The sequence below is a fragment of the Shinella sp. BE166 genome (genome assembly GCF_051201095.1).
GTDB classification, from domain to species: domain Bacteria; phylum Pseudomonadota; class Alphaproteobacteria; order Rhizobiales; family Rhizobiaceae; genus Shinella; species Shinella lacus.
The window spans coordinates 115,344-228,827 of the sequence record NZ_JBPEHL010000003.1 but is presented as its reverse complement, the minus strand read 5'-3'; the positions used below and the strand labels follow the sequence as shown (position 1 = coordinate 228,827).

General features: G+C 64.9%; 104 protein-coding genes (2 of these 104 running past the window's edge). 60 read left to right on the top strand and 44 right to left on the bottom strand.

Annotated features, from left to right (window positions below; genetic code table 11):
- The 5 genes from J2Y63_RS08475 to J2Y63_RS08455 all read right to left on the bottom strand — a co-directional run.
- Window positions 1–2,785: the 5' portion of a beta strand repeat-containing protein gene (locus J2Y63_RS08475; protein ID WP_435265699.1), read on the bottom strand. The gene continues 3,872 nt to the left of window position 1, outside the view; 2,785 of the gene's 6,657 nt are visible here — the first part of the coding sequence; the start codon lies at window positions 2,783–2,785; its stop codon lies off the left edge, out of view.
- Between the two features lie 237 nt (window positions 2,786–3,022).
- A complete protein-coding gene (locus J2Y63_RS08470) occupies window positions 3,023–4,510 on the bottom strand; it encodes an HAL/PAL/TAL family ammonia-lyase (RefSeq protein ID WP_435265698.1) in 1,488 nt (495 codons plus the stop codon).
- On the bottom strand, window positions 4,503–5,333 hold the full coding sequence (locus tag J2Y63_RS08465) for a quaternary amine ABC transporter ATP-binding protein (protein ID WP_256116493.1): 831 nt from the start codon (window positions 5,331–5,333) through the stop codon (window positions 4,503–4,505). The genes J2Y63_RS08470 and J2Y63_RS08465 overlap by 8 nt, the downstream gene beginning before the upstream one ends.
- Window positions 5,326–6,183 (bottom strand): ABC transporter permease, encoded by an 858-nt coding sequence (locus J2Y63_RS08460; RefSeq protein ID WP_256116494.1) that lies wholly within the window; start codon window positions 6,181–6,183, stop codon window positions 5,326–5,328. Before J2Y63_RS08460 ends, J2Y63_RS08465 begins: the two co-directional genes overlap by 8 nt.
- Window positions 6,184–6,280: 97 nt before the next feature.
- Complete coding sequence (locus J2Y63_RS08455; RefSeq protein ID WP_256116495.1) at window positions 6,281–7,315, bottom strand: ABC transporter substrate-binding protein; 1,035 nt, start codon at window positions 7,313–7,315, stop codon at window positions 6,281–6,283.
- A gap of 474 nt (window positions 7,316–7,789) precedes the next feature.
- Between J2Y63_RS08455 and hutC the strand changes: the two genes are divergently transcribed.
- Window positions 7,790–8,530: a histidine utilization repressor gene (gene hutC, locus J2Y63_RS08450; protein WP_256116496.1), complete on the top strand. Its 741-nt coding sequence runs from the start codon at window positions 7,790–7,792 to the stop codon at window positions 8,528–8,530.
- Window positions 8,531–8,533: 3 nt separating this feature from the next.
- Here the strand turns inward: hutC and J2Y63_RS08445 are convergent, their stop codons facing one another.
- Together J2Y63_RS08445 and J2Y63_RS08440 are read right to left on the bottom strand one after the other, a co-directional pair.
- Window positions 8,534–10,516, bottom strand: a complete 1,983-nt coding sequence (locus tag J2Y63_RS08445) for a beta-N-acetylhexosaminidase (RefSeq protein WP_435265697.1) — start codon at window positions 10,514–10,516, stop codon at window positions 8,534–8,536.
- 8 nt (window positions 10,517–10,524) lie between these two features.
- Window positions 10,525–10,995 (bottom strand): GNAT family N-acetyltransferase, encoded by a 471-nt coding sequence (locus tag J2Y63_RS08440; protein WP_435265696.1) that lies wholly within the window; start codon window positions 10,993–10,995, stop codon window positions 10,525–10,527.
- A gap of 253 nt (window positions 10,996–11,248) precedes the next feature.
- On the opposite strand from J2Y63_RS08440, the gene J2Y63_RS08435 reads away from it, so the two are divergent.
- From J2Y63_RS08435 to J2Y63_RS08395, 9 genes are all read left to right on the top strand, one after another.
- The gene (locus J2Y63_RS08435; RefSeq protein ID WP_256116500.1) at window positions 11,249–11,836 is read left to right on the top strand and encodes a thioredoxin family protein; all 588 of its coding nucleotides are present in this window, start codon (window positions 11,249–11,251) and stop codon (window positions 11,834–11,836) included.
- 63 nt (window positions 11,837–11,899) lie between these two features.
- On the top strand, window positions 11,900–13,528 hold the full coding sequence (locus tag J2Y63_RS08430; RefSeq protein WP_435265695.1) for an FAD-dependent oxidoreductase: 1,629 nt from the start codon (window positions 11,900–11,902) through the stop codon (window positions 13,526–13,528).
- Between the two features lie 3 nt (window positions 13,529–13,531).
- Window positions 13,532–13,861: a 4Fe-4S binding protein gene (locus tag J2Y63_RS08425; protein ID WP_435265694.1), complete on the top strand. Its 330-nt coding sequence runs from the start codon at window positions 13,532–13,534 to the stop codon at window positions 13,859–13,861.
- A 16-nt stretch (window positions 13,862–13,877) separates the two neighbouring features.
- A complete protein-coding gene (locus J2Y63_RS08420; protein ID WP_256116503.1) occupies window positions 13,878–14,714 on the top strand; it encodes an ABC transporter ATP-binding protein in 837 nt (278 codons plus the stop codon).
- An 11-nt stretch (window positions 14,715–14,725) separates the two neighbouring features.
- Window positions 14,726–15,589 (top strand): ABC transporter permease, encoded by an 864-nt coding sequence (locus J2Y63_RS08415; RefSeq protein WP_435265693.1) that lies wholly within the window; start codon window positions 14,726–14,728, stop codon window positions 15,587–15,589.
- 52 nt (window positions 15,590–15,641) lie between these two features.
- A complete protein-coding gene (locus J2Y63_RS08410; protein WP_435265692.1) occupies window positions 15,642–16,667 on the top strand; it encodes an aliphatic sulfonate ABC transporter substrate-binding protein in 1,026 nt (341 codons plus the stop codon).
- Between the two features lie 56 nt (window positions 16,668–16,723).
- Window positions 16,724–18,148: an MFS transporter gene (locus J2Y63_RS08405; RefSeq protein ID WP_435265691.1), complete on the top strand. Its 1,425-nt coding sequence runs from the start codon at window positions 16,724–16,726 to the stop codon at window positions 18,146–18,148.
- Window positions 18,149–18,237: 89 nt separating this feature from the next.
- A complete protein-coding gene (locus J2Y63_RS08400) occupies window positions 18,238–19,800 on the top strand; it encodes a D-aminopeptidase (protein WP_435265690.1) in 1,563 nt (520 codons plus the stop codon).
- A 66-nt stretch (window positions 19,801–19,866) separates the two neighbouring features.
- Window positions 19,867–21,492, top strand: coding sequence for an amidohydrolase (locus J2Y63_RS08395; protein WP_435265689.1), 1,626 nt, complete (start codon window positions 19,867–19,869; stop codon window positions 21,490–21,492).
- A gap of 75 nt (window positions 21,493–21,567) precedes the next feature.
- Here the strand turns inward: J2Y63_RS08395 and J2Y63_RS08390 are convergent, their stop codons facing one another.
- From J2Y63_RS08390 to J2Y63_RS08380, 3 genes are all read right to left on the bottom strand, one after another.
- The gene (locus tag J2Y63_RS08390; protein ID WP_435265688.1) at window positions 21,568–22,035 is read right to left on the bottom strand and encodes a MarR family winged helix-turn-helix transcriptional regulator; all 468 of its coding nucleotides are present in this window, start codon (window positions 22,033–22,035) and stop codon (window positions 21,568–21,570) included.
- Window positions 22,036–22,258: 223 nt separating this feature from the next.
- Window positions 22,259–23,431, bottom strand: a complete 1,173-nt coding sequence (locus J2Y63_RS08385; protein WP_435265687.1) for an aminotransferase — start codon at window positions 23,429–23,431, stop codon at window positions 22,259–22,261.
- A 31-nt stretch (window positions 23,432–23,462) separates the two neighbouring features.
- On the bottom strand, window positions 23,463–24,482 hold the full coding sequence (locus J2Y63_RS08380; protein WP_435265686.1) for a LysR substrate-binding domain-containing protein: 1,020 nt from the start codon (window positions 24,480–24,482) through the stop codon (window positions 23,463–23,465).
- A 179-nt stretch (window positions 24,483–24,661) separates the two neighbouring features.
- Between J2Y63_RS08380 and speB the strand changes: the two genes are divergently transcribed.
- The 6 genes from speB to J2Y63_RS08350 all read left to right on the top strand — a co-directional run bounded on the left by speB (window position 24,662) and on the right by J2Y63_RS08350 (window position 30,524).
- On the top strand, window positions 24,662–25,714 hold the full coding sequence (speB, locus tag J2Y63_RS08375) for an agmatinase (RefSeq protein ID WP_435265685.1): 1,053 nt from the start codon (window positions 24,662–24,664) through the stop codon (window positions 25,712–25,714).
- Window positions 25,715–25,885: 171 nt separating this feature from the next.
- Window positions 25,886–26,974: an ABC transporter substrate-binding protein gene (locus J2Y63_RS08370; RefSeq protein WP_305111061.1), complete on the top strand. Its 1,089-nt coding sequence runs from the start codon at window positions 25,886–25,888 to the stop codon at window positions 26,972–26,974.
- A gap of 79 nt (window positions 26,975–27,053) precedes the next feature.
- Window positions 27,054–28,088, top strand: a complete 1,035-nt coding sequence (locus J2Y63_RS08365) for an ABC transporter ATP-binding protein (RefSeq protein ID WP_435265684.1) — start codon at window positions 27,054–27,056, stop codon at window positions 28,086–28,088.
- Entirely contained in the window at window positions 28,085–28,939 is an 855-nt protein-coding gene (locus J2Y63_RS08360) for an ABC transporter permease (RefSeq protein WP_256116514.1), read from the top strand. The genes J2Y63_RS08365 and J2Y63_RS08360 overlap by 4 nt, the downstream gene beginning before the upstream one ends.
- Complete coding sequence (locus J2Y63_RS08355) at window positions 28,936–29,733, top strand: ABC transporter permease (protein ID WP_435265683.1); 798 nt, start codon at window positions 28,936–28,938, stop codon at window positions 29,731–29,733. Before J2Y63_RS08360 ends, J2Y63_RS08355 begins: the two co-directional genes overlap by 4 nt.
- Before the next feature lie 8 nt (window positions 29,734–29,741).
- On the top strand, window positions 29,742–30,524 hold the full coding sequence (locus J2Y63_RS08350) for a carbon-nitrogen hydrolase family protein (protein ID WP_435265682.1): 783 nt from the start codon (window positions 29,742–29,744) through the stop codon (window positions 30,522–30,524).
- Here J2Y63_RS08350 and J2Y63_RS08345 read toward each other — a convergent pair.
- The 8 genes from J2Y63_RS08345 to J2Y63_RS08310 form a co-directional block, all read right to left on the bottom strand.
- Window positions 30,521–31,399 (bottom strand): DMT family transporter, encoded by an 879-nt coding sequence (locus J2Y63_RS08345; RefSeq protein ID WP_435265681.1) that lies wholly within the window; start codon window positions 31,397–31,399, stop codon window positions 30,521–30,523. The genes J2Y63_RS08350 and J2Y63_RS08345 overlap by 4 nt on opposite strands.
- 63 nt (window positions 31,400–31,462) lie before the next feature.
- A complete protein-coding gene (gene aguB, locus J2Y63_RS08340; RefSeq protein WP_435265680.1) occupies window positions 31,463–32,335 on the bottom strand; it encodes an N-carbamoylputrescine amidase in 873 nt (290 codons plus the stop codon).
- A gap of 14 nt (window positions 32,336–32,349) precedes the next feature.
- Window positions 32,350–34,020 carry an amidohydrolase gene (locus tag J2Y63_RS08335; protein WP_435265679.1) on the bottom strand — a complete coding sequence of 557 codons (1,671 nt, stop codon included), beginning with the start codon at window positions 34,018–34,020 and terminating at the stop codon, window positions 32,350–32,352.
- A 21-nt stretch (window positions 34,021–34,041) separates the two neighbouring features.
- Window positions 34,042–35,223 carry a serine hydrolase domain-containing protein gene (locus J2Y63_RS08330; protein ID WP_435265678.1) on the bottom strand — a complete coding sequence of 394 codons (1,182 nt, stop codon included), beginning with the start codon at window positions 35,221–35,223 and terminating at the stop codon, window positions 34,042–34,044.
- Between the two features lie 78 nt (window positions 35,224–35,301).
- Window positions 35,302–36,336, bottom strand: coding sequence for an extracellular solute-binding protein (locus tag J2Y63_RS08325; protein WP_435265677.1), 1,035 nt, complete (start codon window positions 36,334–36,336; stop codon window positions 35,302–35,304).
- A 17-nt stretch (window positions 36,337–36,353) separates the two neighbouring features.
- Complete coding sequence (locus J2Y63_RS08320) at window positions 36,354–37,166, bottom strand: ABC transporter permease (protein ID WP_256116523.1); 813 nt, start codon at window positions 37,164–37,166, stop codon at window positions 36,354–36,356.
- Window positions 37,159–38,085 (bottom strand): ABC transporter permease, encoded by a 927-nt coding sequence (locus tag J2Y63_RS08315; RefSeq protein WP_256116525.1) that lies wholly within the window; start codon window positions 38,083–38,085, stop codon window positions 37,159–37,161. Before J2Y63_RS08315 ends, J2Y63_RS08320 begins: the two co-directional genes overlap by 8 nt.
- Window positions 38,086–38,087: 2 nt before the next feature.
- A complete protein-coding gene (locus J2Y63_RS08310; RefSeq protein WP_435265676.1) occupies window positions 38,088–39,185 on the bottom strand; it encodes an ABC transporter ATP-binding protein in 1,098 nt (365 codons plus the stop codon).
- 255 nt (window positions 39,186–39,440) lie between these two features.
- Here J2Y63_RS08310 and J2Y63_RS08305 point away from each other — a divergent pair, with 255 nt between their 5' ends.
- Both J2Y63_RS08305 and J2Y63_RS08300 read left to right on the top strand, forming a co-directional pair.
- Complete coding sequence (locus J2Y63_RS08305) at window positions 39,441–40,127, top strand: GntR family transcriptional regulator (RefSeq protein WP_435265675.1); 687 nt, start codon at window positions 39,441–39,443, stop codon at window positions 40,125–40,127.
- Between the two features lie 99 nt (window positions 40,128–40,226).
- On the top strand, window positions 40,227–40,388 hold the full coding sequence (locus J2Y63_RS08300) for a hypothetical protein (protein ID WP_256116527.1): 162 nt from the start codon (window positions 40,227–40,229) through the stop codon (window positions 40,386–40,388).
- A 4-nt stretch (window positions 40,389–40,392) separates the two neighbouring features.
- Here J2Y63_RS08300 and J2Y63_RS08295 read toward each other — a convergent pair whose 3' ends face one another.
- The 5 genes from J2Y63_RS08295 to J2Y63_RS08275 all read right to left on the bottom strand — a co-directional run bounded on the left by J2Y63_RS08295 (window position 40,393) and on the right by J2Y63_RS08275 (window position 45,377).
- Entirely contained in the window at window positions 40,393–41,127 is a 735-nt protein-coding gene (locus tag J2Y63_RS08295) for an ABC transporter ATP-binding protein (RefSeq protein WP_435265674.1), read from the bottom strand.
- A complete protein-coding gene (locus tag J2Y63_RS08290; protein WP_435265673.1) occupies window positions 41,124–41,942 on the bottom strand; it encodes an ABC transporter ATP-binding protein in 819 nt (272 codons plus the stop codon). Before J2Y63_RS08290 ends, J2Y63_RS08295 begins: the two co-directional genes overlap by 4 nt.
- Entirely contained in the window at window positions 41,939–43,246 is a 1,308-nt protein-coding gene (livM, locus tag J2Y63_RS08285; RefSeq protein ID WP_435265672.1) for a high-affinity branched-chain amino acid ABC transporter permease LivM, read from the bottom strand. The genes J2Y63_RS08290 and livM overlap by 4 nt, the downstream gene beginning before the upstream one ends.
- Before the next feature lie 14 nt (window positions 43,247–43,260).
- Window positions 43,261–44,178 carry an ABC transporter permease subunit gene (locus J2Y63_RS08280; RefSeq protein ID WP_435265671.1) on the bottom strand — a complete coding sequence of 306 codons (918 nt, stop codon included), beginning with the start codon at window positions 44,176–44,178 and terminating at the stop codon, window positions 43,261–43,263.
- Window positions 44,179–44,255: 77 nt separating this feature from the next.
- Window positions 44,256–45,377, bottom strand: coding sequence for an ABC transporter substrate-binding protein (locus J2Y63_RS08275; RefSeq protein ID WP_435265670.1), 1,122 nt, complete (start codon window positions 45,375–45,377; stop codon window positions 44,256–44,258).
- A gap of 294 nt (window positions 45,378–45,671) precedes the next feature.
- Between J2Y63_RS08275 and J2Y63_RS08270 the strand changes: the two genes are divergently transcribed.
- The 6 genes from J2Y63_RS08270 to J2Y63_RS08245 are packed head-to-tail and all read left to right on the top strand — an operon-like array spanning window position 45,672 to window position 54,362.
- The gene (locus J2Y63_RS08270) at window positions 45,672–47,756 is read left to right on the top strand and encodes a hydantoinase/oxoprolinase family protein (RefSeq protein ID WP_435265669.1); all 2,085 of its coding nucleotides are present in this window, start codon (window positions 45,672–45,674) and stop codon (window positions 47,754–47,756) included.
- 11 nt (window positions 47,757–47,767) lie between these two features.
- Window positions 47,768–49,441: a hydantoinase B/oxoprolinase family protein gene (locus J2Y63_RS08265; protein WP_435265668.1), complete on the top strand. Its 1,674-nt coding sequence runs from the start codon at window positions 47,768–47,770 to the stop codon at window positions 49,439–49,441.
- A complete protein-coding gene (locus J2Y63_RS08260; RefSeq protein WP_435265667.1) occupies window positions 49,438–50,649 on the top strand; it encodes a pyridoxal phosphate-dependent aminotransferase in 1,212 nt (403 codons plus the stop codon). The genes J2Y63_RS08265 and J2Y63_RS08260 overlap by 4 nt, the downstream gene beginning before the upstream one ends.
- A gap of 11 nt (window positions 50,650–50,660) precedes the next feature.
- Window positions 50,661–51,467 (top strand): NAD-dependent epimerase/dehydratase family protein, encoded by an 807-nt coding sequence (locus tag J2Y63_RS08255; RefSeq protein WP_435265666.1) that lies wholly within the window; start codon window positions 50,661–50,663, stop codon window positions 51,465–51,467.
- Window positions 51,467–52,660 carry an NAD(P)/FAD-dependent oxidoreductase gene (locus J2Y63_RS08250; RefSeq protein WP_435265665.1) on the top strand — a complete coding sequence of 398 codons (1,194 nt, stop codon included), beginning with the start codon at window positions 51,467–51,469 and terminating at the stop codon, window positions 52,658–52,660. The genes J2Y63_RS08255 and J2Y63_RS08250 overlap by 1 nt, the downstream gene beginning before the upstream one ends.
- 16 nt (window positions 52,661–52,676) lie before the next feature.
- Complete coding sequence (locus J2Y63_RS08245; protein ID WP_435265664.1) at window positions 52,677–54,362, top strand: thiamine pyrophosphate-binding protein; 1,686 nt, start codon at window positions 52,677–52,679, stop codon at window positions 54,360–54,362.
- 6 nt (window positions 54,363–54,368) lie between these two features.
- Here J2Y63_RS08245 and J2Y63_RS08240 read toward each other — a convergent pair whose 3' ends face one another.
- Both J2Y63_RS08240 and ydiJ read right to left on the bottom strand, forming a co-directional pair.
- Entirely contained in the window at window positions 54,369–55,100 is a 732-nt protein-coding gene (locus tag J2Y63_RS08240) for a FadR/GntR family transcriptional regulator (protein WP_435265663.1), read from the bottom strand.
- A 32-nt stretch (window positions 55,101–55,132) separates the two neighbouring features.
- A complete protein-coding gene (ydiJ, locus tag J2Y63_RS08235; protein WP_435265662.1) occupies window positions 55,133–58,183 on the bottom strand; it encodes a D-2-hydroxyglutarate dehydrogenase YdiJ in 3,051 nt (1,016 codons plus the stop codon).
- A gap of 101 nt (window positions 58,184–58,284) precedes the next feature.
- Between ydiJ and J2Y63_RS08230 the strand changes: the two genes are divergently transcribed.
- The 9 genes from J2Y63_RS08230 (at window position 58,285) to J2Y63_RS08190 (ending at window position 68,858) form a co-directional block, all read left to right on the top strand.
- Window positions 58,285–59,034: an SDR family NAD(P)-dependent oxidoreductase gene (locus J2Y63_RS08230; RefSeq protein WP_435265661.1), complete on the top strand. Its 750-nt coding sequence runs from the start codon at window positions 58,285–58,287 to the stop codon at window positions 59,032–59,034.
- Window positions 59,027–59,770: an SDR family oxidoreductase gene (locus tag J2Y63_RS08225; RefSeq protein ID WP_435265660.1), complete on the top strand. Its 744-nt coding sequence runs from the start codon at window positions 59,027–59,029 to the stop codon at window positions 59,768–59,770. The genes J2Y63_RS08230 and J2Y63_RS08225 overlap by 8 nt, the downstream gene beginning before the upstream one ends.
- Window positions 59,771–59,780: 10 nt before the next feature.
- Window positions 59,781–59,981: a hypothetical protein gene (locus tag J2Y63_RS08220; protein WP_435265659.1), complete on the top strand. Its 201-nt coding sequence runs from the start codon at window positions 59,781–59,783 to the stop codon at window positions 59,979–59,981.
- A gap of 65 nt (window positions 59,982–60,046) precedes the next feature.
- Window positions 60,047–60,649, top strand: a complete 603-nt coding sequence (locus tag J2Y63_RS08215) for an ANTAR domain-containing response regulator (protein ID WP_256116546.1) — start codon at window positions 60,047–60,049, stop codon at window positions 60,647–60,649.
- Window positions 60,646–61,857, top strand: coding sequence for a CmpA/NrtA family ABC transporter substrate-binding protein (locus J2Y63_RS08210; RefSeq protein WP_435265658.1), 1,212 nt, complete (start codon window positions 60,646–60,648; stop codon window positions 61,855–61,857). The genes J2Y63_RS08215 and J2Y63_RS08210 overlap by 4 nt, the downstream gene beginning before the upstream one ends.
- Window positions 61,858–62,168: 311 nt before the next feature.
- Window positions 62,169–63,395 (top strand): MFS transporter, encoded by a 1,227-nt coding sequence (locus J2Y63_RS08205; RefSeq protein WP_435265657.1) that lies wholly within the window; start codon window positions 62,169–62,171, stop codon window positions 63,393–63,395.
- 15 nt (window positions 63,396–63,410) lie between these two features.
- A complete protein-coding gene (gene nirB, locus J2Y63_RS08200) occupies window positions 63,411–65,861 on the top strand; it encodes a nitrite reductase large subunit NirB (protein ID WP_435265656.1) in 2,451 nt (816 codons plus the stop codon).
- A gap of 4 nt (window positions 65,862–65,865) precedes the next feature.
- Window positions 65,866–66,201 (top strand): nitrite reductase small subunit NirD, encoded by a 336-nt coding sequence (gene nirD / locus J2Y63_RS08195; RefSeq protein ID WP_435265655.1) that lies wholly within the window; start codon window positions 65,866–65,868, stop codon window positions 66,199–66,201.
- The gene (locus J2Y63_RS08190) at window positions 66,201–68,858 is read left to right on the top strand and encodes a nitrate reductase (RefSeq protein WP_435266067.1); all 2,658 of its coding nucleotides are present in this window, start codon (window positions 66,201–66,203) and stop codon (window positions 68,856–68,858) included. Before nirD ends, J2Y63_RS08190 begins: the two co-directional genes overlap by 1 nt.
- 13 nt (window positions 68,859–68,871) lie before the next feature.
- Here J2Y63_RS08190 and J2Y63_RS08185 read toward each other — a convergent pair whose 3' ends face one another.
- Together J2Y63_RS08185 and J2Y63_RS08180 are read right to left on the bottom strand one after the other, a co-directional pair.
- Window positions 68,872–69,210 (bottom strand): cupin domain-containing protein, encoded by a 339-nt coding sequence (locus tag J2Y63_RS08185; protein WP_435265654.1) that lies wholly within the window; start codon window positions 69,208–69,210, stop codon window positions 68,872–68,874.
- Window positions 69,207–70,310 carry an alkene reductase gene (locus J2Y63_RS08180; RefSeq protein ID WP_435265653.1) on the bottom strand — a complete coding sequence of 368 codons (1,104 nt, stop codon included), beginning with the start codon at window positions 70,308–70,310 and terminating at the stop codon, window positions 69,207–69,209. Before J2Y63_RS08180 ends, J2Y63_RS08185 begins: the two co-directional genes overlap by 4 nt.
- A 124-nt stretch (window positions 70,311–70,434) precedes the next feature.
- Here J2Y63_RS08180 and J2Y63_RS08175 point away from each other — a divergent pair, with 124 nt between their 5' ends.
- Window positions 70,435–71,331, top strand: coding sequence for a LysR family transcriptional regulator (locus tag J2Y63_RS08175; RefSeq protein ID WP_435265652.1), 897 nt, complete (start codon window positions 70,435–70,437; stop codon window positions 71,329–71,331).
- Window positions 71,332–71,334: 3 nt separating this feature from the next.
- Here J2Y63_RS08175 and J2Y63_RS08170 read toward each other — a convergent pair whose 3' ends face one another.
- A complete protein-coding gene (locus J2Y63_RS08170; RefSeq protein WP_435265651.1) occupies window positions 71,335–71,643 on the bottom strand; it encodes a putative quinol monooxygenase in 309 nt (102 codons plus the stop codon).
- A gap of 14 nt (window positions 71,644–71,657) precedes the next feature.
- On the bottom strand, window positions 71,658–72,671 hold the full coding sequence (locus tag J2Y63_RS08165) for a zinc-binding alcohol dehydrogenase family protein (RefSeq protein ID WP_435265650.1): 1,014 nt from the start codon (window positions 72,669–72,671) through the stop codon (window positions 71,658–71,660).
- Window positions 72,672–72,908: 237 nt separating this feature from the next.
- Here J2Y63_RS08165 and J2Y63_RS08160 point away from each other — a divergent pair, with 237 nt between their 5' ends.
- Window positions 72,909–74,063: a CaiB/BaiF CoA transferase family protein gene (locus J2Y63_RS08160; RefSeq protein WP_435265649.1), complete on the top strand. Its 1,155-nt coding sequence runs from the start codon at window positions 72,909–72,911 to the stop codon at window positions 74,061–74,063.
- A complete protein-coding gene (locus J2Y63_RS08155) occupies window positions 74,063–75,199 on the top strand; it encodes an extracellular solute-binding protein (protein WP_435265648.1) in 1,137 nt (378 codons plus the stop codon). Before J2Y63_RS08160 ends, J2Y63_RS08155 begins: the two co-directional genes overlap by 1 nt.
- A gap of 4 nt (window positions 75,200–75,203) precedes the next feature.
- Here the strand turns inward: J2Y63_RS08155 and J2Y63_RS08150 are convergent, their stop codons facing one another.
- Both J2Y63_RS08150 and J2Y63_RS08145 read right to left on the bottom strand, forming a co-directional pair.
- Window positions 75,204–75,731 (bottom strand): MaoC family dehydratase, encoded by a 528-nt coding sequence (locus J2Y63_RS08150; protein ID WP_435265647.1) that lies wholly within the window; start codon window positions 75,729–75,731, stop codon window positions 75,204–75,206.
- A gap of 63 nt (window positions 75,732–75,794) precedes the next feature.
- Window positions 75,795–76,583 (bottom strand): IclR family transcriptional regulator, encoded by a 789-nt coding sequence (locus J2Y63_RS08145; protein WP_256116561.1) that lies wholly within the window; start codon window positions 76,581–76,583, stop codon window positions 75,795–75,797.
- Between the two features lie 159 nt (window positions 76,584–76,742).
- Between J2Y63_RS08145 and J2Y63_RS08140 the strand changes: the two genes are divergently transcribed.
- The 19 genes from J2Y63_RS08140 (at window position 76,743) to J2Y63_RS08050 (ending at window position 94,840) form a co-directional block, all read left to right on the top strand.
- Window positions 76,743–78,053, top strand: coding sequence for a sugar ABC transporter substrate-binding protein (locus tag J2Y63_RS08140; RefSeq protein WP_435265646.1), 1,311 nt, complete (start codon window positions 76,743–76,745; stop codon window positions 78,051–78,053).
- Window positions 78,054–78,178: 125 nt separating this feature from the next.
- The gene (locus tag J2Y63_RS08135) at window positions 78,179–79,075 is read left to right on the top strand and encodes a carbohydrate ABC transporter permease (RefSeq protein ID WP_435265645.1); all 897 of its coding nucleotides are present in this window, start codon (window positions 78,179–78,181) and stop codon (window positions 79,073–79,075) included.
- Between the two features lies 1 nt (window position 79,076).
- The gene (locus tag J2Y63_RS08130) at window positions 79,077–79,943 is read left to right on the top strand and encodes a carbohydrate ABC transporter permease (RefSeq protein ID WP_435265644.1); all 867 of its coding nucleotides are present in this window, start codon (window positions 79,077–79,079) and stop codon (window positions 79,941–79,943) included.
- Between the two features lie 3 nt (window positions 79,944–79,946).
- Complete coding sequence (locus J2Y63_RS08125) at window positions 79,947–81,044, top strand: ABC transporter ATP-binding protein (protein ID WP_435265643.1); 1,098 nt, start codon at window positions 79,947–79,949, stop codon at window positions 81,042–81,044.
- A 1-nt stretch (window position 81,045) separates the two neighbouring features.
- Window positions 81,046–82,164 (top strand): mandelate racemase/muconate lactonizing enzyme family protein, encoded by a 1,119-nt coding sequence (locus J2Y63_RS08120; protein ID WP_435265642.1) that lies wholly within the window; start codon window positions 81,046–81,048, stop codon window positions 82,162–82,164.
- A 3-nt stretch (window positions 82,165–82,167) separates the two neighbouring features.
- Window positions 82,168–82,497, top strand: a complete 330-nt coding sequence (locus tag J2Y63_RS08115) for an L-rhamnose mutarotase (protein ID WP_435265641.1) — start codon at window positions 82,168–82,170, stop codon at window positions 82,495–82,497.
- A gap of 173 nt (window positions 82,498–82,670) precedes the next feature.
- A complete protein-coding gene (locus tag J2Y63_RS08110; RefSeq protein ID WP_435265640.1) occupies window positions 82,671–83,738 on the top strand; it encodes a Gfo/Idh/MocA family protein in 1,068 nt (355 codons plus the stop codon).
- A 13-nt stretch (window positions 83,739–83,751) separates the two neighbouring features.
- Window positions 83,752–84,204, top strand: a complete 453-nt coding sequence (locus J2Y63_RS08105) for a MaoC/PaaZ C-terminal domain-containing protein (RefSeq protein ID WP_435265639.1) — start codon at window positions 83,752–83,754, stop codon at window positions 84,202–84,204.
- Between the two features lie 21 nt (window positions 84,205–84,225).
- On the top strand, window positions 84,226–84,960 hold the full coding sequence (locus J2Y63_RS08100) for an SDR family oxidoreductase (RefSeq protein ID WP_435265638.1): 735 nt from the start codon (window positions 84,226–84,228) through the stop codon (window positions 84,958–84,960).
- A gap of 35 nt (window positions 84,961–84,995) precedes the next feature.
- Window positions 84,996–86,270: an L-fuconate dehydratase gene (locus J2Y63_RS08095; protein WP_435265637.1), complete on the top strand. Its 1,275-nt coding sequence runs from the start codon at window positions 84,996–84,998 to the stop codon at window positions 86,268–86,270.
- A 99-nt stretch (window positions 86,271–86,369) separates the two neighbouring features.
- Entirely contained in the window at window positions 86,370–86,981 is a 612-nt protein-coding gene (locus tag J2Y63_RS08090) for a cupin domain-containing protein (protein WP_256116987.1), read from the top strand.
- Between the two features lie 138 nt (window positions 86,982–87,119).
- The gene (locus J2Y63_RS08085) at window positions 87,120–88,058 is read left to right on the top strand and encodes an ABC transporter substrate-binding protein (protein WP_435265636.1); all 939 of its coding nucleotides are present in this window, start codon (window positions 87,120–87,122) and stop codon (window positions 88,056–88,058) included.
- A gap of 62 nt (window positions 88,059–88,120) precedes the next feature.
- Window positions 88,121–88,945 carry an ATP-binding cassette domain-containing protein gene (locus J2Y63_RS08080; protein ID WP_435265635.1) on the top strand — a complete coding sequence of 275 codons (825 nt, stop codon included), beginning with the start codon at window positions 88,121–88,123 and terminating at the stop codon, window positions 88,943–88,945.
- A gap of 38 nt (window positions 88,946–88,983) precedes the next feature.
- Complete coding sequence (locus J2Y63_RS08075; RefSeq protein ID WP_256116988.1) at window positions 88,984–89,952, top strand: ABC transporter permease; 969 nt, start codon at window positions 88,984–88,986, stop codon at window positions 89,950–89,952.
- Between the two features lies 1 nt (window position 89,953).
- Window positions 89,954–91,045, top strand: coding sequence for a phosphotriesterase family protein (locus J2Y63_RS08070; protein WP_435265634.1), 1,092 nt, complete (start codon window positions 89,954–89,956; stop codon window positions 91,043–91,045).
- Window positions 91,046–91,071: 26 nt separating this feature from the next.
- Window positions 91,072–91,836: a glutamine amidotransferase gene (locus J2Y63_RS08065; RefSeq protein ID WP_435265633.1), complete on the top strand. Its 765-nt coding sequence runs from the start codon at window positions 91,072–91,074 to the stop codon at window positions 91,834–91,836.
- 21 nt (window positions 91,837–91,857) lie between these two features.
- On the top strand, window positions 91,858–92,763 hold the full coding sequence (locus J2Y63_RS08060; RefSeq protein WP_435265632.1) for a ribokinase: 906 nt from the start codon (window positions 91,858–91,860) through the stop codon (window positions 92,761–92,763).
- Window positions 92,764–92,768: 5 nt separating this feature from the next.
- The gene (locus J2Y63_RS08055) at window positions 92,769–93,602 is read left to right on the top strand and encodes a BtpA/SgcQ family protein (RefSeq protein ID WP_435265631.1); all 834 of its coding nucleotides are present in this window, start codon (window positions 92,769–92,771) and stop codon (window positions 93,600–93,602) included.
- On the top strand, window positions 93,599–94,840 hold the full coding sequence (locus J2Y63_RS08050; protein ID WP_435265630.1) for a Zn-dependent hydrolase: 1,242 nt from the start codon (window positions 93,599–93,601) through the stop codon (window positions 94,838–94,840). Before J2Y63_RS08055 ends, J2Y63_RS08050 begins: the two co-directional genes overlap by 4 nt.
- On the opposite strand, the gene pncB is transcribed toward J2Y63_RS08050, so the two are convergent.
- On the bottom strand, window positions 94,837–96,141 hold the full coding sequence (gene pncB / locus J2Y63_RS08045) for a nicotinate phosphoribosyltransferase (protein WP_435265629.1): 1,305 nt from the start codon (window positions 96,139–96,141) through the stop codon (window positions 94,837–94,839). The two genes, J2Y63_RS08050 and pncB, sit on opposite strands and share 4 nt — an antisense overlap.
- A gap of 52 nt (window positions 96,142–96,193) precedes the next feature.
- A complete protein-coding gene (locus tag J2Y63_RS08040) occupies window positions 96,194–96,820 on the bottom strand; it encodes a TetR/AcrR family transcriptional regulator (RefSeq protein WP_435265628.1) in 627 nt (208 codons plus the stop codon).
- Between the two features lie 139 nt (window positions 96,821–96,959).
- Between J2Y63_RS08040 and J2Y63_RS08035 the strand changes: the two genes are divergently transcribed.
- The gene (locus J2Y63_RS08035) at window positions 96,960–100,358 is read left to right on the top strand and encodes an acyl-[ACP]--phospholipid O-acyltransferase (protein ID WP_435265627.1); all 3,399 of its coding nucleotides are present in this window, start codon (window positions 96,960–96,962) and stop codon (window positions 100,356–100,358) included.
- A gap of 6 nt (window positions 100,359–100,364) precedes the next feature.
- Here the strand turns inward: J2Y63_RS08035 and J2Y63_RS08030 are convergent, their stop codons facing one another.
- The 6 genes from J2Y63_RS08030 to J2Y63_RS08005 all read right to left on the bottom strand — a co-directional run bounded on the left by J2Y63_RS08030 (window position 100,365) and on the right by J2Y63_RS08005 (window position 105,876).
- Window positions 100,365–101,372, bottom strand: coding sequence for a hypothetical protein (locus tag J2Y63_RS08030; protein ID WP_435265626.1), 1,008 nt, complete (start codon window positions 101,370–101,372; stop codon window positions 100,365–100,367).
- The gene (locus J2Y63_RS08025; RefSeq protein ID WP_435265625.1) at window positions 101,369–102,475 is read right to left on the bottom strand and encodes a GNAT family N-acetyltransferase; all 1,107 of its coding nucleotides are present in this window, start codon (window positions 102,473–102,475) and stop codon (window positions 101,369–101,371) included. Before J2Y63_RS08025 ends, J2Y63_RS08030 begins: the two co-directional genes overlap by 4 nt.
- Complete coding sequence (locus J2Y63_RS08020) at window positions 102,468–103,664, bottom strand: hypothetical protein (RefSeq protein WP_435265624.1); 1,197 nt, start codon at window positions 103,662–103,664, stop codon at window positions 102,468–102,470. The genes J2Y63_RS08025 and J2Y63_RS08020 overlap by 8 nt, the downstream gene beginning before the upstream one ends.
- Complete coding sequence (locus J2Y63_RS08015) at window positions 103,661–104,548, bottom strand: HesA/MoeB/ThiF family protein (RefSeq protein WP_435265623.1); 888 nt, start codon at window positions 104,546–104,548, stop codon at window positions 103,661–103,663. Before J2Y63_RS08015 ends, J2Y63_RS08020 begins: the two co-directional genes overlap by 4 nt.
- Window positions 104,545–105,492 (bottom strand): hypothetical protein, encoded by a 948-nt coding sequence (locus J2Y63_RS08010; protein WP_256116589.1) that lies wholly within the window; start codon window positions 105,490–105,492, stop codon window positions 104,545–104,547. Before J2Y63_RS08010 ends, J2Y63_RS08015 begins: the two co-directional genes overlap by 4 nt.
- A gap of 174 nt (window positions 105,493–105,666) precedes the next feature.
- Entirely contained in the window at window positions 105,667–105,876 is a 210-nt protein-coding gene (locus J2Y63_RS08005) for a hypothetical protein (RefSeq protein WP_256116590.1), read from the bottom strand.
- Between the two features lie 159 nt (window positions 105,877–106,035).
- On the opposite strand from J2Y63_RS08005, the gene J2Y63_RS08000 reads away from it, so the two are divergent.
- Window positions 106,036–106,254, top strand: a complete 219-nt coding sequence (locus J2Y63_RS08000) for a hypothetical protein (protein ID WP_256116989.1) — start codon at window positions 106,036–106,038, stop codon at window positions 106,252–106,254.
- Here J2Y63_RS08000 and J2Y63_RS07995 read toward each other — a convergent pair.
- From J2Y63_RS07995 to J2Y63_RS07985, 3 genes are all read right to left on the bottom strand, one after another.
- Window positions 106,251–106,556, bottom strand: a complete 306-nt coding sequence (locus J2Y63_RS07995) for a hypothetical protein (RefSeq protein ID WP_256116592.1) — start codon at window positions 106,554–106,556, stop codon at window positions 106,251–106,253. The genes J2Y63_RS08000 and J2Y63_RS07995 overlap by 4 nt on opposite strands.
- Window positions 106,557–106,646: 90 nt before the next feature.
- Complete coding sequence (locus tag J2Y63_RS07990; protein WP_435265622.1) at window positions 106,647–107,180, bottom strand: GNAT family N-acetyltransferase; 534 nt, start codon at window positions 107,178–107,180, stop codon at window positions 106,647–106,649.
- 32 nt (window positions 107,181–107,212) lie between these two features.
- Window positions 107,213–107,440, bottom strand: a complete 228-nt coding sequence (locus J2Y63_RS07985; RefSeq protein WP_435265621.1) for a hypothetical protein — start codon at window positions 107,438–107,440, stop codon at window positions 107,213–107,215.
- Window positions 107,441–107,684: 244 nt separating this feature from the next.
- Between J2Y63_RS07985 and J2Y63_RS07980 the strand changes: the two genes are divergently transcribed.
- Together J2Y63_RS07980 and J2Y63_RS07975 are read left to right on the top strand one after the other, a co-directional pair.
- Entirely contained in the window at window positions 107,685–108,035 is a 351-nt protein-coding gene (locus tag J2Y63_RS07980) for an ArsR/SmtB family transcription factor (RefSeq protein ID WP_435265620.1), read from the top strand.
- Window positions 108,036–108,037: 2 nt separating this feature from the next.
- Window positions 108,038–108,502 carry an SRPBCC domain-containing protein gene (locus tag J2Y63_RS07975; protein ID WP_435265619.1) on the top strand — a complete coding sequence of 155 codons (465 nt, stop codon included), beginning with the start codon at window positions 108,038–108,040 and terminating at the stop codon, window positions 108,500–108,502.
- A gap of 72 nt (window positions 108,503–108,574) precedes the next feature.
- Here the strand turns inward: J2Y63_RS07975 and J2Y63_RS07970 are convergent, their stop codons facing one another.
- On the bottom strand, window positions 108,575–109,897 hold the full coding sequence (locus J2Y63_RS07970) for an aspartate aminotransferase family protein (RefSeq protein WP_435265618.1): 1,323 nt from the start codon (window positions 109,895–109,897) through the stop codon (window positions 108,575–108,577).
- Between the two features lie 98 nt (window positions 109,898–109,995).
- Window positions 109,996–110,970 carry a LysR family transcriptional regulator gene (locus J2Y63_RS07965; protein WP_435265617.1) on the bottom strand — a complete coding sequence of 325 codons (975 nt, stop codon included), beginning with the start codon at window positions 110,968–110,970 and terminating at the stop codon, window positions 109,996–109,998.
- A gap of 103 nt (window positions 110,971–111,073) precedes the next feature.
- On the opposite strand from J2Y63_RS07965, the gene J2Y63_RS07960 reads away from it, so the two are divergent.
- Window positions 111,074–113,484: the 5' portion of a GcvT family protein gene (locus J2Y63_RS07960; RefSeq protein ID WP_435265616.1), read on the top strand. The gene runs 28 nt beyond the window's last position; only the first 2,411 of its 2,439 coding nucleotides appear in the window; the start codon lies at window positions 111,074–111,076; its stop codon lies off the right edge, out of view.

Genomic DNA, 113,484 nt, shown 5'->3' with positions numbered 1-113,484 from the left:
CCAGCGCCGCGATCTGCGCGGTCGACAGCCCGGCGACCAGGCTTGCCTCCAGGCCGGCAATGGCCTTGGTGGTGATCGCCGCGATATCCGCGGTGGAGAAGGTCGCGATGTCGGCGGAATCGAGCGCGGCGAGCTGCGTGGAGCTGAGCGCCTTGACCTGAAGCGCCGTCAGCGCCTCGACCTGCGCGGTGCTCAGCGCATCGAGCTGTGCCGTGGTGAGGCCGGTGATGACGGCGGTGCTGAGCGAGGCGATCTGCAAGGTGCTGAGCGCTGCGAAGAAGTCATCGCCCATGCTCGCGATCTGGCCCGGCGCGAGGCCGGCGATCTGGGTCGGCGACAGCGCGGCGATCTGGGCACTCGTCAGTTCCCCGAAGGCGGCCGAGTTGATGCCCTGCATGGCCTTGGTGTTGATCGCCGCCATGTCGGCGGTGGAGAAGGTCGCGATGCCGTCCGCACCGAGCGCCGCGATCTGCTTGGCGCTCAGCACGCGCACCTGCGTCGGCGTGAAGGCTTCGATCTGGTCGGGCGAAAGGGCTGCGAGCTGCGTGGCCGTGAGGCTGGCGACGACGGCGGTGCCGAGGGCGGCGATCTGTTCCGTCGTCAGCCCGGCGATGGCGTCGCTCTTGAGGCCGGTGATGGCCTTGCTGTTGATCGCGGCGAACTGGGCCGGCGTCAGCGCGGCCAGCGCATCGCTGTCGAGTGCGGAGAGCTGCGAGGCATTGAGCGCGCTGATCTGGCCGGGCGACAGTGCCTGGACCTGCTCGATCGTGAGGGCGCGCGACTGCGCCACCGTGAGGCCGGTCAGCGCGCCGCTGTTCATGGCGGCGATCTGGTCGGTCGTCAGCTCTGCCAGCGCATCCGTGCTGATGCCGGAAATGCCGCGATTGGTGAGCGCCGCCATGTCGGCGGTCGAGAAAGTGGCAAGCGCCTCCGGCGTCAGCGCCGCGAGCTGGAGGGCGTTGAGCGCCCGGACCTGCGTCGGCGAGAGCGCCTCGACCTGGTCGGTATCAAAGGCTGCAAGCTGTGCCGGCTTGAGGGAGGCGATCTGCGCGGTGGTGAGGGCCGCGATCTGGGCGGTGGTGAGGTTGGCGAGCGCGTCGCTGCCAAGGCCGCTCAGCGCATTGTTCTGGATCGCGGCGATGTCGGCGGCCGAGAACTCTTCCAGCGCATCGAGCGTGAACGCGCCAAGCTGGAGCGCGCTCAGCGCCTTGACCTGCGAGGGCGTCAGGGCTGCGGCCTGGGAGAAGCTGAGCTCCGCGATCTGCTGGGTGGTGAGGCCGGGAATGGCCTTGGCGCTGATGGCGGCGATATGGGCGGGCGACAGGCCGGCAATGGTGGCGGTGCTGAGGCCCGCGATGGCGCTTGCCGAAAGGGCGGCGATATCCGCCGTCGAGAAGGTCGCGATGTCGATGTCGTCGAGCGCGGAGAGCTGCGCGGCGGTGAGCGCCTTCACCTGGGTCGGCGAGAGGGCTTCGACCTGCTCGGTTGCGAAGGCATCGATCTGGTCGGTGGTCAGGCCGGAAATGGCCTTGCTGTTGATGGCGGCGATCTGTGCGGTGGTGAACGAGGTCACGCCCTCCGCGCCGAATGCCGCGATCTGCTTTCCGTCGAGCGTATTGATCTGGGCGCCGGTCAGCGCCGCGATCTGGTCCGGCCTGAGGCCTGCGATCGCGGCGGAGCCGAGACCCTTGATCGCCTTGTCGTTGATGGCGGCGATGGCGCCGCTCGACAGCGCCGCGACGTCGTCGGAGGAGAGGGCGGCGATCTGCGTGGCGTTCATCGCGCGCACCTGCGCCGGCGAAAGGACCTCGACCTGGTCGGTGGTGAACGCGGCGACCTGCGCGGCCGTCAGGGCCTGGATGACCGTCGGGTTCAAGGCTGCGACCTGCTCGGTCGTAAGCCCGGCGATCGCCGCGGTGGTGATGCCCGAGAGCGCCCGGTTGGAGATCGCGGCGATATCCTGCACCGAGAAGGTGGCAAGGCCGTCCGCCCCCATGGCGCCGAGCTGCAAGGCGTTGAAGGCGCGGACCTGCGCGGGCGAGAACGCCTCGATCTGGTCGACGTCCAGGGCGTTGATCTGCGTGGAGGTGAGGCCGGTGACCGCGCTGGTGCTCAGCGCCGGGATCTGCGTGCTGGAGAAGGCGGCGACGGCCGCCGTGCTGAGTGCCGCGATCTGCGCGGGCTTGAGGAGGGCCACCTGCGCGGTGGTGAGTTCGCGGATCTGGTCGGGCGTCAGCGCGCTTGCCTGCGCCGTCGTCAGGCCGGCCAGCGCAAGCGGGCTCAGCGCGCCGATCTGCGCATCGGAAAGGGCGGCGATGGTGGCGGCGCTCAGGCCCTGCACGGCCTTGTAGCTGATCGCGGCCATGTCCTCGGTCGAGAAGGTCTTGATGTCGTCCGGGCCGAGCGCCTGGAGCTGGGCGGCGCTCAGCATGCGCACCTGCGCGGCCGTCAGCGCCTCCGCCTGGTCCTCCGTCAGCGCGCCCATCTGCCGCGTGGTCAGCGCGCCGATCTGCGACGGTGTCAGGCTTTCCACGTCGGCCTTGCTCAGCATGCCGAGCTGGTCGAGCGTCAGGCCGATGATCGCGCTCTGCGAAATGGCGCTGAGCTGCCGGGAGCTGAGGACATCGATGTCCTCGTTCTCCAGCGCGGCGATCTGCGCGGAGGAAAAGGCGCCGAGCTGGCCCGTCGAGAGCGATGCCACATCCTCCGTCGACCAGCCCTTGATCGTCGTTGCCGAGAGCTGCTTGATCTGCGCGATGCTGTAGGAGGAAACGGTCGACGTCATGAGCAAATTCCTGGAAAAATGAAGACGAAAGAACTGTAAATCCGCGTTCTGGCAGATTGCCTGATACAGCGAGGAGCTTGCCTGAGCCTGAAGTTCGGAATCGTCGCCGCAGGCGCCTTGGGGCACCGCGTTTAAGCCCCGCAAAGGGCGATCCGCCGAGGGCTTGCGGATCAAGGAAAATCAGCAGTGTGAGCGCGGTCGTTCAGCGAGCTGGGACGGTCCCGGCCCGCGGCCGAATCAGGCTTCGGTGCTGCGCAGGAGCGCGCGCAGGATGGCGACCATGCCGTTCAGCGGCCGGTCGTCGCGATAGACCGGGACGGCATCGCGGATCCACGCGTAGAGCGCGGCGGTGCCTGCGGCCTTGCCGCTGGCGTTTGGCTGCATGTCATAGGCCTGAGCGGCGCTCATGACCTCGATCGCCAGCACGGTTTCGAGATTGGCGATGATCGCCAGCGCCTTGTCCGCCGCAGGCGTCGCGTGGGTGAGGATGTCTTCCTGCAAGGCCGAGGTGATGCCGCCATCGAGGCTTGCGGGCGCAGCAAGCCGCCGGTTTTCCGCGACGAGGCTTGCTGCCGTATACTGGATGATCATGAAACCGGACGTCACGCCGCTGCCTTCCGCAAGGAAGGCGGGCAGGCCGCTTACCAGCGGATTGACCAGCCGGTCGATGCGGCGCTCGGAAATGGCCGCCAGTTCCGCCGCGGCAACAGCAAGACCGTCCATGGCGAGCCCAAGCGCCGCGCCGATGGCATGGGCCTGCGAATGCACCTCGGGCGCCTCCGGCGACCCGGTAACGACGGGGTTGTCGGTGACGCTGCACAGTTCGCGGTTCACAACCTCGGCGACCTGCGCGACGCTGTCGCGCACCGCGCCATGCACCTGCGGCACGCCGCGAAGGCTGAGCGGATCCTGCGTGCGCGAGCCGGCCGATTGCGCGAGTAGCGGGCTGCCGGCGAGCAGCCGGCGCAGATTTTCGCCCACGGTCTGGAGCCCCGGCGAGGTGCGTAGCGCCAGCGGTGCCGCGGCAAACGGGTCCGCCTGCGCGCCGAGGTTCTCATAACTCATCGCCGCCGCCGTATCCGCCCAGTCGAGCAGGTGCGTCGTCCGGGCGAGGGCGAGGCTGGCAAGGCCGGTGGCGCAGGGCGTGCCGTTGACGAGGCTGAGCCCTTCCTTTGCGCCAAGCACCAGGGCCGAGCGGCCGAGCCTGTCCAGTGCCTGCCGGCCGGAGATCGTCTCGCCCTTGTGGCGCGCCTCGCCTTCGCCGATCAGCACGAGGCCGATGGCGGCGGCGTGGGTGAGGTAGCCGACCGAACCCTTGGATGGGATGACCGGCAGGATATCGGCATTGAGCAGCGCCAGCAGCGTCTCGACCGTCTCCACGCGCACGCCGGAATAGCCATGCGCAAAATTGGCGATCTGCGCGGCCATCACGGCGCGTGTCTCTTCGCGGCCGAGCGGCTCGCCGACGCCGCAGGCGTGGCTGAACAGGATGTTGCGCGAGAGCGCCTGCTGCTGGGGGATGTCCACGATCACGTCGCAGAGCGCGCCGACGCCTGTATTGATGCCGTAGCCGCGCACGCGCTTTTCGACGAGCGCATCGACCACGGCGCGTGCGGCGGCGATGCGTTGCCATGTGTTGTCCGACAGCGAGAGCGCCGCGCCCTTGGCGACGGCGGCGATCTCCTGCCAGGTCAGCGGACGATCGAGGACGATCGTATCAGGCATGCTGGACTTCTCCCGCGCCGGCACGGCGCTGCACGAAGCGGGCGACGTAGTCGTTCGCCGGGCTGTTCAAGATTTCACTCGGCGTGCCGACCTGCACCAGCTTGCCGTCCTTCAGGATCGCGATCTGCGCGCCGATGCGCAAGGCCTCGTCGAGATCGTGCGTGATGAAGACGATGGTCTTGTGCAGGTTCTTTTCCAGCTGGAGAAGCTGGTCCTGCATGTCGGCGCGGATCAGCGGGTCGAGCGCGGAGAAGGCCTCGTCCATCAGGATGACGTCGGTGTCCGCTGCCAGCGCCCGGGCAAGCCCGACACGCTGCTTCATGCCGCCCGAAAGCTGGTGCGGGAACTTGTTCTCATATCCCGCAAGGCCGACTGTCTCGATCCACTTCATGCCGATGGGCGCGGCATCCGCCTTGGTCAGCCCGCGCACGCGCTGGCCGTAGACGACGTTCTGCAAGACCGTGCGGTGCGGCATCAGCCCGAAGTTCTGGAACACCATGCTGACCCGGCGGTTGCGGAAGTCGCGCAGTTCCTTCGCCTTGAGGTCCAGCACATTGCTGCCGTCGACGAGGATTTCGCCGCTGGTCGGCTCGATCAGGCGGTTGATGTGGCGCACCAGCGTCGACTTGCCGGAGCCGGACAGGCCCATGATGACGAAGACGCGGCCGCCGGGAATGTCGAGGCTGACATTGTCGAGGCCGACGCTGCACCCCGTCTTGGCGAGGATGGCGCCCTTGTCGGCGCCGTCCTTGGTCATCGCCAGCGCGGCCTTCCAGTTGCCGCCGAAGATCTTGGAAACGTTGCGGATTGCGATGTCAGTCATTGCCGCGTTCCTTCCGGCTGGATTGGCCAAAACCCTGCGTGATGCGATCCAGCACGATCGCGAGGATGACGATGCCGAGGCCGGCCTCCAGCCCCTTGCCGACGTCGAGCGTCTGGATGCCGTTCAGCACCTGTTCGCCAAGCCCGCGCGCGCCGATCATCGAGGCGACGACGACCATCGAGAGCGCCATCATGATCGTCTGGTTGAGGCCCGCCATGATGGTGGGGGTGGCAAGCGGAAGCTCGACGCCGAAGAGGATCTGCGGCGGGCTACCGCCGAAGGCGGTCGCTGCCTCCACCACTTCGCTGTCGACCTGGCGGATGCCGAGATCGGTGAGGCGGATCAGCGGCGGCACGGCATAGATGATGGTGGCGAGCACCGCCGGCACCTTGCCGAGGCCGAAGAGCATGATTGCCGGAATGAGGTAGACGAAGCTCGGCATGGTCTGCATGACATCGAGCACCGGCAGCGTGATGCGGCGCATCAGCTCGCTTTTTGCCAGCCAGATGCCCATGGGAACGCCGATGGCGACGGAGATGAGGCTGGCGATCAGCATCAGCGCCAGCGTCTGCATCGTCAGGTCCCAGAGGCCGAGCGCGCCGACCGCAAACAGCATGACCGCAACGGTGACGACGAGCGAGATCTTCTTCGACGCGAACCAGGCGAGCGCCAGGAAGACGATGAAGACGGCCCACCAGGGCAGACCGCGCAGGATCCATTCGACGAAGAGGATCGCTTGGAGAAGCGTCTGCGAGATCGCCTTGAAGACGAACCCGTAGTTCACCACCAGCGACTGCACGAAGTCGTTGATCGGGCCTCGAATGGAAATATGGAAAGCTTCAGGAAACATCGATGAAATCCTCGCGCGCGCCGACCGCCGTCCCGGTGGTCAGCCCCTGTCCTGACGGGAAAAGGCTGCGCGCCGAAAGAGACGCGCAGCCCTGCGATTACTTGACGGCAGCTTCGATGCGCGCCTTGGCGTCGGCCGAAACCCAGCCGCCCCAGACGTCGGCCTTGGTCTGGAGGAAGTTCTTGGCGGCCGCGACCGCATCGACCTTCTGGTCCGTCATGTAGGCGAGGCTGGCATTGACGTCTTCCAGCGGGAAGGTCGCCTTTTCGAGGATTTCCATGATGTCCGGCGCTTCGCCCGCAAAGGTGCTGTTGACGCCATAGGCGACTTCAACGGACGGGAAGGCGCAGCCGGCGTCGCGCTTGCCGTCGGCGGTGGTCAGTTCCTTCCAGCAGGCGTCGTTGTAGGCGGGCTCTTCGAGCTGGATGAGCTTGTACTTGCCCATGATCGCCGTCGGGCTCCAGTAGTAGAACAGCATCGGCTCGCCCTGGAGATAGGCGGCGGCAATGGCGGCGTCGAGCGCGGTGCCGGTGCCCGGGCGGAAGTTCACGTAGGTCTCGCCGAGCTTGTAGGCTTCGAGCTTCGCCGTGTTGACGCCTTCGCAGGTCCAGCCCGACGGGCAATTCAGGAATCGGCCCTTGGTGGGCTCTTCCGGGTCGAGGAACAGTTCGACGATCTTCGGGTCGGAGAGCTGCTCGACGCTCTTCAGGTCCGGCGCCTTGGCTTCGATGCCCTTTTCGGCATCGCCCTTCACCAGGTATTCCGGCACAAACCAGCCTTCGGCAGCGCCCACGAAGGTCTTGCCGACCGACTTCACCTGGCCGGCCGCAGCCGCCTTGTTCCAGACGTCGGAACGGCCGATCCACTCTTCGGCGAAGATCTGCACGTCGTTGTTGGCGGTCGCCTGTTCCAGCGTCACGGAATTGCCGGGGATCGAATCGACCTTGCAGTCGTAACCCTTCGAGAGGATTTCCTTCATGACTTCGGTGATGAAGGCGCCGCTTTCCCAGTCGATACCGGCGAAGGTGACGGTCTTGCCGTCGCTGCAATAGGAGGCCTGGGCCGTGCCGGCGGAGCCGGCAATGAGGGCGGCGGCCGCGAGAAGCGAATATTTCAGTTTGGAATTCAGCATTTCAGTTCCCCTTTTTGATGATGGTAACGATGAAAACCAGATTTTTCAGGCGGCCACCGGCGTGGCCTCAGGTCATGCGCAGCCTCCGCGACCTCAGGCCGCCTGTTCATTAAGTTCACTATACAACTTGTCTTGTAATGAATGTCATATCGCCCTGCAAGGTGCATCTTCGTCCGCGACATTGGATGTCGCATTAAGCGCCGGTGATGGATTGGTGCATTTATGGTTGGACTGGCGGACAAGGCCTGTTTTTCGGGCAGTTTGGCCTATTTTTCAGGCTTTTCTGGGCATCTCGGCTCGGAGAAAACCCGTCGCGGAAAGCCCATTGGAATCCATCGATAAAAGGCCAAAGTTGTATATGTAACTTGATGAAGGCTAGTAGACAAGTGGATGGCGCTGGGTGAAAACTGTGCTTACTTTATCCGGCATATTTTGTAAGCAGGTACTGAGGTTTGAACGCGGGGAGCCACGGCAATGCTGAATGAAGACGCCGGACTGCTGGCGAAGGATGCGGGCGAGCGCGGCGCGCCGATCTACGAGCGCATGAAGACGCAGATCCGGGCGAAGATCGAAACCGGCGAATGGCCGGTCAATCACCGCATTCCCTCGGAGAACGAGCTGGTGGACATGCTGGGCGTCAGCCGCATGACCGCGAACCGGGCGCTGCGCGAACTCGCCAACGAGGGCGTCATCACCCGCGTGCAGGGCAAGGGCTCGTTCGTCGCGCCGAAGAAGCGCAGCGCACCGGCGCTCGGCGTGCGCAACATCGCCGATGAAATCCTGGAGCGCGGCTCGGTGCATCGCATCGAGCTCATCCTCGCCCAGAGCGAGACCTGCGGCCATGAACTGGCGGCGGCGCTGGAGCTCGATGTCGGCGCGCAGTCCTTCCACTCGGTCATCGTGCACAATGAAGACGACGTGCCGATCCAGCTGGAAGACCGCTTCGTCAATCCCGCCATCGCGCCGGATTATCTGGAGCAGGATTTTTCCCACACCACGCCGAACGCCTTTTTGACGAGCATCGCGCCGATCGCCAAGACGGAACAGTTCATCGAGGCGGTGCTGCCGCAGCCCTGGGAGTGCAAGGTGCTGGCGATCGCCCGCTCGGAGCCCTGCATCCTCATCCGCCGCCGCACCTGGTCACAGGACCGGGTGGTGACGACGGTGCGCCTGCTCTATCCGGGCTCGCGCTACCGCCTCCAGAGCAATTTCTGACGCTTACGAATAGAGCGCCGGCATGAGGCCGGCTGAGGCCCGGAAGCGCTCCCAGGACTTGTGCTCCGGCTGCGTCCAGCCGGTTTCGGCGATAGCCGAAAGGCGCGGGAAGACGAGGCGGTCGAAGACCGCGCGGTCCAGCATCGGTTCCGACCAGATGCAAGTCGGCACGCCCCGCAGCTTCTCCTTCTGGGCAGCGCTCCAGCCGGCGATGGGATCGAAGGCATAGGTCGCTTCCGGCGTCGAGGCGCCGGCCCAGCTTGCGCCCGGTTCATCCCAGTCGGGGCTGTGCGCCATGTCGAGGTAATAGGCCTGACCGGGGCAGACGACCATGCTGTAGCCCTCGCCGGCAAGGGCCGCCGAAACCGCCACGTCCCGCCAGCCGCAGAGATAGGTGGTGTCCTTGTCGATGACATTGCCATGCGCGGCCTCCTGCCAGCCGCCGGTAATGCAGCCCTCCGCGGCGAGGAATTTTTGCACACGCTCCAGGAACAGCGCCTGGAGCAGGGCGGCCCCGGACCCCTCGATGGCGTCGGCGCCATGCGTGTTGGTGATCACGTTGAGCCTTTTGGCATGGGCCTCGGCCATGGCGTCGCCACCGATCGCGCGCAGTTTTGCCAGCGCTTCCGGCGAGCCGGACCGGGCGCCGATCGGCACTTCGTCGGCACCAATATGGATCGTGCGGAAGGGGAACAACTCGATGAGTTCCTTGAGGATCGTTTCCATCACCTCGTAGGTTTTTTCGCGCGCCGGGTTAAGGCAATTGTCCGGAAAACCCTGGACGGAAAAATAGCTGCCCTTTTCCTGCGGGTCGCGCAGGTCCGGAATGGCCTGCTGCAAGGCATGGCAATGGCCGGGCACGTCGATCTCCGGCACGATCTCGATACCGATCTCCCGGCCGTAAGCGACGATCTCGCGGATGGCGGCCTTGGTGTAATAACCGCCGCTGCGCTCCGGCCCGGTGCCGAGCAAAGGCGGGATCGCAAGACCATGGCCGCGCCAGGCGCCGATTTCGGTAAGCGCCGGATAGGCGTCGATCTCGACGCGCCAGGCTTCGTCGTCCGAGAGGTGCCAGTGGAAACGGTTGAGCTTGTTCCAGGCAAGGATGGCGAGCAGCCGCTTGATCTCGGCTTCGCCGTAGAACTGGCGGGCGACGTCGAGATGCAGCCCGCGCCAGCCCATGGCCGGTGCGTCGGCGATTTGCCCTTCGACAGGGAAACCGTAGACCTGCGGAAAATGCCGCGCACCGCGCCAGACCTGGCCGAGCGTCACGAGGCCGTAGAACAGGCCGGCCTCGGTGGAGGCCGCAATCGTCACCGAGCCGGGCGAGAACGTGACCTCGTAGGCTTCCGCGGCAAAGCCGTCCCGGCGATGGAGATGCACCGGCATACCGCCTTCCTCGGCGGGCCGCACGATGCCCTCGACGGCGAAGAGCGCCTCGACCAGCCGGGTGAAGGCTGCGGCGGCCGCCGTGGCCTCTGCGCCGTCCGCGAGAAGCGTCAGCCCCGGCGGAACGGCATTGCGGCCGGAGACCGCGACATGGTTGGGCCAGGGGATGACCGAGACCGGCGCCGGTGCGTTCGTGGGGACCGGGAAGGGCTCCACGCCGCGCTTCGGCGCTGCATTGCCCCCCATGCGCTTCGTCGGCGAGGTGGCGAGCGCCAGCGTGCTGCCGTCGTCGAAGACGAGATAGGCACCCCGCGCGCCATCCGTCCAATGCTGGAGGGCGAAGCCCAGACCCTTGATGGTGATGGTCCAGGTGGCGCCGGGCTCCAGCACGAAACCCTCCGGTGGCAGGAGTTCCGTGAAGGTGGAAAGCGTCCTGCCGACCGTGCCGCCTTCGGCGACGGCCGTGGCATCGACCTGGCAGGGGCCGCTGAAACACAGCCGGAAGCCGCGGATCGCGCTTGTGCCGAGGTTTTTGAGGCTCAGGCTGTAGGCCTGCTCCGCAGGAAGCCACAGGGTCTCGAATTCGAGTGTCGGCATGAGGTTTCCTAGACGTCGAGCATGCCGGCATAGACGCCGGGTGCGGAATTGGGAATGGCGGTAGCGCCGACCGTCTTCTCGTAGAAGGCCGAGGGGCCGACATCGCCGATGATGGCGTAGGCGTAGCCCATGGTCTTGAGGTCGAAGTGGCTTGCAAGCAGCAGCGCATGGCCGATGCCGAGGCCGCGCGCCGCCTCGTCGACGCCGGTCGGCCCGAAGAAGCCGCGGGCGGTCGATTCGTGGCAGGCAAAGCCGACGAGTTTTTTCGCGCGCGTCGCGATGAAACAGGTGGGCGGCTGGCGGGTCAGCGCGACCGCGACCTCGCTCGACCAGCCCGTTTCGAACGTTTCCGCCACCCATTCGGTGACGAGCCGGGCTTCTGGTGCCAGCGGCCGGCGGATCGTCACGCCCGCTTCCGCCATGCGGGCATCGAGCGCCGGATCGGGTTTCAGCAGCGAGAGATTGACGAGATAATCCACGATGGCCTCCTCCGGTTCGACGTGGCGCGCGCCCGTCCTCCTTGCGGAATCTGGTAGTAAATCCACTCGATTTAATCAAACGGCCATTTGGAGGGGCGAGGGAGCGGCAGCGGGCCTCCCGCAAAAAGATTGCGCCGGGCGGCCCCTATGGCACCAACAATAACTCAATCAGGCGGATCGCTTGGAAAATGATATCTATAAAATCTATGTAATATCTAGATTATTATCCCCGTTGGCTTGCCAGGAGGATACCATGCCCAAGACCGAATCCAACCCCATCACGCTCGGAACCCGCGCACCGGACTTCATCCTGCCGGATGCGGACGGCAATCTGTTCACCCTTGCCGAATTCAAGGACAGCCCCGCGCTGCTCGTCGCCTTCATCTCGAACCGCTGCCCCTTCGTGGTGCTGATCCGCGAGGCGCTCGCCGAATTTGCCCGCGAACATGCGGGCCAGGGCCTCGCCGTCGTCGCGATCAACAGCAATGATGGCGCGGCGCATCCCGAAGAGACGCTGGAGCGCGTCGGCGCCGAGGTGAAGACCTACGGCTACGGCTTCCCCTATCTCAAGGATGCCTCGCAGGGCGTCGCCAAGGCCTATGGCGCAGCCTGCACGCCGGATTTCTTCCTCTATGACCGCGAACGCAAGCTCGCCTATCACGGCCAGTTCGACGATGCCCGCCCGGGCAACGGCAAGGACGTGACCGGTGCCGACCTGCGCGCGGCCGTCGCTGCCGTGCTGAAGGGCGAGGCCGCCGGCTCGGCCCAGACCCCGTCGATCGGCTGCAACATCAAGTGGACCGCCGGCAACGAACCCTCCTGGTTCTCCGCTGCCGCCTGAACAGGCATGCCCTGCCGGCCCGCAAGGGCCGGCACCGTATTTCACCCCAAAAACCGGACCATCATGGCATCGCGTCGCAAGGAACAGTCCACGCAGGACGGGCGCCGCATCGAAACGGACGTGCTCGTCGTCGGCGGCGGGCCATCTGCCGCCTGGGCGGCGCTGTCGGCGGCCGAGGCAGGCGCGCGCGTGGTGCTGGCCGACAAGGGCTATCACGGCACGAGCGGCGCCACGGCGCCCTCCAACACCGGCACCTGGTGCGTTCCGCCGGGCGAGGGCCGTGCGGCTTCCGTCGAGCAGCGCTTCAAGCGCACCGCGGGCTTGGCTGATCGCCGCTGGATGCTGCGCTCCGCCGACCGGGCTTACGAAAACCTGCAGAAACTCGTCGAATGGGGTTATCCCTTCCCGACCGAGGAGGACGGCAGTCTCTACATCGCCAATCTGCGTGGGCCGGACTACATGCGCTTCATGCGCCAGCGCGTGCAGAAGGCCGGCGTCACCATTCTCGACCATCATCCGATCCTGGAACTGCTCGGCGACGAAAATCATGTCGGCGGTGCCGCGGGATTGGTGCGTCGCAACGGCGCGAGCTTCGAGGTTTCCGCCGGCGCCGTCGTGCTCGCGACGGGCGGCTGTGCCTTCTTCGAACGCATCCTCGGCGGTACCGGCCTGACCGGCGACGGCTACCTCTTGGCCGCAGAAGCGGGCGCCGCGCTGTCCGGCATGGAGTTCACCGGCAAATACACGCTTGCCCCGCATGGCTCCTCGCTCAACAAGGGCCTGCCCTTCCGCTGGGCGACCTTCTACCGCGCCGACGGCGAGGTGCTGCGCGATGCCAAGGGCGAGCCCGTGACAAACGGCATCGGCGGCGGCGAGCGGCGGGTGGCGGAAGCCATGCTGTCCGGCCCGGTCTATGCCCGGCTCGATCTCGCCGAGCCCGCCATGCAGGACTGGCTGCGGCGCGGCCAGCCGAACTGTTTCCAGCCCTACGACCGCATGGGCATCAACCCCTTCGAAGAGCTGTTCCGCATCGACCTCAAATATGAGGGCACGGTGCGCGGCACCGGCGGCATCCGCATCGTCACCTCCGATTGCGGCACCGGTATCTCCGGCCTCTACGCCGCAGGCGACGCGGCAAGCCGCGAAAACGTGACCGGCGGTATCTCGGGCGGTGGCGCCATCAACGCTTCCTGGGCCATCTCTAGCGGCTGGTGGGCCGGCCATGGCGCCGCTCAACACGCCCGCCGCCGGCAGGGCCGCGACAGCGCGCGATTGCAGCCGCTCGGCACGACGGGCCTGCGCGGCAGCGCCGAGCGCGAGAATATCGACCTCGCCGCCGCGGCACGCACCGCGCACGAACAGATCGCGCCGCTCGACAAGAGCTACTGGCGCACCGCCGAGACACTTGAGGCTAGCCGCGTCACGCTGGAAGACCTCTGGTCGAGATTGAACCAGGCGCCTTCCACGACCGGCATCGAACGCCTGCGTTCCCGCGAGGTCGCCTCGGTCACCGCCAGCGCCCGCTGGACCGTCGCCGCAGCCTCGCTGCGCACCGAAAGCCGTGGCGTGCACCGCCGGCACGATTTCCCGGCCGAGAGCGACGCCCAGGCCAACCGCATCATCGTCTCCGGCCTCGACCGGGTGACGGCTGTGCGCGAAGACCTTGCCCTCGAAACCGCGCTGGAGGGCTGAACGATGATCGAAGTCATCTCCGCCGACCGCTGCATCCGCTGCGATATCTGTGAACGCATCTGCCCGGCTTTCGTCTTCGACCGCGACGAGACGGGGCTGCCCGTCATCGCCCGCCAGGACGACTGCCAGACCTGCTTCCTCTGCGAAATCTACTGCCCGACCGATGCCCTCTACGTCGCCGAACATGCGGATGGCCCGATCGGTATCACCGAGCCCGACGTCCTCGAACGCGACCTCTTCGGCGCCTATGCCCGCTCCCTTGGCTGGAGCCGCGGGCGCGCAGGAGGCGCACAGAACGACCCGACCCGCCACATCCGCGTGGCGCAGGTCTGAGAAGGAGACTTTGAACATGGAACGCATCGCTGTCAGCGCAGTCCGAAAATCCTTCAACCTGAAGCCGGGCCAGACCGTGACCGTCGATGGCGTCACGTCGAACCGCATCGCGGTGCTGGACGGTGTCGATCTCACCATCAACAGCGGCGAGTTCATCACGCTGGTCGGCCCCTCCGGCAGCGGCAAGTCGGTGCTGCTCGACGTGATCGCGGGGCTGACCGAGGCGACCTCCGGCATCGCCCGCATCGACGGCATCGAGGTGTCGAAGCCGCATGCCCGCACGGCCTATGTCTTCCAGCAATATGCACTGTTCCCCTGGCGCACAGCCTTGCAGAATGTCGAATATGCGCTGGAGGTGCGCGGCGTCGCCGCTGCCGAGCGGCGCGAGAAGGCCCTGCATTTCCTGCATCTCTTCGGGCTCCAGGGCTTTGAAGACCGTTTCCCGTCGCAGCTTTCCGGTGGCATGCAGCAGCGCGTGGCGATTGCCCGCGCGCTCTCCACCGATCCGCAGGTGTTGTTGATGGACGAGCCCTTCGCCGCGCTCGACGCCCAGACGCGCGACATCCTGCAAAGCGAGCTTTTGCGCATCTGGGAGCAGATCAAGACGACCGTCGTCTTCGTCACCCACTCGATCGACGAGGCGATCTATCTCGCCGACCGCGTCGTGGTGATGACGGCGCGCCCGGCGAGCGTCAAGGAGATCGTCGATATCGACCTGCCGCGCCCGCGCGATCTCGATATCCGCAACAGCCCGGACTTCAACGCCTATCGCGGCCGCGTCTGGGAAAGCCTGCGCGACGAAGTCGGCAAGGCCCAGCGCGACTGGGCCGTTGCTTCCACCTACGCCAACTGAGGGAGGATCGGATGAGCCTGATCGTCGACCGCAATCCGCCGCTTCGCAACACGTTTTCGCTGCGCCGCAAGCGCGCGCTGCCGAAGGCGCCGACGGCGCTCGGCGAAACCTTCTCTACCATCACGCTCGGCCTGCCGGCGCTGATCGCCTTTGCGCTGCTGTGGGAGATCGCGCCGCGTGCCGGCTGGATCAATTCGCTGTTCTTCCCGCCGCTGAGCCAGGTGCTCTCGGTGCTGTGGGAGATGATCGTCTCCGGCCAGCTTGCCGACCATATCGGCATCAGCCTGCAGCGGGCGGCGATCGGCTTTGCGCTGGCCGTCGTCGTCGCCGTGCCGCTCGGCTTCCTGATGGGGCGCTATACACTGTTCGAAAAGGCGTCGGACTTCCTCGTCCAGACGCTGCGCAACACCTCGCAATTCGCGCTGCTGCCGGTCTTCATCCTGCTGCTCGGCATCGGCGAAGCCTCGAAGATCGCCATCACCTTCTACGCCGCCGTGTTCTTCTTGCTGATCAATACGATCGTCGGCGTGAAGTCCGTCGATCCGCTGCTCGTCAAGGCGGCGCGCTCCATGGGCACATCGGACTGGGATCTCTTCAAGAAGGTCATCTTCCCCTCCGCCATTCCCTCTATCGTCGCGGGCGCCCGGCTTGGCGTGAAGACCTCGCTCTTCTCGGTCATCGCCGCCGAGATGCTCGCTGCCCAGTCCGGCATCGGCTACCTCATCCAGCATTCCTCGCTGATGCTCGAAACCGACCGCATGTATGCCGGCATCCTGACGCTGACGATCATCGGCCTCCTGCTCAACTACCTGCTCGTTGCCGGCGAACGGCGCGCCACCCATTGGCGCGGCAGCGGCGAAAGCGGCCCGAACTGAGCCTTAAAAAACGCACCCATCCTTGAACCATCGATCTCGAAAGGATCAATCCATGACCCTTCATCCGCTTCGCCGCACCCTTCTGAAACTGGCGCTCGCGCTCTCCATCCTGCCGGTCGCAGGCCTTGCCCCCGCTGTCGCCGACGAGGCGAAGCCGGAGGTCATCCGCATCGGCTCCACCGCGCCGGGCCACCTGAAATTCATCCTCTACCGCAACAAGAAGCTCCTGGAGAACGAGTTCGCCAAGGATGGCATCAAGATCGAGCTGACCACCTTCGACGGCGGCTCGGCCGCAACCGTGGCACTTGGCTCCGGCGCCATCGACTTCACCTATATCGGCAACAACCCGTCGCTGCGCCTTGCCGCTACCGGTGCGGACGTGAAGCTGATCGGCCTGTCGAGCTGGAACCGCTCGAACGAGACGCAGATCGTCGTCAAGCCGGATTCGCCGATCCAGAAGATCGAAGACCTGAAGGGCAAGAAGGTCGCCTATCTCTCGGGCACGGTGCGCCATTCGACCTTCGCCAAGGCGCTGAAGGCGGCCGGCCTGTCGCTCACCGACGTCGAGAGCCTGAACCTCGGCATCGAAAGCTCCGGCCCGGCGCTGGTGCGCGGCGATGTCGATGCCATTGTCGAAAGCACCGGCCCGGTGCAGACGCTCGTAGAAAAGGGCGTGGCGCGCGTGATCTTCGATGCCGGCGTGTCGGGAAAGCAGGAATGGGCCGTGCCGCATCTCATCAGCGTCAACGGTGACTTCGCCCGCAAGTATCCGGATATCGTGACGCGCCTGCTCGCCGTCGACATCGCAACCGACCGCTGGGCCGACGCCAACCCGGAAGAGACGATCGCGATCTTCGTCAAGGAGACCGGCAGCAGCGACAAGGCCGTGCGCGCGACCTATCCGGACGGCAAGTTCTTCCAGAACCCGGAAATCAGCGAAGAGGCTGTGCGGGCGCTTCAGGGTGAGGAAACCTTCATGGCGGATGCCGAGCTTCTGAAGGGCAAGGTCGACTACACGACCTGGATCGACCGCTCGTTCTACGACGCGGCGCTCAAGAGGGTTGCCGCCAGCAACTGATAGCGTAGGTTTGGGCGTCGGCGTGTTCGCGCCAGCGCCCCTTTTTGTTGATTGTGATGTCCTCCATTCCCGCTTCGCCGATACCGCTTCACCGCACCCGCATCGTCCCGGCCGTCGTCGCCGTGGCCTTCTTCATGCAGATGCTCGACAGCACGATCATCGCGACGTCGCTGCCGGCGATGGCGCATGCCTTTTCCACGGATGTGGTGACGCTGAACATCGGCTTCACGGCCTATCTTCTCGCGATGGCGGTGTTCATTCCGCCCGCCGGCTGGCTCGCCGATCGGTTTGGCGCCCGGGCGGTGTTCCTTTCGGCCATCGTGCTCTTCACGCTGTCCTCCGTCGCCTGCGGCTTTTCCGGCTCGCTTGCGGAATTCACCGCGGCAAGGCTTTTCCAGGGGGCATCCGCCGCGCTGATGACGCCGGTCGGGCGCCAGCTCGTGCTGCGCGGCGCGCCGAAGGCGGAGCTGGTGCGGGCGATCGCCACCATCACCTGGCCGGCCCTGATCGCCCCCGTCATCGGGCCTTTGATCGGCGCCTGGATCACCACCCATGCGGGCTGGGAGTGGAATTTCTTCATCAACCTGCCGCTCGGCCTTCTCGGCGTCGTGCTCGTCGCCTTCTTCGTGCCGCATACGCCGGGCGAGGGGCCGCGCCCCTTCGATCTGCCGGGCTTTCTCCTGACCGGCGGCGCGCTGGCGCTGACACTGGCGGGTCTTGAGCTCTCTAGCGCCTCGACGGGTGGCGTCGGTGCGCTGGCGATCCTCGCCGCCGGCCTCGTCGCGAGTACGCTCGCCATCCGCCATCTCAAGCGCGCGCCGCATGCCCTGCTCGACATGGCCGTGCTGAAGGTGCCGACCTTTGCCTTCGCGACGCTTTCGGCCGGCACGGCCGGGCGGCTCGCGGTCAACGCCACGCCCTTCCTGCTACCCTTGCTGTTCCAGGTCGGCCTCGGTTATGACGCAGTGGAGACGGGCTCGCTCGTGCTGGTCTATTTCCTCGGCAACCTCTTGATGAAGAGCGTCACGACGCCCGCACTCCGTCTCTTCGGCTTCCGTTCGCTGCTCGTCGTCAACGGCCTGGTCGCGGCGCTGACCATCGGCGCCTTCGCCTTCGTCGACGGCGGGACGCCGCGCCTTTTGCTCTTCGGCCTGCTGATTGCCTGCGGTCTGTCGCGCTCGATGCAGTTCACCGCGCTGACGACCATCGCATTCGCCGATGTGACCCCGGCACAGCGCAGCGCGGCAACGACGATTTCCGCCATGTTGCAGCAACTGTCGCAGCTTCTCGGCGTCGCCGTCGCCGCCGTGGTCATCCGCCTCGCCTCCGCCTTTTTCCCCGAGGCCGGCGGTGGCGGAATGCTCACGGATATCCGCGCCGCCTTCCTCTGCATCGCCGTGATCGGCTTCGTTTCGGCGCTGCGCTTCCTGGCGCTGCCGCGTGATGCCGGTGCGGAAGTCTCCGGCCACCGCCGCGGGTGAGGGCGCGCGACCCGGATTTTTGACCTGTTGCTAAGCGGCTCCCGGCCGGACCAATATCTGCCCGTGAGATTCGCAATGGAACGCGAGGCATGACCAAAATCGACGACAAACGGCTCGAAGCGGAGATCGACGCGCTTCCGGCCCGGTTCCAGGGGCCGGGTGGTGTCGTCGGGGTGGTCAGCGAAGGGCGGGTCGTGGCGCGCCGCGCCTGGGGGTTTTCGAACCTTGACGAGCGGCATGCAATGACGCTGGACACGCGGCTGCCGATCTGCTCGATCTCCAAGCAGTTCACCTGCGCGGCCATGCTCGCCGTGTGCGGCGAGCCCGAGGCCCTGGATGCGCGGCTTCCCGCACACCTGCCGAACTTCGAAGGCCCGCTTCCCACGGTACGCGACCTTTGCAACAACCAGTCGGGCCTGCGCGATTACTGGGCGCTCACCGTGCTCCACGGCGGCAAGGCGGAGCAGACCTTTTCCCGCGCCGATGCGGGCCCGGTCCTCGCCCGCATGCGAACCGGGCATTTTGCACCCGGCACGCGCTATTCTTACAGCAACGGCAATTTCCGCATTCTTTCGGACATGCTGGAGGAGCTTTCGTCCGAGACGCTCGAAGCCCTTTATGCCCGCCACATCTGGCAACCCGCCGGCATGGCCGGCGCCGTGCTGACTGCCGACACCCGCCAGTCGGCAGATGGCGTCGTCGGCTACGAAGGCAACGACGCCTCCGGCTACCTGCCCGCGGATAACGGCATCTACTGGCGGGGCGATGCCGGCATTTCCGCTTCGCTCGACGACATGCTCGCCTATGAGCGCTGGATCGACGCCACGCGCAACGATCCCGCCAGCCTCTACCAGCGCATCGCCACGCCGCAGACCTTCCGCGATGGCAAGCCGGCCGCCTATGGTTTCGGCCTGCAGCATTCGCGCCTCGGCGATTTCGCCTTTACCAGCCACGGCGGCGCGCTCCGCGGCTTCCGGGCTTACCGCATGTGCTCGACCGAGGCACGGCTCTCGGTGGTGGTGATGTTCAACCACCACGGCGATGCCCATGGCGCGGCGCACAGGCTCGCGCGCGCGGCACTCGGCCTGCCCCATCCCGCGTCGCAGCCGCTGCGCGGGAACTGGTCGGGGCAATGGATCAGCGAGGAAACTGGCCTGCTGGCACGGCTGGAGCCGGGCCGCGAGACGGTTTCCCTGCGGTTCGGTACGTCGGTCGAGGCCCTGTCGGAAGCGCCGGACGGCAGCCTCGCCTCCGCGACGGTCAAGATTGCCCGCGCGGGCGAGGACCTGTTGATGGAGCGCCCGCACGAAAATCACGCCGAGCTGCTGGTGCCGGTCCCCACCGCTGCGCCGCTGGCAGACACCCTCATCGCGGGCCGCTACCGCTCCTCCGAACTGGAGGCGGATATCGTCATCGAATGCCGCGACGGCGGCACCTATCTCTGGGCGGAGGGTTTTCTCGGCACAGGCCGCCCCGAGATCGTCTATCCAGCCGGCCCCGACCTCTGGATCGTCGTGACCCGCCGCTCGATGGACGCCCCGGCGCCCGGAGACTGGACGCTGCGCGTCACCCGCGATACCGCGGGAAACGTCACCGGCCTGACGCTCGGCTGCTGGCTGGCGCGGGGCATTGATTATGTCAAACAGGCGTGATGCCACCGAGCGCCTTGTCAAACATAGCCTGAGGCCGCTCGTTCGGCGCTTTGGAGGGAGCATTGTATGGCAGTCCGAATTGAAGCCGATCTCATCCTGCACAATGGCCGCATCTGGCGCGGCCGCGAGGAGGGCATCAGCGCGGCTGTTGCCGTGTGGCAGGGCAAGGTGCTGGCCACCGGCAGCGATGCCGACATCCTGGCGCTCCGGGGACCCGCCACGGAGGTCGTCGATCTCGAAGGCCGTTTTGCCAGCCCCGGCCTCATCGACAACCACCTGCACCTGATTGCGACCGGCATCGCCATGGGCTTCGTCGACGCCACGCCCGCGGCCGCGCCGACGCTCGCCACGCTGATGGCAGCGATCGCTGAGCGTGCGGCGGCGACCCCGAAGGGCGGCTGGGTCTGCGCCCGCGGCTACGACCAGGTCAAGCTCGACACCGGCCGCCATCCGACGCGCGAGGATCTCGACCGTGCCGCCCCCGATCACCCGGTCTATTTGACGCGGGCCTGCGGCCATATCTCGATCGCCAATTCCCGTGCGCTGGTGCTTGCCGGCGTCGACGAGGCGACACCTGTGCCCGATAGTGGCGTGATCGGCGTCACCGATGGTCGGCTGAACGGTTTTCTTGCGGAAAACGCCCAGAACCTCATCAAGGCCGCCATGCCGCCGGCGACGACCGAGGAGCTCATCGACGGCATCGAGCGCGCAGGGCGCCATCTCCTGTCCTTCGGCATCACCAGCTGCATGGATGCGGCGGTCGGCCATGTCGCGGGCTTCGCCGAAATCCAGGCCTACGAGATGGCGAAACTTTCCGGCCGCCTGTCGGTGCGCGTCTGGCTGACGCTGCTCGGCGATCCCGGCGTCTCCATCGTCGAGGATGCCTGGCGGGCCGGGCTGCTTTCCGGGGCCGGCGACGATATGCTGCGCGTCGGCGGGGTCAAGATTTTCCTCGATGGTTCGGCGGGCGGACGCACCGCCTGGATGACGAAACCCTACGAAGGCGAACCGGATAATATCGGCGTGCAGATGCTGCCGGATGAGACAGTCGAGGCGGTGGTCAGGGATTGCCATGACCGCGGCTACCAGATGGTCTGCCACGCCATCGGCGACGGCGCGATCGAGCAGCTCATCACGGCCTATGAAAAGGCGCTTGCCGCCAATCCCGATCCCGACCGCCGCCACCGCGTCGAGCATTGCGGCTTTTCCACGCCGGAGCAGAACGCGCGCATGCAAACCGCCGGCATCCTGCCCGCGCCGCAGATGGCCTTCATCCATGATTTCGGCGACAGCTACATTTCCGTGCTCGGGGAAGCGCGCGGCAAGCCGTCCTACCCGATCGGCACGTGGATGCGCATGGGCCTGAAACCCTCCACAGGCTCGGATTCGCCGGTCTGCTCGCCCAATCCCTTCCCGAACCTGCACGCCATGATGACGCGCCAGACCGGCAAGGGCACGGTGATGGAGGCATCCGAACGGCTGAGCCCGGAAGAGGCCCTTCAGGCCTATACAGAATACGGCGCCTGGTCACAGAAGGCCGAGGTGGTGAAGGGGCGGCTGGTGCCCGGCCAATGGGCCGACATCGCGGTCTTCGACAACGATCTCCTGACTGCCGAGCCCGAGACCATCCTGTCGGGCACACGCTGCCTGCTGACCCTGCTTGCAGGCCGTGTCGTGCATGATGCGCGTTAGAGGCCTGCAAACCTGAATCGCAGGCGACGCTCACCCACACCTATTGGCGTGACTGATTAACCCAACCGGGGTACGTCACCCGATCAACCGCGAGAGCAGCGTCAGGAACTGTTCGCGGGCGCGCAGGCTGCCGAGCCGTTCGAGGCAGTCGGCCTCGAAGTCCGCCTCGGCGCGCCGGGCGTCCGCCAGCAGGTGTTGGCCGGCGGGGGTGAGGTAGAGCGCGTAGGAGCGCCGGTCGTTCGGGGCGCTGCGCCGCTCCGTGAGGCAGCGGCTTTCGAGGTCGTTCATCAGCGCCACGAAATTCGCCCGCTGGATGCCGAGCGCCGTCGCAATCTCCGATTGTTTGCGTCCCGGCCGTTCGGCGATCAGCGCCAGCACGCAGAATTCGGCGGGGCGCAAATCGACCCGGGAGAAATGGTGGAGGAAGCGGTGGACGAACTGCCCGTGCGCGCGCCTTAACTGGTGGACGACGCTTTGCGCGACGGCGGAGGCTTCAAGCACGTCTGCAATGCTGGACTCGTAAGTTTGGCTTATCTTTTCCATGGCTTGGCCATCTTTCTCCCACCCGGCGGCGTTTCCGGCTTACGGCCTGCCATAGAGCATAGGAGCAAGTTTTCCACGCGCAAGATGCGGGATTGATGATTGCAGGAATTTTCTACGCGCAATCAGGAGGCGAGAAATCATTTTGCTGAATTTCGCCCATTGGTCGATGTCCCGAGCCTGCGGTGGGGCATCTTTGCTCAACCCAGGGATAGGTTTGGTGTCCTCAGTCGAGTGCGAATCGGTTGAGGCGATCCTTCAGCAGCGCGATCGTCTCGACGTCTGCATTGGCGAAGGCGAAGCGCAGGTAGCCTTCCTGCCGGGCGCCAAAGTAGCTGCCGGGGAGGCAGAGGATGCCCGCCTCCTTGGCAAGCTTCTCCGCCACGCGGGCGGAGGGCGCGGCGCCGAACGGATGGCCGATGAAGGCGAAATAGGCGCCGACCGCGCCGACGCGCCAGGACGGCACGCCCGCCATCGTCGAAAGAAGCCCCTCGACCCGCCGGGCGATCTCGCGGCGGTTTTCCTCGCGCCAGTCGGCCAGAAGCGGCAGCGCGGTGGCGACAGCGGCCTGGGCGGAGCGGGGCGGGCAGATCTGCAGGTTGTCCATGATCTTCGCCACCTGCGTGACGACATCGATGCCGGCGGTGATCGCGCCCAGGCGATGGCCGGGAATGCAGAAGGATTTGGAGAAGCTGTAGAGGCTGATCAGCGTGTTCTCCCAGCCTGCGCGGCTGAACAGGTCGTGCGGCCGGCCGGCACCCGCCGGCAGGAAGTCGCGGTAGGTCTCGTCGAGGATGAGCCAGACGCCGCGCGCGGCGCAGAGATCGTAGATGGCAGCAAGCAGCGCGGGCGGATAGACTGCACCGGTCGGGTTGTTCGGCGAGACGAGGGCGACGGCGCGCACATCCGGGGTGATGGCTGCGGCGAGGGCATCGACATCCGGCAGGAAACCGTTTGCCGGATCACAGGCGGCGAACCGGGTTTTGATGCCCAGCATGGCGAGCGTGGTTTCCTGGTTGAAATAGTAGGGATCGGTCATCAGCACGGCATCGCCGGCACCGGCGATCGCCATGGCGGCGCAGATGAAGGCCTGGTTGCAGCCGGCCGTCACATGGATATTGCCGGCCGAAAGGGCGACGCCGTACGTCTCGGTGACATGGTTGGCATATGCCTTGCGCAGGCTATCCTCGCCCTCGATCGGCCCGTAGCCGGTATAGGCGCGCGAGGCGGCGTTTTCGCCGAGCAGGCGCAGCATGTCGGGATGCGGCGGATAACCGGGCACGGCCTGCGACAGGTCGATCATCGGGCCGCTGCGGCCGTCATAGGCATCGCCCCAGGCGAAGACAGAAGGGATCGGCGGCGGGGCGAGGGATTCGACGAGCGGGTTGAAGCGAGGCATGGTCATGTCCGTAAAATCGGGGTCGTGAAGATCAGGCGCGGGTCTTGCGCTGGGTGGGAGTGGTCCGGCGCTTGGCCGGGGTCGGGGTCGCAATCGGGCGAAGGTTTTCCGCCGCGCGGCCGCTGCGCCCGCGCAGGATCATGCGGGCGGAGGTCTGCGGCTCGGGCATGCTTTCCTCCAGCGAGGCGAAGAACCAGTCGATAAACACCTTGACGATCGGCGTCTGGCGCACCGCCTGCCGGCAGGCGACGTAGAAGGCGTCGTAAGCCGGCACCGTGAGGTCGAAGGGCACGACCAGCTCGCCGCGAGCGATCAGGTTGCTGGCGGTGATGGTGTCGCCGAGCGCGATGCCCTGGCCGTGCAGGGCGGCCTCGGTGGAAAGGCGCGCATCGCTCATGAAATGCTGGCGGCCGCGCACCACGTCCACGGCATCGGCGGCGGAAAGCCAGGTGTTCCATTCGCGCCCGTCGTCGCCGTGAAACAGCGTGTGGTCCGAGAGGTCGCGCAGCGACCGCAGCGGCCGGCTGTTCAGCAGCGTCGGGCTGGCGATGGGGAAGAGCTGCAGCTTCGACCACAGCCGCGTCCAGCAGTCCGGCCAGTTGCCGTCGCCGTAGAGCAGGCAGACATCCGTGTCGAGCGAGCGCAGGTGGTCGGGATCGTTGGAGGCAATGAGCGTGACGCGCACGCCCGGAAACTGGTCGGTGAAGGCGTTGAGGCGCGGGATCAGCCAGAGCGACAGGAGCGCCGGCACGCAGGTGATGGTGATGTCGCCGCTGGTCTCCGGCTGTTTCATCAGCGCGGTCGCCGCCGCGATCTCGCCAAACGCATTGGTGACGGCCGGCAGCAGCAGCGCGCCCTGCGGCGTCAGCTTCAGTCGCTTGCCGCCGCGCTCGAACAGCACGGTGCCGAGCGATTCCTCCAGCGCGCGGATCTGGTGGCTGACAGCGCCATGGGTCACGTTCAACTCCCGCGCGGCGGCCGAAACGGCACCCCGGCGGGCGGTTGCCTCGAAGGCGCGCAGCGGGTTAAGAGGTGGCAGGCGCGAGGCCATTGGGAAACCTGATCTGTGAGTTTTTCTCACATCAAACGCTATAACAATATCAATTGATTTTCCAGACGTTTTATTACGATACTGTGAAGAACGAGGGCAAAGCCCCGGGGGAACATAGTTTGGACGCTTCTTGCACCGGCCCCCGGTCTGCCCGCATTTCTGATGGTGAGGTAGCGACGATGGACGGCAAAAAGCTCGACGAACTCAAGGCAAAATATGGTGCAAGCCACGGCGGCGAACTGTTCGACCCCGCCTTCCGCAAGGTCGCCGACAAGATCTTCACCAAGAATGGCACGCGCCTTGCGCCCTTTGCCGGCGTGCCGACCTTCCTCTCCGCCCCTTACATGCCGGTCGATGCCAACGAGCCGGATTTCGGCAACCTTCAGGTCGCCATCACCGGCGTGCCGATGGACCTCGGCGTCACCAACCGTCCGGGCTCGCGCTTCGGACCGCGCGCCATGCGCACCATCGAGCGCATCGGCCCTTACAACCATGTGCTCGACTGCGCGCCGGTGCAGGACCTGCGCGTTGCCGATATCGGCGATGTGCCGTTCCAGAGCCGCTACCGGCTGGAACTCAGCCATGACGACATCGAGAAGCGCTTCAACCAGATCGTCGATGCCGGCGTGATCCCGCTTGCCGTCGGCGGCGACCATTCGATCACGCACCCGATCATGAAGGCGGTCGGCAAGAAGCAGCCGGTCGGCATGATCCATATCGACGCCCATTGCGACACCGGCGGCTCCTTCGACGGCACGAAGTTCCACCACGGCGGCCCGTTCCGCAATGCAGTGCTCGACGGCGTGCTCGACCCAACCCGCACCATCCAGATCGGCATTCGCGGTTCGTCGGAATATCTCTGGGAGTTCTCCTACGAGTCCGGCATGACGGTCATCCATGCCGAAGAAGTGAACGGCCTCGGCATCCCGGCCATCATCGAGAAGGCGAAGGCCATCGTCGGCGACGGCCCGACCTATCTTTCCTTCGACGTCGACAGCCTCGACCCGAGCTTTGCGCCGGGCACAGGCACGCCGGAAATCGGCGGGCTGACGACGCGCGAGGTGCTGGAACTGATCCGCGGCCTCAAGGGCGTCAACCTCGTCGGTGGCGACGTGGTGGAGGTCGCCCCGCAATATGACGCGACCACGAATACCGCCCAGGCGGGCGCGCAGGTGCTCTTCGAAATTCTGAGCCTGATGGTATTCAGCCCTTCCGTGGCGCGGACCGCCTGACACGAGCAATTCCAGCAAAAGTGCGAAGCGGTTTTGCGTCCGGTATTGCGTAAAAACAGGAAAACAGACCATTTTCGCGATTCGGAGAAGCGCGGAAATGTTCTAGAATAGCAACAATGGGAACGCGCCCGGCGGGAAGCAACCCGCCGGCCTAACAGGAGAAAGACGACTATGCGTGACATCCTCAAGACCAATGTCAGCCGCCGCGCCGTGCTCGGCGCCGGCGTCGCCGGTGCATCGCTGCTCGCCATGCCGGCGGTGCTGCGTGCGCAGGACAAGTCGCTGAAGGTTGGCGTCTACGGCGGTTACTTCAAGGATTCCTTCGACAAGAACATCTTTGCCGATTTCACCAAGGAAACCGGCATCGCCGTGGAATCCGTCGCCGAGCCGACGGGCGAAGCCTGGCTCGTGCAGCTGGAACAGGCCGCCAAGGCCGGCCAGGCGCCCGCCGACGTATCGATGATGTCGCAGGTCGCCATGCTGAAGGGCCAGACCACCGAGCTCTGGGCGCCGCTCGACACGGCGAAAATCCCGAACGCCACCAACCTCATCGACCATTTCGTCAACAAATATCCGGATGGCCGCGTCGCCGGCATCGGAGCCGTCGCCTGGTACATCACGCTCGTCACCAACACGGATGTCTTCAAGGAAGCGCCGACCTCCTGGAACGCGCTGTGGGATCCGGCCAATGCCGACAAGCTGGGCCTGCTGGCACTCGTCTCCAACTCCTTCCTGCTGGAAGTGACGGCGAAGACCCACTTCGGCGGCACCAACGCGCTGGACACCGAGGAAGGCCTCCTCAAGGCTTTCGAAAAGCTCGCCGAAGTGAAGCCGAACGTGCGCCTGTGGTATCGCGACGAGGCGCAGTTCGAGCAGTCGCTGAAGTCGGGCGAAATCCCGATGGGCCAGTATTACCACGACGTGACGGGCCTTGCCGCTGCTGACGGCCAGCCGGTGCGCTCCACCTTCCCGAAGGAAGGCGGCATCATGGATTCCGGCTGCTGGGCGCTGTCGCGCGCCTCGGAAAAGGTCGAGGAAGCCCACACCTTCATCAACTACATGAGCCAGCCGAAGATCCAGGCGATCCTGTCGCGCAAGGTCGGCACGGCGCCGACGGTCAAGCGCGATCTCATCGATCTGACGGCCGAGGAATTCGCCGCCGTGTCGTCCGATATCGAGCCGATCATTCCGCGCTACGACCTCTACACCACCAAGGCCGACTGGCTGAACCAGAAGTGGACGGAAATGATCGCAGGCTGAGGCCTGTTCATCCCGAAGACAACCGGCCGGCTGAAAAGCCGGCCGGTCAAGAAACCAGAAAACGCCGCGCGGGGAACCCATGTCCGGACTGACTCTTCAGAATATCGTCAAGCAGTTCGGCCAGTTTACGGCCGTCAAGAATGTCGAACTGACCGTGCCGCACGGCACCTTCGTCTGCCTGCTTGGCCCCTCCGGCTGCGGCAAGACCACGCTGATGCGCATGGTGGCCGGCCTCGACCTGCCGACGAGCGGGGCGATCCAGCTCGACGGCAAGGACATCACCAATGTGCCGACGCACAAGCGCGATCTCGGCATGGTCTTCCAGTCGCTGGCGCTCTTCCCGCACCTGACGGTCGGCGAGAACATCGCCTATTCGCTGCGCATCCGCGGCATCGGCAAGGAGGAGCAGAAGAAGCGCGTCGACGAGCTTCTCTCGATGATCCACCTCACCGGCTATGCCGACCGCCCGGTCGCCAAGCTTTCCGGCGGCCAGCGCCAGCGCGTTGCGATTGCCCGCGCGCTTGCCATCTCGCCAAAACTCTTCCTGCTCGACGAACCGCTCTCCGCCCTTGACGCCAAGCTGCGTGAAGCGATGCAGGTCGAGCTTCGCCAACTCCAGCAGCGCCTCGGCATCACCACCATCGTCGTCACCCATGACCAGCGCGAGGCGATGACCATGGCCGATACGGTCGTTGTGATGAACAGCGGCGAAATCCGCCAGGCCGCTGCCCCGGTCGAGATCTACCGCCGCCCGGCCGATACCTTCGTCGCCGATTTCATCGGCATGACCAACCTCATCGATTTTTCCGCCGACAGCACCGGCGCCCACGTTCTCGGCACGCCGGTCACAGGCCTCGCCATTCCCGCCGGCCTCAAGTCCGGCGTGCTCTCGGTGCGCCCGGAAGACGTGCACCTGACGGCGCCCGGCAACGGCGCGATCTCCGGCACCGTCACTTTCGTGCGCGATCTCGGCGGCACGATCGAGACCTTCGTGGCGGCCGGCGGCAAGCAGGTCGTCGCCGTCTCCATGCCGAATGCGCGGCCTGACGTCACCGTTGGCCAGGCTGTCGGCATCCAGCTCAACCCGGCCGATTGCGTGGTACTCAAGTCATGAGACGAGAGCCCCCACAAAAACTCACGGACTATGGCCCGCTGTTCTTTCCCGCGGGCATGCTGATCGTCTTCTTCGTCGTGCCCTTCGCGACGATGATCGCCGTCTCCTTCTTCCGGCGCGATCCGTCCGGCTTCTACACGCCGGATTTCGTCTTCGACAATTATGCCCGCTTCCTCAGCCTGTTCTTCGGCAAGGTGCTCGGCTTCTCGCTGTTCCTCGCGGTCATGGTCGCGATCTGCTGCGTCGTGCTCGCCGTGCCCTTCACCTATCTTCTCTCGCGCGCCAAGCGCAGGACGCAGGTGCTCTGGCTGGTGGCGCTGCTCTCCATCCTGTCGCTCTCCGAGGTCATCATCGGTTTCGCCTGGTCGACGCTCTTCTCGCGTACCGCGGGCATCACCAATCTCCTCGTGATGCTCGGCGTCATGGAGCAGGCGGTGGCGCTCAACCCGAGTTTCAGCGCGGTGCTGACCGCTATGGTCTACCAGGCGCTGCCTTACACGGTGCTCGTGCTCTATCCCGCTCTGGTGCGGCTCGACCCGACGCTCACGGAAGCCGCGCGAACGCTTGGCGCCTCGCCGATCAAGTCCTTCTTCACCGTCGTCGTGCCGGCGCTGCGCAACACCATCGTGGCGACGCTGATCATGGTCTTCATCTTCGCGCTCGGTTCCTACCTGCTGCCGCAGATCCTCGGCCGGCCGCAGCACTGGACGCTCTCGGTGCTCATCACCGACCAGGCGATCTACCAGTCCAACATGCCGTTCGCCGCCGCCATGGCCGTGTTCCTCGTGCTCGTCACGCTCGGCCTCGTCGCGCTCACGGTCTATGCCGGCCGCAAGGGAGAAGCCGCATGAACGCGTTTCTGCAAAAGGCCTATTTCGGCCTGATCGGCCTCTTCCTGTCGCTGCCGCTCATCGTGGTGGCCGGCGTCTCGGTCAATGAAAAGCAGGATCTCGCCTTCCCGCCGAAAGGCTTTTCGCTGAGCTGGTACGCCGAGATCTTCACCAATGTCGAATGGCGAAACGCGCTCTTCGCCTCGATCACGCTCGCGGCGCTGTCGGCCGCCGTGGCGCTGCTCATCGCGCTGCCGCTCGCCTGGTTTCTCTGGCGGCGCCATGCGCCCTGGGCGAACATCTTCCAGTTGCTCGGCGTCGCACCCTTCACGTTGCCGCCGGTCATCACGGCGCTCGGCCTGTTGACCTTCTGGGCGGCGACTGGCTTCTACGGCCAGCCCGCGACTGCCGTCATCAGCCACGCGATCTTCTTCGTGACGCTGCCGCTGGTGACGCTGTCGCTCGGCTTCTCCTCGATCGACCGCTCGCTGGTGGAAGCGGCCGCGACCATGGGCGCCGACGATCGCACGATTTTCCGCACCGTTGTCCTGCCGCTGATCCTGCCCTACCTCATCTCCGGTTATGCGTTCGCCTTCGTGCTGTCGCTCAACGAATACATCGTCGCCTACATGACGATCGGTTTCACCATGGAGACGCTGCCGATCAAGATCTTCAACGCGTTGCGCTACGGCTATACGCCGACGATGGCCTCGGTGACGATCCTCTTCGTCGCGATCGCCGCCACCATCTTCGGCCTCGTCGCGCGCTTCGGGGATCTGCCGAAACTGCTCGGCGCGATGTCGACAAAGGACTAGGAGCAACCATGCGCATTGCCGCCCTTCAGATGCATGCGATCGCCGGCGATGGCGACGGCAATCTCCAGCGCATCGCGGCTGCCGCCGCCGATGCGGCGGCGGGCGGCGCCAAGCTGCTGATCGTGCCGGAACTCGCCGTCACCGGTTACGGCGCGGGGGAGGCGGCCTTTGCCGGCCTCGCTTCGCCCGCCACCGGCGATGTGGCGGAGCGCCTCGGCACGATTGCGCGCGAGAGCGGGCTTGCCATCGTCGCCGGTTTTGCCGAGCAGGACGGCCGCGATACCTTCAACAGCGCGCTCTTTACCGACGGCATCGGCACCAATGCCGTCTACCGCAAGTCCCACCTCTACGGCGACTATGAGCGCAACGCCTTCCGGCCCGGCGTTCCCGCCTCCGTCATGGTGGAACTGGGCGGCATCCGGCTCGGCATGCTGATCTGCTACGACGTGGAGTTTCCGGAAAACGTGCGTCGGCTGGCGCTCGCCGGCGCGGATCTGGTCGTGGTGCCGACGGCGCTGCCGAAGGGCTCCTCCGGCACCTTCATCGCCAACCACATGATCCAGGTGCGCGCCTTCGAAAACCAGGTCTTCGTCGCCTACATCAACCATTGCGGCGCTGACGACCATTTCACCTATGCCGGCCTCTCGCGCATCGCCGCACCCGACGGCAAACTGCTCGCCGAAGCATCGGCCGAGGGCGAAACGCTGCTGTTCGCCGAAATCCGCCCGGAGGACTACGCGAAGTCGCGGGCGGAAAACACCTATTTGGTGGATCTCGGCCGCCCGGCCTAAAGGCTGATCAGCGCCGTTCCAAGGACGGCGAGCGCAGCACCAGCCCAGGCGCGTGGAGCGGGCACGATGCCGGTGCGCGCCCACACCATCGGCAGGATAACGACCGGCGTCATCGACGAGAGCGTCGAGACGATGCCGATCGTGCCATGCGCCAGCGCCGCCATCAGCAGCGACATGCCGAGCCCGACGCCGAAGAAGGCGGAGCCGACGGCAAACCCGAGCGCACGCCTTTCGATGCGGGTCGCGGGTTTCAACGCGGGCAGGGGCACGAGCATCAAGAGCAGGAAGAACAGCGCCGCAATGCCGGAGCGCACGGCCATCGCCGTGAACGGCTCCACGCCGCTCGCCATGGCCGGGCGCGCAGCAAGGCTTCCGAGCGCCTGGCCGAGCGCGGTCACGACGCCGAGCGCGATGCCGAGCCATGGCGTTTTCTCGCCACCCTTGGCTTTGGAGCCGCCGCGCGCGCCGATCGCCAGCACGATGCCGCAGAGCACGCACACGATGCCGATACCCTGCTGGAGATCGAGCGTTTCGCCGAGGAAGACATAACCGAGGCCGACCGCGAAGGGGGCCGTGAGCGAGAACAGCAGCGCGGTCGTGCGCGGGCCGGCGGCATAGATCGCCGCAAAATAGGTGGTGCTGGCGATGATGATGCCGAACAGGCTGGAGGCGGCGAGGAAGCCGAGCTGCCAGGCTTCCACCGTGCGCCAGCCGCCGACGACGAGCGATGCCGCCGCCGTCATCAGGAAGGCGGCGCCCATCTGCAGGCGGGCGAGGTCGAGGAGGGCCAGGCGGCCGCGCAACTCGCCGACGAGCATGCCGCTCAGCGCAATGCAGACGGCGGCCGACAGGGCAAGGATTTCAGCGATGTACATGGAAAGGCCGGATGATTGATCGTCCGGCCTATCGCATAGTTTCCGGGCTTCGGATAGGGCTTTTCAGAGCCGCCCGTCCAGCGTGCCGACACGGCCGTAGAGATCCGGCCGCCTGTCGCGGAAAAGGCCCCAGCCCCAGCGCTGCTTCTCGATGGCGTCGAGATCGAAGCTGGCGACCAGCACGCCCTCGTTCTCGCGGTCCGCTTCCACCACCTTCGCGCCGGTATGGTCGGCGATGAAGGAGGAGCCGTAGAAGGTCATCGACGTGTTGTTGCGGCCTTCTTCGGTGCCGATGCGGTTGGAGGCGATGAGCGGCACCATGTTGGCGCCCGCATGGCCCTGCATGACGCGCTGCCAGTGCCCGGCGCTGTCGATGGTCGGGTCCTGCGGCTCCGTTCCGATCGCGGTCGGGTAGAGCAGGATTTCCGCGCCCATCAGCGCCATGCTGCGCGCCGCCTCCGGGAACCACTGGTCCCAGCAGATGCCGCAGCCGATCGTGCCGAAACGGGTCTTCCAGACCTTGAAGCCTGTGTCGCCCGGCGAGAAGTAGAATTTCTCCATATAACCCGGTCCGTCCGGAACGTGGCTCTTGCGGTAGTTGCCGAGCACCGTGCCGTCCGCATCGACGATGGCGAGCGAGTTGAAGAACGCCCGCTCGGCCTTTTCGAAATAGCTGACCGGCAGCACGACACCGAGTTCGGCGGCGAGCTTCGCGAAATGGCCGATCAGCGGGTTGCCCTCGAACGGTTTTGCCAGGTCATAGAAACCGGCATATTGGTCCTGGCAGAAATAGGGCGTCTCGAACAGTTCCTGGATCAGGATGATGTTCGCGCCCTGCCGGGCGGCTTCGCGCACCAGCCGTTCGGCGGTGGCGATGTTCTGATCGATGCCCCAGGTGCAGGCCATCTGGGTAGCGGCAAGCGTTACGGTTCTCATGGCAAACCTCCCGGTCAGGCCTGGTAGGTGATGCGGCCGTCGCAAATCGTCGTGACGGGGCGGATCGCCGCGAGGTTTGCATGTTCGGCGGCTTCCACATTGCCGGAGAGCACGACGATATCGGCGAGATAGCCGGGCTTCAGCACGCCCTTGCGGTCTTCCATGAACTCCACCCAGGCGCCGTTCTTCGTATAGGCGGCGAGCGTTTCGTTGAGCGAAAGCCGCTCGTCCTTCATGCCGTCCTTCCAGACCTCGCGCGACATGGCGCATTGGATGCAGTTCATCGGATCGAGCGGCGAAACCGGCCAATCGGTGGCAAAGACGATCTCCGCCCCGGCATCGACCAGCGTGCGCCAGGCGAAGGCGTAGGGCCAGCGCTCTTCACCGATGTAGGAAAGGTAGGGTTCGAGAGGCAAGCCGGCGCTGCCCGGCGGATGGGTCGGCTGCATGGAGGCGACGGTGCCGAGTTCCTTGAAGCGCGGAATGTCGTCGGGATGCACGACCTCGATATGCTCGATGCGGTTGCGACTGTCACGCTTGCCGTTCGCCTTGATCGCCGCCTCGTAGCCGTTCAGCACCATGCGCACCGCGCCGTCGCCGATGGCATGCACCGCGACCGGCAGGCCGAGCTTGTCGGAGGCGATCGCGACGTCGTTGAAATGCTCCTGCAAGAACAGCGGATCGCCCTTCAGGCCCGGCTGGTGGGCATAGTCCTCGACGAAGACCGCCGTTCCCGATTCCGTCACGCCGTCCATGAAGAGCTTGACGAAGTCGCAACGCAGACGATCGGAATTGAAACGCTCGCGCCAGGCGGCGGCCTTGGTTTCGAGGTCCGACAGCGGCATGAAGTTCTTCATGTGGAAGGGCATGCGCACGCGTACCGGAAGCCCGACCGTGCGCTCGATCTCGTCCAGCATTTCGAGCTGATAGAGGCTGCCGTCCATGTTCTGCAGCGAGGTGATGCCGAGCGAGGCGACATAGGCGAGGCCCTGCTTGATGATCGCGATGTCGCCGGCGCGTTCTTCCGCCGTCACATGTTCCGGATCGCCGCCGGTGCCGACGCCGAGCATTTCACGCCCGCCGGTCTCGCCGAGGGCGGAAACCGGGCGGATGGCGTTGCTTTCGCGCAGTTCGCCGTTGGCAAGGCCGTCGTCGCCCATGACGATCTCGTTGCCGACGCCCACGTCGCGGCCTTCCAGGATGCCGCCCATCTTGAGGGCGAGCGTGTTCGCCCAGGCGGTGTGGTGGTCGGGCGCGAAGATGAGGAGCGCGCGGTCCGACAGGATGCGGTCGAGGTGATGGCGCGTCACGCGCTCGTCGTCGGAGAGGATCGTGTAGTCGGCCTGCTGGGCGACCAGCAGCTGGCGCTCCGGATACTCGGCGGCATAGGCCTTGACCGCGGCTTCCAGCGCTTCAAAACCCTTGACGCCGGAGAGCGACAGTTCGCTGAGTTCGGCGGAGCCGCCGAAAATATGCATATGCGCTTCGTTGAAGCCCGGCAGGACCGTGCCGCCCTTGGCGTCGATCACATGAGTGTCGGGGCCGGAAAAAGCATCGATCTCGGCTTCGGAACCGACGGCCAGGATGCGGTTGCCGGCAACGGCGATCGCGACTGCCCGCGGGTTCGCCTCGTCCATCGTCAGCACCCGCGCGTTGCGGATGATAAAGCTCGCTTCGGTCTGCATGGCGTGTTTCCTCGATGTTTTTCAGATTGCCCGGCGGCTGAGCGCCCGGAGGAACGTGAACAGGTCCTGGTTCTCCTCGTCGCCCAGCGGTTCGGGGTGGGAGGAGAGCTTGACGATGACCGTTTCGGTGCTGGGATCGACATAGAGCCACTGGCCGTGGATGCCGATGGCGCAAAAGGCCTGGTCGGCCTCGCCGGATTGATACCACTGGCTGCGGTACCGCCCGTTCGGCAGGTCAACATTGCGGCCCTGCTGCCAGGCCTCCTTGTCGCCATTCTCCTGCATGTCGCGGATCCAGGCTTCCGGCACGATCTGCTTGCCATCGCGCGCGCCGCCGTTGCGCAGCAACTCGCCAAGACGCGCGAGGTCGCGCGCCGTCATGGAGACGCCGCCGGCGGTGCGTGGCGTGCCGATCGCATCCACGCTGATATCGGCATTGCCCTTGGCGCCCATCGGCTTCCACAGCAGTTCGGAGGTGAGGTCGGCGAAGCGCGCGCCTGTTGCGCGCTCGATGACGACGCCTAGCAGGTCGGCGTTCGGTGAGGCGTAGTAGAACGGCCCGCCATGCGGCCGCTCCGCCTTCTGCAAGGAGACGAGGAAGGAGGCGAGCGTCTCGGGTTGAATATTCGGCTCCGGCGGGTTCCAGAGCATGGCGCGGCGATAGCGCGCGAAGGCGCCGTGCGGGTCGAGATAGGCTTCCTCGAAGTCGAGGCTGACGCGCATGTCGAGCACGTCGCGATAGGTGCAGTCGCCATAGACGCCGCCCTTCGCTTCGGGAAGATAGTCTGTCACTGGCCGGTCGGGATCGATGAGGCCCTGGGCTTCGAGGATACCGGAAACGACCGCCGTCAGCGACTTCGAGATGGAGAAGACGAGATGCGGCGCATTGGGATCTGCATGCGGCGCGTAATATTCCGCGACGACCTCGCCCCGGCGCATCATGACGAAGGCGTCGGTATGGGCGAAGTCGAGGAAGGCGCGCGCGCTTGCGGCGCCCGCAAGGCCGGATTCCATCGCCGCGTCGAGGAAGGCATCGCTGTGAAGCGGCACTTCCGCCGTGGCGGCTTCCGCGGCGATCACCGCCGTCGGCACGAAATCGCGGACATTCTGAAAGGTCCAGCGGCTATAGGGGGCAGTGCGCCAATTGGCGAGGGTGACATCGGCACGGGCAAAGCCGTGCTGGTCCTTGAACGTCTTGATCATGACATATCCAGCCGAAGCGCGGGAAGGCGATGTGCCTTCCCGCGTAGGGCAGTCCTCATTTGTTTCGGCCGGGGCCGCTTACTTCTGCAGTTCGGTCCAGAGCTTGGTGTAGAGCTCCTGCACTTCCGGCGCGCAGGCGAGGTTGAACTTGCCGGCGGCCTTCAGTTCGGCCGGAATGTTGATTTCCGGCGCATCCTTCATGTCTGCGGGCATGAAGGGCTCCGAGCCCTTGATGCCGTTGGCGTAGCGCGCGAAGGTCGAGATCATCGCCGCATTTTCCGGATCCATGATGAAATTCAGGAAAAGCTTGGCGTTATCGACGTTCTTGGCATCCTTGAGGATCGCGGCATTGTCCATCCAGACCGGATAGCCTTCCTTCGGATAGCCGTAGACGACGTCCGGATTCTGCAGACGGGCGCGGAACGATGCGCCGTTCCAGTTCACGCCGGCGGCAAGGTCGACCTTCGAATATTTCTCGATATTGCCGTAGTCCATCGAGATCCACTTCGGCTTGGCGGCCGTGAGGATGTCGCGCGCCTTCTTGAGAACCGTCAGGTCGCCGGTGCAGGGCTCACCGCCCGCATAGGTCACGACCATGTGCATGACGTCGGACATTTCCGGCACGACATTCACCTTGCCGACGAGTTCGGCCGGCGGATCGAGGAAGATGGCGGATGTGTTGATGTCGCCCTTGTAGATCGACTTGTTGACGGTCACGCCCGTGGTGCCCCACAGCCACGGAACCGTATAGTGGCGACCCGTGTCGAACGGCACGTCAACCCACTGCGGATCGACGTTCTTGAAGTTCTCCATCTGGTCGGGGCGCGATTCGAGCAGCAGGCCTTCCGAAATCCAGATCGGTACGACGCTTGCCGACGGCACGACGATGTCGAAGCCGTGGCCGCCCTGGCGGATCTTGGCAAGCGCGGTATCGTTCGAGTCGTAGTCGGTGACCGTCACCTTGACCTTGTAGGCCTCTTCGAACTTCTTGATCATTTCGGGGCTGGTATAGTTGCCCCAGTTGAAGATGTTGAGTTCACCCTCGGCATGCGCGATGGCGGTGGAGGCCATCATGCCGGCCGCGAGTGCGATCAATCCCAGTTTCATTTTCATTGGCTGTTCTCCTTTGTCTATTCGTTGTTTTTGTTGGGGTTCCGGCTGAGGAAGAAGAAGACGGTGACGATTGCGAGCGACAGCACGAGGAAGGCTGTCGAGATCGCGTTCATCTCCGGCGTCACGACACGGCGCAACTGACCCAGCATGTAGGTCGGCAGCGTATCCTGTCCACCGGACTTGACGAACTCGGTGATGACGACGTCGTCGAGCGAGATCACGAAGGCCAGCATCAGGCCGGCGAGAATGCCCGGCCAGAGCAACGGCAGAGTGACATAGCGGAAGGTCTGGAAGGACGAGGCGTAGAGGTCGGATGCCGCCCGTTCCAGCGAGAGGTCCATGCTTTCGAGCCGCGCGCGGATCGGCATATAGGCGAAGGGAATGCAGAAGGCCGCATGCGCGACGATGAGGTAGCCGAGGCCGGAATAGCCGGTCCACACCTTGATGCGCGAGAAGAGGATCAGGAGCGCCACCGCGGTGACGATTTCCGGCACCAGCAGCGGCATGTTGATGATGGAATATTTGAAGGTGAGGCCGCGATAGGGCGCGGTGCGCGTGGTGGCGATGGCCGCGAGCGTCGCGCAGGCCGTGGCGATGACGGCGGCGACCGCGGCGATGCGCAGCGACCGCCAGGAGGCTTCCATCACCTGCTGGTTGTTCCAGGCGCTTTCGAACCAGCGCAGCGAAAAACCTTCCCAGGTGGCGATCGAGGTGCCCGAATTGAAGGAATAGACGACGAGCGTGGCGATCGGCAGGTAGAGCAGGAAGAAGCACAGCATCGCGATGGTCGCGAAACCCGGCTGCCGTTTGATCGAGAAGGACTTAGCCATGGGCGCTGCCTCCGCTCTTGGATGCATTGCGCACGTAGTAGAGCATTGCAAACAGCACGATGATGACGAGCGTGACGGAGAGCGCCGCGCCGAGCGGCCAGTTCCGCCCCTGGCCGAATTGCAGTTCGATCAGGTTGCCGAGCATCAGGTTCTTGCCGCCGCCGAGAACGCGCGGCACGACATAGGCCGAGAGCGCCGGCACGAAGACGAGGATGGAGCCGGCGATGATGCCGGGTTTGACCAGCGGGATGACGATGCGCCACAGGACGCCGAAGCGGGAGGCGTAGAGGTCGTAGCCCGCCTCGATCAGCCGGAAATCGAGCTTTTCCAAGCTGGCATAAAGCGGCAGCACCATCAGCGGCAGGTAGACATAGGTCATGCCGAGCATGATGGCGAAATCGGTGAACATCATCTGGATCGGCGACGAGATGAGACCGATCGACATCAGGAAGGAATTGACGATGCCCTCGCTGCGGATCACCTCCTGGATGGCGAAGGTGCGGATAAGCATGTTCGTCCAGAACGGAATGGTGATCAGGAACAGCCAGAGCGAGCGGTTGTGCGGCGCGCGCGTCGCGATGAAATAGGCTGTCGGGAAACCGAAGATCAGGCAAAGCACGGTGGTGGCGAAGGCAAGCTTCACGCTGCGCCAGAAGATCAGGAAATGCGCGTCGGCGAGCGAAACGGTCTCGTCGAAAATATCGCGCGTGAAGAGCACGTTGAACCAGCCCTCCGAGGAGAATTCCAGCTTCACGTCGCCGTAGCTGCCCGGCGCGAGGAAGGAATAGAACACCACGATGAGAAGGGGGCCGACGCCCGCGGCGAGGATCAGAACCAGGGCGGGCGCGCTGAGCAGCCAGCGATCCCGGACGTCCTTCTTCTGCCTCTGTTCGCCGACGTCCTGAGCACTGTCCGTCATCTCTAGTCCCTCAGGATCTGTGCGACGTCATCATTGATGGCGACGCTGATGCGTTCGCCAACGGAGAAGCCGCAGGGGGCACTGTTGGCGTTCTGCTGGCGCACGGTGAAGGTCTTTCCGTCGTCGATCGTGACGTGGAAATGGTTGTCCGTGCCGAGATAGACGATGGTGTGGATCGCGCCTTCCAGCACGCCGGAGCCGGGCGGGCCGAGGCGGGCGTGTTCGGGGCGGATGACGATGGTGACCTTGCCCTGCGGCGTGACGCCTTCCGGGTAGGTGGCGGAGATTTCCGCGCCCGACGAGAGCCTCACGCGGGCCTTGTCGCCGGACACCGAAACGACGTCGGCCTCCAGGAAATTCGTCTCGCCGATGAAGTCGGCGACGAAGCGTTCGGAGGGGCGATCGTAGATGTCCCAGGGCGAGCCGATCTGGCGCACCGTGCCCGTCGACATGACGGCGATGCGGTCGGACATGGTGAGCGCTTCTTCCTGGTCGTGGGTGACGAAGACGAAGGTGATGCCGGTTTCGGTCTGGAGCCGCTTCAGTTCCACCTGCATGGACTTGCGCAGCTTGAGATCGAGGGCGGAGAGCGGCTCGTCGAGCAGCAACACCTTCGGCCGCGGTGCAAGCGCCCGGGCAAGCGCCACCCGCTGCTGCTGGCCGCCGGAAAGCTGGGTGACCGGGTTGTTGCCGCGCCCGTCGAGATGCACGAGCTTCAGCATGTCGCCCACGACCGAGTCGATTTCCGACTTCGGCTTGCCCAGCATCTTGAGGCCGAAACCGATGTTTTCGGCCACCGTCAGGTGCGGGAAGAGGGCGTAGTTCTGGAAGACCGTGTTGACCGGCCGCTGGTTCGGCAGCAGGCGGGAAATGTCCGTGCCGTCGAGCAGGACCTGCCCTTCCGTGGGCAGTTCGAAACCGGCGATCATGCGAAGGAGGGTGGTCTTTCCGCAGCCGGACGGGCCGAGAAGGGTGAAGAATTCATTCGAGCGGATTTCCAGCGAGACGTCGTTGACGGCCTGGAAGTTGCCGAACCATTTCTTGATGCCATGCATGCCAATGGCGCCGCCATGGGCACCGGTCGTTCGGGTCTCAGTCATCGGTTCCCCGTTTTTCGGCAGGCGTGTCCCGAGCTTTGCCCGATCCGCCGGCTGTCCTCTCGTCCGGCCGCTAATCACGGCTCTTATGTGATAGGCTTGTCTTGCTTATGATCACAACAAACCATAATTTGATCAAATCTGTAAAGGGCCATTTTGTGCTTTGGGAATTTATCCGCCCTGCGTGCAAAGATCACGGAATTCAGCCCTGAGACGAAAGACGGCATAGGCCGGGTCTGCAGACGGGAGGATTTGAGCATGTTGGTTGCAGCCAGTCGAGAGACTTCCGAATCGGCCAAGCAGTGGGTCTACCGCGTGCTCAGGCGGGGCATCATGACGGGCCAGTTCGAGCCGGGCGACCCGGTCACGATCAACGGTCTTGCCGAGACGCTCGGTGTCAGCGCCATGCCTGTGCGCGAGGCCCTGCACCGCCTCGTCGCCGATGGGGCGCTGGAGCTGCTCGACAACCGGCGGGTGCGCGTGCCGGACCTCGATCCGCAGCGTTTCGAAGAGGTGCTGGAAGCCCGCGTGGCGCTGGAAACGCGGGCTGCCGAGCGCGCCATGCCGTTTATCGACGAGACGCGGCTTGCCCGCATGCGGGCCTTCGACAAGCAGGCTGACCAGGCGCTGGCGGATGGCGCTTTCGGGCGGCTGGTGGAGGCGAATTTCGATTTCCACCGCTGCCTTTACGAGGCACGGCCGGGCACCGTACTGCTGCCGCTGATCGAATCCCTCTGGCTGCGTCTCGGCCCCTTCATGCGCCGGGCGGGCGAAACACTGTCGGAGACCTACCAGGTCGACCGGCACGCCGAGGCGTTGGTCGCAATCGTCAAGCAGGATGCGGAAGCCCTGAAGGCCGCGATTGCCGCCGATATCCGCGACGGCGCCGGTCTTCTCGGGCGCAGCCATTTCGAACGGATCGCCGCGCTCGGGAAAACGGCCTGACGGAAAGACGGGAACTTTTGCTCTCAGGCGCTTGCCGGTCGGGGCCAATCGCCGGTAAATCTCTGCGCGATTTGTTCTGCCCGTGCGTCGGAGGCCGCCTTGAACGACAACAATGTTCTGAAATTCGAACGCCGGAAGCCGGAACCCGAGAACAAGCCCAAGGCACCGGGACCGAAAAAGGGCCTCATCTGGCTCGCCGTCATCGCCGTGATCGCGCTCGTCTGGGCCTATTACCAGTTCCTCGCGCCGCAGGCTCTCTGAGCCCTCAATGCAGGCCGAGATAGGCCTTGCGTACCTCAGCATTGTCGAGCAGCGCGGCGCTTTCCCCGAAGAGGTGAATCCGGCCGTTGACCATCACATAGGCGCGCTGCGAGAGTTTCAGCGCATGGTTGGCGTTCTGCTCGACGAGGAAGATCGTCTTGCCCATGGCGGCGATCTCCGCCAGCACCTCGAAGACCCGCTTGACGACGAGGGGCGCCAGCCCCAGCGACGGTTCGTCGAAGAGGATCAGTTCCGGCCGCGCCATCATGGCGCGTGCGATCGCCAGCATCTGCTGCTCGCCGCCCGACATGGTGCCGGCCGTCTGGCTGCGACGTTCCTTGAGACGCGGGAAGAGCTCGAACATCTGCGCCCGATCCTCGTCGAAATGCCCCATGCCGATGGGTGTGGTCCCCATCATCAGGTTCTCCTCGACAGTCATGTCCTGGAAGATCTGCCGGCCTTCGGGCACCAGCGCGATGCCGCGGCGCGATATGCGGTTCGTCGGCAGGTTTGAGATATCCTCGCCGCGATGCAGGATGCGGCCGGACGAGGTGCGCGGCGCACCGAAGATGGTGGCGAGCAGCGTCGTCTTGCCGGCGCCGTTCGCGCCGATCAGGCTGACGATCTCGCCCTTCGATATCTGCACGTCGACCGCTTTCAGCGCCTCGACAGGCCCGTAATGGGCATGCACGCCTTCGAATTGCAGCAGCGGGCCAGCGGTGGTTTCTGTCGTGCTCATGCCGTCACCTCTTCCTCGCTGACGCCGAGATAGGCGGCGATAACCGCCGGGTCGTTGGCGACGCTGTCCGGCGTGCCGTCGGATATGACCTCGCCGTGATCAAGCACGACGATATGGTCGGCGATGCGCATGACGAGGCCCATGTCGTGTTCGATGACGAGCACGGAGAGATCGTGTTCGGCGCAGAGCCGCTGGATCACCTCGGAGAGTTCGCGCGTCTCCGACGGGTTGAGGCCGGCGGCCGGTTCGTCCAGGCAGATCAGCGCCGGCGAGGTGCACATGGCCCGCGCGATTTCCAGCCGGCGCTGGCGGCCATAGGGCAGTTCGCCGGCAAGGCGGTTGGCGTCGTTGGCGAGGTTCATCTGGGAAAGCCAGTAGTAGGCGCGGTCGACCGCCTCGGTCTCGGCGGCGCGGTAGGCGCGGGTGCGAAAGACGCCGCTCAGCAGGTTGTTGCGGGTGGCGAGATGCTGGGCGACCAGCAGGTTCTCCACCACCGACATTTCCTTGAACAGCCGGATGTTCTGGAAGGTGCGGGCGATGCCAGCGCGGGTGACGAGGTGCGAGCCGCCGGTGATCGGCCGCGTCATCAACTGGCCAATATCCTGCGGGCCGTTACGGCCGTTCAGCAGGATGCGGCCTTCGCTGGCGCGGTAGAAGCCGGTGATGCAGTTGAAGATCGTCGTCTTCCCGGCACCGTTCGGACCGATCAGCGCGGTGATGGCGCCCCTCTCGGCGGCGAAGCTGACATCGCGATTGGCGACGATGCCGCCGAAGCGCATGGTGACGTTCTGCACTTCCAGAATGGGCGTCTTCATCGGCCTGCCTCCGTTTGCGGCTCAAGACGGAGCGCGATGCCCGCCTCGCTATGGCTGGAGGGGAAAAAGGCGGGGCGGGTAAGGCGCACCAGGCCGCGCGGCTTCCAGATCATCATCACCACCATGAGGATGCCGAAGACCAGCACGCGGTATTCGGCAAAATCGCGCAGCAGCTCCGGCAGGATGGTCAGCACGATTGCTGCAAGGACGACGCCGACCGTGGAGCCGAGGCCGCCGAGCACGACGATGGCGAGGATGAGGGCGGATTCGAAGAAGGTGAAGGATGTCGGGTTCACGAAGCCCTGGTGGACCGCGAAGAACACGCCGGCAATGCCGCCCGTCGAGGCGCCGAGCATGAAGGCGGAGAGTTTCGTGAAGACGTGGTTCACGCCGAGCGAGCGACAGGCGATCTCGTCCTCGCGCAGAGCTTCCCACATGCGCCCGAGCGGCATGACGCGCAGCCGGTGCACCGCGTAGATGACCGCGCAGACGACAAGGAACAGCACGACATAGATGAACCAGAACTTGTAGTCGCCGCTATAGCTGATCCCGAGAAATTCATGGATCGGCACGCCGCCCTGCTTGGCCGTGCGGGTGAATTCGAGGCCGAAGAGGGTGGGGGCGGGCACGGGCGCGCCGTTCGGTCCGCCAGTGAATTCCAGCCAGTTGTTCAGCACCAGGCGGATGATCTCGCCGAAGCCGAGCGTGACGATGGCGAGATAGTCGCCATGCATCTTCAGCACGGGGAAGGCGAGGATCATGCCGAAAAGCCCGGCGAGGAAGGGCGCGATGACCAGCGCGCTCCAGAAGCCGAGGCCGAGATATTGATAGCCGAGCGCCAGCAGATACGCGCCGACCGCATAGAAGGCGACGAAGCCGAGATCGAGCAGGCCGGCAAGGCCCACGACGATGTTGAGACCGAGGCCGAGCAGGCAATAGATCAGCGCGAGGATCCCGATGCCGAGGAAATATTTGTCGGCGAAGAAGGGCAGCGCGAGACCGGCCAGGAAGAGCACAGCGAGCGGCAGGAGGGGCGAGCGTTCCTGCCCGGTATTAACGGTGACGCCGGAGTTGCTGCTTGCTAGCCGGCCGCGCAGGCGTTTGCCGATTTCGCTCATGCCCGCAAGCGAGGCGAGCAGGCGGCCGGCCGTGATGATGGCCGCGAGCGTCACCGCACGGCCGAGTTCGTTGCGAAAGCCGAAGCCGTCGAGCACCAGGCCGGAGATCGGTCCGAACAGGATGAGCGAGATGACGAAGGTGAGGACGGCTTCCTTGAGAAGGGAGGCGAGGCGGTTGTTCTGCATGGCGTTTCCTCCCGTCAGACCTTCTGCACTTCCGGCCGGCCGAGCAGGCCGTAGGGGCGGAAGAACAGGAGGATGATGAGGAGCGAAAAGGCGAAGACGTCCTTATAGTCGGTGCTGACGTACCCGGCGAACAGCGCCTCCGTCAGCCCGAGCAGGATGCCGCCGAGCACCGCGCCCGGAAGCGAGCCGATGCCGCCGAGTACGGCGGCGGTGAACGCCTTAATGCCCATAACGAAGCCGATGAAGAAATTGAACGAGCCATAATTGAAGGTCACCAGCGTGCCGCCCACGGCGGCCGTCGCCGCGCCGATGACGAAGACAGAGGAGATGATCCGGTCCGTGTTGACGCCGAGGATGGCGGAAATCTGCCGGTTCTGCTGGGTGGCGCGGCATTCGCGGCCGATGCGCGTGTAGTTGATCACATAGGTGAGGATGCCCATGGCGACCAGCGCTGCAATCAGGATCACCGTCTGCATGTATGTGATTTGTACGAAATGCTGGCCCTCGCCGAAGCGGAAGGCGCCCTGGATGAGGATCGGCACGCCCTGGTCGCGCGCGCCCTGTGAGATCTGCACATAGCTCTGCAGCATCAGCGATATGCCGATCGCCGAGATCAGCGGCGCGAGTTTGGTCGAGCCCCGCAGCGGCCGGTAGGCCACTCGCTCGATCGCCCAACCATAGATGCCGGTGATGACGCACGTGATGATGAGGATCGAGATCAGCGCGAAGGGCACGGACTGGAAGCCGAAGAAATGCAGCACTGCGAGCGTGATCGCGGCGATATAGGCGGAGACCATGTAGACATCGCCATGGGCGAAGTTGATCATGCGGATGACCCCGTAGACCATGGTGTATCCGACGGCGATGAGGCCGTAGATCGTGCCGAGCGTCACGCCGTTGACGAGCTGCTGCGCCAAGATGAACGCGTCCATGGCGAACCCCTTTATGGATTGTTCTGGCAATCGGAGGCCGGCTGAAGACGGGCTTCAGCCGGCCGGCTTGAAGGAGCTTAGTTGCTCGGAACCGGGGCGCCCGCGTCGTCGAAGGCGTAGAAGACGAACTTGAAGTCCTTCACGTCGCCCTTGTCGTTCCAGGCGAGATCGCCGACCGCCGACTTGACGGAGTTGGCGCGAAGCCAGGCGATCTGGTCCTCGACGGAGCCTTCCTTGGTGCCCTGGACGGCTGCGACGATGGTCTGCGCGCTGGCATAGCCGAAGAGCGTGTAGTTGTCGGGCGCGATGTTCGCCTTCTTCAGTGCGGCCTGCGCATCCGCCGTCGCCGGGTCTTCCAGCGGATTGGCGGCGGAGGAGTAGTAGACGTTCTTCAGGTTCTGCGCGCCGCCGGCGGCGGTGACGATTTCGGTTTGGGCCAGCGCATCGCCGCTGACGAACTTCACGTCGAGGCCTTGTTCGTGGATCTGGCGGATGAGGGGACCGGCTTCCGGAATGAGGCCGCCGAAATAGACGGCGGTGGCGCCAGCGCTCTTGATCTTGGTGACCAGTGCATTGAAGTCGCGCTCGCCGCGCGTCAGGCCCTCATAGAGCACCGGCTCGACGCCGCGCTCTTCCAGCGTCTTCTTCAAGGCATCGACGAGGCCCTGGCCATAGGTGTCCTTGTCGTGGATCAGCGCGATCTTGTCGAGCTTCAGCGTATCGAGAATGAAGGCGCCGGCGACCACCGCCTGCTGGTCGTCGCGTCCGCAGGTGCGGAACATGGTGTCGAAGCCGCGATCGGTGACGATCGGGTTGGTCGAGGACGGCGTGACGGTCAGGATGCCGTTGTCGTTGTAGATCTCCGAGGCCGGGATCGTGCTCGACGAGCAGAAATGGCCGACGACTGCCTGCACCTTGTCCTGGTCGACGAAGCGGTTGGCGACGGCGACAGCCTGTTTCGGCTCGCAGGCATCGTCGCCCTTCACGAGCTCGATCTGCTTGCCGTCAATGCCGCCGGCGGCGTTGACCTCGTTCACATAGGCCGAGACGCCGGTCCAGACCTGCTCGCCGAAGGTGGCGTTGGCGCCGGTCATCGGGCCGGCGACGCCGATCTTGATGGTGTCGGCAGCGAGTGCCGGAACGAGAAACAGCGAAGATGCGATCGCGGTGGCCGCGAAGAATGTCGAGAAACGAGTCATGAAAGGCTTCCCTCTGGTTAAGCCGTTGATCTTCCTTGATGCGACGCGCGTTCAGCCGGCGTTCTGGTTCTTTTTTCCCGCCCGCCGCGGCTCTTTTGGCCGGGTTGGTGGCAAACGGCCTCTGTCGTGATTGCGACGCTTCCCCTGTCGCAATCCGTCGGTATTTAAAGTTGACACATGTATGATAAGTGATATATCCAAAATCCGTCAAGCAGAAATCTTGCATCGCTGCGCCAGCCGTGGAAACTGGTGCTCAAAGGTCAAAGCGACATGGAATCGAGTGTGGGGAACGACATGGTGAACAACGCACCGCGGAACTGCCGCGTCGGGGTGGATATCGGCGGCACCTTCACGGATATTGCCCTCGATGTGGATGGCACGCTCCATTCGACGAAGGTGCTCACCGACTACACCGCCCCGGAGCGGGCGATTCTCAAGGGTGTCGCCGCCGTCGCCGAGCTCGCCGGCATCGCGCTCTCGGAAATCGGCCTGCTGATCCACGGCACGACGCTCGCCACCAACGCGCTGATCGAGCGGCGCGGCGCCAAGACCGCCTTCGTCACCACCGAGGGTTTTCGCGACACGCTGGAAATGCGCACGGAAAACCGCTTCGAGCAGTACGATCTCAACATCACCCTGCCGCCGGCACTGATCCCCCGGGCAGACCGCTTTACCGTGCGCGAACGCATGAACGCTGCAGGCAAGGTGCTGCTGGCGCTGGACGAGGCCTCCGTCGAGGCCGTCGTCTCGGCCATCGCGGCAGGCGGCTATGAAAGCGTCGCCATCGGCTTCATCCACGCCTATGCCAATGGCGCGCACGAGGCCGCCGTGCGTGACGCCATCGTCAAGCGCCTGCCGCATGTCTCCGTGTCGATTTCGTCGGAAGTCTCGCCGCAGATGCGGGAATTCGAGCGCTTCAACACGGTCTGCGCCAATGCCTATGTCAAGCCGGCGATCAAATCCTATCTCGACCGCCTCGTCGTCTCGCTGAAGGAGATCGGCGTCGGATGTCCGGTCTTCATGATCCATTCCGGCGGCGGCATCGTCTCCGTCGAAAGCGCCTCGGAGTTTCCGGTGCGCCTCGTCGAATCCGGTCCCGCGGGCGGGGCGATCTTCGCCGCCGATATCGCCCGGCGCCACGGGCTCGACACGGTGCTCTCCTTCGACATGGGCGGCACGACGGCCAAGATCTGCCTGATCGAGAACCAGGTGCCGAAGACAGCAAAGACCTTCGAGGTCGCCCGCACCTATCGCTTCCGCAAGGGTTCCGGCATGCCGATCTCCATTCCGGTGGTCGAGATGGTGGAAATCGGTGCCGGCGGCGGTTCCATCGCCGGCGTCGATGCCATGCGCCAGATCCGCGTCGGGCCGCATTCCGCCGCCTCCGAGCCGGGTCCGGCCTGTTACCAGCGCGGCGGCAAGAACCCGACCGTCACCGATGCCGACCTCATCCTCGGCAAGCTCGACCCCGATAATTTCGCCGGTGGCGCCATTCCGCTCTCCGTCGAGGCGAGCCGTCAGGCCATGGCCGACGATATCGGTGCGGTGATCGGTCTCGATCCGGACGGCGCCGCCTACGGCACCTGCGAGATGGTGGACGAGAACATGGCCAATGCCGGCCGCGTCCACACGGTCGAAAACGGCAAGAACATCGCCGATTTCACCATGATCACCTTCGGCGGTGCCGGCCCGCTGCATGCCGCAAGGCTTTGCGAGAAGATGGGCATCTCCACCTTCCTCGTGCCGGCCGGTGCCGGTGTCGGTTCGGCCATCGGCTTCCTGCGCGCGCCCTTCGGCTATGAATCGGTGCGCAGCGCCGTCTTCAATCTCTCCGATTTCGATTTTACCGCGGCCAATCATCTGCTGGACAGCATGAAGGCCGAGGCGACCGGCTTCGTGGAAGGCGGGCTGGATGCCGGCGCACCGGTGATCGAACGCACGCTCTTCATGCGGTATGCGGGGCAGGGCTGGGATATTCCCGTGGCGCTCGCCGCCGATCGGTTCGATGCTCAGAGCGCGGAAAAGCTCGTGGACCTGTTCGAAGCCGATTATGCCCGCTTCTTCGGCCGCGCCATCGAGGGGCTGGACATCGAGATCGTCAGCTGGTCCGTGAAGGCCAGTTCGCCGCTGCCGCCGGTGGAACGGGTTGCCGCTGTCGATGAGGGCAGCGTCGTCACGTCGGCAAAGACCCGCCGTCTCTTCGAAGCCGCGCAAGGCGCCTTCCTTGATGCCGGCATTCATGAGCGTGATGACCTGAAGCCCGGCGATGTCGTGAAAGGTCCCGCCATCGTCGTGGAGCGCGAGACCTCCACCATGCTCACCGCCGCCTTCAAGGCCGTCGTCCAGAACGACGGGTGCCTGCTCGTTACCCGACTGTAAGGAACGAACCGATGAACCAGTCCCCCGAAAATCGATCTCTGATCGATATCCATATGCAGGTCATGTGGAACCGCCTGATCTCCGTCGTGGAAGAACAGGCCCAGACGCTGATCCGCACCGCCTTTTCCACCTCCGTGCGCGAGGCGGGCGACCTCTCTGCCGGGGTCTTCGACCTCGAAGGCCGCATGCTGGCGCAGGCCGTCACCGGCACGCCCGGCCATGTCAACGCCATGGCCGAATCCGTCGCCCATTTCATCCGCGATATCGGTCCGGAGAATATTTTCGAGGGCGATGTCTACATCACCAACGATCCGTGGAAGGGCACCGGCCATCTGCACGACATCACCGTCGTCACGCCCTCCTTCCACCATGGCAAGCTGGTCGGCTATTTCGCCTCCACCGCGCATGTGGTCGATATCGGCGGGCGCGGCTTCGGGCCGGATGCGCGCGAGGTCTATGAAGAGGGCCTCTTCATCCCGATCATGAAGTTCTTCGAGCGCGGCGAACTGAACCGCTCCCTCATCCATATCGTGCGCAACAATGTGCGCGAGAGCGACAAGGTGGTCGGCGATTTCCATGCGCTTGCCGCCTGCAACGAGACCGGCCACCGTCGCCTCATCGACATGCTGACGGAATTCAACCTGGAAGATCTGTCGATGATCGGCGGCTTCATCCTGAAGCACAGCCGTGAAGCAACGCTGGAGCGGCTGAGAAACCTGCCGCACGGAAGCTGGTCCTACAGCCTCGATCTCGACGGCTATGACGAGCCGGTGCATCTCGCGGCAAAACTCACCATCGGCCCGGAGGGCGTGCTGGTCGATTTCGACGGCACGTCGGGCATGAGCAAGTTCGGCATCAACGTGCCGCTGGTCTATGCCAAGGCCTATGCCTGCTACGGAATCAAATGCGTGGTCGCGCCGGAAATTCCCAACAATGCCGCCTCGCTCGCGCCCTTCGACGTTGCGGCGCCCGAAGGCTGCATCCTCAACGCCAAGCGGCCGGCACCCGTTGCCGTGCGCCATGTGCTCGGCCATTTCGTGCCGGACCTCGTGCTCGGCGCGCTGCACCAGGCGCTGCCCGGCCAGGCGCCGGCGGAGGGTGCCAGCGCGCTCTGGAACCTGCATATGAGCGTGCGCCCCCTTTCCGACCAGATCGGCGGCAAGGGTGCGGAGATCCTGATGTTCAATTCCGGCGGCTCCGGCGCGCGTGCCTCGCTCGACGGCCTCAATGCGACGGCCTTCCCGAGCGGCGTGCACACCATGCCGATCGAGGCGACGGAGAATGTCGGCCCGGTCATCGTCTGGCGCAAGGAACTGCGCGAAGGCTCCGGCGGGGCGGGTGCCCAGCGCGGCGGCCTCGGCCAGATGATCGAGATCGAAGCGGCCGAAGGGTTTTCGTTCCGCTTCTCCGCCATGTTCGACCGCCTCAACCATCCGGCCCGCGGTCGCGACGGTGGCCTCGACGGCGCGCCCGGCGGCGTGGCGCTCGATGACGGCACGGCGCTGAAGGGCAAGGGCCTGCAATTCGTGCCGGAAGGCCGGCGTCTCGTGCTCTCGCTGCCGGGCGGCGGCGGTTACGGCGATCCGGCCGGTCGCCCTGCGGAAGCCGTCGCCCATGACGTCAGGCATGGTTACATCACAGAGGAGCAGGCCGCGCTTTATGGCAAGGCGGGAGGCAAGGCATGAACATGATCGCGTTTGAAAGCCTTCGGGCATCCACCATAAAATCCTCGCCCTCGATGGCCGTTTCCATGGCGGCGAAGGCGATGCGGGCGAAGGGTGAGCAGGTGATCGACCTCTCGCTCGGCGAGCCGGATTTCGACACGCCCGCCCATATCGTGGATGCCGCCGTGGACGCGATGAAGCGCGGCATCACCCGCTACACCGCGCCCGATGGCCTGCCGGAGCTGCGTGAGGCGATCGTCCGCAAATTCAAGCGGGAGAACGGTCTCGACTATGCCATGGACGAGATTTCCATCGGCAACGGCGCCAAGCAGATCCTGTTCAACGCCTTCCTCGGCACGCTGGAACCCGGCGACGAGGTGGTCGTACCGGCACCCTACTGGGTGTCCTACACCGACATCGTCATCCTGCATGGCGGCGTGCCTGTCATCGTACCTTGCGGTGTCGAGCAGGCCTTCAAGATCACGCCCGAACGGCTGGAAGCGGCGATCACGCCGAAGACGCGCTGGTTCCTGTTCAATTCGCCCTCCAACCCGACGGGCGCGATCTACACCGCCGACGAGTTGAAGGCGCTGGGCGCGGTTCTGGCCCGCCACCCCCGCGTCGCCATCATGTCGGACGAGATCTACGAACACATCGTCTGCGCCGACGTGCCCTTTACCTCCTTCGCCAATGCCTGCCCGGATTTGCGCGACCGCACGCTGCTCATCAACGGCGTCTCCAAGGCCTATGCCATGACCGGCTGGCGGCTGGGTTATGCGGCGGGGCCGAAGGCGCTGACGAAGGTGCTGAACAAGATGCAGTCGCAGAGCACGACCTGCCCGTCGTCGATCACCCAGGTCGCCGCCGCCGCGGCGTTGAACGGCCCGCAGGATTTCGTGACGACCGCGGTTGCCGAATACAAGGCGCGCGGCGAGCTGGTGACACGCGGCTTCCGCGCCATTCCGGGGCTTGAGGTGCGTGCGCCGGAAGGTGCCTTCTACCTCTTCCCGAAATGCGCCGCCCATATCGGCAAGACCGCGCCGGATGGCACCGTGATCGAAAACGACACGGCGCTTGCCGCCTACCTGCTGACGGAAGGCAAGGTCGCGACCGTCCCGGGGGCCGCCTTCGGCGTCGAGCCCTATATCCGCCTGTCCTTCGCCACATCGCGCGACAATCTCACGCTGGCCATCGCGCGCATCGCCGATGCCTTGGCCCGGCTTCGCTAACGAGGAACCCCATGTCCCATTTCCAGAGAGTTTTATTGACAGGGGCGGCAGGCAGCGTCGGTACGGCGCTTCGCCAGTCCGGCACGCGGCTCGGCAGGATCGTCCGGCTTTCCGATCGCAAACCTTGCGAAAACGTCGCCTCGCATGAGGAGGATTTCCCGCTCGAACTCGCCGATTTCGATGCGGTTTCGGAAGCGGTGAAGGGCTGCGACGCCATCGTGCATCTCGGCGGGCAGCCGCTCGAAGGCGCATGGAAGACCATCCTCGATTCCAACATTTCCGGCGGTTACCACATCTACGAGGCCGCGCGCCGCCACGGCGTCAAGCGCATCGTCTATGCCAGCTCCGTGCACGCCATCGGCTATTACGAGCGAACGGAGACGATCGACGGCAGCGTGCCGACGCGGCCGGATAGCCTCTACGGCGTCTCGAAAACCTTCGTGGAAAACCTCGGCCGCTACTATTTCGACAAGTTCGGCATCGAGACGGTCTCGCTCCGCATCGGCTCCTGCTTTCCGGAGCCGACCGACCGGCGCCATCTCATCACCTGGCTGTCCTATCGCGACTGCCGCCAGTTGGTCGAAAAGAGCCTGTCGGCGCCGCGTGTCGGCTTCATGGTCGCCTATGGCATGTCGAACAATTCGCAGGCCTTCTGGGACAACCGCACCGCCGCCGTGCTCGGCTACAAGCCGCAAGACAGCGCCGACGACTATGCCGACAAGGTTTTCGCCAAGACCGAGCAGGGCGACCCGAACGACCCGGCCGTGCGCTATCAGGGCGGCAGTTTCACGGCCGCCGGTCATTTCGAGGACGAGTGATGCAGGCTTCGAAGACATCCTATGACGTCGTGATCGTCGGCGGTGCCGTGGTTGGCAGCGCGGCGGCCTATTTCCTCGCCACCAATCCCGATTTCACCGGCTCCGTGCTGGTGATCGAGAAGGACTGGACCTACCAGCGCTCGGGCACGGCACTCTCCTCCAGCTCCATCCGCCACCAGTTTTCCAATGCGATCAACGTCAAGGTCTCGCAGTTCGGCACGGAATTCATCCGCAATTTCAAGGAGAACGTCGCGGTCGACGACGACACGCCGGAAATCGGCTTTCACGAGAACGGCTATCTCTTCCTCGCCGGCGACGAGCGCGGCAGCGAGGTGCTGCGCCGCAACCATGAAACGCAGGTCGCCTGCGGCGCCGAGGTTTCGCTGCTCGATCCCGAGGGGCTCGGCCGGCGGTTTCCATGGCTGAATGTCGAGGGGCTGACGCTGGGCAGCACAGGCGAGCGCGGCGAGGGCTGGTTCGACAGCGTCGGTCTCCTCCAGGGCTTCCGCAAGAAGGCCCGGTCGCTCGGCGTCGAATATATCGAGGACGAAGTTGTCGCGGTGAACCGCGAGGGCGATCGCGTGGTCTCGGTGACGACGAAGGGCGGGCAGACGATTTCCTGCGGTACGATGGTCAACACTTCCGGCACCAACGGCAAGAAGATGGCCCGCATGGCCGGTCTCGATATCCCGGTCGAGCCACGCCGGCGGTCGCTGTTCGTCGTGGATTGCCGCACGCCGCTCGAAGGCCCGGTCGGCCTCACCATCGACCCGACCGGCGTGTTCTTCCGCCCGGAGGGGAAATTCTACCTGATGGGCACCTATCCGAAACACGATCCGGAGGTCGATCCGAACGATTTCGAGGTGATGCACCACGAATTCGAGGATGAGATCTGGGAGACGCTCGCCCATCGCGTGCCGGCCTTCGAGGCGATCAAGGTCGTGAACAGTTGGGCGGGGCATTACGATTATTGCACGCTCGATCACAATGTCATCCTCGGCCCGCATGGCGAGGTGAAGAACTTCCTCTTCGCCAACGGTTTTTCCGGCCATGGACTGCAACAGTCGCCGGCCATGGGGCGGGGGCTTTCCGAACTGATCACCTATGGCGGCTTCCGCACGCTCGACCTTTCGCCCTTCGGCTACGCGCGCGTGGCCGCGAACCGCCCCTTCCTTGAAGACGCCGTGATCTGACGGCCGGGAGACAGACATGAAAACCGAGAACAAGGCCCGCAGCGGCGGCCAGGTGCTGGTCGACGCCTTGAGAATCCATGGCGTCGAGCGGGTGTTCGGCGTGCCGGGCGAGAGCTATCTGGCGGTGCTGGATGCCTTCCATGATGCGGAAAAGGCGATCGAATTCGTCATCTGCCGACAGGAGGGCGGGGCGGCCTATATGGCGGAGGCCTATGGCAAGCTGACGGGCAAGCCCGGCATCTGCTTCGTCACCCGCGGGCCGGGCGCCACCAATGCCTCGGTCGGCGTGCACACGGCTTTCCAGGATTCGACGCCGATGATCCTGTTCATCGGCCAAGTGGCGCGCGACCAGATGGAACGCGAGGCCTTCCAGGAGATCGACTATCGCCGCATGTTCGGCCAGATGGCGAAATGGGTGGTGGAGATCGAGGATGCGGCGCGCATTCCTGAGCTGATCAGCCAGGCCTTCCACCGCGCCGTCAACGGCCGGCCGGGGCCGGTGGTGGTGGCGCTGCCGGAGGACATGCTGACGGATCTTGTGACGGTTGCCGATACGCCGGCCTTCAAGCGCGTCGAGGCCTATGCCGGCCAGCCGCAGCTCGACGAGATGACCGCGTTGCTGGCGAAGGCCGAGCGTCCGATGGTCGTCGCCGGTGGGGGCGGCTGGACGCAGCAGGCCGTTGCCGACCTCAAGGCCTTTTCGGAAGCCTTTTCACTTCCGGTCGCCGCCTCGTTCCGCTGCCAGGACCTGTTCGACAACGCGCACCCGAACTACGCGGGCGACCTCGGCCTCGCCGCCGGGCCGAAGCTGATCCAGCACGTCAAGGATTGCGACCTGCTGATTTCCATCGGTGCCCGCCTCGGCGAGATGACCACGGGGTCTTACACGCTGATCGATATTCCGGTGCCGAAGCAGACGCTGGTGCACATCCATCCTGGTGCGGAAGAGCTTGGCCGCGTCTATTACGCGACGTTGCCGATCAATGCGAGCGTCGCCGGCTTTCTGTCGCAAGCCGCGAAGTTGAAGCTCGCCCTTGCACCGAGTTGGGCCGATTGGACGAAGGCGGCGCATGCCGATTATCTTGCAAACATCGAATACCCGCAGGTTCCCGGCGTAGTGCAGATGGGCGCGGTGATGGAATGGCTGCGCGGCCATCTGCCGGCCGATGCGATCCTGACGACGGGGGCGGGCAACTATTCCGCCTGGGCGCACCGCTTCTACCAGTACCGCACCTTCCGCTCCCAGCTTGGGCCGACCAATGGCTCGATGGGCTACGGCGTGCCGGCGGCGATCGCGGCAAAAATCACCGCGCCGGAGCGCGCGGTCGTGGCCTTCGCCGGCGATGGCTGCTTCCTGATGAACGGGCAGGAACTGGCGACGGCCATGCAATATGACGCCCGTGTCATCTTCCTCGTCATCAACAACGGCATGTACGGCACGATCCGCATGCATCAGGAACGAAACTATCCGGGCCGGGTTTCCGGCACGCGGCTCACCAATCCGCATTTCGCCGATCTCGCCCGGTCCTACGGCCTGCACGGCGAGACGGTGGAGAGCACGGAAGAGTTCGCCGATGCCTTCCGGCGCTCGGAGGCATCCGGCAAGCCGGCGCTGATCGAAATCCGCATCGATCCGGAGGCGCTGACGCCGAAGATGAGCCTGTCGCAGATCCGCGAGCAGGCGCTTGCGGCGGGCCGGTGACGGCGCTCAGTCGTACGCTTCGCTGCCGGCCGGCTCGTCGAGCATCAGCCGGTAGCGGCTGAGGCTTTCCTCCAGATGCGCGGCCAGCGCCTGCTTGGCCGCCTTCGGATCGCCCTGGGTGATCGCTGCAAGGATGGCGGCGTGCTCCTTGTTGATCTTCTTCAGATAGGCATTGTAGGAGCGGCCGGACTGGCGGTGTTTCAGCACGAGGTCGAAATTGATCTCGCCCATCACCGCGACGAGGAAGCGCGGAAAGTGCGGGTTGCGCGTCGCCTTGGCGATGGCGAGGTGAAACTCGAAATCCGCGCGTGCCTCGATTTCCGCATCGCTCGTGTCGAGGTTCTCGATATAGTCGAAGGCGCGGGCGATTTCGGCGAGCGCTTCGGGCGTGCGGCGCTGGGCGGCGAGCGCCACGGACTGCATTTCCACGCCAAGCCGCAATTCGAGGATCTGCATTGCCGAGCGGATATCGTCGATGCGGCTGATTTCGAAGTTCAGCGTCTTGGCGTCTTTCTCGGTGACATAGACGCCCGCACCCTGGCGGGCCATGACGCGGCCTGCCACCTTGAGCGAGGTCAGCGCCTCGCGGATGACGGTGCGCGAGACGCCGAACTCCTCGCACAACTGCGCGCTTGACGGAATCTTCTCGCCGGGCGCATAAAGTCCGGAGTCCATGCGCTCGGCCAGTTTGGCGACGACGATTTCCGCGAGATTGCCGCGCTGCGTGATGATCGACATGGCGATCCCGCCTTTGTTGAAGTTTACATTTATCACATATCATACATGGCGCCGTCCTTGAGGGGAAGCGCCGCGTCGTCTTCAAGTCTTGCGCGAAGGATTTGCAGGGGATGCGGGATCTGCCGCCCGTCCATCAGCTTTGCCTGCGAGCGGCAGGAATAGCCGGTCGCCATCACCACGTCATCCGCCCCGGCCGAAGCAAGTGCCGGCTGCCAGCTCATGGCATAGAGCCTTTCGGAAATCTCCCGGTTGCGCACCTCATGGCCAAAGGTGCCGGCCATGCCGCAGCAGCCGGTTTCGGCGGCGACCACGTCGATGCCGAGTTTTGCGAAGACGGCGATCCATTGGCCGACGGCGGCGGGTGCGGTGCTGCGCTCGGTGCAATGCGCCATGAGACGATGGCGCGGCCATTTGCCGGCGAGGGTGGGCAGGCGGTCGATGAGCGTCGCGAGCCATTCCTGCGGAAGAAGCACACACGCTCGCATGGCGGCCGCGCCGGCATATTCGCTGCGAAAGGCGAGCGTCATCGACGGGTCCAGGCCGACAAGCGGGATGCCCGTTTCGGCCAGCCGGTCGAGCTGCCGCGCGGTGCGCGGCGCCGTCCTGTGGAAGGCGCCGAGATAACCGTGCACATGCAACGCTTTGCCGTTCAGCAGCGGCGGGGCGAGGAACGGGTGTATCCCGAGGCGCCGTGCGACCGCCACGGCGTCCAGCAGCACCTGCGGGTCGAAATGTTCGGTGAACGCGTCCGGCACGAAGATGACCGCGTCGGCGCGTTCCGCGGAGTCGAGCCGTGCGAGCGCCTGCGCTGTGGCGGTCGGCACGCGGCCGAGTTCCCGGCGCGGCGAACGCGCGGGGAGGGTCGGAAGCGCGGTCAGGCCTGCGCGCCGCAGCAGCGCCTTGCCGAGGGACGAGCCGACGGCGAGATTGTAGAGCGGTCGTGCCCGCGCCAGCAGCGGCAGCATCGTCTCGATGGTCGCGACGATCGGGTCGTTCACCGGCCGCAGATAACGCCCGTAATAGAGCTCGAGAAATTTGGCGCGGAAGGCCGGCACGCTGACTTTCACCGGACATTGCCCGGCGCAGGCCTTGCAGGCGAGGCAGGTGTCCATTGCCGCGCGCACCTCGTGGGAGAAGTCATCGCGGTTGGCGGGGTTGAGGCTGTTCCAGGCCCGTCGCGCAAGCCGCAGGATGACGCTCGTGCGGCGCTGCCGTTCGGCCTCGCGGCGTGGATCGATGCCTTTTTCGGAAAGCCGCCGCAGCCATTCGCGCATCAGCGAGGCGCGCCCTTTCGGCGAAAAACGCCGGTCGCGTGTCGCCTTGTAGGAGGGACACATCAGGCTGTCCGCATCGAAATCGAAACAGGCGCCGTTGCCGTTGCAATAGGCGGCATTGTCGAACGCGGCGCGGATGTCGTTGCCGATGGCGCGGTCGAGCGTTCCGCGCAGGGGAACGGCGTCGATCTTCGGCAGGCTGCTGCCCGCAGGCGCGACGATCTTGCCGGGGTTCAGCTGGTTGAGAGGGTCGAAGGCCTGCTTGATCTCCTGCAGGCGCGGATAGAGCGGCCCGAAGAAGGCCGGCACATATTCCGAGCGAACGCCCTTGCCATGTTCGCCCCACAGCACGCCGCCATATTTTTGCGTGAGTGCCACAACGGCATCGCTGATGCGCCGGACGAGCGCTGCATGATCGGCCCGGGTGAGATCGAGCGCCGGGCGCACATGCAAGACCCCCGCATCCACATGGCCGAACATGCCGTAGGTAAGCCCCTCGGCATCCAGCAGTGCGCGAAACTCCCGGATGTAAGCGGCGAGATGTTCCGGCGGCACGGCGGTGTCCTCGACGAAGGGCACGGGCCGCGTCGGCCCCTCTACATTGCCGAGCAGCCCGACCGCCCGCTTGCGCATCGCCCAGATGGCCTCGATATCGGCCTTTTTCGTGGTGATCGTGTAACCCTTGCGGCCGGCAAAGGAGGTTTTTGCAAGCGCGGCGGCGACGGCCGCAAGCTTTTCGGAAAGCTCTTCCGGCGTATCGGCCAGCACTTCGGCGATGTTGATGCCGTCCGCATCGCCCGGGAAGAAGGCGGCGATGCGCGGCCAGACGATATCGCCTCTGGCGAGCCGCAGCACCGTCTCGTCGATGGTCTCGACCGAAGCAACATCGAGCGCGACGAGGGTGCGGGCGTCTTCGAGGGCGGCGTTGAAATCGTCGTAGCGGATGTTGATGAGCGCCGCGCAGGCGGGAATGGGAAGTAGGTTGAGCTCCGCCTCCGCGATCATCGCGAGCGTGCCTTCCGAGCCGCAGAGCACCGCGTTGAGGTCGAAACGGCCGTCTTCGCGCTGGAGATGGGCGAGGTCGTAGCCCGTCATGAAGCGGTTGAGTTTCGGAAAGATCTTGTCGATCAGCGCCTTGTCGTCACGGGCGATGCGGGCCAGCGTGCGATGGATATGGCCGATGCGGTTCTGCCGCGTCTGAAGCGCCCGCAATTCCTCCTCGCTCACCGGGCGGGAAAGGAAATCGCTGCCATCCGCCAGCACCACGCGAAGGCCGAGCACATGGTTGCTGGTCTTGCCGTAGAGGCAGGAGCCCTGTCCGCAGGCGTCGGTCGAGACCATGCCGCCGATCGTCGCGCGGTTGGACGTGGACAATTCCGGCGCGAAGAACAGGCCGTGCGGCGCCAGCGCCTTGTTCAACTGGTCCTTGACGACGCCGGCCTCCACACGGGCGATGCGGCGAACCGGGTCGATCTCCAGAATCCTGTTCATGTGGCGCGAGCAGTCGACGACGATGCCTTCGCTCAGCGACTGGCCATTCGTGCCCGTGCCACCGCCGCGAGGTGCAATCGTGACGCCGGAAAACTCCGGGCGGGCGAGGGCCTTGGCAATGCGCTTGAGATCGCCGATGTTTTTGGGAAACACGATGCCGGCCGGTTCCACCTGGTAAATGGAGTTGTCCGTGGAAAACACGAGCCGGTCCGCAGCCCGCGCGCCGATATCGCCCTGGAAGCCTTGGGCCGCGAGATGACGGAGGAAATTGTCGCTTGGCGATGCGATGCGCCGGTCGGCATCGAGGCGGGGAATCATGGGCAAGGGTTCCGGAAGCGGCTTGCACTTCGTAAAAGTTAGCATATAAGTGATAACATACCAATATGGCCACGCAACTTGAAAATCGCGAGGAGTGAAACGTGAAGAACCAGTCTGTTGTCATCGTCGGCGGCGCTTCGGGCCTCGGTCTCACGACGGCGAAGCTGATGATCGCGCATGGCGCGCAAAAGATCGGCCTGATCGACCGCAACGAGGCGCTGCTCGCCACTTCGGCGGCGGAACTGGAAGCCCTCGGCGTCGAGGTGGCGACGGCGGTGGCGGACATTTCCCGCGCGGAGACGGCGCATGCGGGCTTCGCTGCGGTTGCCGGCAAGCTCGGCCGCGTGCACGCCCTCGTCAACAGCGCCGCGATCTATCCGCGAAAGGCCATTCTCGACATTACCGACGAGGACTGGGACCTGGAAAACGCCATCAACGTCAAGGGCACCTATCACATGATGGTCGCCGCAGTGCGGCACATGCGCCAGTTCGTGAACCCGCCGGAGGTGACCGGCCGCATCGTTAACATCACCTCGGTCGATGCCTTCAAGGCCCATCCGCAGAACGCGCATTACGCCGCCACCAAGGCCGCCGTCGTCAGCCTGACGAAATCCTTCGCGCAGGAATGCGCCAAGGACCAGATCCTGGTGAATTCCGTGGCGCCCGCCGGCTTTGCCACGGACCGCGCCAAGGAACTCGGCTTCCTGCCGGAACTTGCGAAAGCCAGCGCGCTCGGCCGCGCGGCAGAACCGGTTGAAATGGCCGAATGGATCGTCATGATGGCCTCCAGCCGCAACACCTATGCGACCGGCGAGAATGTCGTGATCAGCGGAGGTTATATCTATGTCTGACGCCTATCGCGTCGCCGTCGTCACGGGCGCGACCAGCGGCATCGGCAAGGCGATCGTGCCGATACTGCGCCGGCGCGGGCTGACGGTCCATGCCGTCGGGCGCAACGAGGCGGTGCTGGCCGAACTCGCCGAAAGCTGCGGCGCCGTGCCCGTGGTGGCGGATGTGCGCGACACGGCGCGCATCGCGGACGCGCTGGCCGGCGTCGAGGTCGATATCCTCGTCAACAATGCCGGCATCCTGTCGACCCGGGCGGCCTTCCAGGACATCGATCCCGCCGAAATCGACGCGATGATCGACGTCAACCTCAAGGCGCCGATGCATCTGACGCGTGCCTGCCTGCCCGGCATGGTCGCCCGCGAGCGCGGCCATCTCATCTATATCGGCTCCAGCGGCGGGCAGGCGCCCTATCCGGGCATGGGCGCCTATGGTCCATCGAAGGCCGGCCTCAGCCTGTTTTGCGATAACCTGCGCTGCGATCTGCTCGGCACCTCGGTGCGGGTCAGCGAGATCGTGCCGGGCCGCGTCCAGACGGCGCTCTACCGCACCTCCATCCCCGACAACCAGGCTGCCGCCGTGCTTTATGACGGCTATCGGCCGATCCAGCCGGAAAACATCGCGCAGGTCGTCAACGACGTGATCGCGCTGCCGGTCCATGTCGACGTCGCACGCGTCGAGGTTTTCCCGACCGACCAGGCGACCGGCGGCGGGACGATGGTGAAGTTCGAGGCACCGTAGGAGAAACACGATGGCGGGGGATGCCGACAAGGAAAAAGAAAAGGCGGAGAAGGCGCCCGATCTCGTCCGGCATTATCGCCCCGTCGCGATCCGCTCCGTGCTCGCCGCCCATGCCATGATCCCGCGAACGCCCGTGCCCACCGTCTCGGATCCATCGTCGGATATGGGCTTTGCCCTGCCGGCGGGCTTTCATTCCATTCCAGAGGATTGAACCGCCCGGCTTGATTTCGTCGCCGGCATGGCGCATCTGGCATGCGACCTCAATGCGGTGGCGGCATGAAAGCAAGCGGACTGAACGTACTGGTCATCGACGAGAACCGGATTCGCGCCGCCATCATCGAGGAGGGCCTGCGCGATTCGGGCTATGACCAGGTCACCGTCATCGACGTGATGCACGGGCTCGCCCGGCGCATCGCCGATCTCAACCCGGACGTGATCGTCATCGATCTCGAAAACCCCAACCGCGACATGCTGGAGAGCATCTTCCAGCTTTCCCGCGCGGTGAAACGTCCCATCGCCATGTTCGTCGACAAGTCGGACGAGGCCTCCATCGAGGCCGCGGTGGAGGCGGGTGTCTCCGCCTATATCGTCGACGGGCTGAAGCAGGAGCGCGTGCGGCCGATCCTGAAAATGGCGATCAGCCGCTTCAACGCCTTTTCCCGCCTCAGCCGGGAGCTGGAGGAGACGCGCGGCGAACTCGAGAACCGCAAGGCGATCGACCGCGCCAAGGGGCTTTTGATGCGCTCGCGCGGGCTTTCGGAAGAGGAAGCCTATGCGCTGCTGCGCCGCACGGCGATGAACCAGAACCGCAAGATCGTCGAGATCGCCCAAAGCCTCATCACGGCGGCCAGCCTGCTCGATCCGGGAGCCAAGGAATGACGATGCGCCACGCCATCACCGCCGGTTTCGTGCCGCTCCTCGATAGCGCGCTCCTCGTCGTCGCCCGGGAAAAGGGTTTTGCCGAAGCGCAGTCGATCGACCTTACCCTTGTGCGCGAGCGGTCCTGGGCCAGCATTCGCGACCGCCTTGCCGTTCGCCAGTTCGATGTCGCGCATATCCTCGGCCCCATGCCGATCGCCTGCAATCTTGGCCTCAGCGCGCCGGCGCCTGAGATGATCGTGCCGATGGCGCTGGGTCTCGGCGGCAATGCCGTCACCGTTTCGGCGGCGCTGTGGCGGGCTATGGCGTGGGAAGGGGCGACGGCCGATCTCGACGCGCGCACCAATGGCGCGGCGCTCCGCAAGGTCATCGACGGGCGGAAGGGCGAGCCGCTGCGCTTCGGTGTCGTGCATCCCTATTCGGGGCATAATTACGAGTTGCGTTACTGGCTGGCGGCCAGCGGCATCGATCCGGATCGCGACATCGAGATCGTCGTGCTGCCGCCGCCGGACATGGGCGATGCGCTCGCCGAAGGCACCATCGACGGCTATTGCGCCGGCGAGCCCTGGAACACGTTTGGTGTCGTGAAACGCGGCGGGCATCTCGCCACCGTCAAGGCCGCGATCTGGCGGTCGAGCCCGGAAAAGGTGCTGGGCGTCAATGCCCGCTGGGGCGAAACACACCCAGAGGCTTTGGCGGCCCTGCTTGTGGCGCTCTACGAAGCGTCGCTATGGTGCGCCCGGCCGGAAAACCGCACGGAACTGGCGCAGCTTCTGGCAAGACCCGTCTATGTCGGGCGGGATGCCGCGCTGCTGCTGCCGGCGCTGAGTGGGGAGCTTCCGGTCGGCGGCGGTGCGGTGGAAAGCGTCAGGGACTTTTTCGTCCCTAATGCCAAGGCCGCGACCTTCCCCTGGAAAAGCCATGCGTTGTGGTTCTACACCCAGATGGTGCGCTGGCGTCAGGTCGCGCACACCGCCGAACGCCAGAAGATTGCCGCGGAAACCTATCGGCCCGATCTCTATCGCGCCGCGCTGAAGGGGCTCGGCATCGCCATGCCGTCCGCCAGCTCCAAGGTCGAGGGTGCCCTGACCGTAGAGACGCCGGTCGGCTCGTCTGGGGCGCTGACGCTCGGGCCGGACGGCTTCTTCGATGGCGGGCGTTTCGATCCGGATGCCGTGGATGCCTATATCGCGGCGCAAATGCGATAGCGCTTATTTCATGCGCACTGCACAAAAAGTGGCTTCGTTCGTGCGCATGCGCCAAGCATTGTCTTGCGGCGTGGTATCGCAAATTTCCCAATAGCTTTTAGAACCAATAGCTTGAAGAAACTGGCACACTGATTGCTTTGTTTCTTGTGGGCCTTCGGGTCACGAAATCGGCGTCCAACGACGGGCGCCTCCAGCAAAGCCGCTGATCAGGATTGTGCGCACCCTTGAGGGTCGCGCGTGCCTGGCCAGCGGCTTTTTGTTTTTCAACCCCATGATGGATCGGCACGACCTTGTCGGGCCTCGGAGAAGCCATGTCTGAGAACAAGCAGTCCCTGTCCCCGCGCGAACCGGCAATCGCGCTCTGGATGTCCACCTTTGCCTTCACCATCTGTTTCGCCGTCTGGACGATCTTCGCGATCATCGGCATCCGCATCAAGGATGACCTCGGCCTCTCCGAAGCCCAGTTCGGCCTGCTCGTCGGCACGCCCATCCTGACCGGCTCACTGGTGCGCATCCTGCTCGGCGTCTGGACGCCGCGTTTCGGCGGCCGGCTCGTCTATACGCTGACCATGCTGGCGGCGGCACTTTCGACGCTGCTGCTCTCCCATGCCACCACCTTTCCGCAGATGCTGCTCGCCGGCCTCGGCGTGGGGCTGGCAGGCGGGTCCTTCGCGGTCGGCGTCGCCTATGTCTCGCCCTTCTTTCCGGCGGAAAAGCAGGGCACGGTGCTCGGCATCTTCGGGGCCGGCAATGTCGGCGCGGCGCTGACGAAATTCCTCGCGCCCCTCGTGCTCGTCGCCGCCGGCTGGCAGATGGTGGCGGAAATCTGGGCCGCAGCACTCATCCTCACGGCCTGCCTCTTCTGGTTCACCACCAGCGACGACCCGGCCTTCCGCAATCGTCGCGATGGCAAGGCGCCGAAGCGTAGCCTCGCGCAGGAATTCGCGCCCTTGAAGAATGCCCGCGTCTGGCGCTTCTCGCTCTACTATTTCTTCGCCTTCGGCGGCTTCGTCGCCCTGTCGCTCTGGCTGCCGCGTTATCTGGTCGGCGTCTATGGCTTCGATATCGCCACCGCCGGCATGATCGCGGCCGCCTATTCCATTCCCGGCAGCATTTTTCGGGCATTCGGCGGCGTGTTGTCCGATCGCAAGGGCGCGCGTTCCGTCATGTACTGGATGTTCGGTGTTTCGGCCGTCGCCACGCTCATCCTGTCGCTCCCGACGGGTGTCACGCCCATCATTTTCATCGCCGTCGTCTTCGTGCTCGGCTTCGTCATGAGCCTCGGCAAGGCGGCCGTCTACAAGCACATCCCGGCCTACTACCCCGATAGCGTCGGCGCGGTCGGCGGTGTTGTCGGCATGGTCGGCGGGCTCGGCGGCTTCGTGCTGCCCATCGCCTTCGGCCTGCTCAAGGATGCTACGGGCCTCTGGTCGAGCTGCTTCCTGCTGCTCTTCGCCGTCGTAGCCGTCTCGCTTCTCTGGATGCACCTCTCCATCCGCCAGATGGAGCGCCCCTCCGTCTCCGCCGTTGCCGCGTAATTGTAAGGAAACACCATGACCGAGAAACTCGTCATCATCGGCAACGGCATGGCCCCGGGGCGCATGCTGGAGCACCTGCTGGAAAAGGCGCCCGGCCAGTACGAGGTCACCATCTTCAACGCCGAGCCGCGGGTGAACTACGACCGCATCATGCTCTCGCCGGTGCTCTCCGGCGAGAAGGACTACGAACAGATCATCATCCACGGCGACGGCTGGTACATCAAACACGGCATCACGCTCTACAAGGGCCACCGCATCATCGCCATCGACCGCGATGCCAGGACGGTCACCTCCGATCATGGCGTCACCGAAAGCTACGACAAGCTGGTGATCGCCACCGGCTCCGTGCCCTTCATCATCCCGGTGCCGGGCAACAACCTGCCCGGCGTCATCACCTATCGCGACCTCGACGACGTGCAGGCCATGCTGCTCGCCGCCCAGTCGCGCGAAAAGGCCATCGTCATCGGTGGCGGCCTGCTCGGCCTGGAAGCGGCCGCCGGCCTTGCCGGCCGCGGCATGGATGTCACCGTGCTGCACGTCATGCCCACGCTGATGGACCGCCAGCTCGACCCCGCCGCCGGCTACCTCCTGCAGAAGGAGCTGGAAGGCCGCGGCATCAAGATCCTCTGCAAGGCGAACACCAAGGCCATCGTCGGAAACGGCAGGGTCGAGGGCATCGAGCTTGACGATGGCCGCGTCATTCCCGCGACGCTCGTCGTGATGGCCGTCGGCATCCGTCCGAGCGTCGGCCTCGCCAAGGAGGCGGGCCTCGCCGTCAACCGCGGCATCGTCGTCGATCACGGCATGCAGACCTCGGACGGCAGCATTCTGGCGCTCGGCGAATGTGCGGAAGTGGGCGGCATGGTCTACGGCCTCGTCGCACCGCTTTACGAGATGGCGCGTGTCGCCGCCTCGCATCTTGCCGGCGAGCGTTCCGCCGCCTTCGTGCATTCCGATACGCCGACCAAACTGAAGGTCACCGGCATCGAGCTCTTCTCGCTCGGCGATTTCGCCGATGGCGACGATCGGGAGGAGATCGTGCTGCGCGATGCCTCCGCCGGCGTCTACAAGCGGCTGGTGCTGAAGGACAACCGCATCATCGGCACGGTGCTCTATGGCGAGACGGCGGATGGCGCCTGGTTCAACGACCTCAAGAAGAAGGCGACCGATATTTCGCAGATGCGCGAGACGCTGATCTTCGGCCAGGCCTATCAGGGGGGCGCTCCGCTGGACCCTATGGCGGCCGTTGCAGCCTTGCCGGATGATGCGGAAATCTGCGGCTGCAACGGCGTCTGCAAGGGCCGGATCGTTTCGACTATCACCGACAAGGGCCTGACCTCGCTGGACGACGTGCGCGCCCACACCAAGGCATCCGCATCCTGCGGCTCCTGCACCGGCCTCGTCGAGCAGCTGATGACGCTGACGCTCGGCGACAGCTACAACCCCGCCGCCGTTCAGCCGATGTGCGGCTGCACCGATCTCGGCCATGACGACGTGCGCCGCCTGATCAAAGCAAAGGGGTTGAAGACCATTCCGGCCGTCATGCAGGAACTGGAATGGAAGACCTCCTGCGGGTGCGCCAAGTGCCGCCCGGCGCTCAACTACTACCTCGTTTGCGACTGGCCGGACGAATATGCCGACGACTACCAGTCGCGTTTCATCAACGAGCGCGTGCACGCCAATATCCAGAAGGACGGCACCTATTCCGTCGTGCCGCGCATGTGGGGCGGCGTCACCAATGCGGGCGAATTGCGGGCGATTGCCGATGTCGTCGACAAGTTCGAGATCCCGCTGGTGAAGGTGACGGGCGGCCAGCGTATCGACCTGCTCGGCATCGAGAAGGAGGACCTGCCGGCCGTCTGGGCCGATCTTGGCAAGGCCGGCTTCATCTCCGGCCAGGCCTATGCCAAGGGCCTGCGCACGGTGAAGACCTGCGTCGGTTCCGACTGGTGCCGCTTCGGCACGCAGGATTCCACCGGGCTCGGCATCCGCATTGAAAAGTTCATGTGGGGCTCGTGGACGCCCGCCAAGCTGAAGCTCGCCGTCTCCGGCTGTCCACGCAACTGCGCCGAGGCAACCTGCAAGGATATCGGCGTGATCTGCGTCGACAGCGGTTTTGAGATCCATTTCGCCGGTGCGGCGGGCCTCGATATCAAGGGCACGGAGGTGCTCGGCCTCGTGAAAACCGAGGACGAGGCGCTGGAGCATATCGTGGCGCTGACGCAGATGTACCGCGAGCAGGCGCGCTATCTGGAGCGCATCTACAAATGGGCCAAGCGCGTCGGCCTTGAGGAAATCCGCCGCCAGATCATGGGGGACGAGGCGAAGCGCAAGGCCTTCTACGACCGCTTCGTCTTCAGCCAGAATTTCGCCCAGGTCGACCCGTGGTCGGAGCGCGTCTCCGGCAAGGACAAGCACGAATTCCGGCCGATGGCGACGATCGGCTACACGCAGGCCGCGGAGTGAGCCCATGGACATGAACTGGATCGCCATCGGCAACATCGCCGATATTCCGCTGCGCGGCGCGCGTTGCGTGAAGACGCCGCAGGGCAGGATCGCCGTCTTCCGCACGGTCGAAAACGAGGTCTTCGCCATCGAGGATCATTGCCCGCACAAGGGCGGGCCGCTGTCGCAGGGCATCGTGCATGCCAAGGCCGTGACCTGCCCGCTGCACAACTGGGTGATTTCGCTCGAAACCGGCAAGGCGCTCGGGGCCGACCAGGGGGCGGTGAAGACCGTGCCGCTGCGCAACGAGGACGGCGCCCTTTTCATCGCGCTCGAAAGCCTGATGATGGCGGCGGAATGATGGAACAGGAGGTCAAGACAACCTGCCCCTATTGCGGCGTCGGCTGCGGCGTCATTGCCAAGGTTGGGGACGACGGTACGGTCTCCGTCAAGGGCGATCCTGACCACCCGTCGAACTACGGGCGGCTCTGCTCGAAGGGATCGGCGCTCGGCGAGACGGTCGATCTCGACGGACGCCTCCTCCATCCGGAAATCGGCGGAAAGCAGGCGGCTTGGGACGAGGCGCTCGACCTCGTCGCCCGGACGTTTTCCGCGGCCATCGCCGAACACGGCCCGGACTCCGTCGCCTTCTACGTCTCCGGCCAGCTCCTGACCGAGGATTATTACGTCGCCAACAAGCTGATGAAGGGGTTCATCGGCTCGGCCAATATCGACACCAATTCGCGGCTCTGCATGTCGTCCTCCGTCGCCGGCCATCGCCGCGCCTTCGGGGCCGATACGGTGCCGGGGACCTACGAGGACCTGGAACTGGCGGATCTGGTCATCCTCACCGGCTCGAACCTCGCCTGGTGCCATCCGGTCCTTTACCAGCGGCTCGCCGCCGCCAAGGCGAAGCGGCCGGGCATGAAGATCGTCGTCATCGACCCGCGCCGCACGGTGACGGCCGATCTTGCCGACCTGCATCTGGCGATCCGCCCCGACACCGATGTCGCGCTGTTCGTCGGCCTCTTCTCCCACCTCGTCCTGAACAATGCGATCGACCAGAACTATGTCGCGGCGCATACGAGCGGCTTTGCGGAGGCTTTCGTGGCCTCGTCATCGGTCTCCTTCGCCGATGTGCTGGAGCAGACCGGCTTGCCGGCCATGCAGCTGCGCGAATTCTACCGGCTTTTCACGGCGACCGAGAAGGTGGTGACCTGCTACAGCCAGGGGGTCAACCAGTCGTCGTCGGGCACCGATAAGGTCAACGCCATCCTCAACTGCCATCTTGCGACGGGCCGGATCGGCCGGCCGGGCATGGGGCCGTTCTCGCTGACCGGCCAGCCGAACGCTATGGGGGGCCGCGAGGTCGGCGGGCTTGCCAACATGCTGGCCGCTCATATGGCGATCGAAAGCACAGAGGACCGCGACCGCGTGCAACGCTTCTGGCAATCGCCGCGGATTGCCGAAAAGCCGGGGCTGAAGGCGGTCGATCTCTTCCAGGCGGTCGCGGACGGCCGCATCAAGGCGCTGTGGATCATGGCGACCAATCCCGTCGTCTCCATGCCGGATGCCGATGCCGTCGCGGCGGCGATCAAGGCCTGTCCCTTCGTGGTCGTTTCCGACATCCTGAAGACGACGGACACCGCTTGCCACGCCCACATCCTGCTGCCCTCGCTCGGCTGGGGCGAGAAGAGCGGCACGGTCACAAATTCGGAGCGCCGCATTTCAAGGCAGCGCAGCTTTCTCGACGCGCCCGGCGAGGCCCGCGCCGACTGGTGGCAGCTTGCCGAAGTCGGCCGCCGCATGGGCTTCGCCGCCGCCTTCGATTATGAAACGCCCGCTGAGGTTTTCCAGGAACACGCGGCGCTTTCCGCCTTCGAGAACGAGGGCGGCCGCGATTTCGACATCGGTGCCTATGCCGGGCTCACCCCGCGGGCTTATGATACGCTCGCCACGTTCCAATGGCCGCAGCCGGCGGAGGGCGGCAGGGCCGAAACCCGTTTCTTCGCCGAGGGCGGCTTCTACCACGCGGACGGCAAGGCGCGGTTCGTCGCGGTCGAGCCGACCCCGTGGGATCGCACCAGCGCGGCCTATCCCTTCACCCTCAACACCGGCCGCATTCGCGACCAGTGGCATACGATGACCCGCACGGGGAAAAGTGCGCGGCTGTCCTCGCATATCGCCGAGCCCTTCGCCGAGCTGCATCCGCGTGATGCGATGGAGATCGGGGTCGGCAATGCCGGCCTCGTCGAAATCGAAAGCCCGCAGGGCAAGGCGGTCGTGCGCGTCCTGATCACCGATCGACAGGCGCGCGGCAGTCTCTTCGTGCCGATGCACTGGAACGATCAATTCGCGGCGGCGGGCCGCATCGATGCCGTCGTGCCGCCCGTGACCGACAGGATCTCCGGCCAGCCCGCCTCGAAAAACGTCGCTGTCGCAGCCCGTAAATTCAAGGTGGCGCACTACGGCTTCGCGGTGTCGCAGGCAAAGCCGGACGGCCTCGACGCGGCCTATTGGGCGCTGGCGAAAGCGGAAGGCGGGTGGCGGCTTGAACTGGCGTTCGAACAGCCTGTCGAGGACTGGTGCGAATGGTGCCGCAAAACCCTGTCCATTCCCGATGGCATCGAGCCGCTCGGTTATACCGACCGCCCGTCCGGCGAGGTCCGGCTCGCCTTCTTCGACGGTCCGCGCCTGCTCGCGGCCTTTTTCCTGGGGCGCGACCCGGTCGCCGTCGCGAGGAGCTGGGCGGTCGCGCAGCTCGGTGCTGAACACGCCAACCTGCGCAAACGCTTCGCCCTCGTCGCCGGCCGGCCGGGCGCCGACAAGCCGGACCCCGGCGCCACCGTCTGCGCCTGCTTCGGCGTCGGCGTCAACCAGATCGTCGCCGCCGTGCGCGGCGGCTGCCGCAGTGTCGACGCGGTGGGCAAGGCGCTCAATGCTGGAACCAATTGCGGGTCCTGCCGTGGCGAAATTCAAAACATCGTCGATGGATGCCTCGCCGCCGCCGCGGAATGAGGGCGGAGGTGCTTCAGCCGAACTCCACCGTCACGAAGACCAGTTCCGTGGTGCCGGTGTTGGTGAGGTCGTGCACGAAGGCGGTGTCGGGCGTCAGGTCCGGAAAGTAACGCGTGTCGCCGGCGGCATAGGTCACGTCGACGACGCGGCCATCGCCATAGCGGGAGCGCGCCTTGCCGTCGCCCAGCACCGTCCAGAAATACGGCCGGTCATGCCGGTGCGACGCCAGGCTTTCGCCCGGCTGGAGCCGCAGGTGCCAGATGCGCATGCTGGGCTGATCGAGCACCAGCACGGTGCCGATCCTGTCGTTTGCCCGCGCCGCCGCGCGTTCCTTCTCGGAGAGCGGCGTCATGCGGCGCTGCTCCAGGCCGGGTAGGTCGCGTAGCCGTCATTGTCGCCGCCGAACAGCGTCGTCGCATCGAAGGCGGCGAGCGGCAGGTTTTCGCGGTAGCGGCGCGGCAGGTCGGGATTGGCGATGAAGGGACGTCCAAAGGCGACGACATCCGCCAGTCCCTCCGAAAGGATCGCCTCCGCGCGCTGCGGATCATATTTGCCGGCGACGATGATCTTGCCGGAAAAGGCCGCCCGCAGATCGCGGCGGAAGGAGGCCGGGGTGACGGGCGCATCGTCCCAGTCGGCCTCGGCGAGGTGGATATAGGCAAGCCCCAGGCGGTCGAGTTCGCGCGCCGCCTTCAGCGTCGTCGGCACGATCTCGTCGTCCACCATGCCGCGCTGGGTGATGAACGGCGACAGGCGGATGCCGGTGCGCGCCGCACCCGCCTCGGCGGCGACGGCTTGCGCGACTTCGGCGAGAAAGCGGATGCGGTTCTCCTGCCTGCCGCCGTAGTCGTCCGTGCGCTGGTTTGCCGAGCGGCGCAGGAACTGGTCGACCAGGTAGCCGTTCGCGCCATGGATCTCGACACCGTCGAAACCGGCCTTCATCGCATTGGCTGCCGCCTTGGCGAAATCGCCGACGACCGCGCCGATTTCCGCCGTCGTCAGCGCCCGCGGCACCGGGCAATCGGCAAGGCCGCCTTCGCCCGTCGCGGGATCGACGATCCAGACCTTGGCCTCGGGTGAAATGGCTGACGGGGCGACCGGCAGGCCATCGGCATGGAAGCTCGCATGGCTCATGCGGCCGACATGCCAGAGCTGCAGCACCATGCGCCCGCCGGCCGCGTGCACCGCATCGGTCACCGCGCGCCAGCCTGCGACCTGGGCGTCGGAATGAATGCCGGGCGTGAAGGAATAGCCTTGGCCTTGCGGCGAAATCTGCGTGGCCTCGCTGATGATGAGCGCGGCGGAGGCGCGCTGGGCATAGTAGCGCGCCATCATCTCGTTCGGCACATTGCCCGGCTGCGTGCTGCGCGCGCGGGTCATCGGCGCCATGGCGATGCGGTGCGGCAGGTCGATGGCGCCGAGCGAGACGGGCTGGAAAAGCGAAGCGGTCATGGTCGTCCTCGATGTTTAGGCAGCGGATAAGCTCGGCCGCCATGGTTCGAGGTGGAGAGTACTGCTTGCGGAAACTCCCGATAATTGCTTTGATCCGGAAATCATAATTCGGAAAAGCCGATCAATGCTGCTTGAAAACCTGTCTCTCTTCCTCCGTATCGTCGAGAAAGGCGGCCTCGCCGTCGCGGGCCGCGAGGTCGGGCTTTCGCCCGCGACCGTGTCGGAGCGCCTCGCCGCGCTGGAGGCCTATTACGGGGCGACGCTGCTCACCCGCACGACGCGCGCCATCAGCCTGACGGAGGAGGGGCGTGCGCTCGTCGAGGGCGCCCGGCGCCTGCTGGCGGAGGCTGAGGAGCTGGAAAGCCGCGTGCGGCGCGGCGCGGATGTCATCTCCGGTCCGATCCGGCTGAGCGCGCCGGAAGATCTTGGCCGTCGCCTGCTGGTGCCCGTCATCGATGCCTTCCTGGCCGAGCATCCCGCGGTGACGATCGATCTCAACCTGACGGACGGTTATGTCGATCTCGTCGGGCAGGGCATGGATTTCGCCATCCGGCACGGCGTGCTGGCGGATAGCAGCCTCCGGGCGAAGCCGCTCGGTGATAACCGCCGTATCGTCTGCGCCTCGCCCGCTTATCTCGAAGCACACGGCACGCCGCAGCATCCGGACGAGCTCGAAAACCATGAATGCATCGTCATGCGCTTCGGACAGAACATCGACCGCGAATGGTCCTTCGTCATCGACGGCGTGGTTCGCAAGGTCACCGTGCACGGCCGGCGCGTGGTGAATGACGGCGGGCTGGTGCGCCAATGGTGCAAGCAGGGGCTGGGCGTCGCGCTCAAATCGATCCGCGACGTCGATGCCGATCTCGCTTCGGGCGCGCTGGTGGAGCTGCTCAAGGATTTTTCCACCGGCAGCACGGCCTTGCAGATCGTCTATCCGCCGAGCGCCGTACAGCCGCGGCGCGTGCGCCTGCTGATCGAGCGCATCGTCGCGGCCCTTTCACCGGGCCGCGGCGCGTAATCGTCAGGCGGAGACCTGGTCGAGGAAGATCAGGCGTAGCGGCTCGGCGAGCAGGTCGTCGATCGTCACGGCGAAGGCCTGGAAATAATCCGCAGCGATGTGCTCATCCAGCGCCGCCTGGCTTGCGAAGGCTTCGCGCATATAGAAGGTGCCGGGCTCGTCACGCAGCTCAAAGAGCATGTAGTCGAGGTTTCCGGGCTCCGCGCGGGTCGGCTCGATGAGGGCGAGCAGGCCCGCGCGCAACGCGTCCCGCTTGCCGGGTTTGGCCTTCAGGACGGCGATGGCGATGAGTTTTTCGGCTGGTGTCGTCATGGTGATGTCTCTCCTCAGAAGCCTTCGAGCACGATCTTGCCCTTGGCCTTGCCGGATTCGATGAGCGCATGGGCGCGCTTGAGGTTTTCCGCAGTGATGGCACCGAAATTGTCGGCGAGCGTCGACTTGATCTTGCCGGCATCGACCAGTTCGCTGATGCGGTTCAGCAGGTCGTGCTGCTTTTCGATATCGGCGGTGGCAAACAGCGAGCGGGTGAACATCAGCTCCCAATGCAGCGAGATCGACTTGCGCTTCAGCGGCAGGGCGTTCAGCACCTTCGGGTCGTCGATCAGGCCGAACCGGCCCTGCGGCGCGATCAGCTCGACAATGTCGGCGAGGTGATCGTCGGTGTTGGTCGTGGAGAAGACGAAGGCGGGCTGGCCGATGCCGAGCGCCTCGACCTGAGGGGCCAGCGGCTGGCGATGGTCGACGACATGGTGGGCGCCGAGCGCCTTCACCCAGTCCTGGGTTTCCGGCCGCGAGGCGGTGGCGATCACCGTGAGGTCGGTCAGTGCGCGGGCGATCTGGATGGCGATCGAGCCGACGCCACCGGCGCCGCCGATGATGAGGATGGCGTTTGCCGCACCCGCAACCGGACGGGTCACCTCCAGCCGGTCGAACAGCATTTCCCAGGCGGTGATCGAAGTCAGCGGTAGGGCGGCGGCGGCGGCGAAATCGATCGACGCCGGCTTCCTGCCGACGATGCGCTCGTCGACGAGGTGGAACTCCGCATTGGTGCCGGACCGGTTGATCGCGCCGGCGTAGAAGACCGCGTCGCCCGGCTTGAACAGGCTGGCCTCCGGCCCGACGGCGGTAACGACACCGGCGGCGTCCCAGCCAAGCACTTTCCAGTCGCCCGGTTCCGGCTTGGCGGAGGCGCGGATCTTGGTGTCGACCGGATTGACCGACACGGCCTTCACCTCGACGAGGATATCGCGCCGCTGCGGCTCGGGCCGCGGCAGGTCGAAATCGACAAGCGCCGTCGCGGCATCGATCGGTTGCGGGGTCTGGTAGCCAATGGCACGCATTTCAATCTCCTGAATGTGCAAAAGTCGGTTCGTATAGGGTGAAGATAGGACCATACGGCATGCCCCGATAATTTGCCGAAATCCAAAATGATAATTCGAATTTTTCGAAGTTGTCTTCCGGGCGTGCCGTGGGGAGCCTTCGGCGTTGACAAGCGGGCGTGAAATTCTCATATATAAAATAGTAATTCAAATAAGAATTCTGCGGAATCTTTCGAGGCGTCGCAGGGAGGAGCCTTCATGCAGGATGAACCCGGATTGCTCGCCGGTCTGACCGTGGTCGATATGAGCCAGTTCCTTTCCGGCCCCTATTGCTCGCTTCGGCTGCTCGACCTCGGCGCCCGGGTCATCAAGATCGAGCGGCCGGACGGCGGCGACCTGTCGCGCCGGCTCTATCTCAGCGACACCGAGGTCGGCGGCGATTCGACGCTGTTCCACGCCATCAACCGCGGCAAGGAGAGCCTCGGCATCGACCTCAAGAACCCGGACGATCTCGCCTTCCTGCGAAAGCTCATCGCCAGGGCCGACGTGCTGATCCAGAATTTCCGCCCGGGCGTCATCGAGCGCCTCGGCCTGGATTATGCGGCGGCGAAGGCGATCAACCCGGCCATCGTCTATGCCTCGATCAGCGGCTATGGCGAGGATGGCCCCTGGGTGATGCGGCCGGGGCAGGATCTTCTGGCGCAGGCGCGTTCCGGCCTGATGTGGCTGAACGGCGACGAGGAGCAGGGGCCGGTGCCCTTCGGCCTCGCGGTCGCCGACATGCTGGCCGGCGCCAATGCCTGCCAGGGCATTCTCGCGGCGCTGGTGCGGCGCGGCATTTCCGGCAAGGGCGCCCATATCCAGACGAGCCTGCTCGAAGGGCTGGTCGATTTCCAGTTCGAGGTGCTGACCACCCATCTCAACGACGGCGGCCGCAAGCCGAAACGATCCGGCTTCCGCAGCGCGCATGCCTATCTTTCCGCACCCTACGGCGTCTATCCGGCGAAGGACGGTTATCTGGCGATCGCCATGACGCCGCTCGGCCGGTTGCAGGATCTCTTGCAGATCGAGGCGCTTGGCGTCTATCGCGACGACAGCAAGGCGTGGTTCACGGCGCGCGACGCGATCAAGCGCATCATTGCCGAACGCATCGCGACCGAGACCGTCGACCATTGGCTGTCCATCCTCGAACCGGCGGATATCTGGTGCTCCAAGGTGCTGGAATGGCCGGAACTGCTGGCCAGCGACGGTTTCCGCATGCTCGACATGTTGCAGACCGTCACGCGCGAGGACGACGTTTCGATCGGCACGACCCGCTGCCCCGTGCGCGTCGATGGCCGTCGGCCGCTCGGCGGGCAGGCGGCGCCGCGGGTCGGCGAGCATACCGGCCGCATCCGGGCGGAGTTCGCCTGATGGGCGGCGTTACCCTGAAGGGCATGACCTGGAGCCATCCGCGCGGCTACGATCCGATGGTGGCCTGCTCGGACGATTGGTTGCAGAAGACCGGCGTTTCGATCGAATGGGACAAGCGGTCGCTGCAGGATTTCGAGAGTTTTCCCGTCGAGGAACTGGCGCGCCGTTACGATCTCATCGTGATCGACCATCCGCATGTCGGCCAGATCACCGCGGAGAACTGCCTCGCGCCGCTGGATGGACCCAGCCGGAAAGCCGCCTTCACAGCGCTGGCCAAAGGCTCCGTCGGCAAATCCTTCCCAAGCTACAACTGGCAGGGCCGCCAATGGGCCTTCCCGATCGATGCGGCGACCCAGGTGCTGGCCTTCCGGCCGGACCGGCTCGACGCGCCGCCGACGACCTGGGCGGAGGTGCTCGACCTTGCAAAGACCGGCGAGGTGCTGCTGCCGCTGCGCCCGCCACATTCGCTAATGTGCCTGTTCACGCTGTGCGGCAATCTCGGCCACCCGTGTTCGGTGGAGCGGGGCCGGCCGTTCATCGATGCCGAGACCGGCGTCCAGGCGATCGAGATGATCCGCGAACTGGCGGCCCTCGTCGATCCCGCCTGCATCGGCATGGACCCGATCGCCGTTCTGGACCTGATGGGCGAAGACGGTGCGCGCTACAGCCTTTCGCCGCTGATCTACGGTTATGTCAGCTATTCCCTCGAAGGGTTTCGCGCAAACCGCATCGCCTTTGCCGACATGCCGGTCGCCGGCGCACGCGGGCCGGTCGGGTCGGCGCTCGGCGGCACGGGCATCGCCGTCTCGGCTTTCTCCGAACACCGCGAGGCGGCCATTGATTTCGCCTACTGGATTGCCGGCGGCGCGGTGCAGGCCGATCGCTACTGGCGCTTCGGCGGCCAGCCCGGCCATGCGGCCGGCTGGGAGGACGAGGCGGCCAATGCGGCGACGCTCGGCTTCTATCGAAATACCCGCAGCACGTTGGAAGGCGCCTGGCTGCGGCCGCGGCATGACGGCTACATGCCGTTCCAGGAGGCGGCGTCGCAGCGCATCAACCGGGCCGTAACGAGCGCGGAGCCGGCGGCGAAGGCCGTTGCCGACCTCAACGATCTTTTCGTGAAGAGTTTTCGGTAGGCGCTCACGCCGCCGGCTTGCCGTCCCGATATTTGACGGTCTGGATGTGCTCGCAATAGAGCACCAGCTCGCCTTCGCCCTTGAAGACCTCGTAGGAGGCGCGGATAAGGCCGAGCGCGTCATATTTCGGTTGTTTGTCGAGATTGGTGCGGATCGTATAGATCGTGTCGCCGATGAAGACGGGCTTGATGAAGCGCAGGCGGTCGTAGCCGTAGGAAAAGGCGTTGACGCAGTTGGTCGCCACCAGCCCGAGTCCGGCCGAAAAGACGAAGGCGCCCGCCACGAGGCGGCGGCCGAACAGGCCTTCCGTCTCGGCAAAGATCTGGTCGCCGACATAGGGGTGCATGTCGAGCACCAGCGCATTGAACTGCATCGATTCGCCTTCGGAAATCGTGCGGCGTAGCGAGCGGATCTTATGGCCGACGGCGAAATCCTCGTAGAACCAGTTCTCCGAATTCCACACCGGCAGCGCCGCGTGGGCCTCCGGCATGGTCTTGGGATGGGTGCTTTCGATTCCGACAGTCGACGTCATGCTTGGCTCCTCTGAACGAGGATACCATGTCACAGAAGAATGATCTATTCAAATGCGAATTAACTAATCGCCGGGCTTGAAGTCGGCGCCGGTCATTTCGGAAAGCTTGCTGGTCGTCTCGCTGATGAGCTGGATCGTCGTGGAAATGTCGGGCGCCACGGGCGTGTTGATCAGCGTGATATAGGGCACGGTCAGCGCGGCGATCGCGGTGCCGTCCGCGCCGAGCACGGGGGCCGAGAGGTTGATGACGCCGGCCGTCTGCGCGCTCGGCATCATCTCGTAGCCGCGCGTGCGGATGAGGTCGAGCCGCGCCAGGAATTCCGGCGTCACGCGCCCGTCCGTGCCGCCATCGCCGACATGTTCGGCGATCATGCGCTCGCGTTCCAGCCCCGGGCGGAAGGCGAGCAGCACATGGCCGGAACCCGTATCGAAAAGGCCGATGCGCGAGCCGACGCGGATGGAAATGCCCCAGTAACCCGGCGCTTCCTGCTGGGCGATGACCACCGGATTGCCACGGTCGAAGACGACGAGCTGGTTGGCCTGGCGCGAGGCTTCGGCAAGCTCGCGCATCAGCGGCACGGCGAAGGAAACGAGCCGCCGCACCGGGGCGTGGAGCTGCGCGAGGCCGAAGAGTTTCAGCGTCAGCGAGAAGCGGTCGCCATCGATGCGCGTGACGTAGCCGCGTTTCACGAGGCGGTCGAGCATACGGTAGAATTCGTTCGGGCTGCGGTCGAGCCGCTTGGCGATTTCCGCCTGGGTGAGGCCACCATCGACGCCGGCCAGCAGCTCCAGGATGTCGAGGCCCTTGTCGAGCGCCGGCGCGCGGTAGCGATCGTTTTCGTCTTCCGACACCTAAAATCCCTCTAGTGAATGAGTAAATTCATATACGCAGAAATACCCCATGGCAATGCCGGAATCCGGTTTTCCGCTTGACGATGAATGAATAATTGGTTTGTATATGAATGAAGCTCTTATTGGTGAGGGCTGGCGAAAGCCACATGGGAGGAGAACATGTCGAGATTTCTAGCCGGCGTCGCGGTCGGTGCATTGATGTGCGCGGGTTCCGCGTTCGCTGCCGACCTGCCGGGAAAATTCGAGGGCGTCACCGTCGATGCGAAGCTCATCGGCGGTCAGCAGTATGAGGCGCTCTACGCGCGCATCGCTGAATGGGAAAAGGCGACGGGCGCCAAGGTGAACGTGCTTTCGAAGAAGAACCACTTCGAGCTGGACAAGGAAATCAAGTCGGATATCGCAACGGGCAACATCACCTGGTGCGTCGGCTCGAACCACTCGTCCTTCGCCCCGCAATATCCGGATATCTATACCGATCTCGCAGCGCTGCTGCCGAAGGAAGAGATCGACGCCTTCGTGCCGGCCAACATTTCGTCCTCGACGCTCAGCGGCAAGCTGGTGATGCTGCCACGCGCGCAGTTCGACGTCTCGGCGCTCTACTACCAGAAGAGCCTCTACCAGGACGACGCCAAGAAGGCGGCGTTCAAGGAGAAATACGGCTACGACCTGACCCCGCCGGACACCTGGCAGCAGGTCACCGACCAGGCGACGTTCTTCTCCAATCCGCCGGATTTCTACGGCACGCAATATGCCGGCAAGGAAGAGGCGATCAACGGCCGCTTCTATGAAATGCTGGTGGCCGAAGGCGGCGAATATCTCGACGCCGACGGCAAGCCGGCCTTCAATTCGGAAGCGGGCGTGCGCGCCCTCGACTGGTTCGTCAACCTCTACAAGGCGAAGGCCGTGCCGGCCGGCACGACCAACTATCTGTGGGACGATCTCGGCCAGGGCTTTGCTTCCGGCACCATTGCGGTCAACCTCGACTGGCCTGGCTGGGCGAGCTTCTTCAATGACCCGAAGTCCTCCAAAGTTGCCGGCAATGTCGGCGTGAAGGTGCAGCCGGCCGGTTCCTCCGGTAAGCGCACCGGCTGGTCCGGCCACCACGGCTTCTCGGTCACCGAAAGCTGCGCCAACAAGGAAGCCGCCGCCTCGCTCGTCTGGTTCCTCACCAACGAGGACAGCCAGAAGCTGGAATCCTCCGCCGGTCCGCTGCCGACGCGCACGGCCGTCTGGGATTTCAACATCAAGCAGGCTGAAAGCGATCCGTACCGCAAGGAAGTGCTGACTGCCTTCCAGGAGGCCGCGAAGAACGCCTTCGCGGTGCCGCAGACGGCATCGTGGATCGAGATCTCCAACGCCGTCTATCCGGAGCTACAGGCCGCCATCCTCGGCGACAAGACCTCCAAAGAAGCGCTGGATGCGGCCGCCGAAAAGGCGACGCAAATCCTCGAAGACGCCGGCGCGCTCTGAGACCAACCTGTGGCGCCGGGCAGCCGGCGCCACGAGCCACCCCTTTTGACATTCCGGAAAATTTCAACGCCGCCGGTTTCGGCTGGCGGGTTTTCCCTGCATTCGTGAAGACTGGAGAAGCCGATATGAAAGGCTGGAGGCCACCGGCACCGTTTCTGCTTCTGCTGCCCGCCATCCTGGTGCTGGCAGCCGTCGTCATCGTCCCGCTGATCCTGTCGCTCTATTCGAGCTTCACGCCGTTCCGGCTGACGCAACCGGCGTCGCTCTACATGTTCGTTGGCTTCCGCAACTATGCGCGCATCCTGACCGACCTGGAGTTCTGGACGGCATTCGGCCGTACCGTGCTGCTTTTGACGGTGGCGCTCAATGTCGAGATGCTGCTCGGCCTCGGCCTTGCCATGCTGGTGGAGAAGGCGACACGCGGCCAGCGCCTGCTGCGCACCATCATGATGTTCCCGATGATGTTCTCGCCGATCCTCGTCGGCTTCCAGTTCAAGTTCATGTTCAACGACAATATCGGCCTGGTGAACAACGCCCTGCAATCGCTCGGCCTGACGGACCAGGCGATCCCGTGGCTGATCGACGGCACGCTCGCTTTCACGGCGATCCTGATTGCCGAAGTCTGGTCGTCCACCTCGGTCTTCGCGATCCTCATCCTCGCCGGCCTGCTCGCCATGCCGAAGGAGCCGATCGAGGCTGCCCGCGTCGACGGCTGCACGCCCTTGCAGACGTTCCGCTACGTCACTTGGCCCTTCATCATGCCCTTCGCCTATATCGCCATGACCATCCGCTCGCTCGATGTCGCGCGCGCCTATGACATCGTCAAGATCATGACGGATGGCGGTCCTGCCAAACGCACGGAACTGCTCTGGACGCTGGTCTCGCGCACCGCCTATGCGGACGCCCGCATGGGCCTTGCCAATGCCATGGCCTATGTCGCGATCCTGCTCTCCATCCTCTTCACCGTCTATTTCTACCGCAAGCTTGCGGCGGCGCGGACCCAGATTGCGGCGGAGTGGTAAGATGAACGAGAACGCAAAAGCCCGTATCAACGGCATCCTCCTTTCCGTCGCGCACAAGATCGGCCTCTTCCTGGCCATGACCGTCATCTGCCTGCCGGGGCTCTGGATCGTGCTCGCCTCGTTCCGGCCGACGGTCGAGATCATGGCGAAACCGCCGGTCTGGATCCCGCAGGACCTGTCGTTCGATGCCTATGTCGCGATGTTTTCCGGCGTGGGGCAGGGCGGTATTCCGGTCATCGAATATTTCCGCAACTCGCTGATCATCTCCGTCACGTCGACGGCGATCGCGCTCGCCATCGGCATGGCCGGCGGCTACGCCTTCGCGCGCTTCCGCTTCAAGGCGAAGTCCTCGATCTTCCTCGGCCTGATGCTGACGCGCACCGTGCCCGGCATCGCGCTCTCGCTGCCGCTGTTCTTCGTCTACTCGCGGCTCGGCATCATCGATACGCATTTCGGGCTCATCATGGCCTATGTGGCGCTCAACGTGCCCTTCACCATCTGGCTGATCGACGGCTTCTTCCGGCAGGTGCCGAAGGACCTCGCCGAAGCCGCACAGATCGACGGCTGCACGCGCTGGCAGGCCTTCTGGCAGGTGGAGTTTCCGCTCGCCGGCCCCGGCATCGCATCGGCCGGCATCTTCGCCTTCCTCACCTCGTGGAACGAGTTCGCGCTGGCCTCGCAGCTCACCCGTTCCGTCAACTCCAAGACCCTGCCCGTCGGCCTGCTCGACTATACGGCGGAGTTCACCATTGACTGGCGCGGCATGTGCGCGCTGGCGGTGATCATGATCATCCCCGCCCTCGTGCTAACCTTCATCGTGCAGAAGCATCTGGTTTCCGGCCTCACCTCCGGCGCAGTCAAAGGATAATCCATGGCAACCGTTTCCCTCGAAAAGCTGGTCAAGCGCTACGGCGCGGTCGAAGTGGTGCATGGTATCGACCTCGAAGTGGCGGACCGCGAGTTCATCGCGCTCGTCGGCCCGTCGGGCTGCGGCAAGTCCACCACGCTGCGCATGATCGCGGGCCTGGAGCCGATCTCCGGCGGCAACCTCAAGATCGGCGGCAAGATCGTCAACGACCTGCCGCCGCGCTCGCGCAACCTCGCCATGGTCTTCCAGTCCTACGCGCTCTATCCGCACATGACCGTGCGCGAAAACATGGGGTTCTCGCTGAAGATCGCCGGCCAGAAGCCGGAGGAGATCGCACCGCAGGTGGAAGAGGCGGCCAAGACGCTCGACCTCACGCATCTTTTGGACCGCCGCCCCTCGCAGCTTTCCGGCGGCCAGCGCCAGCGCGTCGCCATGGGCCGCGCCATCGTGCGCAATCCGGAAGTCTTTCTCTTCGACGAGCCGCTGTCGAACCTCGATGCGAAGCTGCGCACGCAGATGCGCGTCGAGATCAAGAAGCTGCATGCCAAGGTCCAGTCGACGGTCATCTACGTGACGCATGACCAGGTGGAGGCGATGACGCTTGCCGACCGCATCGTCATCATGCGCGATGGCTATATCGAGCAGGTCGGCACGCCAGAGGACGTTTTTCAGCGCCCGCAATCGAAATTTGTCGCGGGTTTCATCGGCTCGCCGCCGATGAACCTCAAGGATGCCGAGGTGACGAACGGCCAACTCGTCTTCGAAAACGGCGACCGCCTGCCGCTGCCGGCGCGCTTCAAGGAGCGCGTGGCGGCCGGCCAGAAGGTAACCTTCGGCCTGCGCCCGGACGATCTCTATCCGGCCGGCCATGGCATCCATTCCGGCGAGGATGCCGATGTGCATGACCAGGATCTGCGCGTCATCCTCACCGAGCCGCTCGGCAACGAGACGCTGGTCTTCGCCGATTTCGGCGGCGCCGAATGGGTCGGCCGCATGCTGAACCCGCGGCGGCTGACGCCGGGCGACACACTGCCCTTCTGCTTCGACCTGTCGCAAGCCCATCTCTTCGACCGCGACAGCGGCCGCACATTGCGAGGCTGACATGGCGAAGATCGAACGCATCGAATTGAAAATGGTCGACCTTCGCCCGAAGGTCGAGCGCACGGACGCCATCCAGAGCTTTGTTAGCCAGGAAACCCCGCTCGTCACTATTACCGACAGCGATGGTGCCGTGGGCACTGGCTACAGCTACACGATCGGCACGGGCGGTTCTTCCGTCATGCGGCTTCTTGCCGATCATCTGGCGCCGCGCCTGATCGGCCGCGATGCCGACCAGATCGAGGCAATCTGGCACGAACTGGAATTCGCCACTCACGCCACGACGATCGGTGCCATCACCTCGATCGCGCTTGCCACGATCGACACCGCGCTGTGGGATTTGCGCGCGCGAAAACAGAACCTGCCGCTGTGGAAGCTCGCCGGCGGGGCGAAGGACCGTTGCCCGCTCTACACGACGGAAGGCGGCTGGCTGCATATCCCGATGGAAGCGCTCGTCGAGGATGCCCTTGACGCCAAGGCGAAGGGCTTCACCGGCTCCAAGGTGAAGATCGGCAAGCCGCACGGCTCCGAGGATTTTGCGCGCCTTTCGGCCGTGCGCAAGGCGGTCGGCGATGGCTATGAGATCATGACCGACGCCAACCAGGGCTTTTCCGTCGACGAGGCGATCCGCCGGGCCGAGCGCCTGCGCGAACTCGATCTCGGCTGGATTGAGGAACCGCTGCCGGCGGACGACATCGACGGCCATGTGCGTCTCAACCGGTCGACCGCGACGCCGATCGCCGTCGGGGAATCGCTCTATTCGATCCGCCATTTCCGCGAATATATGCAGAAGGGCGCCTGCTCCATTGTGCAGGTCGATGCCGGCCGCATTGGCGGCATCACGCCGTGGCTGAAGGTGGCGCATGCGGCTGAGGCCTTCGATATGCCGGTCTGCCCGCATTTCCTGATGGAGCTGCATGTCAGCCTCACCTGCGCGGTGCAGAACGGCAAATATGTCGAATACATCCCGCAGCTCGACGACATTACCACTTCGCGCCTGAGAATAGAGAACGGTATGGCGCTGGCACCCATGACCTCCGGTCTCGGCATCGACTGGGACTGGGATGCGATCCGCAGCCGGTCGATTGCCGAATTCGAGCACGAGATCCGCAAGGGAGCCTGAGACATGCAGCGCATCGGCATGGTGATCGGCGTCAAGCCGGAGAAGATCGAAGAGTACAAGAGCCTGCACGCCGCCGTCTGGCCCGATGTGCTGGCGATGATTTCCGGCTGCAATATCAAGAACTATTCGATCTTCCTGAAGGAGCCGGAGAACCTGCTGTTCTCCTTCTTCGAATATCACGGCACCGATTATGCCGGCGACATGGCGAAGATGGCGGCAGACCCGAAGACGCAGGAATGGTGGGCCGTCTGCATGCCCTGCCAGACGCCGCTTGAGACGCGGAACGAGGGGGAATGGTGGGCTGGCATGGAAGAGGTGTTCTTTCATGCTTGAGCGCAAGGACTTGCCCCTCACCCTAACCCTCTCCCCGCAAGCGGGGAGAGGGGACGCGCCCCGTACGACGGAAACGTATGCGGAAAACGGTGCGGCATATCCTTCTCCCCGCTTGCGGGGAGAAGGTGGCGGTAGCCGGATGAGGGGCGGACGTGCGCAACAGGGGATGAACCGTGACTTTTGACCCCCACTCGCTCTCCCAATCCTGGCCGCTTCCATCAAAGCCACGCCCGATCGTCACCTTCGGCGCCGGCTCGATCGTCGGCGACGCGCACTACCCGGCCTATCGCAAGGGCGGCTTTCCGATTGCCGGGCTCTACGATCCGGACCACGACAAAGCGACGGCGCTGGCGGAAAAATGGGGCGTCACCGCCTACCGCACCGTCAAGGAAGCAGCCTCCGTAGAGAACGCAATCTTCGATCTCGCCACCCCGCCGACCGCTCATGCCAAGGTGCTCGCAGCGCTTCCCGACGGTGCTGCGGCGCTGATCCAGAAGCCGATGGGCGCCGATCTTGTCGCCGCGACCGAAATCCTGAAGATCTGCCGCGACAAGAAGCTCAAGGCCGCCGTCAATTTCCAACTGCGCTTTGCGCCGATGATGCTGGCGCTGAAGGATGCGATCGCCAAGGGGCTGCTCGGCGAGGTCGTCGATTTCGACGTCTATCTCGCACTCGATACGCCGTGGCAGCTCTGGTCCTTCCTCGAAGGCCTGCCGCGTATCGAGATCGCCATGCACTCAATCCACTATCTCGACGTCATCCGCCAGGTGCTGGGCGATCCCAAGGGTGTGCATGCCAAGTCGATCGGCCACCCGAACCATGCGATGGCGCAGACGCGGACAACCGCAATCCTCGACTACGGTGACCGGGTGCGCTGCGCCGTCTCGATCAACCACGACCACAAGTTCGGCCGCAGGCACCAGGCCTGCGAATTCCGTGTCTCGGGGACGGAGGGTGCGGCCTATCTCCAGCTTGGCGTCAATCTCGACTATCCGCGCGGCGAGCCGGATATCCTGGAAATCTATCCGAAGGGCGGCGATGGCTGGGTTGCCGTGCCGCTTGAGGGGACTTGGTTCCCCGATGCCTTCGTCGGCCGCATGGCGAACCTCCAGCGCTTCGTTTCGGGCGAGGATGCCGAGCTCGTTTCCTCGGTGGAGGATGCCTGGATGACCATGGCGCTCGTCGAGGCGGCCTATGCCTCCAGTGCCGCGCCCGCCACGCCGCTCGCTGCCAGGCCCTAGACAGGAACAGGACATGGAACAGGTCAGATATTTCGAGGACTACGCCATCGGCGATGGTCGGAAGACGATGGGGCGCACGATCACCGAGACGGATTTCGTCGTGCATGCCGGCCATACGGGCGATTTCTTCCCGCATCACATGGATGCGGAATTCATGAAGACGCAGCCCTTCGGCCAGCGCATCGCGCATGGCACCATGGTCTTTTCGATCGGCGTCGGGCTGACGGCAAGCGTCATCAATCCGGTGGCCTTTTCCTACGGCTATGATCGCATGCGCTTCATCAAGCCCGTCTTCATCGGTGATACGATCCATACCCGCGTGACGATAACGGCCAAGGAAGATGATCCGAAACGCGCGGGCTTCGGCCGCGTCATCGAACGCACGGAAGTCATCAACCAGAAGGGCGAGGTCGTGCTCGCCGCCGATCACATCTACGTCGTCGAGCGCCGGCCGAACGCCGCCTGACGACCCATCCAAGGAGCCATCATGTCTTTCTCCCTCGAAAACAAGCGCGTCCTCCTCACCGCCGCCGGCCAGGGCATCGGCCGGGCGAGCGCGATCGCCTTTGCCCGTGCCGGCGCGACGGTCGTCGCGACGGATATCAATGCCGATGCGCTGAAGAGCCTGGCGGGCGAGGCCAATATCGAGACCTATGTGCTCGACGTGCTGGACGACGAGGCGGTCACGCGCGTCATCACCGCCACCGGACCGTTCGACGTGCTGTTCAACTGCGCCGGCTTCGTCCATGCCGGCTCGATCCTTGAGATGCCGGACAAGGATCTCGACTTCGCCTTCGATCTCAACGTCCGGGCCATGGTGCGCACCATTCGCGCGGTGCTGCCGTCGATGCTGGAGCGCAAGGACGGCGCGATCATCAACATGGCGTCCGTCGCCTCCAGCGTGAAGGGCGTGCCGAACCGCGCCGCCTACACCATCACCAAGGCCGCCGTCGTCGGGCTGACGAAGTCGGTTGCAGCCGACTATGTCGGGCAGGGCATCCGCTGCAACTGCATCTGCCCCGGCACCGTCGAAAGCCCCTCCTTGCAGGATCGCCTGAAGGCGCAGGGCGACTACGACGCGGCACGCGCCGCCTTCATTGCCCGCCAGCCGATCGGCCGCATCGGCACGCCGGAGGAGATCGCCGATCTCGCCGTCTATCTCGCAGGCGCCACCTATACGACGGGCCAAGCCTACGCCATCGACGGCGGCTGGACCATCTGAAATACTCGAAACCGACCATTGCAAGGGCCGCTTCCATGACCAAGATCACCAGCCTGCGTTCGATCGACCTGCGCTTCCCCACCTCGCAGAGCCTGGACGGCTCGGATGCCATGAATCCCGATCCGGACTATTCGGCTGCCTATGTCGTGCTTGGCACGGACGCACCCGGTCTCGAAGGCCACGGCCTGACCTTCACCATCGGCCGCGGCAACGATATCTGCTGCATGGCGATCGAGGCGATGAAACATCTGGTGGTCGGCCTCGATCTCGACTGGGTGCGCGAAAATCCCGGCCGCTTCTGGCGCCATGTGACGAGCGACAGCCAGTTGCGCTGGATCGGCCCGGACAAGGGCGCGATGCATCTGGCGACCGGGGCGGTGGTGAACGCGGTCTGGGACCTTCTTGCCAAGCAGGCCGGCAAGCCCGTCTGGCGCCTCGTCGCCGAGATGAGCCCGGAGGAAATCCTCTCCATCGTCGATTTCCGCTATCTCACCGACGCGCTGACGCCGGAGGAGGCGCTCGCCATCCTCAGACAAGCCGAAGCGGGCAAGGCGGAGCGGATCGCGACGTTGGAGGCCGAGGGTTACCCCTGCTACACGACGTCGGCCGGCTGGCTCGGCTATGACGACGAAAAACTGCGCCGGCTCTGCCAGGAAGCCGTCGACCAGGGCTTTACGCATATCAAGATGAAGGTCGGCCGCGATCTGGAGGACGACAAGCGGCGGCTCCGCATCGCCCGCGAGGTGATCGGCGACGATCGATTCATGATGATCGACGCCAACCAGGTCTGGGAGGTCGGGCAGGCGATCGACTGGGTGAAGGAACTCCAGCCCTACAAGCCCTATTTCATCGAGGAGCCGACGAGCCCGGACGATGTCTTCGGCCACAAGACGATCCGCGAGGCGATCGCGCCCGTAAAGGTCGCGACCGGCGAGATGTGCCAGAACCGCATCATGTTCAAGCAGTTCATTGCCGAGGGCGCGATCGATATCGTGCAGATCGATAGCTGCCGCATGGGGGGCCTCAACGAGGTACTTGCCGTGCTGCTGATGGCGGCGAAATACGACCTGCCGGTCTGGCCGCATGCCGGCGGCGTGGGGCTCTGCGAATATGTCCAGCATCTCTCGATGATTGACTACATTGCCGTCTCCGGCACGAAGGAGGGCCGGGTGATCGAGTTCGTCGACCATCTGCACGAGCACTTCATCGACCCCTGCCGCATCGAGAACGCCGCCTATATGCCGCCGTCGCTGCCGGGCTTTTCGATCGAGATGAAGCCGGAGTCGATTGCGGCCTATACGTTCGGCTGAACACAGGCGAAGGCATCGCATCGGGCTGCGGTCTGGACAGTCCTTGATTGAAGGATTTATGATCGCAACCCCGAACAATGCGATATGCACATCATGAATATGGTCAAGCCGCCTTTGCCGTCTGAAAGCCGGGAGGATAGAATCCAGTCGAATCCGGTGCGGCTCGGTGCGCGGTTGCGGCTGACGCGCCAGACGCGCGGGCTGACTCTGAAGGCGCTGGCGCTGGCGGCGGATTGTTCGGAAAGCCTGCTCTCGAAGATCGAGAACGGCAAGGCCTCGCCCTCGCTGCCCATGCTGCACCGGCTGGTGCGCGCGCTCGATTCCAACATCGGCTGGATGTTCGAGGAGACCGATGGCGAAGAGGGCGTTGTGTTTCGCGCCGGCACGCGCCCGCTCATCACGCTCGATCCGTTGCGCCGCGGCGAGGGCATCTCGCTGGAGCGCATCATTCCCTATTCTGCCGGCCATCTGCTCCAGTGCAACATTCACCATATCGAGGCGGGCGGCCAAAGCGCTGGGCCGATCCAGCATGTGGGCGAGGAGGTCGGCTATCTGCTGGTCGGCGAAATCGAGCTGATGATCGGCGACAAGACCTTTCGGCTTTCCGCGGGCGACAGTTTCGTGTTCAATTCCGAGCTTGCCCACTGGTATCGCAATGTCGGGGAGGAGCGCGCCTCGATCTTCTGGGTCAATACGCCGCCAACCTTTTGATATTATTTTCTAAAATCCTCTTCAACCGATTTTGCGAACCGGATATTCAAGTAACTTGACATGAATTCAAGTTACTTGAATAATGCCTCTCGTAAATTCCTGTGGCCGCCAACGGCTTCAAACAAGGGGAACATCAAAATGGGTCGGACAAAATATCTTCTCGGCTGCGCTGCGGCCGCCACGCTGACGCTCATGAGCGCGGCCAATGCCTTCGCCGATACATTCGCACTCGTCACCATCAACCAGCAGGCACTGTTCTTCAACCAGATCAATGACGGCGCCAACGCCGCTGCCAAGGCTGCCGGCGTCGACCTCGTCATCTTCAATGCCAACAACGTGCCGTCCGCGCAGAACGACGCGATCGAGACCTACATTACGCAAAAGGTCGACGGCATCATTCTCGTCGCCATCGACGTCAATGGTGTGAAGCCGGCAATCACCGCCGCCAAGAATGCCGGCATTCCGGTCATCGCCATCGATGCGCAGATTCCGGAAGGCGACAACATCGCCTTCGTCGGCGTCGATAATACCGCTGCGGGCGGCGATATCGGCAAGTTCTTCTCCGACTACGTGAAGAGCGACATGAGCGGTGCCGCCAAGGTCGGCGTCGTCGGCGCGCTCAACTCCTTCATCCAGAACCAGCGCCTCGATGGCTTCAAGGCGGCGGTGACCGAAGGCGGCCAGAAGGTCGAGTTCCTCGACACGGTCGACGGCCAGAACGTGCAGGACGTGGCGCTTTCGGCCGCCGAAAACCTGATGACCGCCAATCCCGACATGAATGCGCTCTACGCCACCGGCGAGCCGGCGCTGCTCGGCGCCGTTTCCGCCGTCGCCAGCCAGGGCCGCGGTGACAGCATCAAGGTCTTCGGCTGGGACCTGACCAAGTCCGCAATCGACGGCATCGATCAGGGTTTTGTCACGGCCGTCATCCAGCAGGATCCGGCGGGTGAAGGCAAGGCCGCGGTCGAAGCGCTCGTCAAGGTCAAGAGGGGCGAGACGATCGAGCCGATCATCAACGTGCCGGTGACCATCGTCACCAAGGAGAATGTCGACCAGTATCGCGACATGTTCAAGTAAGCCGACCGCCGCTGCCCGGCCGAAGTCCGGGCAGCGGCGTCTTTTGGGAAGGGCCACTGAACATGACCGACACGCAAGTCAGCCGCGTCCGGATGACCGGCATATCCAAGCGCTATGGCGCGCTGCAATCGCTCGACAATGCCTCGCTGAACCTCATGCCGGGCGAAGTGCTCGGGCTGGTGGGCGACAATGGTGCGGGCAAATCGACCATCAGCAAGGTGCTCTCGGGCGCCGTCATCCCGGATTCCGGCACGATCGAGATCGACGGCCGGCCGGTCTCCTTCACCTCTCCGGCGGAGGCGCGGGCCGCGCGTATCGAGATGGTCTACCAGGACCTCGCGCTCTGCGACACGATCGACGTCGCCGGCAACCTCTTCCTTGGCCGCGAGCCGAAGCGCCATATCGCCGGCGTGCCGATGCTCGACAAGAAGCTGATGCACGAGCGGGCGCGCGACATGCTCTCCAATCTCGGCATCGTCATTCCCGATACGTGGATGAAGGTCGAAAACCTCTCCGGCGGCCAGCGCCAGTCGATCGCGATCGGACGTGCCGCCTCCTTCGATCCCTCCGTGCTCATCATGGACGAACCGACGGCGGCGCTTGCGGTCGCGGAGGTGGAGGCTGTGCTCGAACTGATCCGCACCGTGTCCCGCCGTGGCGTTTCCGTCATCCTCATCACGCACCGGCTGCAGGATCTTTTCCTCGTCTGCGACCGAATCCAGGTGATGTATGAGGGCCGCAACGTTGCCGAGCGGCGCATCGAGGACACCAATATCGAGGATGTCGTCAATCTCATCGTCGGGCGGAAATTCGCTGCCCGTTCCGCCGGCCATCAGGCCAGCCACAATCAGGCCAGCCACACTCAGGAACGAGGCGCTTCCGCATGAGCTCCGAGCCCAACGCCTATTCCAGCCATCCGCCCCGCATGCGCGAGACGACCATGCTCGACAAGGTCATCGCCAATGGCGGCGTCATGTCGATCGCGCTGTTCTTCGTCGTCTGCTGCTTCTTCTTCGCGGTGACGACGGACGCCTTCCTGACGGCGCCGAACCTGCTCAACATCATCCGCCAGTCCGCACCGCTCCTGATCGTCGCGGCCGCGATGACCTTCGTCATCACCACGGGCGGTATCGATCTTTCGGTCGGCTCCGTTCTGGCGCTGACCGCCACCCTTTCGGCGGCCGCCTTGCAGGCCGGCATTCCCTGGCCGCTTGCCATTATCTTGATGTTGGCGCTTGGCGGCGTGGTCGGGCTGATCCAGGGCTATTTCATCGCCTACGAAAAGATCCCTGCCTTCATCGTCACGCTGGCCGGCCTTTCGGTGATCCGCGGTTTCGCGCTGCTGATTACCGGCGGCTACTCGATCCCCATCGAGCCGACGAGCCCCTTCGTGACGATCGGCCGGGCCTGGGTGCTGGGCATTCCGGCGCCCGCGCTCATCGCCATCGTCGTGCTTCTCGCCGCCTATGTCGTCTTCAACGAAACCCATTTCGGCCGCTACGTCACCGGCGTCGGGGCCAATGCGGAGGCGACGCGCCGCGCCGGGGTCAACACGCGCCGCGTCATCCTCTGGGTCTACATCCTGTCGGGCACGGCGGCGGCGGCGGCCGGCGTCATCCTCTCCGCCCGCCTCGGCTCCGGCTCGTCCAATGCGGGGCAGGGGTTCGAACTCGACGTCATCGCGGCCGTGGTTCTGGGCGGCACCAGCCTTTTTGGCGGGCGCGGGTCGCTGGTCGGCACGATCCTCGGGGCGCTCACCGTCGCGGTTCTGGCGAACGGCCTCATCCTGTCGCACCTGTCGCCCTTCTTCACGCCGATCGTCACCGGCTTCATCATCCTGGTCGCAATCTGGCTCAACTTCCGCCTGTTCAAGGGCGGGGCGAAGGGGCGCTGACATGCTCGACCATCTCTTTGCCGAGGAACCGAAGAAGCGCCACCCGATCGGCGTGAACTCCGGAACCGCCATGACCGTCATCGGCCCCGTCCCGGTGGAAAATCTCGGCGTAACGCTGATGCACGAGCACATCTTCCTCGATGGTGCGACAAGCTGGATCTGCCCGTGCCATCCCGACGAAAAGGCGATCGCCGAGCAGAAGGTCGAGATCGGCATCATCGGCGAATTGCGCATGAACCCCTATATGAACCGGGACAATGTCTCGCTCGACGACGGGGATCTCGCGCTCAGCGAACTCAAGCGCTTCCAGGCGCTCGGCGGCTGCACGGTGGTGGAGACGACGAATTTCGGCATTGGCCGCGATGCCGCAGGCCTTGCCCGCATCGCCCGCATGTCGGGGCTGCGCATCATCATGGGCACCGGCTTCTACCTCGAACACACCCATCCTGAATGGCTGAAGGCCATGGATGTCGAAGAGGTGACGCAGTTCATCGTCGACGATGTCGGCGGCGGCGAGAGCCAGCCGGAGATCATGGCGGGCATTATCGGCGAGATCGGCGTCAGCCGGAATTTCACCGCCGAGGAGGAGAAGTCGCTGCGCGCCTCGGCGCGGGCGGCGCGTATTACCGGCCTGCCGCTTTCCATCCACCTGCCGGGCTGGGAGCGTCTCGCGCACCGCGTGCTCGACGTGGTGGAGGAGGAAGGGGCCGATCCGGCGCATACCGTGCTCTGCCACATGAACCCGAGCCACAGCGATCTCGACTACCAGATGGCGCTAGCGAAACGCGGGGCCTTCCTGGAATATGACATGATCGGCATGGACTACTATTACGCCGACCAGGATGCCCAGTCGCCCTCGGACGAGGAAAATGCCCGCGCCATTGCCGCCCTCGTCGACAAAGGGTTTGGCGACCGGCTGCTGCTGTCGCAGGATGTCTTTCTCAAGATCATGCTCACCCGCTACGGCGGCTTCGGCTACGGCTATATCCTCAAGCACTTCCTGCCGCGGCTGAAGCGGCATGGCGTGGATCAGGCGGCAATCGACCGCATGCTGATCGGCAATCCCAAATCCGTCTTTTCCGCCGCGCGCTGAGCGCCGGCCTGTTTCAAGGAGTTCCCATGACCAAGAAGAAAGTCCTGCTCGCCGGCGAATCCTGGGTTTCGACCGCGACCCACATCAAGGGTTTCGACCAGTTCCCGACCGTTACCTACCACACCGGTGCCGACGAATTGCTGAGCGCCCTGAAGGAGAGCCCCTTCGACGTCACCTTCATGCCCGCGCACGAGGCGCAGAAAGAGTTTCCGAGCACGCTGGAAGGCCTGCAGGCCTATGACGCCATCGTGCTCTCGGATATCGGCGCCAACACGCTGCTGCTGCATCCCGACACCTGGATCCACTCCCGCCGCACGCCGAACCGACTGAAATTGTTGCGCGAGTACGTTTCGAAGGGCGGCGCGCTGCTGATGTTCGGCGGCTATTACTCCTTCCAGGGCATCAATGGCGGCGCGCGCTTCCGCAACACCGCCGTGGAAGAAGTTCTGCCGGTTTCCTGCCTCTCCGTCGATGACCGCGTGGAAGTGCCGGAGGGCTTTACGCCGGTTGTTTCCGGCGATACCTCCCATCCGATCCTGGCCGGCCTGTCGGGCGAACTGCCCTATCTGCTCGGCTTCAACGAGGTGGTACTGAAGGACGGCGCCAACCAGTTGATGACAGTCTCGTCCGAATACGGCTCGCTGCCGCTGCTCGTCACCGGCACCTATGGTGAAGGCCGCACGGTGGTCTGGACCTCGGATGTCGGCCCGCACTGGCTGCCGCCGGAATTCATCGCCTGGCCGGGCTACAAAACGCTGTTCGAGCAGATGCTCGCCTGGGCGACCGACTAACGCAACGCCGCGGGGCCGCCCATGACCATCCACGTCGTCGGCAATGTCTGCGTCGATACGAGCTTTCGCCTGGAGCGGCTGCCGCAGCCGGGCGAGACGCTGAATGCCCTTGCGACCAGCGAAGGCCCTGGCGGCAAGGGCGCCAACCAGGCGGCCGCCGCCAGCCGCACCGGCGCGGATGTCACGCTGTGGGCGCCGGTGGGCAAGGATGCGGCGAGCGTCTGGATCGAGGGCGTCATCGCCGCCGACATCCCGGCGCTCCGGCTGACGCGGCTCGATCTTGCCTGCGACCGCTCGGTCATCATGGTCGATCCGTCCGGCGAAAACGTCATCGTCACCGCGGCCGCCTGTGCCGATGCCTTCGACCCGCTCGCCATGAGCGCGCTTCCGGAGACGTGGGCGGCAGGCGACATGCTGCTGATGCAGGGTAACCTGCGGCCAGAGGTGACGACCGCATGTCTTCGTGCGGCGCGGGAGAAGGGGCTGTTCACGGTCCTCAATCCGAGCCCGCTTCCGGCGGAGCCGCTCGACTTGACGGCGGTCTCGCTGATCGTCGTCAACCGGCCGGAGGCAGAAGCGCTGACCGGGGAGGCCGATCCGGAACAGGCGGCCCGCGCGTTGGTGGTGGCCGGTACCGGCAGCGCCATCGTAACGCTCGGTGCCGAGGGCGCGCTTCTTCTCGACGCGGCGTCGGCATTGCGCCTGCCGGCGCGACAGGTCGCGGCCATTGACGCCAGCGGTGCCGGCGATTGTTTCGCGGGCACGCTCGCGGGGCTTCTTGCGCAAGGCGCATCGCTTTCCGCCGCCGCGACAATCGCGACGCAAGCGGCGGGGATTGCCGTCGGGCGACCCGGTACGCTCGCCTCCTTCCCGACACGGGCGGAAATTTCCACCCTCACCAAGACAACGAAACTGGAAAACGAGTGATCGACATGAGCAACCCTATCGGACGGCAGGACAACGATACGCTGAAGACGCTTTTCGGGCGCGACAAGCCGGTGATCGGCGTGGTGCATCTGCTCCCGCTGCCGGGCTCGCCGCGCTATGACGACGAGGGCGTGGAGGCGATCTACGAGCGCGGCCTGTCGGATGCCCGCGCCTATCTCGCGGGCGGCTGCGATGCGCTGATCGTCGAGAACCACGGCGACGTGCCCTTCGCCAAGCCCGACCAGATCGGCCACGAGACCTCCGCCCACATGGCGGTGATTTCCGACCGCATCCGCCGCGAACTCGGCCGGCCGATCGGCATCAACGTGCTCGCCAATGCGTCCATCCCCGCGCTCGCCATCGCCTCGGCCGCCTCGGCTTCCTTCATCCGCGTCAACCAATGGGCCAATGCCTATGTCGCCAATGAAGGTTTCGTTGAAGGCGAGGCGGCTCGCGCCATGCGCTACCGCGCGCAGCTCCGCGCCAAGGGCATCCGCATCTTCGCCGATGCCCATGTCAAGCACGGCGCCCATGCCATCGTCGCCGACCGGCCGGTGGAGGAGCAGGTCAAGGACCTGGTGTTCTTCGACGCCGACGTGGTCATCGCCACCGGCCAGCGCACCGGCCATGCTGCCGATCTAAGCTATATAAAGATGATCAAGGAGGCGGCGTCATTGCCAACATTGGTGGGCAGCGGCGTGACGCATGACAACGCAAACGACATTCTCTCCGTCGCAGACGGCGTGATCATCGCCAGCGCCCTCAAATATGATGGCGTGTGGTGGAATGCGGTCGATCCCGACCGCGTCAAGCGCTTCATCGCGGGCCTCGGGCGATGAACGATGGCCCTGCGGTCAATCCCGACCGCCTGCTGCAATCGGTCTCCGACTTCGCGGCGATCGGCGCCACGCCCGCCGGCGGCGTGAACCGGCAGGCGCTGACGGCGGAGGACCGCGCTGCCCGCCGGCTGCTTGCCGAGCGCGCTTTGGCACGCGGTTTCACCGTGTTCCAGGACGAGGCCGCCAATCTCTTCATCCGGCGCGAGGGCCGGGATGCAGCACTGCCGCCGCTCCTCATCGGCAGCCATCTCGACAGTCAGCCGACCGGTGGCCGCTTTGACGGCGCACTCGGCACGCTCAGCGCCTTCGAGGTACTGGAAGCGCTCGCGGATGCCGACGTGGAGACCGAGCGTGCCATCGAAGTCGTCGCCTTTATCAACGAGGAGGGAAGCCGTTTTTCGCCGGGCTGCATGGGTTCCATGGCCTTTTCCGGTGCGGCAAACGTAACGGACTGGCAGGCGGCGCGCGGCACGGATGATGCGCTCTTCGCCGACGAATTGCGCGCGACACTGGACGCACTGCCCGAAGCCGAAATCCGGCCCGCCGGCCATCCCGTCTCGGCCTTTGTGGAGCTGCATATCGAGCAAGGCCCCGTCCTAGAACGCGAAAACGTGCCGATCGGCATCGTCACCGGCGTGCAGGGTACAAAATGGCTGGAGGTCGCCTTTTCCGGCGAGGCGGCGCATGCCGGCACGACGCCGCTCGAATTCCGCAAGGACCCGATGGCGGCCGCTGCCGCGGCCATCGCCCGCATCCAGGACGGCATCATGCCCGCCGATCACGAGGCGCGGCTGACGGTCGGCCGCATTTCGGCTGAGCCCGGTTCCGTCAATGTTATACCGGGCCGGGTGTCCTTCACCGTCGACATGCGCCACCCCGACGCCGAGGCCCTTGCCGCCATCGAGCGGCACGTCCACGAGGAATGCCTTGCCGCGGCCAAACGCTGGTGCTGCGAAGCGACGATCGCCCTGCGGGTCGACATGCCGCCCGGCCGCTTTGCCTCGACTGTGACCGCGGCGATCGCAGAGAGTTGCAAGGCGCTCGGCATCGCCAGCCGCCCCATGGTCTCCGGCGCCTTTCACGACGCGCTCTTCGTCAACCGCGTCGCCCCGTCTGCGATGATCTTCGTGCCGTGCCGCAACGGCGTCAGCCACAACGAGGCGGAATTCGTCTCCGACGGGCACATCGTCACCGGCGCGCGCGTCCTGCTGGGCGTCGTGTTGCAGCTCGCGTCCTAAACCTCCACCGGCCGTGCCTTCTGGCCGCCGACGCCGAAGACGCGGCGGTAGCGTTCGATCTCGGCGGGGTCGCCGGTCGCCTTGGCGGGATTGTCGGAGAGTTTGACGGCGGGGCGGCCGTTGGCGCTCGTCACCTTGCAGACGAGCGAGATCGGGTCGAGGCCGTTGCCGCCATCCGGGTCGCAGCCGCGAAAATCATTGGTGAGGTTGGTGCCCCAGCCAAAACTCATGCGCACCCGGCCGTGAAAATGCCGGTAGGCCTCCTCGATCGAGTCGATATCCATGCCATCGGAAAAGATCAGCAGCTTTTCGCGCGGGTCACGGCCCTTCTCCTGCCACCAGCGGATAATCTCCTCGCCGCCGGCGATGGGCGGCGCGCTGTCCGGACGGAAGCCGGTCCAGTCGGCCAGCCAGTCCGGCGCATTGGCGAGAAAGGCGGGCGTGCCGAAGGCGTCGGGCAGGGCGATCAGCAAGTTGCCGTTGTAGAGCTGGCGCCATTCCTCCAGCACCTGGTAGGGCGCCTTCGCCAGTGCCGCATCGTCCTCGGCAAGGGCTGCGGCCACCATCGGCAACTCGTGCGCATTGGTGCCGATGGCTTCGAGATCGGCATCCATGGCGAGCAGCACGTTGGAGGTGCCGATGAAACGATCGCCGAGCCCCTCCTTCAGCGCCTCCACGCACCAGCGCTGCCACAGGAAACCGTGCCGCCGCCGCGTGCCGAAATCGGAGATGACGAGATCGGGCAATTGCCGCAGCCGCTCCACCTTTTCCCATAGCCGCGCCTTAGCGCGAGCATAGAGGATATCGAGTGCGAAACGGCCGCGCTCGCGCATCGCGGCGCGCGACTTCAGCTCGTTGATGATGGCGAGCGCCGGGATTTCCCACATGGTCGTGTGCGTCCAGGGGCCGTCGAAATGCAGCTCGTACTGGCCGTCGGCCTTGCGCAGTTCGTAGTCCGGCAGGCGGAAGGCGGCGAGCCAGGCGATGAAATCCGGCCCGAACATGCGCGCCCGGCCATAAAAGCTGTTGCCGGCGAGCCAGATCAGCTCCTTCTTGGTGAACCGCACGCTGCGCGCGTGGTCGAGCTGGGCGCGCAGTTCCCCCTCGTCGATGACATCGGCAAGCCGCACGCTCGTCGTGCGGTTGATCAGCGAGAAGGTTGCGTCGACGTCCGGGTGCCGGTGCCGGATCATCTGGAGCATCAGCAGCTTGTAGAAATCCGTGTCGAGCAGGCTGCGCACGATCGGGTCGAGCCGGAAGTTATGGTCGTAGGTGCGGGTCGCGATGTCGGTAACGGCCATGCCGGCTACTCCGTTCAGTATCTCCAATGTCACTCATACCCGAATGCAGCCTTTATGAAACCAGCGGCCGCGACGGCGCCTCCCGCTGAAGCCCGGTAGCGAGGAGGCGGGCGAGCGCTGCGACTTCCCGCTCCAGCAGCGCCGGCGTGATGCCGACGAAACGGCCTTCGAGGCTGATGGCGATGACGCCGTGCACGGCGGAAAACACGGTTCGCGCGCGGATCGCGATGTCGTCGGCGGAGGCATCCGGCATCTGGCGCGCGAGAGGTGCTGCGATCAGGCCGATGAGGAAGGCGTGCTCCGCCAGATGCCATTCCGGAACGGCAACACCGTCCGGCATCCGATGCTCGAACAATGCGGACCACAGGTTTCGCTCGGCAAGTGCGAAATGCAGATAGGCGAGCGAAAGGTTGAGGAAGGTTTCTTCAAGGTCGCCCGTGGGCGGTAGCGCGGCGTTCAGCGCCGTCTCCAGCCGCTTGAGCGTGCGGGAATTGACGTGGAGAACGAGCCCATCCAGGTCGTCGAAGACGGTATAGAGCCCGCCGAGCGCCGAGCCCGCGCGCTCCGCGATGTCGCGCGCCCGCAAACCCTTCAGGCCTTGCTCCCGGATAAGCTCCGTGCCGGCTGCGATCAGCCGTGTCTTCAACTCTTCCTTCTTCTCCCGCCGCTTTTCCGTCATCGATGTCTCCCGTTTTGAACATTGTTCATTTTATATCTTGAACGTCGTTCATTTTTATGTAAAAAAGATCATGAACAATGTTCATACAGGCAGATGCGTAAATGTTCAAATATAGTCTGCGCGAAAAGGGGAATGTTCCATGCAACGGAATCTGATGACCTCCCGGCGCTTTGCGCCGCTCTTCTGGACGCAGTTCCTGTCGGCCTTCAACGACAATTTTCTGAAGAACACCCTGGTCTTCCTCATCCTCGCCACCATGGCAGCCGATGCCGCGGGTTCTCTCGTCACGCTGGCGGGCGCCGTCTTCATGGCGCCGTTTCTGCTGTTTTCCGCGCTCGGCGGCGAGCTTGCCGACAAGTTCGACAAGGCCGTCATGGCCGAGCGCCTGAAGCGGGTGGAGCTCGCCGCCGCCGCCGTCGCCGTCATTGGCCTCGCCTTCCACTCCGTCACGGTCTTGATGGTCGCGCTCTTCCTGTTTGGCGTGATCTCGGCGCTGTTCGGCCCGGTCAAGTATGGCATCCTGCCCGACCATCTAGAGCGCAAGGAACTGCCGCGCGCCAATGCCTGGATCGAGGGCGCGACCTTCATCGCCATCCTCGGCGGCACGCTGGTCGCCGGCCTTGCCGCCGCCGATGGCGTCAATCCCTGGCTCTTCGGCCCGATGATGCTGGGTCTGGCGCTCGCCTGCTGGCTGTCGAGCCTCTACATTCCGCGTGTCGGCGCAAAGGCGCCGGAGCTTGTTATCGAGCGCAACGTTCTTCGCTCCACCGGTCGCCTCGTCAATGCGCTGCGCGGCGACCAGCGCCTCTGGCGCTCTGCGCTGATGGCCGCCTGGTTCTGGCTGGTCGGCGCGATCGTGCTTTCGCTGCTGCCGCCCATGGTGAAGGGTAGCCTCGGCGGCGAGGAGACCGCGATCACCGCCTATCTCGCCGTCTTCGCCGTTGCTGTCGGCATCGGCTCGGCCATTGCCGCCTGGATGTCGGCCGGCCGCATCGTGCTGCTGCCGGCCCCTGTCGGCACGCTGATCATGGCGCTGTTCGGCCTCGACCTTGCCTGGAGCGTCGGCCATGCCGGTGGCACCGTTCCGGCCGAAACGCTCTCCGCCTTCTTCGCCGGCCCCTACACCATCCGCATCGCCATCGACCTCGCCGGCATGGCGATTGCCGGTGCCTTCCTCGTCGTGCCCACCTTCGCCGCCCTCCAGGCCTATGCCGAGGAAGAGCAGCGCTCGCGCGTCATCGGCGCGGCGAATGTGTTGTCGGCGGGTTTCATGACGGTCGGCGGTGGCCTCGTCGCGGCCTTGCAGGCGGCAGGCCTCTCCACGCCGGTGCTTCTTGCGGGCCTCGCGCTCGCCAACCTGGTCGCGGCCTTCGTGATGCTGCGCACGCTGCCCACCAATGCCTTCCGCGATTTCGTCTCCATCCTCTTCCGCGCCTTCCTGCGGCTGGAGGTGGACGGCCTCGAAAACCTGAAGAAGGCCGGCAAGGCGCCGATCATCGCGCTCAACCATGTCTCCTTCCTCGATGGCGCGCTGGCGCTGGCGCTGACCGACGAGGAGCCGACCTTCGCCGTCGATTATACGATCGCCAAGGCCTGGTGGGTGAAACCCTTCCTGAAGATGTGCAACTTCCTGCCGCTCGATCCTTCCAAGCCCATGGCGACGCGCACGCTCATCAAGACCGTCAATGCCGGCAATCCGCTCGTCATCTTTCCGGAAGGCCGCATCACCGTTACGGGCGCGCTGATGAAGGTCTATGACGGCGCCGCGATGGTGGCCGACAAGACCGGCGCGATGGTCGTGCCGGTGCGCATCGACGGGCTGGAGAAGAGCTATTTCTCGCGCCTCTCGTCGCTCCACGTCCGCCGTCGCCTGTTCCCGAAGGTCAAGGTCACCATTCTGGAGCCGGTGCGCCTCTCCGTGCCGGACGAGCTGAAGGGCCGCAAGCGCCGCATGGCCGCCGGTGCAGCACTCTACCAGGTCATGTCCATGCTGATGTTCCGCACCACGGATACGGACGCGACCGTGCTGGAGAAGGTGATCGAGACGGCGAAGGAACGCGGCTTCCGCAAGCTCGCGGTGCAGGATCCGGTGACCGGCTCGCTCTCCTACGGCAAGCTTCTGACGGGTGCGGCCGTGCTCGGCGCGAAGTTCAAGACGCTGTATCCGGCAGAGAACACGCTCGGCGTGCTTCTGCCCAATGCGAATGGCGCGGTGGCGACGATCCTCGGCGTGATGTCGGCGGGCAAGGTGCCGGCCATGCTGAACTTCACGGCCGGTGCCGCCAATATTCTGTCTGCCTGCCGGGCCGCCGAGGTGCGCCGTGTGCTGACGTCCCGCGCCTTCGTCACCCAGGCGAAGCTCGGCCCGGTGGTCGAGGCGCTGTCGAAAGAGGTGGAGATCGTCTGGCTCGACGACCTGCGCCAGACCGTTCGGTTCGTGGACAAGCTGCGCGGCCTGCTGCGCAAGGCCCGGCCGCTCGTTCGGCGCAAGGCGGATGACCCGGCGGTGATCCTCTTCACTTCCGGCTCGGAGGGTGCACCGAAGGGCGTGGTGCTGACGCACCGCAACATCCTCTCCAACGCCGCACAGGCCGCCTCGCGCATCGATTTCCACTCGGGCGACAAGGTGTTCAACATCCTGCCGGTGTTCCATTCCTTCGGGCTGACGGCCGGCACCATCTTGCCGCTTATCTCCGGCGTGCCGGTCTATTTCTACCCGTCGCCGCTGCACTACCGGATCATCCCGGAGCTGATCTATTCCTCCAACGCCACGATCATCTTCGGCACGGATACGTTCCTCAACGGCTACGCGCGCACCGCGCATCCCTATGATTTCCGGTCGATCCGCTACTGCTTTGCCGGCGCCGAGCCGGTGCGCGCCACCACCCGCGCGCTCTATATGGAAAAGTTCGGCGTTCGCATTCTCGAAGGCTATGGCGTCACCGAGGCGGCGCCGGTCATCGCGCTCAACACGCCGATGTTCAACAAGGCCGGCAGCGTCGGCAAGATCATGCCGGGCATGGAATATCGGCTGGATGCGGTGCCGGGCGTCACCGAGGGCGGTCGCCTCTTCGTGCGCGGCGCCAATGTCATGGCCGGCTATCTCAGGGCGGAAAACCCCGGCGTGCTCGAACCGACGCCGGACGGCTGGCACGACACCGGCGATATCGTGACGGTCGACGAGGATGGCTTCATCGTCATCCGCGGCCGCGCCAAGCGCTTCGCCAAGATCGGCGGCGAGATGATCTCGCTCGCCGCCGTCGAGGCGCTGGCCGGCGAATTGTGGCCGGGCAACCTCTCGGTCGTCGTCTCGCTGCCCGATGCGCGAAAGGGCGAGCGCCTGGTCATGCTGACCGACGCGCCGAGCGCCACCCGCGCCGCCTTCCTCGCCTTCGCCCGGGAAAAGGCCGCCATGGACATGATGGTGCCTTCGGAGGTGAAGGTCGGCCCGGTGCCTGTGCTCGGCTCCGGCAAGGTGGATTTCGTCAGCGCGCAGAAGCTGCTGGCCGAAGCGGCGAGGGCGGAGCAGGCGGCCTGACGCTGCCTAGTCGAGCACGAGGTCGCGGGCGGGCAGGCGGTATTTGGGAAGGGTCAGCGGCGCCGGGCCGACGCGCAGCACGTTGATCAGGCGATGGCCCTGCGGCAGCGGGAAACGCTGCCGCAGGGCTTCCGAAGCGGAAGGAACGTCGGCCAGCACGGCCATCGGCCAGCCGGCGAAGCCGAAGCGGGTGAGGCCAAGCCAGAAGCGATAGAAGGCCCGGCCGGAGACGACCGGGCTTTCGCCTTCCGGCCGGTGGAACAGCAGGCAGGCCGCTGCCGTCATCGTCTTGCCGGCCTCCGCGACGAGCGTCTTGCCGAGGCCCAGCCGGTCGGCGAGATCGAAGAGCGGCGAGGCGAGCACGCGTCCCGCCACCGCGCCCTCGATCCGCCTCATGCGCAGGGCATCGAGATTGAGGCCGTCGAAAGCGTAGGCGGGGTGGGCCGGCGTAAGGCGCATCCACACCACGAGTTCGTCGCGGAACGCGCGCTCGCGCATGACGGACAGGCTGGCCTGATCGTTGAGTGCTGCGATGAAGGCGAGGGCGTCCGGGCCGCCGGCAAAAGTGATGTCGTCGGCTTCCACCGCCCATCGTTCGAGGTCCGCCAGCGCCTCCGGCGTGGCGGAAGAGAAGCAGCCACGCCAGGTAAAGCGCTTCTCCGTCCAGTCGGCAAGCGGCGAGGGGCTCGCTTCTCCGGCCGGGGTGAGGCGCGCGGCCAGCCGATAGCCGGGGCGCCAGGAGCGGATGTCGGCCTCCCAGAGATCATCCACGACAACGCCGATCCCGCGCGCGGCGAGCGCCATCACCATGCCCTCCAGCGCCGCGCCGCAGGAAAGACCCATGTCGCTGCCCGTTGGATCGCCGACGGCGAGGTGCCGGGAGAGATCGGCGGCGATGAGGATGTTGCCCGCTTCATCCAGCGCGAAACGTGCAGGCTGGGTGTTGTGAACGGAGGGAGCGCGGTTCGCCAGCGCGGCGAGATCGGCGAGCGTGGCGGCGTCGATCCGGCTCATAGCGTCCTTCCGAAGAGGTGCAGGCGGTGCAGGGGGCGGGCGCCGGCCTTTTCGGCCTGGCGCAGGCTTGCGGCATTGACATCCGCGATCCAAGTGCCGCCGGCGGTCTCATAACCGGCATTGCGCATTTCGCCGAGCACATGGGCGAGCATCAGCGGGTTGAGCCCGCGCCCCTGATGCTCCGGCTTCACGCCTTGGAAGATGACGACGGCGCGCCGCCGCCTGAGGCGATGTTTCAGGAGGTGCCAGGGGGCGGAAAAACCGAGCCGCGAGCCCATCGCCTTCAGCATCGGGTTGACATCCGGTATCGCGATCACTGCGCCGGCCGGCACAACGTTCCTTTCCGCGACCGCCGAGATGCGCGGATCCATGATCCACTTCATCTCCTTGGCCTGGAATTCGTATTCCGCGCGGCTGACGGGCACGAACATCGGGTTGTCGGCGAAACTCTCGTTGAGGATCAACCGGGAATCCTCCAGCCGGCGGTCGAGCGTTGCGCGGCGGATCGGCGAGAAACGAAAGCCGTCGGCTAGAAGGGCCTGCATCTCGGCGCTGCCCAACAGCCGGTCCGTCGCGGCGTTGCGGATATCGATCTCGAAGGTGGTCATCGGGAAGGCGGGCGAATAGCCCCGGCCTTCCAGCAGGCGCGGCAGGTGCGGTGGCCCCCAGACCTGGTCCGTATAGGGCGCATTCTCGAAACCGCCGGTGAGGATGCCGACCTGCTGCATGGCGGTCAGGTTGAAATTGCCGAGAAGTTCCGTGAAACCTCTGGCGCGGGCCCAATCCTCCGCCCGCTCCAGGAGGGCGGCGGCGACGCGCTCGTCGTCAGCGCAATCGAAATAGCCGAAATAACCGCGCTTCAGCCCGAACCGGGCATTCGCGGCGCGGTGCACATGGGCCGTGATGCGCCCGCGCACCGCGCCGTCCTCATGGGCGGTGAAGATGGCGAAATCGTCCGCCGTCTCGAAAAGCGGGTTCTTCTCCGCCGAAAGAAAGCGCTTCAGGTCGCTGAACATCGGTGAGACATAGGGCGTCCTGTCGCCGTAGACGGCGAAGGGCGCGGCGAAGAAGGCGTCGAGGTCGCCCTCGCGGATCTCAATCATCGCGCGCATTCCTTTCCGAGATCAGGAAGGCCATGCGCTGGGCGACCTTCAGCTCCGTTTCGGCGCCCGGCGTGGCGGAGACGGAGGGCATGTTGAGCGCGATCAGCCGGAATGGCCGGGCCGACACCAGCATCAGATGGGTCGCCTCGTATTTTTCGAGCAGCCAGGCGAGCTGTTCGGCATCCGATTGCGCAAGCCCGCCCGCTTCCGTGGCGCGCAGCAGCGGCCGGGCGGCAAAGAGCGCCTTGATGCCCGCAAGGTCGAGATCGGCAAGCTCCTTCTCGCCGAGCAGCAGCGCCCCCTCGACCAGCGGATGGTTCTGCAACTCCTTGAGAAAACCGAGCGTATCGTCGATGCGGTCTTCCGCGAGATGCCGGATGAGGCTTTGCCGGCGCTGTTCCGTGCGCAGGCTGATGCTGTCCTTCCAGATCACGCCAAGCAGCGCGGCCGAGGTGACGACGGAAGCCGTGCGCACCAGCGCGGCCGCGTCGAACCCGTTTTCCAGGCCGATGGCGAGCGCACCGAGAAGGGCTGCGGCAAGCAGGACGGCGAAGGAGACGACGGTATCGCGATGGCTGACGGCGCGCTGGCCGAGGCTGATCAGCAGCCAGCAGAGGAACAGGATGGCGACCCCGCCGAGCCGCACCGGCAGGTCGACATAGGCCGAGCGGAAATCCGTCACGAGCAGCGGCAGGATCAGGAGCAGCGACAACGCGATGCGGTCCACCGCCTGGTTTTCCGCCTTGGAAAGGCTCGTCCGGTCGCGCGTCACGGCCATGTGCCCGGCCAGCGCGAACGTGACGAGCTGGTAGAGGAAGAGCAGCGCCAGGCGCCACGGATCGACGGCCGCCGGCAGGAAGGCGAGCACGGTGAAGGCGGCCGCACCGCCGGCCGCGATCCATTTCGTGACTTTTGGCGCATGCCGGCGCAGCAGGCCCTCGGCCAGCAGGACCGTGGCCAGCGGCACGAGCCCGGCCGAAATGATCGTCGCGGCCTCGAAGATGAAGAGGCCTGTCCACCAGGCAAGCACGCGGCTCACCATCAACGCGGCCAGCACGCGCAGGCCGAACAGGAAACGGCGGGTGAGCGGGCTGCCCGCGTCGAAACTACGGATGGCACCAATCAGCACCGCCAGCCCGCCGAAGGCGGCGAGCGAAATGAAGGTATCGGCGATCAGCGCTGCGATCATGGTTTTGCCGGCGCGGCAAGCCGCGTCAGGTAGCGCCGCACCAGCGGGCGCAGCAGCGCCGCGATGAGCGCGTTGCGCGGGCGCTCGACACGGCCGGCATGTGGATTGAAAAACCAGCCTCGGCAGTCGGCACCCTGCGGTTTGCCGAGGACCGTGTGGAGCGCCTCATAGGCCATCAGCATGCCGGTGGAGATGACCATGGGCGCGAAGGACATTCGGCTGCGCGTGCCGGCCACCACTTCGCCGGCAAGCGTCAGGTCGACATGGTGGCGAGAGGAGGAATGCACCATCACATATTCCGCCTCGCGCAAAAACGCTTCCGCCCGCTGGTCGCTCGTCAGCGCGTTCCAGGCGATCCCGATCGTCGGATAGCCGAGCCGTTCCTCCGGCATCGGGTCCTGCGGTCGCGTCACATAGACGGAGGGCAGGGGGGCGGCATAGGCGTCGATCATCGTGCGCCCGTGCTGTCGCGCCGTGCGGTAGAGCAGCAGCCCCGCGCCGAGATCATCCGTGCCGTTGATCACCACATCCGCACCCGCGACAAGCGTTTCCGCATGGTCCGTCCATGCTGCACCATGCACGGTGACGTCCAGATCGGGATTGATCTTCAGGCAGAGATCGCGCGTCGCCTCCGCCTTCGGCTGGCCGATCGTATCGGCAAAACAGAAGACCTGGCGGTTGAGGTTCGACAGCTCGAAACGGTCGATATCGGCCAGCACCAGGCGGCCGATGCCGGTGCGCACCAGCGCCTGGATGGCCGCGCCGCCCATGCCGCCGGTGCCGCAGACGAAGACCGTCGCCTGCGACAGCCGCTGCTGCTCCGCCTCACTGACGAAGCCGATATTGCGGGTCGTGAAGGTGTCGTAGGAAAAGGTGCTGCTCATCGTTTGGAAGGCCTCAGGATGCCCCATTGCCGCCGGCTGTCCGCCCAATGCAGCACCGGCAGCACCAGCCGCTGCACGAGGATGACGAAGCTTGCCACCGCCAGCCGCCCCAGCGCATTGCGCGGCACGCTTTCGAGCAGGTAGCGCTGCGCGGCGTTGAGATCGAGCTGGCCGATCTGCAGCAGGTCATCGCCGCGGGCATAGTCGAGTTCGGCGGCGCAGAAATCGTTGTATTCTGGTTTGCGATGTTTGGGTGCTGCGTCGAACGTCTTCTTCAGGTTGTCCGAGCCGCCGGTATAGGCATTGGTGATGACGAAGCGGTCGGCGTCGAAACCGGCCTCCGGGCCGACGCCGAAGACATGCCGGTGCGCGGCCATGATTTCCGTCGCGATCAACTGCTGGCGCAGCGAACGCCGGGCGCCGCGCGTCGGCGCCGGAAAGACGTCGCTGAACGTCTCCGCAACCATGCCGGCGACCGCCGGCACCTGCGTGACGTTGGAAATCCACAGCGGGCGAAGCTGGTTGCGCAGGAAGAGCAGAAAGCAGGTTAGCCCGTAGAGCACCCAGGAAAGCCCCTGGCTGCGCACGGCCGGGTCGATCATCACCAGCCCGAGGTGAAGGACCTCGACAGGCTTGCCGGAAAGCGAAAGTGCGATGACGGGCAGCGCATTGAAGGCGACCGGCTGCCCATCGGAGACCCGGTAGACCAGCGTGACGATCGTGCGCGACAGCACGTCCTCGCGCTCGGAAAATACCCCGTAATCGAGGCTCCCATCCGCAACCGCGCGCCGCGCCACCGACCGCAGATCGTCGCGCAGGCCTGCAATGTCCGGCGCGCTCATCCACAGGCCTGGAAACTCGACGATCCGCGCACGAAATTCGGGCGATGTCTTGAACGCGAGGTCGAGGCGCTTCTTCAGGACGACCGAAAGCAGATTGTACAATGGACTGTGCCCGATGATCCAGAACGGCGGAATGCACGCTTGCGGCTTCAAGCATCGTATATTTGCAGCCGGGAGGAAACATTTGGTTTAAGCCCGGAAGGGAGAATTTATCGATGCAGGGCCGTCGCGCCGTTTGACGGCACCCGAGCGAGAAAAGCCTGGATCGCGCCCGGCCTATTCCTCCGGCATCAGGCCATCGAACACTTCCAGCAGGGCATTGACGATCTCCTGGCCCAGCGCATTGGCCCTGTCGGCGATTTGCTCGTCACCCTGGTTGCGGACGGCAAGCGCGAGATTGCCGCCTTCTTCCGCGACGATGGCCTTGGCGCGTTCGATTGCCCATTGTGCGAAGTCACTGCGGTTTTGGATCGTCACCGTTTCCATTGTCGTCGGCCTGTTCACTGTTCCTTTGGGAATTCGCGGCTATCTCTAGCATGCGCGTTGAGTCTTGCGTACGCGCCTCACAGATTTGTGTTCCGTTACGGCCACTTGGCCGCACCCTTAGCGATTGCCAAACGAGGGGGTGCGTGCGACTGCATGGCCATGACCCCCGCACGCTTTATCGAATGTCTTATCGTGATCCGATGGACGCCCATCAACCTGGCATCAGCGCTCCAATGCGACCTATCATGGGTGGAGGCGATGGAAGTCGGAAACGAAGAAATCCCGGACGGCCTGGCCGTCTGGCTGGAGAATCTCGCGCGGGTGCATACCGACCAGCCGCCGCCAAAGAGTTTTCGTGGCAAGCGGTCGAGACTTTAGGCGCTGCGTTCCAGTTCCGCATCGAGGCGGTTGTAGGTCGCTTGGATCATGTCGATGTCGTTGATGTGGCTGGCAACGGCCACTTCGACCAGCACATTCGCGATGGCCGCATCGACCCGCAAGGGTGTCACAGGGTGCGCGCTTGCGAGCGCAAGCCCGGTCTCCTCGTCGCCACCAAGCGCATAATACAAATCCAGCGCCGATTTTAGGAAGAGTGCGCTGCGCTGCGGTGAGGATTGCGCGGCGAGATCGCCTTCATATTGCGCCGCCAGCGCCACTGCCTTGTTTTGTATTTCGCTCATATCGAGATTCTCAAGACCACTCTGCCGATCGCATCGATTCTGCCGCTGCCGTGCGGCCTATTAATGCCGGCGAAACTAGTCCGAACCTGATCAGCCGCCTTTCCAATCCGAGCGCACCAACTCGTACCAAACTTCGCCGTGCTCACTGCCCGCAATCGGCTCGGGCCAGTCGACGGAGACGGTGCGTGCGTAAATCAAGCCGACCTTTTCCATCACGCGGCGTGAGGCGTGGTTCACCGCCATCGTGGTTGCGGCGATCCTGTCATATCCGCCGTTCCTGAATCCCCAATCGACGAGAGCGGAAGCCCCTTCCGCGGCCAGCCCCTGGCCCCAATCCAGGCGGCGCAGGCGATATCCGAGTTCGGCCACAGTCTCACTCTCCGGCCACAAACAGAACCACCCGACGAATGCGCCGTTGATCGTGTGCCGCGCCGTCCAGACGTAGGGCTCTGTTCCTCTGGGCATGAGGAACGTCGCGTTCGGATCGACCTGCTCATGGTCGACGGGGTGTCCGCCGTTCAGAAAGCGCATGACCTCCGGATCAAGTTCAAGATCGATGAAGTCGGCGCGGTCGCCGGGACAGCAGGGACTGAGCGTCAGGCGCGTCGTCTGCAAAACAGCCATTTTCGAAGATCCATCCATCGGGCAGGCTCAGTTCAGTCGCCCGGGGCTCTCGTTTTGAATGTCACTTTCACGACGTAGTTGCCGTTCCGCTTCCACTTGCGTTTCGTGCTGACCAGCATCTCCGGCCCCAAGGCCTCATCCGCCTCGGCAAACGCCCGCCGGACCTCCGCGATGGCATTGTGATAGTCGGTGTTGTCCCGCTTCGGCGCTTCGATCGCCGACTTCATGAGGGCCGTCACGCCCTCCTTTTCCTCGTCCAATGCTGTAACTCCGTATCGCCGCGGTCGCTCGGCTGCGCTCGGCGCCGGCTGCAAATGTCTATCCAAACTACCATGCCATCCGGGCAACTCATCGACAATTTTCTGCATTTTCCAGAGTGGGTACAAGGCGTTGGTTCTCGTGGATGGCGCAATGCGGCTCGCCGGCCTGCGCGGATTTCGATATAGCCTTGACAATAACAGATCGGTTATATAACAAGTATGTTATTATTTTTGAGGACATGCCGTGACCGATCTCGATTCCGCATTTTCCGCTCTAGCCGACCCGACGCGTCGGGCGATTCTTGCCCGGCTCGCTTCCGGTGAAGCCACGGTGATGGAACTGGCGCAGCCCTTCGAGATGAGCCAGCCCGCCATCTCCCGGCATCTCAAAGTGCTGGAGGGGGCCGGTCTCATCGTGCGTCGTGCGGAGGGAACCCGACGTCATTGCAGCCTGGCGCCCACGGCGCTTCATGAGCTGGAACAGTGGCTGGCGATGCTGCGCCGGGTTCTGGAAGCCAATTACGGCCGGCTCGACCGGCTTCTCGCGACCATGTCGCTCGAAAACGATCCCTCCAAAACCGAGAACAAGGAGTAATCATGTCCAGGCTCATGCTCACCACCGACGGCGAGACCGACGTCATCGTCACGCGCCGCTTTGCCGCCCCGCCGGAAGCCGTCTTCAAGGCGCACACCGAGCCGAAACTCTTGCAGCAATGGCTGCTCGGCCCGGACGGCTGGACCATGCCGGTATGCATCAACGATGCGCGACCCGGCGGAAAGATCCGCTACGAGTGGAGCGATGGCAACGGCAACGGTTTCCATCTGACCGGTGAATTCATCGAGGTGGTGCCCTTCAGCCGCATCGTGCATGTGGAGCGCATGCATCTGCCCGATCCGACCCCGGATAATCGTGTCGAAACCACATTCCAGGCGGATAATGGCGGCACGTTGATGACGATGCGCATGCACCTGCCCGATAGCGAAACGCGCAAGGCAATGCTCGAAACCGGCATGGAGCACGGCATGGAAGACAGCTACCAGCGGCTGGAAAACCTGTTCTGAGGCCATCCATCCCTATACGGCGGCCGCGATTGTCGGGCGCGAGGACGCAGGCGCTATCCTCGCGTTGACCCTTTACACCGCCTCGAAGCTGCGCACGAAGCGGTCCATCACGTCGTCCACGTCGCTCATCGACAGGCAGAGCGGCGGGCACATGCGGATGACGTTCCGGTAGGGGCCGGATCGGCTTGCCACCAGCCCATTGCGGCGGGTCGCTTCGAAGACGGCGAGCGCCTCGTCCGGGGCTGGTTCCTTCGTCTGCCGGTCCTTGACGAGCTCGATCGCCAGCATCAGCCCTTCTCCGCGCACGTCGCCGACCAGCTCGAAACGATCCTTGAGTTCGGTGAGCCGCGCTTTGAGCGCACCGCCGACCTTTCGGGCATTTTCCTGGAGCTTTTCCTCGCGGATGACCTTGAGCACGGCGCGGCCGGCGGCACAGGCGACCGGATTGGCGCCATAGGTGTGGAACAGGAACTTGTCCGCCATCGATTCCGCGACGTCGCGCTTGGCGATGACAGCGCCGAGCGGGATGCCGTTTCCGACGCCCTTGGCGACGACGACGATGTCGGGAACGACATCGTGGGATTCGAAGGACCAGAAGGCGTCGCCGGTCCGCGCGACGCCGGACTGCACCTCGTCGATGATGAGGAGGCCGCCGGCGGCGCGCACCTTCTCGGCCGCGCCCTTGATGTAGCCCTTCGGCATGGGCACGATGCCGCCATAACCCTGCACCGGCTCGATGATCATGCCGGCAAGCCGCCCGCTCGTCGAATAGTCGATCGCGCGCTTGATTTCCGCCAGATAGGGCTCGACGCCCTCGCCATAGATGCCGCGATACTGGTTAGGCTCGGCCACGAAAGTGACGCCGCCGAGCTGCGGCACGTTGTGGCGGAAACCGGCGATGCCGGTCAGCGCCTGCGCCCCGAAGGTCGCGCCGTGATAGCTGGAGCGCAGCGCCAGCATGTCGATATTGCCGGTATGGGCACGCGCCATCAGCAAGGCGAGGTCGATGGCTTCGGCGCCGGAATTGGTGAAGTGCACAACCCAGTCGTGGCCTTTCGGCATGGTCGCCGCCAGTTCCTCGGCATAATGCGCCGGCACCGGATGGTAGAACATCGTCGTGCAATGGGTGAGTTCCGCCACCTGGGCCGTCGCGGCGCGCACGACTTCCGGATGCGCATGGCCGACGGAAATGCAGAGGTTCATGCCGAGCAGGTCGATGTATTTGTTGTCGTTTTCGTCCCAGACATATTGCCCGCGGCCGCGCTTGATGATCAGCGGATCCTTGAACGGCACGAACTTGCGCTGCGAGGCGGCATAATACCGTTCGCGGCGCGCGACGATACCGTCGGTCGACCAATCGATGTCCATCGCGGGCGGAAGTTGGGCCTGGTTCATGACGCGCTCCTCGTGAGATGCGGGCATGAAATCACCGAACGATCGGCCTTGTCACGGCGAAACCACTGCATCAGAGAAACTGATGAAGCCGATTAGCATCAGATGTCGATGGTGCAATAGTCGGGTGCCAGTTGGGGCAGCCGGCGCGTGATCGTTTCCGACAGCACTTCTGCCGAACGCCGCGCGAAGGCTTCCGGAATCTCGCCAAGCTCCCGCTCGCGCGCAACCAGCTTCAGGCTGCGGGAAAAGCCGGCAAAGGGCAGCGGATGCACGCCGATCTCCATGCCCTCCGCCAGGCCGTCGATCAGCAGCGTCGGCGTGAGGATGGTAAAACCCATGCCGTTGGCGACGGGCGCCATGACCACGCTCGACCGGTCGCCATCCATGCCGCGCGGGATTTCGATCCGGAGACGGCTTAGATGCTGGTCGATGCGCATGCCGACCGGGGTCTCGCGACTGAAGCGCACGAAGGGCAGCTTCTTCGAGAGCTTGTGAATGTCCCCCACATCGCCGGCAAAACCCTTCGGCGTCACCAGCACGAATTTTTCCGTCATGATCGGAAAACGGATCAGGCCTTCGACCTCGAACATCTCGCTCGACGTCACCGCGAGATCTGCCTTGCGGGCGCGCAGCAGGTTGATGTGATCGGTCGCAAGGCCTGCATAGAGGCTGAGTTCCGGCACGTTGAAGCCGTCGCGTGCCAGCACCGACAGCGCCGGGGCCAACGTCGTGGCGATCGAGGCGAGCATGGCGATGCGCAGGAGCGGCAGGGGCGCCGAATTGAGCCGGCGGACATCCGACCGCAACTCCTCGACCTCGCTGAGGATCGCGATCGAGCGGCGGTGGAGTGCGACGCCGGCCCGGGTCAGCTCGATCGGCCGAATGTTGCGGTCGATGAGGCTCACGCCGAGCGCCGTCTCAAGGTTTTTCAGGTGCTGGGACGCGGCCGACTGCGTGATGCCAAGCATCTGCGCGGCCTGCGTCACATGTCGCGTTTCGACAACCGCTGCAAACACTTCGATAGCACGGAAGAGGTTGAAATCGAAGCTGCCCTTGAGCATGGAGGCCATCATCTGTTTGACACCATCAGTTTTTCTAATGAAGCGAAAATCGAGTTGAACGCAAGTCTCCTTCCCTGAATTCTCATGCCTGACGGAAGAGCGGGGTGAAATGCAGGTGGCGGAAAGTGCTGAGATTGTCATCATAGGCGGCGGGGTCATCGGCCTCGGCATCGCCTATCATCTCGCCGAACGCGGCGTTAGCGACGTGGTGCTGATCGAGCGCAACCAGCTGACGAGCGGCACCTCCTGGCATGCGGCCGGCATCGTCGGGCCGCTGCGTGCCAGCCTCAACCTCACGCATCTTGCCCGCTACGCGATGGAACTCTTTCCGGCACTGGAAGAGAAGACCGGCCAGAGTTCCGGCTACCAGCGCACCGGCGGCCTCTGGCTCGCCCGCAACGCAGACCGGATGGTCGAGCTGCGCCGCATCGCCCATATGGGCGAGGTGACCGGCATGCATGTGGAGATGATCGGTCCGTCGACCATTGCCGAACGGGTGCCGAGCCTGTCGGTCGATGGTCTGGTCGGCGCGCTCTGGGTGGCCGAGGACGGGCAGGCCAATCCGGTCGATATCTGCGCGGCCTATGCCAAACGCGCCCGCTCGGCCGGCATCCGGATCCGCGAGAATGTCGGCTGTGCCGGCTTCGACATCGAGAACGGCCACGTCGCCGGCGTCCGGCTGACCACGGGCGAGACCATCCGCTGCGGCAAGGTCATCAACGCTGCCGGCGCCTGGGCAAGGGATGTTGGCGCGCTTGCCGGCGTGCCGGTGCCGTTGCAGGCGGTGGAGCATATGTATGTCGTCACCGAAGCGATCCCAGGGCTCGAACAGCCGTTTCCCATCGTGCGCGATCTCGACGAGGGCATTTATATCAAGGGCGATTCCGGTAAGCTGGTGCTCGGCGGTTTCGAGCCGGATGCGAAGCTGTTCCAGACGAAAAGCGTGCAGGGCGGGCAGCCGTTCCTGGAGCTGCCGGAGGACTGGGAGCAATTCGAGCCTTTCATGACGGCCGGGCTGAACCTCGTGCCGAAACTGGCGGATGCCGGCATCCGCCACTTCATGAATGGCCCCGAAAGCTTCACGCCGGACACGCGGCCGCTGATGGGTGAATCGCCCTATCTGCGCGGCTTCTACGTCGCCGCCGGCTTCAATTCGACCGGCATGATGTCATCGGCCGGTGCCGGCCGAGCCATGGCGGAATGGGTGCTCGATGGCGAGCCGGGGCTCGATCTCTGGGCGCTCGATATCGCCCGGTTCGACCGTTCGGCGGGGTCGAAATACTTTGCGGGCAAGCGGATGGAGGAGTCGGTTGCCGATCTCTTCCGCATGCACTGGCCTTACAAGCAGGCCAAGGCGGGACGGGATGTCAGGCGTTCGGCCTTTCACCGGCAGTTTGCCGAGATGGGCGCCGTCTTCGGCGCCCCGACCGGCTGGGAACGGCCACTGTGGTTTGCTGCCGACGAGACGGAACGGGACTTCCGCTACGCGATGGGCGAGCAGCATTGGTGGGCGGCTGCGGCGCGCGAAGCCAAGGCCATGGCGGAAGGGGTCGGCCTCTTCGAGCTCTCGCCCTTCACCAAGATCGATGTGCAGGGCCGCGATGCGCTGGCGCTGCTGGACTATCTCTGCGCCAACCGCATCGACGTGCCGGAAGGCAAGGCCGTCTATACCCAGATGCTCAACGCCCGCGGCGGCATCGAGGCGGATGTCACGGTGACGCGCTTCGGCGAGCGCCATTTCCGCGTCACCAGCGGCGCGGCCACCCGCCAGAAGGATGTCGCCTGGATTGCCCGACATGCCGAGGATCGCGGACTGGAGGCCGTCGTCTCCGACGTGACCTCCTCGGAAGCCGTTCTGGCGGTGATGGGGCCGCAGGCGCGTGCGCTGCTGCAAAGCCTGACGGACGACGATCTCTCCGATGCGGCGTTTCCCTTTTCCACATCGCGCCGCATCGACATCGGCATGGTCAACCTGCGGGCGACGCGCGTCAGCTTCGTCGGCGAACTGGGCTTCGAACTCTATGTCGCGACCGAGTTTGCCGAGCAGCTTCTCTCCACGGTGACGGAGGCGGGCAAGGCCTATGGACTGGTCGCCTGCGGCCACTATGCGCTGGACGGCTGCCGGCTGGAAAAGGGCTATCGCCACTGGGGCCACGATATCGGGCCGAAGGAAACGCCGCTGGAGGCGGGCCTCGGCTTCGCGGTCGACTGGAAGAAATCCGGCTTCCTGGGCGAGGAGGCGCTGCGCAGGCAGAAGGCCGAAGGGGTCACCAAGCGGCTGATGCATTTCGCCATCGAAGGTGCCAATCCGCTGCTGCTGCATGATGAACCGATCTACCGGGACGGCCGGTTTGCAGGGCTGACGACATCCGGCGGCCAGGGTTTTCGCACAGGGCTGGCGCTCTGCCTCGGCTATATCGCCTGCGCGGCGGGTGAGCCGCGCGAGGCACTTCTGACATCAACCTATGAAATCGCCATCGCGGGCCAGCGCCACCATCTGCGGCCGCTTGCGGAGGTTCCCTATGA

Bases quoted from the DNA above. Each gene is read 5' to 3' on its own strand.
- J2Y63_RS08470 (WP_435265698.1), bottom strand. From the start codon at position 4,510: ATGCCTGATACGATCGTCCTCGATCGTCCGCTGACCTGGCAGGAGATC.
- J2Y63_RS08465 (WP_256116493.1), bottom strand. From the start codon at position 5,333: ATGACTGACATCGCAATCCGCAACGTTTCCAAGATCTTCGGCGGCAAC.
- J2Y63_RS08460 (WP_256116494.1), bottom strand. From the start codon at position 6,183: ATGTTTCCTGAAGCTTTCCATATTTCCATTCGAGGCCCGATCAACGAC.
- J2Y63_RS08455 (WP_256116495.1), bottom strand. From the start codon at position 7,315: ATGCTGAATTCCAAACTGAAATATTCGCTTCTCGCGGCCGCCGCCCTC.
- hutC (WP_256116496.1), top strand. From the start codon at position 7,790: ATGCTGAATGAAGACGCCGGACTGCTGGCGAAGGATGCGGGCGAGCGC.
- J2Y63_RS08445 (WP_435265697.1), bottom strand. From the start codon at position 10,516: ATGCCGACACTCGAATTCGAGACCCTGTGGCTTCCTGCGGAGCAGGCC.
- J2Y63_RS08435 (WP_256116500.1), top strand. From the start codon at position 11,249: ATGCCCAAGACCGAATCCAACCCCATCACGCTCGGAACCCGCGCACCG.
- J2Y63_RS08430 (WP_435265695.1), top strand. From the start codon at position 11,900: ATGGCATCGCGTCGCAAGGAACAGTCCACGCAGGACGGGCGCCGCATC.
- J2Y63_RS08425 (WP_435265694.1), top strand. From the start codon at position 13,532: ATGATCGAAGTCATCTCCGCCGACCGCTGCATCCGCTGCGATATCTGT.
- J2Y63_RS08420 (WP_256116503.1), top strand. From the start codon at position 13,878: ATGGAACGCATCGCTGTCAGCGCAGTCCGAAAATCCTTCAACCTGAAG.
- J2Y63_RS08415 (WP_435265693.1), top strand. From the start codon at position 14,726: ATGAGCCTGATCGTCGACCGCAATCCGCCGCTTCGCAACACGTTTTCG.
- J2Y63_RS08410 (WP_435265692.1), top strand. From the start codon at position 15,642: ATGACCCTTCATCCGCTTCGCCGCACCCTTCTGAAACTGGCGCTCGCG.
- J2Y63_RS08405 (WP_435265691.1), top strand. From the start codon at position 16,724: ATGTCCTCCATTCCCGCTTCGCCGATACCGCTTCACCGCACCCGCATC.
- J2Y63_RS08400 (WP_435265690.1), top strand. From the start codon at position 18,238: ATGACCAAAATCGACGACAAACGGCTCGAAGCGGAGATCGACGCGCTT.
- J2Y63_RS08395 (WP_435265689.1), top strand. From the start codon at position 19,867: ATGGCAGTCCGAATTGAAGCCGATCTCATCCTGCACAATGGCCGCATC.
- J2Y63_RS08390 (WP_435265688.1), bottom strand. From the start codon at position 22,035: ATGGAAAAGATAAGCCAAACTTACGAGTCCAGCATTGCAGACGTGCTT.
- J2Y63_RS08385 (WP_435265687.1), bottom strand. From the start codon at position 23,431: ATGCCTCGCTTCAACCCGCTCGTCGAATCCCTCGCCCCGCCGCCGATC.
- J2Y63_RS08380 (WP_435265686.1), bottom strand. From the start codon at position 24,482: ATGGCCTCGCGCCTGCCACCTCTTAACCCGCTGCGCGCCTTCGAGGCA.
- speB (WP_435265685.1), top strand. From the start codon at position 24,662: ATGGACGGCAAAAAGCTCGACGAACTCAAGGCAAAATATGGTGCAAGC.
- J2Y63_RS08370 (WP_305111061.1), top strand. From the start codon at position 25,886: ATGCGTGACATCCTCAAGACCAATGTCAGCCGCCGCGCCGTGCTCGGC.
- J2Y63_RS08365 (WP_435265684.1), top strand. From the start codon at position 27,054: ATGTCCGGACTGACTCTTCAGAATATCGTCAAGCAGTTCGGCCAGTTT.
- J2Y63_RS08360 (WP_256116514.1), top strand. From the start codon at position 28,085: ATGAGACGAGAGCCCCCACAAAAACTCACGGACTATGGCCCGCTGTTC.
- J2Y63_RS08355 (WP_435265683.1), top strand. From the start codon at position 28,936: ATGAACGCGTTTCTGCAAAAGGCCTATTTCGGCCTGATCGGCCTCTTC.
- J2Y63_RS08350 (WP_435265682.1), top strand. From the start codon at position 29,742: ATGCGCATTGCCGCCCTTCAGATGCATGCGATCGCCGGCGATGGCGAC.
- J2Y63_RS08345 (WP_435265681.1), bottom strand. From the start codon at position 31,399: ATGTACATCGCTGAAATCCTTGCCCTGTCGGCCGCCGTCTGCATTGCG.
- aguB (WP_435265680.1), bottom strand. From the start codon at position 32,335: ATGAGAACCGTAACGCTTGCCGCTACCCAGATGGCCTGCACCTGGGGC.
- J2Y63_RS08335 (WP_435265679.1), bottom strand. From the start codon at position 34,020: ATGCAGACCGAAGCGAGCTTTATCATCCGCAACGCGCGGGTGCTGACG.
- J2Y63_RS08330 (WP_435265678.1), bottom strand. From the start codon at position 35,223: ATGATCAAGACGTTCAAGGACCAGCACGGCTTTGCCCGTGCCGATGTC.
- J2Y63_RS08325 (WP_435265677.1), bottom strand. From the start codon at position 36,336: ATGAAAATGAAACTGGGATTGATCGCACTCGCGGCCGGCATGATGGCC.
- J2Y63_RS08320 (WP_256116523.1), bottom strand. From the start codon at position 37,166: ATGGCTAAGTCCTTCTCGATCAAACGGCAGCCGGGTTTCGCGACCATC.
- J2Y63_RS08315 (WP_256116525.1), bottom strand. From the start codon at position 38,085: ATGACGGACAGTGCTCAGGACGTCGGCGAACAGAGGCAGAAGAAGGAC.
- J2Y63_RS08310 (WP_435265676.1), bottom strand. From the start codon at position 39,185: ATGACTGAGACCCGAACGACCGGTGCCCATGGCGGCGCCATTGGCATG.
- J2Y63_RS08305 (WP_435265675.1), top strand. From the start codon at position 39,441: ATGTTGGTTGCAGCCAGTCGAGAGACTTCCGAATCGGCCAAGCAGTGG.
- J2Y63_RS08295 (WP_435265674.1), bottom strand. From the start codon at position 41,127: ATGAGCACGACAGAAACCACCGCTGGCCCGCTGCTGCAATTCGAAGGC.
- J2Y63_RS08290 (WP_435265673.1), bottom strand. From the start codon at position 41,942: ATGAAGACGCCCATTCTGGAAGTGCAGAACGTCACCATGCGCTTCGGC.
- livM (WP_435265672.1), bottom strand. From the start codon at position 43,246: ATGCAGAACAACCGCCTCGCCTCCCTTCTCAAGGAAGCCGTCCTCACC.
- J2Y63_RS08280 (WP_435265671.1), bottom strand. From the start codon at position 44,178: ATGGACGCGTTCATCTTGGCGCAGCAGCTCGTCAACGGCGTGACGCTC.
- J2Y63_RS08275 (WP_435265670.1), bottom strand. From the start codon at position 45,377: ATGACTCGTTTCTCGACATTCTTCGCGGCCACCGCGATCGCATCTTCG.
- J2Y63_RS08270 (WP_435265669.1), top strand. From the start codon at position 45,672: ATGGTGAACAACGCACCGCGGAACTGCCGCGTCGGGGTGGATATCGGC.
- J2Y63_RS08265 (WP_435265668.1), top strand. From the start codon at position 47,768: ATGAACCAGTCCCCCGAAAATCGATCTCTGATCGATATCCATATGCAG.
- J2Y63_RS08260 (WP_435265667.1), top strand. From the start codon at position 49,438: ATGAACATGATCGCGTTTGAAAGCCTTCGGGCATCCACCATAAAATCC.
- J2Y63_RS08255 (WP_435265666.1), top strand. From the start codon at position 50,661: ATGTCCCATTTCCAGAGAGTTTTATTGACAGGGGCGGCAGGCAGCGTC.
- J2Y63_RS08250 (WP_435265665.1), top strand. From the start codon at position 51,467: ATGCAGGCTTCGAAGACATCCTATGACGTCGTGATCGTCGGCGGTGCC.
- J2Y63_RS08245 (WP_435265664.1), top strand. From the start codon at position 52,677: ATGAAAACCGAGAACAAGGCCCGCAGCGGCGGCCAGGTGCTGGTCGAC.
- J2Y63_RS08240 (WP_435265663.1), bottom strand. From the start codon at position 55,100: ATGTCGATCATCACGCAGCGCGGCAATCTCGCGGAAATCGTCGTCGCC.
- ydiJ (WP_435265662.1), bottom strand. From the start codon at position 58,183: ATGATTCCCCGCCTCGATGCCGACCGGCGCATCGCATCGCCAAGCGAC.
- J2Y63_RS08225 (WP_435265660.1), top strand. From the start codon at position 59,027: ATGTCTGACGCCTATCGCGTCGCCGTCGTCACGGGCGCGACCAGCGGC.
- J2Y63_RS08220 (WP_435265659.1), top strand. From the start codon at position 59,781: ATGGCGGGGGATGCCGACAAGGAAAAAGAAAAGGCGGAGAAGGCGCCC.
- J2Y63_RS08215 (WP_256116546.1), top strand. From the start codon at position 60,047: ATGAAAGCAAGCGGACTGAACGTACTGGTCATCGACGAGAACCGGATT.
- J2Y63_RS08210 (WP_435265658.1), top strand. From the start codon at position 60,646: ATGACGATGCGCCACGCCATCACCGCCGGTTTCGTGCCGCTCCTCGAT.
- J2Y63_RS08205 (WP_435265657.1), top strand. From the start codon at position 62,169: ATGTCTGAGAACAAGCAGTCCCTGTCCCCGCGCGAACCGGCAATCGCG.
- nirB (WP_435265656.1), top strand. From the start codon at position 63,411: ATGACCGAGAAACTCGTCATCATCGGCAACGGCATGGCCCCGGGGCGC.
- nirD (WP_435265655.1), top strand. From the start codon at position 65,866: ATGGACATGAACTGGATCGCCATCGGCAACATCGCCGATATTCCGCTG.
- J2Y63_RS08190 (WP_435266067.1), top strand. From the start codon at position 66,201: ATGGAACAGGAGGTCAAGACAACCTGCCCCTATTGCGGCGTCGGCTGC.
- J2Y63_RS08185 (WP_435265654.1), bottom strand. From the start codon at position 69,210: ATGACGCCGCTCTCCGAGAAGGAACGCGCGGCGGCGCGGGCAAACGAC.
- J2Y63_RS08180 (WP_435265653.1), bottom strand. From the start codon at position 70,310: ATGACCGCTTCGCTTTTCCAGCCCGTCTCGCTCGGCGCCATCGACCTG.
- J2Y63_RS08175 (WP_435265652.1), top strand. From the start codon at position 70,435: ATGCTGCTTGAAAACCTGTCTCTCTTCCTCCGTATCGTCGAGAAAGGC.
- J2Y63_RS08170 (WP_435265651.1), bottom strand. From the start codon at position 71,643: ATGACGACACCAGCCGAAAAACTCATCGCCATCGCCGTCCTGAAGGCC.
- J2Y63_RS08165 (WP_435265650.1), bottom strand. From the start codon at position 72,671: ATGCGTGCCATTGGCTACCAGACCCCGCAACCGATCGATGCCGCGACG.
- J2Y63_RS08160 (WP_435265649.1), top strand. From the start codon at position 72,909: ATGCAGGATGAACCCGGATTGCTCGCCGGTCTGACCGTGGTCGATATG.
- J2Y63_RS08155 (WP_435265648.1), top strand. From the start codon at position 74,063: ATGGGCGGCGTTACCCTGAAGGGCATGACCTGGAGCCATCCGCGCGGC.
- J2Y63_RS08150 (WP_435265647.1), bottom strand. From the start codon at position 75,731: ATGACGTCGACTGTCGGAATCGAAAGCACCCATCCCAAGACCATGCCG.
- J2Y63_RS08140 (WP_435265646.1), top strand. From the start codon at position 76,743: ATGTCGAGATTTCTAGCCGGCGTCGCGGTCGGTGCATTGATGTGCGCG.
- J2Y63_RS08135 (WP_435265645.1), top strand. From the start codon at position 78,179: ATGAAAGGCTGGAGGCCACCGGCACCGTTTCTGCTTCTGCTGCCCGCC.
- J2Y63_RS08130 (WP_435265644.1), top strand. From the start codon at position 79,077: ATGAACGAGAACGCAAAAGCCCGTATCAACGGCATCCTCCTTTCCGTC.
- J2Y63_RS08125 (WP_435265643.1), top strand. From the start codon at position 79,947: ATGGCAACCGTTTCCCTCGAAAAGCTGGTCAAGCGCTACGGCGCGGTC.
- J2Y63_RS08120 (WP_435265642.1), top strand. From the start codon at position 81,046: ATGGCGAAGATCGAACGCATCGAATTGAAAATGGTCGACCTTCGCCCG.
- J2Y63_RS08115 (WP_435265641.1), top strand. From the start codon at position 82,168: ATGCAGCGCATCGGCATGGTGATCGGCGTCAAGCCGGAGAAGATCGAA.
- J2Y63_RS08105 (WP_435265639.1), top strand. From the start codon at position 83,752: ATGGAACAGGTCAGATATTTCGAGGACTACGCCATCGGCGATGGTCGG.
- J2Y63_RS08100 (WP_435265638.1), top strand. From the start codon at position 84,226: ATGTCTTTCTCCCTCGAAAACAAGCGCGTCCTCCTCACCGCCGCCGGC.
- J2Y63_RS08095 (WP_435265637.1), top strand. From the start codon at position 84,996: ATGACCAAGATCACCAGCCTGCGTTCGATCGACCTGCGCTTCCCCACC.
- J2Y63_RS08090 (WP_256116987.1), top strand. From the start codon at position 86,370: ATGGTCAAGCCGCCTTTGCCGTCTGAAAGCCGGGAGGATAGAATCCAG.
- J2Y63_RS08085 (WP_435265636.1), top strand. From the start codon at position 87,120: ATGGGTCGGACAAAATATCTTCTCGGCTGCGCTGCGGCCGCCACGCTG.
- J2Y63_RS08080 (WP_435265635.1), top strand. From the start codon at position 88,121: ATGACCGACACGCAAGTCAGCCGCGTCCGGATGACCGGCATATCCAAG.
- J2Y63_RS08075 (WP_256116988.1), top strand. From the start codon at position 88,984: ATGCGCGAGACGACCATGCTCGACAAGGTCATCGCCAATGGCGGCGTC.
- J2Y63_RS08070 (WP_435265634.1), top strand. From the start codon at position 89,954: ATGCTCGACCATCTCTTTGCCGAGGAACCGAAGAAGCGCCACCCGATC.
- J2Y63_RS08065 (WP_435265633.1), top strand. From the start codon at position 91,072: ATGACCAAGAAGAAAGTCCTGCTCGCCGGCGAATCCTGGGTTTCGACC.
- J2Y63_RS08060 (WP_435265632.1), top strand. From the start codon at position 91,858: ATGACCATCCACGTCGTCGGCAATGTCTGCGTCGATACGAGCTTTCGC.
- J2Y63_RS08055 (WP_435265631.1), top strand. From the start codon at position 92,769: ATGAGCAACCCTATCGGACGGCAGGACAACGATACGCTGAAGACGCTT.
- J2Y63_RS08050 (WP_435265630.1), top strand. From the start codon at position 93,599: ATGAACGATGGCCCTGCGGTCAATCCCGACCGCCTGCTGCAATCGGTC.
- pncB (WP_435265629.1), bottom strand. From the start codon at position 96,141: ATGGCCGTTACCGACATCGCGACCCGCACCTACGACCATAACTTCCGG.
- J2Y63_RS08040 (WP_435265628.1), bottom strand. From the start codon at position 96,820: ATGACGGAAAAGCGGCGGGAGAAGAAGGAAGAGTTGAAGACACGGCTG.
- J2Y63_RS08035 (WP_435265627.1), top strand. From the start codon at position 96,960: ATGCAACGGAATCTGATGACCTCCCGGCGCTTTGCGCCGCTCTTCTGG.
- J2Y63_RS08030 (WP_435265626.1), bottom strand. From the start codon at position 101,372: ATGAGCCGGATCGACGCCGCCACGCTCGCCGATCTCGCCGCGCTGGCG.
- J2Y63_RS08025 (WP_435265625.1), bottom strand. From the start codon at position 102,475: ATGATTGAGATCCGCGAGGGCGACCTCGACGCCTTCTTCGCCGCGCCC.
- J2Y63_RS08020 (WP_435265624.1), bottom strand. From the start codon at position 103,664: ATGATCGCAGCGCTGATCGCCGATACCTTCATTTCGCTCGCCGCCTTC.
- J2Y63_RS08015 (WP_435265623.1), bottom strand. From the start codon at position 104,548: ATGAGCAGCACCTTTTCCTACGACACCTTCACGACCCGCAATATCGGC.
- J2Y63_RS08005 (WP_256116590.1), bottom strand. From the start codon at position 105,876: ATGGAAACGGTGACGATCCAAAACCGCAGTGACTTCGCACAATGGGCA.
- J2Y63_RS08000 (WP_256116989.1), top strand. From the start codon at position 106,036: ATGACCCCCGCACGCTTTATCGAATGTCTTATCGTGATCCGATGGACG.
- J2Y63_RS07995 (WP_256116592.1), bottom strand. From the start codon at position 106,556: ATGAGCGAAATACAAAACAAGGCAGTGGCGCTGGCGGCGCAATATGAA.
- J2Y63_RS07990 (WP_435265622.1), bottom strand. From the start codon at position 107,180: ATGGCTGTTTTGCAGACGACGCGCCTGACGCTCAGTCCCTGCTGTCCC.
- J2Y63_RS07975 (WP_435265619.1), top strand. From the start codon at position 108,038: ATGTCCAGGCTCATGCTCACCACCGACGGCGAGACCGACGTCATCGTC.
- J2Y63_RS07970 (WP_435265618.1), bottom strand. From the start codon at position 109,897: ATGAACCAGGCCCAACTTCCGCCCGCGATGGACATCGATTGGTCGACC.
- J2Y63_RS07965 (WP_435265617.1), bottom strand. From the start codon at position 110,970: ATGATGGCCTCCATGCTCAAGGGCAGCTTCGATTTCAACCTCTTCCGT.